The organism is Microbacterium pasadenense (assembly GCF_047246565.1).
GTDB lineage: Bacteria > Actinomycetota > Actinomycetes > Actinomycetales > Microbacteriaceae > Microbacterium.
The window spans coordinates 1,010,105-1,124,444 of the sequence record NZ_JBFOKN010000001.1 but is presented as its reverse complement, the minus strand read 5'-3'; the positions used below and the strand labels follow the sequence as shown (position 1 = coordinate 1,124,444).

The window sequence follows — 114,340 nt, the reverse complement described above, 5'->3', positions numbered from 1 at the left end:
GCGCATCTCGTCTCGCACCAGTCTCGATGTCTGGTTCGCGAGCTGAGAGATCAGCTCAGCCGTGGACGGCTCGGACGGCGATCTGTGTGAAGTCATGGTCTGCTCCGGATCCGCTCTGGGGACGATGCCAAGCTCTCAACCGTGCCGCCGTCTGGCGACCAGGTTGACGATCGCTGACGGCGCGAGTAAGGAGCGACGAAGCGGCATCCTCACGTCGACACGGCCCCCCGCTCCGGAGGCGCCGCCCGAGCGCGAGCTGGCGGCCGCGCCGGGTCCGGTGTTCGGGCGAGCCGCTCGGAAGTGGCCGCCGGCACGTTGGGCGTCGTGCGCGCGAAGCTGCTGAAGGTCCGGCCGTCGTCGCCGGTTCTGATCGTGACGCAGACGGTGCGCCTGGGCTCCCGGTCGCTCTACCCCGCCGAGATCATCCTCCGCACGGAGGCGGGGCCGCTCGACATCGCCCATTTCCCGGGACGCGGGCACCTGCCCGCGTGACGGCGGCGGCGGGGTCGCGCCGGGCCGTGGTCAGGGCGCGGGCACCGGCAGGACGATCGTGGTCGGTGCGCCGTCCGGGTCCAGGCGGTAGGTCACGACGATGTTCGCTGGGCCGGCGAGCGTGTAGCGCGAGACGAGCGTGAACCCGCTCGCCTCGCCCGCGCGCACTGTGAACGGCGCCGTGGGGACGTCGCGCAGCCGTCGTTCGTCGAGGTCGGTGAAGCCGCGGATCTCGACCGCGTAGGCGATCCCTGGACCGTCGTTCGTGAGGAGCCAGGTGTCCCCCGCGTGATGACGCACCGAGAAGTTCGCGCCGGCGGCATCCCGGATGCCTGGAAGGGCGTGCGGGCCGGCGCGATGCGAGGCCGCGGCGAGCGACGCGCGCTGCTGTGCGTCCTTCGCCCGGCGGTTGTTGAGCAGGGTGAGGTAGCCGAACACGATGGCGACCAGGACCGCCGCGACCGCCGCGCCGGACCCGACCCACTGCGCCCACAGGGAGGCCGATTCGTATGTCGTCACAGCCGACAGGCTAGTGAGTGATCGGGCGATCATCACCTCCGTCACTGGATGCGAGATCTCTCATCTGCAGGCCTGTGGATAACTGTCGGATCGGCCGGTTCGATGTCGGAGGCCCTCACCAGAATGAGGGTATGAACACCCCGTCCGAGCAGGTCCCGCGTGACGCGTATGTCGCGTCGCTCGCGGGGATCGTCGCGGACGTCGAGGCTGTGAATCGTGACATCGCGGCGGCTCAGATCCGCGAGCTGCGGGTCCTCGCCCGGGCGGGTCAGCTCGCGGAGGAGCAGGCGGTCGGCAGTGGGTCTCGGGTGCGAGTGCACGACATGGCGCTCCGGTCGATCGCGGCGGAGGTCGGCGGGGTCATGCGCACCACCGACCGGACCGTGCAGCGCCGGATCGACGAGGCCCGCACCATCGTGGAAGGCTACCCGGCCGCGCTGGGTGCGTGGGAAGCGGGGCGGATCACCCGCGGTCACGTGCTGGTCATCGTGGACACCGGGGGTGTCGTGCCGGTCGAGCTGCGACCCGAATTCGAAGCCGCCGCGATCAGCCGCTGCGAACAGGACACCCCGAACCGGGTGCGCGCGGAGCTCGAGATCCTCGCGCAACGGCTGCACCCCCGCTCTTTCACGGAACGGCACGAAGAAGCCGCCGCCAAGCGGTGTGTGAGGTTGATGCCCGGACGGGACGGGATGTCGGACCTGATCGCGACACTCCCCACGGTGATCGCGGAGGGCATCCACGACCGGCTCACCCAGCAGGCCCGCGCGATCATCGACACCCGCACCGAACGAGCAGCGACAGCTGCCGACCGCCGCGCGACCGAACGGGTAGGAACCGGCGCTTTCAGGAACGGTGACGGTGCGACAGGCAGTGCACTCGGCGACGGCACGACGGACGCCGTGGACGTGGTGGCAACGGACACGCGTCCGATCGACCAGGTCCGCGCCGACGTGTTCGCCGACCTGCTGCTCGCCGGCACACCCGCCCTCGACGACACGATCGACACCAGCGCGGGTCCACTCGGCGCGATCCGCGCCCGCGTCCAGATCGTGCTGCCCGCCTCCTGCCTCGACGGCACCGGTCAGGCACCCGTGGACCTGATGGGACGATCACCCATCGACGCGGCAACCGCCCGCACGCTCGCCGGATCGGTGGGGATCTGGGAACGGATGTTCACCGACCCGGTCACCGGCACCACCGTCGCCGTCGACTCGTACCGGGTTCCGCTGCCGATGCGCCGGTACCTGCAGGCGAGGGACCAGCACTGCCGGTTCCCCGGCTGCCGGGTGCCCGCGATCCGCTGCGAGATCGACCACACCCACGACCACGCCCTCGGCGGCAGAACCGAACTCCGAAACCTCGCCCACCTGTGTCAACGGCACCATTCCATGAAGCAGTTCACCGCCTGGCGGGTCCGACAACTCCAGGGTGGCGTCCTGGAATGGACCTCACCCGCCGGCAGGACCTACCGCGAAGACGCACCCACCCCCGCCGTCGCCTTCACACCTGCCACCGGACCCGACACCACCGACCGCACCGACACCCCACCCTTCTGACCCGGACGCTGGCACACCGCCACCGCGCGCGGACCGTCCGCCGGCTCAGCGCCCCCGCACGCAGAGACAACACCACGCCCAGCCGCGCCGCACGCAGCCGCGCCGCCGCACCCGCGCATCCCCGCAGGTCGGGGCGCGACGATCAGGTCCCGATCACGCCGATTCGCCGATCACCGATGCCCGGGGCTGCAGTACCGCGCCCATGATCGCCTCGATGGCGAACTCGGACGCCCGCCCGAGATCGACGGCCGTCGGATCGAGAAGCCACTGCACCTGCAGGCCGTCCATCACGGCCAGGATGCTGGCCGCAGCATCCGCCACCGATGTCGGATCGACGACGCCGCGCTCGGCGCAGACGGCCTCGAACGCCGCCGTCACCTCGACGCGCAGGTTCCGGTAGCGCTCCTGGAAGTAGTCGCGACCGGGATGCCCGTCGGTCACCGACTCGGCCGACAGCACCGCGAACGCCTGCACGATGCCGGCGCGGCGCGCATTCGCGAACGCGGTGCGCACCAGATGGCGGAAGAGCTCGATCCCGCCCGGGATGTGCTGCCCTTCCAGGCCCGCGACGTCGGTTTCATCCCGGTGCGTCAGCACTTCGAGCAGCAGCGCCTCCTTCGACCCGAAGTGATGCAGGATGCCGGCATGCGTCATGCCGACCTGGTCGGCGATGTCCTGCAACGTCCCTCCGCTGAAGCCCTTCGCGCCGAAGATATCCACAGCGGCACTGATGATCTCACGACGACGCACGAGCGTCTCGGGGCGCGAACGCGGCTGGCGTCGGGAATCGACCATGATGCCCCTCTCGTGGGATGCCGGATCAGAGTTTACGCACGTCGCCGACACGACCCGCGGGCGTGGGGAGTTGTGCACTTACTTACTTGATTGTAAGTTCTCCAATGCAATCACACTCAGCGCCGAGTGCCACTTCCCTTCGGAAGCTCCGCGGCGCCGGGAACCCACTCACGAAGGAGAAGCAATGAGGCTTAAGACCTCCCTCGCCGCAGCAGGTCTCACCGCGGCACTGATCCTCACCGGCTGCGCGGCCGGCGGGGCGAGCACCAACACCAACAGCAGTGAACCCGGCGCCGCCCTCACGATCGCCAAGCCCGATGGCGCCATCACCACCGAATCGCACAACCCGTACCTCGGCGACTCGTCGGCGTCGAAGTACGGTTACGCCAAGGTCATGTTCGAACCGCTCGCGCTGGTCAACCCGACCGGCGACCTCGGCACGACTCCCTGGCTCGCCGAGTCCGTCGAGTGGAACGAGGACTACACGCAGCTCACTGTCGTCCCCCGCAGCGGAGTCACCTGGAGCGACGGCACCGATTTCACCGCTGACGACATCGTCTTCACCTTCGAGCAGTACGTGAGCGGCGCACTGACCGACAGCGCCGGCCTCAAGATCGAGGACATCACCGCCGACGGGGACGCCATCACCATCACCTTCGCCGACTCGAAGTACACCGCCCAGGCCCGCGTGCTCCACACCCCGATCGTCCCGAAGCACATCTGGGAGAACATCGCCGACCCGAACACCGACCCGCTCACCGACGACGGCCTCGCCGTCGGCACCGGACCGTACGTCCTGGACAACTGGTCGACCGAGTCTGTGACCCTCACCGCGAACCCCGACTACTGGGGCGGCGAGCTGTCCGTCCCTGCACTGAACTACGTCTCCTACGGCGACAACGCCGCGCTCACCACCGCCCTCGTCTCCGGCGAAGCGGACTGGGCACAGGCCTTCATTCCGCAGATCGAGTCCAGCTACCTGTCAGCCGACGAGCACAACCAGTTCCTCGTCTCTCCCACCGCGGGTGCCGGCACGCTGTTCATGAACCTGCAGACCAAGCCGTTCAACGACCCCGCCCTGCGCGAGGCGCTCGCCTGGACGATCGACCGTCAGGCGTACGTCGACATCGCCCGCGAAGGTGCGAGCGAGCCGGTCTGGAACGTCACGGGCCTCGGCGAGCTGCTCGAGGGCGAAGTGATCGACGAGTACAAGGGCGTGGATTACTCCGTCGACGTCGACAAGGCCAGGCAGGTGCTCACCGATGCCGGCTACACGTGGGAGAGCGACACGCTCATCGACCCCGACGGCGAGGCGGTGTCGTTCTCCATCTCTGTCCCCGCAGGCTGGAGCGACTGGAACACCGAGCAGGCGCTGCTCGCCGAGGAACTCGACGAAGCCCTCGGCATCGAGGTCAAGGTCGACCAGCCCGACTGGGGTGGGTGGGACGCCGCTCGCCAGGAGGGCACGTTCCAGGCGATCATCCACTGGCTCGAAGACACCGGCAACGCCTACGGTCTGTACACCTCGACGATGGACCCCAAGTGGATCGTCGACGACAAGGCGGCGTTCAACTTCGGTCGCTTCGACGACCCGAAGGTCACCGACGCCCTGAACACCTACGCCAACGCAGCATCCGACGAGGACCGTCAGGCCGCCAGCGCCGTGCTCCAGACCGCGTTCGCCGAGCAGGTGCCCGCCATCCCGCTCGGTGCGCACCCTCTGCTCGGCGAGTTCAACACGCGCAACTATGTGGGCTGGCCCTCGGAGGACGACCAGTACGCGTCCGCCGACCCGACACAGCCGGGCATCGTCCAGGTCCTCACACAGCTCGAGCCCGCCGAGTAGTCCCCCCGGCGGGGCGGATGCCACGCGGCATCCGCCCCGCCTCGTCCTGCCCGAGTACCCCGCGCGCCCAGAAAGCGAGATCCTCCTATGCGCGATTCGCTGCTCTCCGTGCATGACTTCTCCGTCGTGTACGACGTCGACCCCCCCGTCGCAGCCGTCAAGAACGTCAGTCTCGAGCTCCGCCGCGGCGAGATCCTCGGCCTCGCCGGCGAAAGCGGCTGCGGCAAGACCACCCTCGCCTACGGCGTTCAGCGCTTGTTGAAGGCCCCCGCCGTGATCTCGAGCGGATCCGTCGTCTTCCGCGACGCCTCGGGCGAGAACATCGACATCAATTCCCTCGACGTCGACCAGATGCGACGGTTCCGCTGGGACAAGATCTCCATGGTCTTCCAGGGGGCGATGAACGCCCTCAACCCGGTCGCGACCATCGGGTCGCAGCTCGAGGACGTCTTCGAGATCCACCGACCCTCGATGACGCGCCCCGAGCGACGGGAGGCTGTCGTCGAGCTTCTCGAGATCGTCAAGGTCGGCGCCTCGCGCATCCGCTCGTTCCCGCACGAGCTGTCCGGTGGCATGCGCCAGCGCGTCATGATCGCGATGGCGCTGGCCCTGCGTCCACAGCTCATGATCATGGACGAGCCCACGACCGCGCTCGACGTCCTCGTCCAGCGCGAGATCCTCAAGCAGATCTCGCAGCTGCGTCACGAGTTCGGATTCTCGGTGATCTTCATCACCCACGACCTCCCGCTGCTGCTCGAGATCAGCGACCGGATCGCCATCATGCGCGAGGGCGAGATCGTCGAACTCGACACGGCAGAGCGCATCTGGAGCGCTCCCCAGAACGAGTACACCCGGACGCTCCTCTCGTCCTTCCCGCGCCTCACCGGCGAAAGGGGGGTGGTCGCGCGATGACCACACTCGAGTTCGAAGGCGTCACCAAGATCTACAACGTCCGCGGCGCCGGCCAGATGAAAGCCCTCGACAACGTCACCTTCACCCTCACCTCGGGCCGGACGATCGGTCTGGTCGGACAGTCCGGCAGCGGCAAGTCGACGATCGCGAAGATCCTGACGCAGCTCGAGACGCCCACCAGCGGCGCGGTGCGCCTCGACGGCATGCCCATCCCCCGCCGAGGCCGAGCGCTGCGCACGTACCGGCAGCAGCTCCGGATGGTCTTCCAGGACCCGTTCGCCTCTCTCAACCCCTACCACTCCATCCGCCACCACCTCGAACGCCCCCTGCGCCTCGATGGCGTCGTCCCGAAGGGCGAGGTCGACGCTGAGGTGCGTCGGCTGCTGGAGCGCGTGCGGCTGGAGCCCGAGGCCATCGTCGATCGCCGCCCGCACGAACTTTCTGGCGGGCAACGACAGCGGGTCGCCATCGCCCGAGCGCTCGCCTCGCGCCCACGCCTGCTGGTCGCCGACGAACCGGTTTCGATGCTCGACGTCTCCATCCGAATGGGCGTACTCAACCTGCTCGCCGACCTGCAGCGCGAGGAGGGCCTCGGGGTGCTCTACATCACCCATGATCTGGCGACCGCCCGGCACTTCAGCGACGAGATCCTGGTCCTCAACCAGGGCCGCATCGTCGAGAGCGGAACAGCGGATGACGTCATCCTCCGCCCGCGTAACCCCTACACGCAGGAACTTCGGGCGGCATCCCCCGATCCGGAGCGACACTTCGCCTCGGCGCCCGGCATCTCAGGAGGCGCACGATGACCGCCGTCGAACCCTCGCTGCCGGTGGACGCCCTCGACGCCGGCACGACCGCGACGACCGCCGTCAGGGGCCGCTCACGCGTACCGTGGCGCTTCCTCGGCGGACGAGCCGCGTTCTACCTGTTCACTCTGTGGGCGGCGATCACGATCAACTTCTTCCTGCCTCGGTTCATGAAGGGCGACGCGGTCGACCAGTACCTCGCCCGCAATCGCAACGTCAGCCCCGAGGCCGCGGACGCCCTCCGCGTCCTGCTGGGCATCGACACCGACCGCTCTCTGTTCCAGCAGTACCTCGATTACTGGGGATTGCTGCTGCGCGGAGACCTCGGCGTCTCGCTCCTGCACGGCCTTCGGCCGGTGACCGAGGTGATCGCGCAGGCGCTGCCGTGGACGATCGGCTTGGTCGGATTCGCGACGATCGTCTCGTTCCTCATCGGGACCATCGGCGGGGCGATCGTCGGCTGGCGCCGCGGCAGCCGCGCCGATGCGCTGATCCCGCTCACGACGTTCCTGAGCACGATCCCCTACTTCTGGCTCGGCCTCCTCGCGATCGCGCTGTTCTCGGTGAACCTCGGGTGGTTCCCGATCGGCAAGGCCTACGGCGTCGGCATGTCCCCCGAGTTCTCCGCCGAGTTCATCGGCCAGGTGGTCCACCACGGCACGCTGCCGGCCGTGACCATCATCATCGCCTCGCTCGGCGGCTGGATGCTCGGCATGCGCAACATGATGCTGACCGTGCTCGACGAGGACTACGTGACGGTCGCGCAGGCGAAGGGCATGCCCAATTCGCGGGTGCTCTGGCGTTACGCCGCCCGGAACGCCGTCCTCCCGCAGATCCAGAGCTTCGCCCTGTCGATCGGGTTCATCGTCGGCGGCACGATCGTGATGGAGATGGTCTTCAGCTATCCGGGCGTCGGCAAGCTGCTGCTGGATGCCACGAACGCGAAGGACTACGCGCTCATGCAGGGCGTCTTCCTCGTGATCACTCTGTCGGTCCTCGTCGCCAACATCCTGGCCGACGTGGCCTACGCGTTCCTCGACCCCCGCACACGCCAGACGGAGGCCTGACATGACCGCCACAGCCACCATCCGCATGGCCCGCCCCACCGACCCGACACCCGTGACGCTCCGGTCCAGGCTGGGTTCCGCCTTCGCGATGTTCCGGAATGCAAAGTCGATAACCGGCCTGGCCATCCTCGGCTTCTTCGTCCTCGTCGCGATCTTCGCCGATGTCCTCGCGCCGTACTCGCCGACGAAGGTCGACAACACCGCACGATTCCAGCCGCCCTCCGCGGCCCACTGGCTCGGCACGACCCACATCGGCGAGGACGTCCTCAGCCAGGTGATCCACGGCACCCGTGGAGTCATCGTCGTCGGGTTCCTCGCGGCGATCATCGCCACGATCATCGCGATCGTCGTGGGCGTCGTCTCGGGCTACCTGCGAGGCTGGCGCAGCGAGAGCCTGTCCGCCCTCACGAACGTGTTCCTGGTCATCCCGGGGCTCCCCCTCATCATCATCGTCGCCTCGATGGTCGAGGACGCCCCGCTCGTGCTGATCGCCGCCGTTCTCGGCCTCACGGGGTGGGCGTGGGGCGCGCGCGTGCTGCGCGCCCAGACCATGTCGCTCCGTAACCGCGACTTCATCCAGGCGGCGAGGGCGAACGGCGAGCCGCTCAGCCGGATCATCGCCGTCGAGATGCTGCCGAACCTGATGGCCCTGATCGCCGCAAGCTTCGTCGGCACCGTGACCGCCGCCATCCTCGGGCTCACGACCCTGTCGTACATCGGCGTGATTCCGGTGGACACGTACAACTGGGGCACCATCCTCAACTGGGCGAGCGCGCAGGGCGCGTTCCGCCAGAACCAGTGGTGGTGGTATCTGCCTCCGGGGCTCTGCATCGCCGCCATCGGCGTCGCGCTGTCGCTCATCAACTTCGGCATCGACGAGTACGTCAACCCGCGCCTGCGCTCCGCCGGCGAGCGCGCCCGCGCCATGAAGAAGAAGGGGCTCGACGTCAACGACGCCGTCACCGCCGTCCGTACGCCCGCGACCTCCGAGGAGAGCACCGCATGACCGTCGTCGACCTGTCGACCGCCCCCTATCTCGATCCCGCCCGGTCGGTCGACGAGCGCGTCGCCGACCTGCTTGGCCGCATGACGCTGCCCGAGAAGGTCGGACAGATGATGCAGTCCGACGCGCGGGAGGATCTCGACGACATCGTCCTGCGGCGGCATGCCGGTTCGATCCTGCACGCATCCCCGGCGAAGGTGCTGCACGCCGCAGCACTCACCGCGCAGACCCGGCTGAGGATCCCGCTCCTCGTCGCCGAGGACTGCATCCACGGTCACTCGTTCTGGGAGGGCGCGACGATCTTCCCGACCCAGCTCGGCCTGGCAGCGACCTGGGATGCGGAGTTGGCCGAGCACGTCGCCCGCGCGACGGCTGCGGAAGTCGCCGCCACCGGCATCCACTGGACCTTCTCACCGGTGCTGTGCATCGCCCGCGACCTCCGCTGGGGCCGCGTGGGAGAGACCTTCGGCGAGGACCCGTTCCTCATCGGCGAGCTTGCCTCGGCGATGGTGCGGGGATACCAGGGCCGCGGGCTGGACGACCCCAACGCGATCCTCGCCACCGCGAAGCACTTCGCCGGCTACTCCGAGACCCAGGGCGGACGGGACGCGAGCGAAGCCGACATCTCGCGCCGCAAGCTCCGCTCCTGGTTCCTTCCCCCGTTCGAGCGCGTCGCGCGCGAGGGATGCCGCACGTTCATGCTCGGATACCAGACCACCGACGGCGTACCGATCACCGTCAACGACTGGTTGCTCAGCGACGTCCTCCGCGGCGAGTGGGGCTACACCGGCACGCTCATCACCGACTGGGACAACATCGGGCGCATGGTGTGGGAGCAGAAAGTTCAGCCCGACTACGCGCACGCTGCGGCGGCAGCCGTCAAGGCGGGCAACGACATGGTGATGACCACCCCTGGCTTCTTCCAGGGTGCGCTCGACGCCGTGTCGGCGGGCCTGCTGGCGGAGTCGGACATCGACCGGGCGGTCTCGCGCGTCCTGTCGCTGAAGTTCCGGTTCGGCCTGTTCGAGGATCCCCAACTGCCCGACGCCGAACGCATCTCCTCGGTCATCGCGTCGCCGGAGCACACCGAGCTGAACCTCGAGGTGGCACGACGCTCGCTCGTCCTGCTCCGCAACGACGGGACGCTGCCCCTGGCGCCGTCCACCCGGCGCGTCGCGGTCGTCGGTCCGCTCGCGGACGATGCGCAGACGCAGCTCGGCGACTGGGCCGGCTCATCCGGGCAGGTCGACTGGATGCCGAACGGCCACCCGCGCGACCAGATCACCACCGTGCTCGACGGACTCAATGCGCACGCACCGGCGGAGTGGACCATCGCGCATGCCGTCGGCGCCGGAATCCTCCACCTCACCGACGACCCGGCCGGTCTCTTCCCGGACGGGCAGCCCCGCCCGCCGATCGTCCTGCCGCAGGAGCCGGATGCCGCGCTGATCGCCGACGCTGTGGCGCTGGCGGAGCGGTCGGATGTCGTGGTCGCCGTCGTCGGCGACCGCATCGAACTGGTCGGCGAGGGCCGCTCGACTGCAACCCTCGAGCTCATCGGCGGGCAACGGGCGCTACTCGAGGCGCTCGCGACGACCGGGACACCGCTCGTGATCGTGCTGATGGCGTCGAAGCCGCTCATCCTGCCCGATGCGGTCCGTGATGCGTCGGTCGTCTGGGTGGCCAATCCCGGCATGCAGGGCGGTCGTGCGATCGCGGAGCTGCTCATCGGCGCCATCGAGCCGACCGGCCGCCTGCCGATTTCGTTCGCGCGGCACGCCGGGCAACAGCCGACCTATTACAACCAGATCCGGGGCCAGCATGGCGACCGGTATGCAGACCTGACGCAGAGCCCCGCCTTCGCGTTCGGTGAAGGGCTGTCGTTCTCGACCGTCTCGTACGGCGACGTCACGGTGTCGACGCCGGTCGTCGCCGCAGACGGCACGGTCCGCGCGTCCGTGACCCTGCACAACACGGGGCCCCGGCCCGCGCACGAGATCGTCCAGGTCTACGTGCGCGATCGGGTGACCTCCGTGAGCTGGGCGGACAAGGAACTGAAGGCATACCGCCATGTCGACCTTGCTCCCGGCGAGTCCACAGCGGTGGAGATCTCGATGTCCGCAGCGGATTGCACCATCGTGGACGCCGCAGGTCAGCGCATCGTCGAGCCCGGAACCTTCGAGCTGCTCATCGGCTCGTCCTCACGGGACGACGCGCTCTCGGCGGTGGAGTTCGAGATCCGCTGAACAGCCGGCGGCGGGGCGGATGCCGTGATGTCACCCGCCCCGCCGTCTCACTTCAGCCCCGTCATCGTGATGCCCTGCACGAAGTACCGCTGCAGGAACAGGAAGAGCACCAGGATCGGCGTCACGACCAGCACCGACCCGGCCATCAGCAGCCCGTAGTACGTGCCGTTCGACCCGACCGAGTACAGCGACAGGGCGACGGGCAGCGTGTACATCTGCTCCGTCTGCGCCACGACCAGCGGCCACAGGAAGTTGTTCCACGATCCGAGGAAGGTCAGGATCGCCAGCGTCGCGATCGGCGGACCGCACTGCGGCAGCACGACGCGCAGGAAGATGCGCCACTCCCCCGCCCCGTCGATCCGAGCCGCCTCGATCAGCGCATCCGGCACGCCCATGATGAACTGCCGCATCAGGAAGACGCCGAGCGGGCCCGCCAGGAACGGCAGGATCAGCGCGGGATACGTGTTCACGAGCCCCATGTTCGCCACCAGGACGAACATCGGCACCAGCGTCACCACCCCCGGCACCATCAGCGTCAGCAGCACGAGGCTGAACAGCACCTTCTTCCCCGGGAACTCCAGCTTCGCCAGCGCATACGCCACCATCGAGCAGAACACGATGTTCCCGACGACCACCACGAGCGCCACGACCACCGAGTTGACGAAGAACTGGCCGTAGTCGAGCTGCGTCAGCCATCGCGAGTAGTTGTCGAGCGTCGCCTGCTCCGGCCACCACGTGATCGGCCGCTGGAGCAGCTCGCCCTGCGTCTTGAAGCTGCCGAGGAGCATCCAGAGGAACGGCATCAGCGTCACGATCAGTCCGATCGTCAGCGCGAGATAGGTCGCCCCCCGTGACCAGCTCACCGGCCGCCGGCGGCGCCGCGGCGCGGCATCCGTCAGCGCCGAGGCGTCGGGTTCGGTCACGGTCGTCAGAGCCATATCAGTTGTCCTTCGAACGCAGCAGCCGGAACTGCACCGCCGACAGCGCCGCGATGAACGCGAACAGCACGTACGCGGCAGCGGATGCCAGGGAGTAGTCGCCGTAGCCGAACTGGTTGTAGACGTAGTAGCTGATCGTCAGGGTCGAGTTCAGCGGCCCGCCCTGCGTCATCACGAACGGCTCCTCGAACACCTGCAGGAACCCCACCGACAGCAGGACCGCGCCGAGCAGCAGCGTCGGTCGCATCAGCGGCAGCGTCATGCTCGTGAACCGACGCCACGCGCTCGCGCCGTCGACCTCCGCCGCCTCGTACACGTCCCGCGGGATCGCCTGCAGCCCCGCGAGGAAGATGATCATCAGCGTGCCCATGTTGCGCCACGCGCCCATCGCGATGATCGACGGCATCGCCCAGAACGGGTCGTTCAGCCAGTCCGGACCGTCGACGCCGAACCACGCGAGCACCGTGTTCGCGAGGCCGGAGTCCTGCAGGATGAACCGCCACACGACCGCCACCGCGACGATCGACGTCACGACCGGCGTGTAGTACCCGACCCGGAACACGGCCCGGAACCGGTCGATCCCCGCGTTCAGCGCGACCGCCAGCAGCAGGCCCAGCGCCATCGTCAGCGGAATGCCGACCCCGACGAAGTAGAACGTGTTGACGATCGACTTCACGAACAGCTCGTCCTGGAACAGGACCACGAAGTTCTCGAAGCCGATCACGTTCACCGAGAACGGCGAGCGCAGATCCCGCACACCGAGATCGGTGAACGACATCGCGAACGATCCGAGCAGCGGTCCCAGCATGAAGACCGCGAAGATCGCGAGGAACGGCAGCGCAAACAGCCATGCCACGACCGCCGTGCGGCGCCGCTGGGCGGCGAAACCACCTCGCCGCCCAGCCGCGCCCGTCGCTGCGAGCGCCACGGTGGTTACCAGCCCGTGCCGAGCGACTCGGCCTCGGCCACGATGGCGGATGCCGACTCCGCTGCGCTGCTGCCGTTCGCGACCTTCTCGGCCTCGGTCTCGATGAACGCGGACATCTCGTTCCAGCTCGGCACCGACGGCGGCGCGACGGTGTCGTCGAGCTGCTCGTTGAGCACGGTGAGCCGCGGGTCGGACGTGAACGGCTCCGATTCGAGCGCCGACGTCACCGCGGGCAGCGCGTTCACCGTCTCGAACCAGGACTGCTGGGTCTCCGGCTCGGACAGCCAGCGGATGAGCTTCCACGCGCCGTCGGCGTTCTCGGCATCCGCGAACACACCGAGGTGGCCACCGCCGAGGTACGAGTCGTTGCCGTCGGCGCCGGCCGGCACGGGAGCCGTGCCGACGTTCTGCTCGACCCACTCCGGCGACTCCTGGTCACCCAGGACCCCGACCATCCACGGACCGGAGATGAACGACGGGTTCGATCCGTCGGCGAACGCCGCGGTCTGCGCATCGCCGTAGCCCGACATGGGAGCCAGGCCGTCGATGAAGAACGACGCGTAGTAGTCGAGCGCCTCGGTGAGCGCCGCCTCGTCCCACTCGTACGCGGTGCCGTCGTCGTTCAGCACGTCGCCGCCCGCCTGCGCGTAGAACGGCAGGATGACCTGCGTGGAGTCCTCCGCGTCCCCCATGGGGAGCTGGATGCCGTAGTCGGCGCCGTTCTGCGTCATCGCCTCGCCGAACGCCGTCAGCTCCTCCCACGACGTGGGCGCCTGCACGCCCGCCTCTTCGGCGAGATCGGTCCGGTAGTACATGACGCGCGTCTCGACGTACCACGGCACGGCGTACGCGGTGCCCTCGACCTCGGTCGACTCGAGCGCCGTCTCGTTGAACGCATCGTCGTCGACGAGGTCGTCCGGCACCTGCGCCAAGCCGCCCGCAGCGACCATGGAGGGCAGCAGCGACGAGCCGATCATGATCGCATCGGGGACCGTGCCCGCGGCGACCGCGGTCTGGTACTTCGTCATGACGTCCGCCCAGGGGATGGACGTGACCGTCACGCTCGCGTCGGGGTTCTCCTCGACGAAGGCGTCGGCGAAGTCCCCGAGGTTCTCGCCCTCCTCGCCCATCGCCCACACGGTGATCTCGCCGGTCGCGGCCGCGTCGTCGACCGTCGCCGCGTCCCCGCCGTTCCCGCCGGTCTCCGGCTCCTCATCCGACCGTCCGCACCCGGCGAGAGTCAGCACGCCGACAAGTCCGATCGCGCCGAACGCGAGTGCTCGATTCCGCATCTTCACGGTTCCTCCTCGTTGAGTCTTGACCGCGCAGCAGAAGCGTGAAAGAAACTTAGCAACTGCTCGCTTAGTTTGTTGAGCATAAACTGACGAGTCCACCCCCGCAAGAGAGCAGGCGTATGAGCGACGAAGCCACCCGCCCGACGGACGCCGATCGTGACGGGACAGGCGACGTGCGGACCGACGGTCGCCGGGTACGCGGCGACAAGCGGCGGACGACGATCCTGTCGACCGCGATCGAGGTGTTCGGCGAGCAGGGGTACCGGGGCACGTCGCTCCGGGAGATCGCCCGCCGGGTCGGGATCTCGGATGCCGGTCTGCTGCACCACTTCGGCTCCAAGATGGGCCTCCTCGCGGCGACGATCGCCCAGCGCGACGAGATGGACCGCGCGCGGCGCGAGGACGAGGAGGCCGCCGGAGCCACCTTCGTCGACACGATGCGCGAGCAGGTGGCGCGCAACACCCGCTCCCCCGGCCTCGTCGCCCTGCACGTCGTGCTCTCCGCGGAGGCGACCGACCCGCAGCATCCCGCGCACGAGTCCTTCCGCGAGCGCTACCGGCAGATCCGGCACCAGGACGACGAGTCCTTCGCACGACTGCAGGCGGCCGGCGAGCTGCGACGCGACGTCGATCCCCGCCGCGTCGGTCAGCTGGTGACGGCGATGATGGACGGCCTGCAGCTGCAGTGGCTCCTCGATCCGGAGGCCGTCGACATGGAAGGCCTCTTCGAGGACTTCCTGCACCTGCTGGAGATCCCGCCGCGCGACGCCGCCGACACGGACGGAGAAACCCGGCAGACGCCGTGACCTCACTCCAGCGGATGATGCGGACGATACTTTCGGCCGATGTCCCGCGACGGTCGCCTTCGTAACGTCGAAGGATGGACGCGATCAACGACTTCATCCTGCAGGCCGCCGCGTCGCCGTGGCTCCTGCTCGTCATGTTCGTCGTCGCCGTCCTGGACGGTCTCTTCCCGCCCGTTCCCAGTGAGACGGTCCTGGTCGCCGCAGCCGCCGCGGCCGCCGCGACCGGCGACTACTCCGGCATCGCGCTGCTGTGCCTCGCCGGTTCGGCCGGCGCCGTGATCGGCGACAACCTCGCCTACGCCGCCGGACGCCGCGTCGGTGTCACGCGATTCGCCTGGATGCGCGGCGTGCGGGTCTCCGCCGCCTTCGACCGCGCCCACAGCGCGCTCCGACGTCGCGGCGCGCCGCTCATCCTCGGCGCCCGCTACATCCCGGTCGGCCGGGTCGCCGTGAACCTCTCCGCCGGGGCACTCCGCTACCCGTGGCGTCGATTCCTGCCGCTCTCCCTGGTCGCGGCGGTGACCTGGTCGATCTACACGGCGCTCATCGGGTCGCTCGCCGGGCACGTGGTGAAGGGCCAGCCGCTGCTGGGCGTCGCGATCGGCATCGGCGTCGCCCTCGCGGTCGGCGTCGCGATCGACCTGCTCGCCGGCGGGCGGCGCCGTCACGCGCCGGTCGAACCCGCCCGCTCGACGCGGTCCAGCCAGTCCCCCATCAGCGTCGCCACCATCTCGGGACGCTCGTGCGGCAGCGCGTGGCCGGCGTCGTCGATCACCGCGACCGTGGAGGCCGGATAGACGCCCGCCAGCTCGAGCGCCGCACGGAACCCGACCGTCGAGTCGCGCCGCCCCGCCACGATCAGCGTCGGCGCGTCGAAGACCGGAGCGTCGGCCAGCGGCAGCTCCCACCGCGCGCCGATCCGCTCCATGGCGGGCTCGTCGATCAGCGCCGCCGCCGGCGCCACGACCCGCTCGTACCGCTCGAGCATCGCCTGCGTCTGCACCACGAAGTAGTTCCGGAACCCGTCGTCGCCGAGGTCGCCCGCACCCTCGACGATCCGGTGCACCGGGATGTCGTGCGCCTCCGGTGACAGCGGACAGAACAGCGCGAGTCCCGCGAAGCGCTCCGGATGCCGCGCCGCCATCCCCCGCGCGAGGTACGCCCCCGCCGAGTGCCCGACGAGCAGCGGCCGCTCTCCCGCCGCGACCTCGGCCGCGAACGCCAGCAGCATCGCCACCACGTCCGCCGCGCTGCGGACATCGCCGGGCGCGGGAGTGTCCCCCGCGCCCGGCAGATCCGGATAGATGCGCCGCCAGCCCGGGCGGCCGACGAACGCGCCCTCGAAGCACGCCTCGGCCTCCCGATGGTCCACTCCGCCGCCGTGCAGGATCAGCACGGGGCGGCCCGATCCGTGCTGGGCGGCTCGCATGATCACATCCTGGCCCGGCCGGCCGGCGCGCGCATCAGGCGGTCACGGCGTCGGCATCCCGCCGTTCACGTTCAGCGTCTCGCCGATGACGTAGCTCGACTCGGGGGACGCCAGGAACACGTAGGCGGGGGCGAGCTCCGCCGGCTGGCCCATGCGGCCGAGCGGGGTGTCCTCGCCGAACTGCGCCACCTTCTCCTGGGGCTGGCCGTCCGACACCTGCAGCGGCGTCCAGATCGGTCCCGGTGCGACCGCGTTCACGCGGATGCCCTTCGGAGCCAGCTGCTGCGCGAGCGCCTTCGTGAAGGCGTTGATCGTCGCCTTCGTCGACGCGTAGTCGACCAGGATGTCCGACGGCGAGTACGCCTGGATGGACGTCGTGTTGATGATCGTCGCACCACCGGGGAGGTGAGGCACGGCTGCCTTCGTGATCCAGAACATCGCGTCGACGTTGGTCGCGAACGTGTCGGCGAACTGCTGGTCCTCGAGCGTCGTGATGTCCTCGTTGAAGACCTGCTTGCCGCCGTTGTTGACGAGGATGTCGAGACCGCCGAGCCCGTCGACGGTGCGCGCGACCAGGTCGCGGCAGTAGTCCTTGTCGCGGAGGTCGCCGGGCAGCGTGAGGACGGTCACGCCCGCATCCTGCAGGATGCCCGCGATGCGCGACGCGTCCTTCTCCTCCTCGGGGAGGTACGACATCGCGACGTCGGCTCCTTCCCGCGCGAACGCGATCGCGGTCGCTGCACCGATGCCGGAGTCGGCGCCGGTGATCAGCGCCTTCCGGCCCTGCAGGCGCCCCGTCCCGCGGTACGACTCCTCCCCGAGGTCGGCCTTCGGGGTCAGCTCGGCGTCGAGCCCCGGCTCGGGCTGGTGGCCCTTCTGCGGCTCGATGTCGGAATACAGCTCGGCGGGGTTCGTGAACGTGTACTGGTCGCGTGCCATGGTTCTCTCTTTCACTAGCGGTCGGTCGGTCGGTCAGGTCCGGTCGGCACCGTCGCCGACGAGGTCTCGGATCAGCAGCGCCGCGCGGATCAGCGCCAGGTGGCTCAGCGCCTGCGGCAGGTTCCCCCGGAACGACCCGTCCGAGGGGTCGATCATCTCGGCGTACATCCCCACGTCGTTGCCCGCGTCGACGACGCCGTGCATCGCGGCGACGCCCTCGTCGTGCCGGCCCACGCAGACGAGCGCCGCGGCGCGCCAGAAGCTGCAGGCGACGAAGGTCGCCTCCTCCTCGCGCATGCCGCTGTACCGGTACAGGTGCGGCCCCTCGCCGAGTTCGGCGGTCAGCGCATCGATCGTCCGCGACATGCGCTCGCCACGGTCGAAGTCGCTGAACGCGTGGAGGAGGACGGATGCATCCAGGTCACGGCTGCCCTGCGCCATCACGTACGCGCCACGCGACTCCGACCAGCCGTGCTCGTCCACCCACGCCCGGATGCGCTCGGCTTCGTCGCGCCAGCGGCCCGCGCCTCCCGGGATCTGGCCGAGGTCCGCCAGGTGCACCGCGTCCCGCAGGGCCTGCCAGCATCCCATCTTCGACGACACGTAGTGCCGGATCTCGGGCAGCTCCCACATCCCGGAGTCGGGGTTGCGCCAGATGTCGCAGACCTTGTCGGCGAACATCGACAGCATCCGCCCGGTCTCGACATCGAGGACGTTCCCGGCGTCAACGTAGGCGCGGCAGATCGCGAACAGATCGCCGTACACGCCGAGCTGCAGCTGACCGTGGGCGGGGTTGCCGGTCACGACCGGCCCGATTCCGCGCCAGCCGGGGACGTCGTACGTCTGCGCACCCTCGTCGAGCCCGCCGTCGAGCGTGTACATGACGTGCAGGTCGGGCCCGTTCGCCCGGATCGTGCGCAGCAGCCACGAGATGGCGGCGTGCGTCTCCTCGCGGAGGCCGAACCAGATGAGCGACTCGACGGTGTAGGCGAGGTCGCGCACCCAGGCCAGCCGGTAGTCCCAGTTCTTGCCGCCGTCGAGGCTCTCGGGCAGCGACGTCGTCGCGGCCGCCGCGATCGATCCGGTCGGGCTGTGGATCAGCAGCTTGAGGATGAGAGCGCTCCGCTGCACCTCCGCGGCCCACGGCCCGTCGTAGGAGAACTCGCGCGACCAGACCCGCCACGCGTCGATCGTGCGGTCGATGCCGCGGTCGACGTTGTCGGGATCGGGCAGATGCACCGGCTCGTCGTGCGTGCCCACCACGATCAGGAGGTGACGGCTGCCGGTGGAGGTCGTGAACGACCCGCGGATCGACGGGGTCAGACCGGCCTGGGTCCGCTTGCCGTCAGGACCGTGGTCCTTGCCCGTCACGCCGATCGTCGTCAGACCCGAGCGCATGATGCTGGCGCCGTGCTCGTCGTCGTGCCAGGGCGAGGCCGTCTTCAGCGACGTGCCCGGCTGCACCCGCCAGCGGAACTCGACGGCGCCGTCGACGCCGTCCACGCGGCGCGCGAGCTCGGCCCACGGCAGCCGACCCGCGACTCCCGTCACCAGCGCATCGGTCACGGTCGCCGTGCCGGTCTCGGTCGTGAACGTCGTCACGAGGACGTTCGTCCGCGAGCTGTAGCGCCGGCGCACGCGATACTCGCCGACCGGCTCGAGCTCGATGCAGCCACCCGCATCGTCGTCGAGCAGTCGGCCGAAGATCGGCACGTCGTCGACGCCCGGCAGCGGCATCCAGTCGATCTGGCCCCGCAGCCCGATCAGGGCGACGGTCCGGCCGTCGCCGATGGCCGCGTAGTCGCGAAGGTCCTCGCCGGGCATCGGGGAGTCGGTCGAGCGGGGCACAGCCCGAGTCTTCCCGCCACCGGCGGAGGACGGATGCCGGTTGACAGCCTTCCGGCGATGTGATGAGGTGCCGCGCGCAGACCGAGAGCGGCTACTCCGCGCCGAGCCCGCCCGACAGCCGGCCGTGGAAGCGCGTCGTCTCGTCGTTCATGCCGACGAACCTCACCCGCTTGCCGTGCTGCGTGTACTTGGCCTCGATCGCATCGAGCGCCGCGACCGTCGAGGCATCCCACACGTGAGAGCGGGACAGGTCCACGACGACGTCCTCGGGGTCCTGCGCGTACGCGAACTGCGTCGTCAGGTCGTTGCTCGAGGCGAAGAACAGCGCGCCGTCGACGGCGTAGTGGGCCGTGCCGTCCTCGAGCCGGCGGGTGACCGAGGTGAAGTGCGCGACGCGGCGGGCGAAGAGGATCATCGCGGCGACGACGCCCGCGCCGACGCCGACCGCGAGGTTCGAGGTCCACACCGTCGCGGCGACCGTCAGCACCATCACGAGCGTCTCGCTGCGCGGCATCCGCTTCAGCGTCGACGGCCGGATGCTGTGCCAGTCGAAGGTCAGGATGCAGACGACGATCATGACGGCGACGAGCGCCGCCATCGGAATGGCCGCCACCACGTCGCCGAAGACGAGGACGAGCACGAGCAGGAAGACCCCTGCGAGGAACGTGGAGATGCGCGTGCGCGCACCGGAGGCCTTCACGTTGATCATCGTCTGGCCGATCATCGCGCAGCCGCCCATGCCGCCGAACAGCCCGGAGAGCATGTTCGCGACGCCCTGCCCCCACGCCTCACGCGTCTTGCGCGAGTGCGTGTCGGTGATCTCGTCGACGAGCTTCGCCGTCATGAGCGACTCGAGCAGGCCGACGACCGCCATCGCGGCCGCGAACGGGAGGATGATGCCGAGCGTCTCGCCGGTCAGCGGGACGTCCGGCAGGAGCAGGGACGGCAGGCTCTCGGGCAGTTCGCCCTGGTCGCCGACCGTCGGGACACCGAGTCCGAACACCACCGCCGCGCCGGTGATCAGCACGATCGTCACGAGCGGCGCCGGCACGACCTTCGTGAGCCGGGGCATCACGAGGAGGATCAGCAGACCCGCGGCGGTCAGCGGGTAGACCGCCCACGGCACGTCGATCAGGTGCGGCAGCTGGGCGATGAACACGAGGATCGCGAGCGCGTTCACGAACCCGACCATCACGCTCCGCGGGATGAACCGCATGAGCTTCGCCACACCGAGGACGGCGAGCACGACCTGCAGCAGCCCGCCGAGCATCACCGTCGCGATGAAGTAGTCGACGCCGTACTCGCGGGCCACGGGGGCGATGACGAGGGCCACCGCGCCCGTCGCGGCGGTGATCATCGCCGGCCGTCCGCCGAGGAACGAGATCGCCACCGCCATGACGAAGGAGGCGAACAGGCCCATCCGCGGGTCGACGCCCGCGATGATCGAGAACGCGATGGCCTCGGGGATCAGGGCGATCGCGACGACGAGACCCGCCAGGACCTCGCGCGTCAGCAGCCGCGGACGGCGCAGCGCCTGCCACACGGTCGGTTCGATGCGGTACCGGTCGGCGTCGTCGCGGCGGGGCGAAACAGCGGTCATGCGGGTCCTGTCGGGACGGAGCGGGATCTCGCGGCGCGCGCAACGGCGGAGACGGGCGAGGACGGATGCCGCGAAGGCGACCCCGAGAGTCTATCGACGGGCGGATGCCGGCGGCCCGGATCGGGCCGCGTGCGGGTCAGTCGGCGACGAGCTCCGCACCCGCGTGCGCCAGTTCCGCGAGCGCCGCCTCGCTCGATCCCGGTGCGACGCCGGCGACGAGGGCCGTCAGGATCCGCACGTGCCGGCCGTGCTCCACGGCGTCGAGAGCGGATGCGCGCACGCAGTGATCCGTCGCGATCCCGGTGACGTCGACGTCGGTCACCCCGTGCGCGGCGAGCAGCTCGCCGACGGTCTCGCCGGCATCCGTCACGCCCTCGAACAGGGAGTACGCGGGGACGCCCTGCCCTTTCTTCACGTGGTGCGTCACGGCCGAGGTGTCGAGGGCGGGGTCGTACTCCGCGCCGGCGGTGCCCGCGACGCAGTGCACCGGCCACGACTGCACGAAGTCGGGGTCGGCGGCGAAGTGACCGCCGTTGTCCCCCTCGGCGTCGTGCCAGTCGCGCGACGCGATGATCAGGCGGTAGTCGCCCGCGTGCGCCGCGACGTGGGCGGTGATGCCGGCAGCGACGACGTCACCGCCCACGACGCCGAGGGCGCCGCCGGGCGTGAAGTCGTTCTGCACATCGACGATGAACAGTGCTCGAGTCATGCCTCGAGGTTATGCCGGTACTCCGCCCGCGTCACGCCCTCGACGGGCGGGGCGGCGGCCCGCTCCGCCGGCTCGAACCGCGAGAGCTTCGACGGCCACCAGATCACCCGGCCGAGGTCGTAGGCCAGGGCCGGGACGAGGAGCGAGCGGACGATGAACGTGTCGAGGAGCACGCCGAAGGCCACGATGAACGCCAGCTGCACGAGGAAGAGGATCTGGATCACGCCGAGCGCCGCGAACGTCGCCGCGAGGACCAGCCCCGCCGAGGTGATGACGCCGCCGGTGGACACCAGGCCGCGGAGGATCCCGCGCCGAGTGCCGTGCACGAGCGACTCCTCCCGGACCCGCGACATCAGGAAGATGTTGTAGTCGATGCCGAGCGCGACGAGGAAGACGAACCCGTACAGCGGGACAGCGGGATCGGCGCCCGGGAACCCGAGCACCTCGTTGAACACGAGTGCGCTCACGCCGAGGGCTGCCGCGAAGGAGACGACCACGCTCAGGATCAGCAGCACCGGCGCCACGATCGACCGGAGAAGGAGCATCAGGATGATCAGCACCACCACGAGGATCACCGGGATGATCACGGTGCGGTCGCGGATGGACGTGTCGTTGGTGTCGAGGTCGACGGCGGTGGTCCCGCCGACGACGGCGGTGTCGAGCTCGTCGGCGAATGCCGCCCGCAGGTCGCGCACCGTCTGCTCGGCCTCCAGCGAGTCCGCCGCGTCGGCCAGCGTGCCGACGAGCATGACGTCGCCGTCGACGACCGTCGGCGAGGGCGCCTCGGTTCCGGGCGGGCCCTGCGCGGTGACGATGGCTTCGCCGCCCTCGAGCGTGATGGCCGCCTGACCGGTCGCGGAGTCCTCGGACAGCACGGCGACCGAGTCGATCCCGTCCTCGTCCTCGAGGACGGCGACCGCGTCGGCGACCCGGTCCTCCCCCGCGATGACGTAGAGCGGGCTGCCCGATCCGGCCGGGAAGTGCTCGCCCAGGACCTGCTGCCCGTCGCGAGCCTGCGACTCGCTCAGGACCAGCTCGCTCGCGGCGACACCGTCCGCCTTCAGCTGGGTCACGCCCGCCGCGGCGACGAGCAGGACGACGGTCGATGCGATCCACACGATGCGGGCGTGGCGTGCGACGAACCGCGAGAGTCTCGCCCAGCCGCCCTTCACCGGGATCGTGAGGTCGTCGGGCAGCTCTGCGGGGATCCCGCGGGGGATGAACGGCCAGAAGGCGGCGCGTCCGGTGAGGGCGAGCAGCGCCGGCAGGAAGGTGAGCGCCGACAGCATCGCGAACGCGATCCCGATCGAGGCGATGGGTCCGAGCGCGCGGTTGCTCGCGAGGTCGCTGAGGAGCAGGCAGAGAAGCCCCGCGATCACGGTGCCACCCGAGGCGAGGATCGGCTCGAACGCGCCCTTCCACGCCGACAGCACGGCATCCCACCGCTGCCTGCCCTCGGCGATCGCCTCACGGAACCGTGCGACGTAGAGGAGCGCGTAGTCGGTCGCCGCTCCGATGACGAGGATGAACAGGATCCCCTGCACCTGGCCGTTCAGGACGAAGATCTCGGCCTTCGCGAGCCACCACACCGTCAGCAGGGCCACGCAGAGCGCGAACACCGAGGTGAGGAGCACGAGCAGCGGCAGCAGCGGTGACCGGTACACGATGATGAGGATGACGAAGACCGCGCCGAGCGCGACGAGCAGCAGGAGCCCGTCGATGCCGGTGAAGCCGGACGCGAGGTCCGCCGTGAAGCCGGCGGGGCCGGTGACCCACGCGTCGATCCCCGGCGGCACATCGTCCGCCACCAGGTCGCGGATCTCGCCGACGATCTCGGTGACGTCGCCCGCGGTGTCGACGGAGACGACGATCTGCGCCGCCTCACCGTCGTCGGACGGGATCGCCGGAGACACCTCGATCACGCCGTCGACGTCGGCGACGGACTCCCCGAGCGCCTGGACCTCGCCGAGCTGATCCTGATCGAGCTCGCCGCCGCCGTCGACGACGACGAGAGCCGGGATCGCGTCGCCACCGGTGAAGTCGTCGAGGCGCTCCTGCACCTGCGTGGACTCGGCGCTCTGCGGCAAGAAGGACGACTGGTCGTTGGTCGAGACCTCGTCGACCTTGCCGAAGTACGGACCGCCGATCGCGCCGCCCGCGACCCACAGGACGACGAGGACGAGCGGGAGCGCGATGCGCAGCCATCGCGACGGGGTGCGTGAGGATCTCATATTGCTAGAATATCTAGTAATACACTTTGGACGCAAACTTCGTCCCGACGGACCCGCCGCTCAGCCCCGGACGAACAGGGCGACGAGCGACACGATCCCCGAGACGGCGCCCACGGCGAAGCCTCCGGCCGACAGTCCCCACAGCAGCCGAAGGTGCGGCGGGCGTGGTGTGGTGCGCATGCGATCTCGCCAGCCGTGGCGGTACCAGATGTCGGCGCGCTCCGCGCCGGCGAGCGCCTCGGCATCCACGTCGGTCAGCCGCGCCGAGTTCACCTCGCCGTCCGCGTCGATCCAGCGCGCCGTGACGCCGTCGTCGTCGAGGTAGGCCTGCGCGGGAAGCCAGCTGCCGTCGGCCGCCCACATGACGACGCCCATGAGCCCGAAGATGCCGGCGGCGGAGAAACCCACCCACGAGAAGATCTCGAGAATCGCATCCAGGGCGCCTGCCACCAGTTGTGTCCTCTGTTCGGAGCCACCTAAGGGAATCGAACCCTTGACCTATTCATTACGAGTGAATCGCTCTGCCGTCTGAGCTAAGGTGGCGCGCTTCGCTCGCGCGTTGCACGATCATCGATCCTACATGGTGGAAACGGATGCCGCGAACCGCGCGCCCGTGCTCCCCCGATGTCGACGTGTTACGCGGCTGTGCCTGGCATCCAGGTCCGTTGCGTACCGTTGATGCCGGCACCGCGATGAGGCGAGCGCGGTCCCGGCCGTGCTCGGCGCCTTCGCGCCCTGCGGTGCTTCGGATCCCCCCAAGGAGAGCACCCCATGCCCAAGAAGACCCTGGCCGCCGTCGCGCTGGCCCTCCCCCTCGCCCTGCTGCTCGGCGCCTGCGCCTCCCCCGGCGCCGGCTCCGACGCCTCCGCCGGGAGCGACGGCCCGGTCCGCATCGGCGTGGTCGGCGCCGGCGACCCGTACTGGGAGACGTACGTCGAGGCCGCCGCCGACGAGGGCATCGAGGTCGAGCTGGTCGACTTCAGCGAGTACACGCAGCCCAACCCCGCCCTCACCGCGGGCGAGCTGGACCTGAACCAGTTCCAGCACATCATCTACCTGGCCACGTACAACGTGCAGTCCGACGAGGACCTCGTGCCGATCGGGTCCACCGCCATCTACCCCCTCGGCCTGTACTCCTCCCAGTACGACACCGTCGCGGACATCCCCGCGGGCGAGACCGTGGCCGTCCCCAACGACGAGTCGAACCAGGCCCGCGGCCTGCTCGTCCTGCAGTCGGCCGGACTCATCGAGCTGAAGGACGGCGGCTCGATCTTCTCGACCGTCGCCGATGTCCTCGACAGCTCCAAGGTGACCGTCGAGGCCCTCGACGCCGCGTTCACCGCCACGTCGCTGCCCGACGTCGCCGCCGCGATCATCAACAACGACTTCGTGGAGGACGCCGGGCTGAGCTTCGAGGACGCCATCGCGACCGACGACCCGTCCGACCCGAACGCGCTCCCGTACGTCAACATCTTCGCCGCCCGCGCCGAGGACGCCGACAACGAGACGTACCGGAAGCTCGTCGAGATCTACCAGACCACGCAAGAGGTCCAGGACGGTGTGCAGGAGGCCTCCGGCAACACCGCCGACCTGCTGCAGACGCCGGCCGAGGAGCTCGTCACGTCCCTGGAGGACGTCGAGGAAGACATCCGCGCCAACCAGTAAGTCCCGCGACGATGCGGCTCGCCCGTCCGGGCGGGCCGCATCGGCATGTGCTCGAGGAGCCGCTCCATGACCTTCATCCGCCTCCGCGGCGTCACCAAGTCCTTCCCCGCAGCCGCGAAGGGCGCCGCCCCCGTCGTGGCGGTCGACGACGTCTCGCTCGACATCGCGGCCGGATCGATCACCGGGATCATCGGATACTCCGGCGCCGGGAAGTCGACGGTCCTCCGCCTCGTCAACGCGCTCGAGAAGCCGACGACAGGGTCCGTCGAGATCGACGGCCGCGACATCACGCGTCTCGGCGAACGGGAGCTGCGCACCCTCCGCGGCGACATCGGCATGATCTTCCAGCAGTTCAACCTGTTCGATTCGCGCACCGTCGCCGGCAACGTCGCCTACCCGCTGGAGGTCGCCGGCCGTCCCCGCGCCGAGATCCGCACGCGGGTCGAGGAGCTGCTCGCCTTCGTCGGACTCGCCGACAAGGCGCGGAGCTATCCGGAACAGCTCTCCGGCGGTCAGAAGCAGCGCGTCGGCATCGCCCGCGCCCTGGCCACCGAGCCGCGCATCCTGCTCGCCGACGAGGCCACGAGCGCCCTCGATCCCGAGACCACCCAGGAGGTCCTGGGCCTCCTGCAGCGGGTCAACGCCGAACTGGGCATCACGATCCTCGTCATCACGCACGAGATGGAGGTCGTCCGCACTCTCGCCGACCGCATCGTCGTGATGGAGAACGGGCGCATCATCGAAGACGGTCCCGTGTTCGACATCCTGTCCACCCCGCAGCACGCCGCCACCCGGCGATTCGTCGCGAGCATCATCGACGAGGTCCCCGCCGGCGAGAAGCTGCAGGCGCTGCGCGAGCGGCATCCGGGTCGCCTCGTCACCTTCTCTATCCGCGACGGCGATGTCACCCAGGCCGACGTCTTCGCCGCCATCGCCGCCGCCGGCGTGCGCTTCGAGCTCATCCACGGCGGCATCAACGACATCGGCGGTCGCGTCTTCGGCCACCTCACCCTCTCGCTGAGCGGCGAGACGGATGCCGTCGACCGCGCGATCGCGGCGGCCCGGACCCACGCGACCCTGATCGAGGAGGACCCCCGTGGATAGGCTCATCGACCTGCTGCCCGACCTGTGGGAGGCCTCGTTCGAGACCCTCTACGTCGTCTCTCTCGCCCTCGTCTTCGGCGGCGTCGCCGGCCTGCTCCTCGGTCTGGCGCTCTATGCGACCCGCGCGGGCAGCCTGTTCCCGAACCGTGCCCTGTTCGGCGTGCTCAACGTGCTGGTGAACTTCTTCCGCCCGATCCCGTTCGTCATCCTGCTCGCCGCGGTGCAGCCGTTCGCCCGCAGCCTCGGGATCCCCGGCATCGGACCGGAGTTCGGGATCTTCGCCATCACGATCGCCTCGATGTTCGCGATCAGCCGGATCGTCGAGCAGAACCTCCTCACCGTGCGTCCCGGCGTGATCGAGGCCGCGCGCGCCGCCGGCGCCAGCCGCAACCGGGTGCTGTTCCGGCTCGTCCCCCGCGAGGCGCTCGCGCCGCTCGTCCTCGGCTACACGTTCATCGTCGTCGCCCTCGTCGACATGACCGCCATCGCCGGTGCCGTCGCCGCGGGCGGCCTCGGCGAGTTCGCCATCGTCTACGGGTTCAAGCAGTTCAACCCCGCGGTGACGTGGGCGGCCGTGCTGGTGATCGTCGTCCTCGTGCAGGCCGTGCAGTTCTTCGGCAACTGGCTGGCACGGCGCATCCTACGCCGCTGAGGGCTACTCGCAGCGGATGTCGTCCGGAGGAGTCGTGCCGTCGATGAAGTAGGCCTCGACGGCACGGTCGATGCAGTCGTCGCCCTTGTTGAACCCGAGGTGCCCCTCGCCGACCCGGGTGAGGAGGATGCCGGACGAGAGCTGCCCGGCCAGCGCCGCCGACCACTCGTACGGGGTGGCCGGGTCGTTGGTCGTCCCGATGAGCAGGATCGGGTCGGCGCCCTCCGCGGAGATCTCACCCCGCGTGCCGGTCGGCGGGTACGGCCAGGACGCGCACAGGTCGACGCCCGACCAGTAGGGCGCGAACGTCGGCGCCTGCTCGTCGATGAGCGCCTCGGCCGCGTCGACCTCCGCAGCGGAGTCCGGCGGGTAGTCCATGCAGTTGTAGGCCGAGAACGCCTCGGTGGAGTTGTCGAGGTACTCCCCGTCGGCGCGGTTGTAGTAGGAGTCGACGAGGAAGAACATCGGGTCCGCGTCACCTTCGAGCACGGCGGTGAGCGCCGTGGTGAGTGCGGGCCACAGCCGCTCGCTGTAGAGAGCCGAGACGATGCCCATGACCATCGCGTCGGCGTTCAGCGCCCGGCCGTCGGTCGCGGTGAGCGGGGCGGCGTCGACCGCGGCGAGGGCATCGCCCAGCTGCGCCAGCGCCGTCTCGACCGGACCGTCGAACGGGCACGGCTCCTCGCCGCCGCCCGAGAGACACGACGCGAGGTACGCGCGCAGGGCCGACTCGAAGCCCACCGCCTGCCGTGCCCCGATCTCGACGCCGGGCACCGAGGGATCGATGCCGCCGTCGAGCACCATCCGGCCGACCCGCTCGGGGAACAGCTCGGCGTACGTCGCGCCGAGGAACGCGCCGTAGGAGTAGCCGAGGTAGTGCAGCTGCCGGTCCCCGAGGACTCCGCGCAGCAGATCCATGTCGCGCGCCGCGTTGACCGTCGTGATGTGGGGAAGGATGCCGTCGCTGCCGGCCTCGCAGGCGTCGGCGAACGCGCGGTCGCGTTCGGTGAGCTCCGCCTCCCATGCCGCGGTGCCGCGTTCGGCGGCGGGCACGCTGAAGAGGTACTCGTCCATCTCCGGCGCATCCAGGCACCGCACCGCGGTGGACGCGCCAACTCCGCGCGGGTCGAAGCCGACGACGTCGTAGTGCTCGAGGAGCTCGCCGCCGACGGCGAACGTCGCCGACCCGCGGACGAGGTCCACGCCGCTCGCCCCGGGCCCGCCGGGGTTGACCAGCAGCGAGCCCATCGACTCGCCGGAGGCGACCCGCACGATGAGGGCCAGGTCGAGGTCGCCGGCATCCGGGTCGGCGTAATCGACCGGCGCCGTGACGGAGGCGCAGTAGAAGCTGCCCTCGCCGCCGCCGGCGCAGGCCTGCCAGTCGATGTCCTGCGCGTAGTACGACGTGAGCTCCGGCGGCACCCCGACGGCCACCGGGGTGCGGTCCGGCGCGGGCCGGTCCGTCGGGAAGCACCCGGTGAGCGCCCCGAGGGCCGTTGCGGCGGCGATCAGGATCGCGGCGACGCGGACACCCCGCCTCACAGGGTCCGTCCGGTCGCGACCGTGATGAGCATGCTCTCGAGGGCGAGCGCCGGCGCGGCATTGCCCTGCAGGTTCGTCCGGGTCTCGGCGATCGCGTCGAGGACGGCGAGGGTCCGCTGCGCCGACCACGCCGCCGCGAGGCGATCGATGTCGGATGCCAGTTCGCGGTTGATGAGGTCGGTGTCGCGGCCGAACTGGCGCATCAGCGTATCGCGGTAGAGCGACTCGAGATCCGTGAGCACGCGGTCTATCCCGTCGCGCAGGCTTCGGGTGGCGCGGCGCTTCTGATCGTCCTCGAGGGCGCTGAGCTGGCCGCGGACGGCGGGCGGCACGGCGGCACCGGGTGTCACGCCGAGGGTGCGCAGCAGCGCCTCGCGCTCGCTCTCGTCGCGTGCGGCGGTGAGGGCCTTGGCGTCGTCCGTGGCCAGCTGGACGATGCGGGCGGCCACCTCGACCGCGTCGCCGACCCCCCGGACGCCGAGGACGCCCCGGAGGGTCTGCTCGCGCCGCTCGCGGGATGCCGCATCCGTCGCCAGGCGCTGCGCCATGCCGATGTGGCGCTGAGCGAGCCGAGCCGACTGCTCGGCGACAGCCGCATCGACGCCGGTGCGCGCCTCGATCAGCCGGGCCACGTCGGCGACGTCGGGTTCACGGAGCCGGAGGATCCGCACGCGCGAGCGGATCGTCGGCAGCAGGTCCGCATCGCTCGGCGCGCAGAGGATCCAGACCGTGTTCTCGGGCGGCTCCTCGAGCGCCTTCAGCAGGACGTTGCTGGTGCGCTCGACCATGCGGTCGGCGTCCTCCATCACCATCACGCGGTAGCGACCGAGCGACGGCGAGAAGTACGAGCGTTCGACGAGGGCGCGGGCGTCCTTGATCGAGATGATGACGCCCTCGGTGCGGAGCGAGGTGAGGTCGGGGTGCGTGCGCGCGATCACCTGGCGCATCGCGTTCTCGTCGCCCGGCTCCGCGATCAGTGCGGCTGCGAACGCATAGGCGAGCGTCGAGCGTCCCGACCCGGGCGGTCCCGTGATGAGCCAGGCGTGCGCGAGCTGGGCGGGGTCGGATGCCGCTGCCTGCAGCTGCGCGACGGCGTCGTCCTGCCCCCAGACCTCGCCCCAGGGCAGCGGCCCCGATCCCCGCGTCGTCGATTCGGCGCGGGCGGAGGTCATGCCCACCAGCCTACGGCGTGCCGCCGACTCCCCTGGCGGCGAGCCGACGACGGGACTCAGGACAGCGCCGCGGCGACGCGTTCGCGGATCGCCGCCGCGAGCTCGTCGACGGGCCGTGTCGCATCGAGCACGAGGAACCGCTCCGGCTCGGCCGCGGCGAGGGCGAGGAAGGCCGCCCGCACGCGCTCATGGAAGGCGGCCTGCTCGGCTTCGAGGCGGTCGAACGGCTTGTCCACGGCATCCAGCCTGCCTCGCGCCACGGCGGGATCGAGATCGAGGAGGACGGTGACGTCCGGCAGCGCGCCGCCGGTCGCCCACAGGGAGAGGTCCCGGATCTCGTTCCCGTCGAGCACCCGGCCCGCCCCCTGGTAGGCCACCGACGAATCCAGGTAGCGGTCCTGGATGACGACATCGCCGCGTTCCCGCGCGGGGCGCACCAGCGTCTCGACGTGATGTGCTCGGTCGGCCGCGTAGAGGAGCGCCTCGGCGCGCGGCGCGATGTCGCCAGGGTGGTGCAGCACGATGTTCCGGATGAGCACGCCCACCGCGGTGCCGCCCGGCTCGCGGGTGCGCAGCACCGACCGGCCGCGCGACCGCAGCCACTCCTCGAGGAGCGTCGCCTGCGTCGTCTTGCCCGACCCGTCGCCGCCCTCGAGCGTGACCCAGAGGCCCCGGCTCACTTCTTCTTCGCGGCCGGCTTGCGCGCCGCGGGCTTGCGGGTCGTGCGCTTGGGCGCCGGCCCCTTGGCCCGCTTGTCGGCGAGCATCTGCACCGCGACCTCGAAGGTGATGTCGTCGGGCGTCTGGCCCTTGGGGATCGTGACGTTCGTCGTGCCGTCGGTGACGTAGGCGCCGAAGCGGCCGTCCTTGATGCGGATCGGCTTGCCGCTGACGGGGTCGGCCTCGAACTCCTTCAGCGACGTCGCGGCGCGGTTGGCGTACTTCGGCTGCGCGTAGATCTCGAGCGCCTGCTCGAGCGTGATGTCGAAGATCATCTCCTCGCTCGCGATGCTGCGCGAGTCGGTGCCCTTCTTGATGTACGGGCCGTACGGGCCGTTCTGGGCGGTGATGACGGTGCCCGACTCGGGGTCGACGCCCACCTCGCGCGGCAGCGACAGGAGCTTCAGCGCCGTCTCGAGATCGATCGTCTCAGGCGACATGCTCTTGAACAGCGATCCGCGCTTCGGCTTCGGAGGCACCGCCTTCTTCGCGCCGCGCTTGGGCTTCTCGGCCTCGACGGGCGCCTCCTCCTCGGGCAGGACCTCTTCGAGATAGGGACCGAAGCGGCCGTCCTTGACGACGATCTCGCGCCCGTTCTCGGGGTTCTTGCCGAGCACACGGTCGCCGCCGACGGGAGCGTCGATCAGCTCCCGCGCCTTCTCGGGAGTGAGCTCGTCGGGGGCGAGGTCCTCCGGCACGTTGATGCGACGCGGCGTCTCGGGGTCATCGCCCGCTACTTCGAGGTACGGTCCGTACCGGCCGAAGCGGAGCACCGCGACGTCGCCGATCCTGGTGGAGTTGATCTCGCGCGCGTCGATGTCGCCGAGGTTGTCGACGATGTTGCGGAGCCCCACGTGATCGGTCGAGCCGAAGTAGAACTCGTGCAGCCACGCCGCACGGTTCTGCTCGCCGCGGGCGATCGCGTCGAGGTCGTCCTCGAGCGCCGCGGTGAAGTCGTAGTCGATGAGGTCGGCGAAGTGCTCCTCGAGCAGACGGACGATCGAGAAGGCGAGCCAGCTCGGCACGAGCGCCTGGCCGCGCTTGGACACGTAGCCGCGGTCGAGGATCACGTCGATGATGCTCGCGAACGTCGACGGCCGGCCGATGCCCTTCTCCTCGAGCGCCTTGACGAGGGATGCCTCGGTGTACCGCGGCTTGGGGCTGGTCGTGTGGCCCTTCGGCTCGATGTCGCGCAGGGTCAGGTCGTCGCCGACGGCGAGCGCGGGCAGCGACTGGTCGTCGGCGCGATCGCTGTCGCTGCGCTTCTCGTCGCGGCCCTCTTCGTAGGCCTCGAGGAAGCCCTTGAACGTGTAGACGGTGCCCGAGGCGGTGAACGTGGCGGTCTTGCCCGCGGCATCCGCGTCGATCGTCACCGTCGTCGTCTCGTACTTCGCGTCGGACATCTGGCTCGCGACGGTCCGCTTCCAGATGAGGTCGTACAGCCGCAGCTCGTCGCGGTCGAGTCCGGATGCCACGTCCTGCGGACGGCGGAAGACCTCACCCGACGGGCGGACGGCCTCGTGCGCCTCCTGCGCGTTCTTGCTGTTGTTGCGGTAGCTCCGCGGGTTGGCGGGAACCGCCTTGTCGCCGTAGAGCGCTACCGCCTGCGTCCGCGCCGCCGACACGGCCTGGGCCGAGAGCGCGGTCGAGTCGGTGCGCATGTACGTGATGTAGCCCTTCTCATAGAGCCGCTGCGCGACGCCCATGGCGTGCTTGGCGCTCATGGAGAGCTTGCGACCGGCCTCCTGCTGGAGGGTGGAGGTCGTGAACGGCGGCTTGGGGCTGCGCGTGCCGGGCTTGGCCTCGACCGACACCACGGATGCGGCGCCGGATGCTTCGAGGCCGTCGGCGAGCTCCCGGGCCTGCTCCTCGGTCAGGACGACGACGGCCTTCTTGAGGCGCCCGGTGTCGTCGAAGTCGGTGCCACGGGCGAGCGGCGCGCCGTCCAGGCGGGCCAGGCGGATCGCGAAGGATGCCGAGTCCTTGACCGCGGTGGAGTCGACGTCCCAGTACGAGGCCGAGACGAAGGCCATGCGCTCGCGCTCGCGCTCGACGACCATGCGCGTCGCGGCGGACTGCACGCGACCCGCGCTGGTGCCCTGGCCGACCTTCCGTCGGGTGACGTCGGACACGTCCCAGCCGTACAGGCGGTCGAGGATGCGTCGCGTCTCCTGCGCGTCGACGAGGGCGAGGTCCAGCTCGCGGGTGTTGTGCACCGCGGCCTGGATCGCGTCCTTCGTGATCTCGTGGAAGACCATCCGCTTGACGGGGACCTTCGGCTTCAGGGTCTGGAGGAGGTGCCACGCGATGGCTTCGCCCTCGCGGTCCTCATCCGTGGCGAGCAGGAGCTCGTCCGCCGACTTCAGCGCTCGCTTCAGCTCGGTGACGGTCTTCTTGCCCCGGTCGCTCTCCACATAAAGAGGGGTGAAATCGTTCTCGATGTCGATGGAGTACTTGCCGACGGAGGTCTTCTTCAGCTCCGCGGGGATGTCCTTCTTGTCGGCGAGGTCCCGGATGTGCCCGACCGAGCTCATCACCTCGTATCCGTCACCCAGGTATCCCTGGATAGAGCGCATCTTCGTCGGAGACTCGACGATGACGAGCTTCTTGCCGTGTGCCACGTGGCGTCCTTTCTTCGTTGCAAACCATACACACCGGTTTGTCAAGAGCGCGCTGAGAGTCACGGCCGGGAGGAGGCTCACGGACTCGGCGGCGGCGGCCCCGCGCGGGCGCGCGCTCGCGCGGAGAAGGGGCCGAACGGCGCGGCGACCTCCACCGTCGCGACCAGTCCCGAGAGCGCGCAGGTTTCAAGTCGCGCCTCGGCGCGCCGCGCGATCTCGGCGGCGTGCTCGCACGGCACTCCGAGAACCAGCCCGGACGCGGTGTCGGCGGCGGCGAGCGCCGCGGCATCCGCCGCCCCCGCGATCCGTGCCGAGGTGGCGGCGGCGGCGCCCGCGGTCGTGAACCCGACGAGCAGCGTCGCGATCACCGCGAGGGACCCGATCGAGACCGTGGAACCGGCCATCAGGGACCCTCGCCGCCCAGGGCGCAGGATCGCGCGTGCAGGTCGGGAACCGGGAGCATGCCGCCGGCGTCGGCGGTCAGCGCGACGCAGACGAGATCCCCGTCCGTGCTGATGCCGATGGTCGCACCGGGCACGAGGGCGCCGACGGCCGTGCGGATCCGCGCCTCGGATTCGCCGCGCGCCGCGTACCGGGCCGCCTGCGCCGCGCTCTGCTCGAGCCGGACCTGGGCGGCGCCGACACCGAGCACCGAGACGGCCGCGACCAGCACGAGCACGACGGCGGGGATGACGACAGCGAACTCCGCCGCCGCCGATCCCCGCTCGTCGCGCCTCATGCCACCGTGAGGGCGCGGCGGACGAGATCGGTCAGGATCCCGCGCACCTCGTCGGACCGCATGATGATGACGAGGAGACCGGCGAAGGCCACCGCCGCCATCGTCGCGATCGCGTACTCCGCGGTCGCGGCACCGGAATCGTCGGTGAAGAGCTCGGCGGCCCGACGGCCGGTGAGCGGGGGAAGGGGGGATTTCGTCATGGGTCCTCCTGGGTATTGGTTGCGGATGGCGGGCACGTTTCAGGGCGGTCAGAGCGGGAGCGGGCCCGACGTCAGGACCGAGAGCAGCATCGGGCCGACGCCCAGCAGCAGGAAGGCCGGCAGCGTGCAGATGCCGAGCGGCAGCAGCAGGCGGCCCGACAGGGCGGCCGCGCGCAGCCGGCCCTCGGTCCGGGCGGCCTGGCGCTGTGCGGCCGCATCGGCCCGCAGCAGCTCGACGGCGGGTGCCCCCGCGGCCCGTGAGAGGCCGAGCACGGCCATGGTCGCGGCCTCGGGCGGCGACCCCGCCGCCGCCTCGACGACCGCGACGGCCCGCGGGATGGAGACCCCGCCCGACAGGGCGATCGCGACGACTTCGGCGTCCAGCCCGGGGATGCCGGACGCCGGCTGCGCCCGAGCGACGAGGGCCGCCGTCCACCGATTCGTGAGGAGCATGAGAAGGCCTCCGGCGACGAGGCACACGACGCCGACCGGGTGACCGAGGGTGCGGAGCGGGTCGAACCCGAGCGCAGCGCCGAGTGCCACGGCGACGAGCGGCAGCCACGCGATGAGACGCGCCGTCATCTGCGGCTCGGCGAGCGCGATCCGGACGTCGTCACGCGCCTGATGCGCGTCGCGCAGGGCCTCGGCGAGCCCGCGGAGGCTGTCCGCCAGCGGCGCCCCGACGGTGGCGGCGACCTGCCAGGCGATCCCGATCTGCGTCCATGCCTCACCGCGGGTGGCGAGCTCCGCCGGAACGGATCGGCCCTCGTCGAGAGCCGCGGTCGCGGCCGCGGCGGCGGCGTCCCCGGTGTCGGCGAGGTGGCGCCACGCCCGCGCCGGCGTCAGTCCCGCCTGCAGCAGCACGGCCAGTCGCTGCACGGTGACCGCGACCGCCGCGACATCCGCTGCGGGTGCGGCCGTCACGGCAGCGCCGCCATCCCGAGCCGGTCGTCGTCCACCGTGGGCCGGGCGATCCCGGTGATCCGACGGATGCCGTCGGTGCCGCGCTCCAGATGGATCACGGCGCCGATGGCGCTGGCCACCTGCCGGGCGAGGGCACGGTCGTCCATTCCGGCGAGCGCGCCCAGGGCCTCGAGCCGCGCCGGCACGTCAGCGAGCCCGCTCGCGTGCACCGTGCCCGCGCCGCCGTCGTGCCCCGTGTTCAGGGCGGTCAGGAGCTCGCGGACCTCCTCGCCGCGGCACTCGCCGACGACGAGCCGGTCGGGACGCATGCGCAGCGCCTCACGCAGCAGCCGCGACAGCGGCACACCGCCCACGCCCTCGAGGTTCGCCTGGCGGGCCTCGAGACGGACGTGGTGGGGATGGGCGATGCGCAGCTCCGCCACGTCCTCGATCGTCACGATGCGCTCCGACGTCGGGACCAGGCTCAGCAGCGCCGCGAGGAGCGTCGTCTTCCCCACGCCGGTCGCCCCGGTCACGAGGACGTTCGCCCGGCGGACGACGAGGGTCTCCAGACGCACACGGAGCGCCGCGTCGAACATGCCCCTCCGGCCCAGGTCGTCGAGGCTCGGCATGCCCGTGCCGGGCAGCCGGATCGAGATCGTCGCGCCACCGCACGCGATCGGCGGGAGCACGGCGTGCACCCGGACGCCGTGCTCCCACCGGACGTCCGCGCACGGCGTCGCGTCGTCGAGATGCCGACCGCCGAGGGCGATGAGACCGACCGCCAGGTCACGGACCTCATCGCCGTCCGCGTCCCACCCCGGCACCCGCTGCGCGCCCGCACCGCGGTCGACGAATAGCCCGTCCGCGCCGTTGACGAAGACGTCGGTGACGTCGGGATCGGCGAGGAGCGCGCGCAGCGGCTCGACGACCGCATGCGCCGGGACCGGTCGCGGCGCGGCCGCCGGCGTCGAACCCCGGGGTGCGGCGACGAACGGCTGCGACATGCGCCCGACGCTAGGGCGAGCGCGTCCCCGCGGCCGGGCGGAGGGCGATCCCGGGGACAGCGGCACCCGCCCCCCGCGCTGTGGAGAGCGCGGCGAGACCGGAGAACGAGAAGGGCGGCATCCTTTGGGGGGAAAGGATGCCGCCCAGGCAGCGCCGCTTCAGGGGGGATCAGCGGGCTGCGGGGCCGAAGCAGATGTTCGGGCACAACAATCCTAGGGGGCGATCCGCCTCCACGGCGACGGCGGCGCGCGATGCCCTCGTACGCTTCGATATCCCCCACTATCGGCGGTAGTCGACCCCGCGATGCCGATCCTAAAGTGACGGCATCGCCGCGACGGGTCCGCCCGCCTCGCGCATCGCCGTCAGACGCAAAGGAGCGCCGCATGAGCAGCCAGATCGATCATCTCTTCACGGAGAGCCGACGATTCGCCCCCTCCGCCGACTTCGCGGGCAATGCCGTCGGCGGCGCAGACCTCTACCGGAGCGCCGAAGCGGACCGTGAGGCATTCTGGGCCGACAAGGCCCGCGACCTGCACTGGCACACCCCGTTCACGAAGGTGCTCGACTGGACGAATCCGCCGTTCGCGACCTGGTTCGAGGACGGCGAGCTCAACGTCGCCTACAACTGCCTGGACCGTCACGTCGAGGCCGGCCACGGCGATCGTGTCGCGCTGCTGTGGGAGGGCGAGCCCGGCGACCAGCGGCGGATCACCTACGCCGAGCTGACCGACGAGGTCAAGCGCGTCGCGAACGTCCTCACCGGTCTCGGGATCGAGGCCGGCGACCGCGTCGCCATCTACATGCCGATGATCCCCGAGGCCATCGCCGCGATGCTCGCCGTCGCGCGGATCGGCGCGATCCATTCGGTCATCTTCGGCGGCTTCTCGGCCGACAGCCTGCGTTCGCGCATCGACGACGCCGGCGCCCGGCTCGTGATCACCTCCGACGGCGGCTACCGCAAGGGGCGCGTCTCGCCCCTCAAGCCCGCCGTCGATCAGGCGCTCGGCGACCGCGGCAGCGGCCCGCAGGAGACCGTCGAGCACGTCCTCGTCGTGCGCCGCACCGAGAACGAGGTGTCGTGGACCGAGGGCCGCGACCTGTGGTGGCACGACGCCGTGGGCGCGGCATCCGCCGATCACGAGGCGCGCGCCTTCCCCGCCGAGAATCCGCTGTTCATCCTCTACACCTCGGGGACGACCGGCAAGCCCAAGGGCATCCTCCACACCTCGGGCGGGTATCTGACCCAGGCGGCCTTCACCAGCAAGGTCGTCCACGACCTTCACCCCGAGACGGACGTGTTCTGGTGCACGGCCGACATCGGGTGGGTGACCGGGCACAGCTATGTGACGTACGGCCCGCTCGCCAACGGGGCGACCCAGGTCCTCTACGAGGGGACACCCGACACCCCGCATCCCGGGCGCTGGTGGGAGATCGTCGAGAAGTACGGCGTGACGATCCTGTACACGGCGCCGACGGCGATCCGCTCCTTCATGAAGCTCGGCCGGGCGATCCCGGAGAAGTTCGACCTGTCGTCGCTGCGGCTGCTCGGCTCCGTCGGCGAGCCCATCAACCCGGAGGCGTGGATGTGGTACCGCCACGTCATCGGCGGGGATCGGACGCCCATCGTGGACACGTGGTGGCAGACGGAGACCGGCGCGATCATGGTGTCGGCGCTGCCCGGGGTCACCGAGACCAAGCCCGGCAGCGCACAGGTGCCGATCCCCGGCATCGGGGTCGACGTCGTCGATGAGGGCGGCGAGCGCGTCGGCAACGGCAACGGCGGTCTGCTCGTCCTCACCGAGCCCTGGCCGAGCATGCTGCGCGGCATCTGGGGCGACCCGGAGCGGTTCAAGGAGACGTACTGGGACAAGTTCGAGAAGCAGGGCTTCTACTTCGCCGGTGACGGCGCCCGCCTGGACGACGACGGCGACGTCTGGTTCCTCGGCCGCGTCGACGACGTCATGAACGTCTCGGGACACCGGCTGTCGACGACCGAGATCGAGTCTGCCCTCGTCGGCAACGAGGCGGTCGCCGAAGCGGCGGTCGTCGGCGCCTCCGACGAGACGACCGGCCAGGCCGTCGTCGCCTTCGTGATCATCAAGCAGAGCTACCTGGACGCCCACTCCCCCGAGGGCCTCGCCGACACGCTCCGCAAGTGGGTCGGCGATCAGATCGGTCCGATCGCCCGGCCGCGGGACGTCTACATCGTGGCCGAGCTCCCCAAGACCCGGTCCGGAAAGATCATGCGCCGCCTCCTCCGCGATGTCGCGGAGGGTCGTGAGGTCGGCGACACCACGACGCTCGCCGACACGATGGTCATGAACGTCATCAGCGCCCAGGTGAAGTAGCCGCAGACGCGAGAGGCGCCCCACGAGCAGCTGCTCGGGGGCGCCTCTTCGTCGGCGGTCAGGCGTGCGTGAAGACGACCTCGACCTCGACGGGCGAGTCCAGCGGCAGCACGGGGACGCCGACGGCGGACCGAGCGTGACGCCCGGCGTCGCCGAAGATCTCGCCGAGCACCTCGCTGGCGCCGTTGATGACGCCGGGCTGGCCGGTGAACTCGGGGACGGATGCCACGAACCCGGTGACCTTGAGGACGCCGGTCAGGCGATCGACGCCGCCCACCGCGGCGGCGGCCGCCGCGATCGCGTTCAGCGCGCTTCGCCGGGCGAGGCCCGTCGCATCGGCGGCGGGGACGAGTCCCGCACCGTCGCCGACCTTTCCGACGGCGGGCAGCTCACCCGAGACCATCGGCAGCTGGCCGGACGTGTAGACGAGGTCGCCGTGCACCTTCGCGGGGATGTACGCCGCAACGGGCGGGACGACGGCGGGCAGCTCGATGCCGAGCTCGGCGAGACGACCGGAGACCGACATCACGCCTGTCCGAACTGACGTGCGGCCTGGGCTGCGGCATCCAGCCCCGCGTTGCCGGCACCGCTGCCGGAGGGACGCTTGAAGTAGCCGACGAGGCCGCCTTCGGGGCCGTTCACCACCTGCACGAGCTCCCACCCCTGCTTGCCCCAGTTGTTGAGGATCGCGGCGGTGTTGTGGATCAGCAGGGGCGTGGTCATGTACTCCCACGTGGTCATCTCGGTACTCCCGGGGTCGGCACGCTGCAGCGCGGAGGAAAGGCGCGCGGGATCACACCGAGGCATCCCCCAGCTATCTCCCTTACGATCAGCCTATGCCCCACTCGAAACGGACGGCCACCGGTGTGCTCGGCGGCGTGCTCGGACTTGTCGGACTCAGCACCGTCGCCGGTGTCCTCGTCACCGCCACGGTCACCCCCGCCATCGCCGTCTCCGGCTTCGCCGCGTCGAGCGCGATCGAGATGTTCGACAACATGCCGAGCTACCTCAAGATCGACAAGCTGATGCTGCCGACCGAGCTCTACGCCAAGAACTCCGATGGGGACTGGCGGCTGCTCACCGAGTTCTACGACCAGAACCGGATCCCGGTGACGTTCGACGAGGTGAACCCCGTCGTCTACGACGCGATCCTCTCCAGCGAGGACAAGAACTTCTACAACCACGGCGGCATCGACCTGATCGGCACGGTCGGCGCCCTGGTCGGCAACGCCAGCTCCGGGTCGAACCGCGGTGGGTCCTCCATCACGCAGCAGTACGTCAAGAACGTGCTGCAGCAGAACTGCGAGGCGAAGGCCGAGAACGCCGAAGAGGTCAAGAAGTGCTACCTCGCGACGACCGTCAATTCGGGCATCGAGGGCTACGAGCGCAAGCTGCAGGAGATGCGGTACGCGATCCAGCTCGAGAAGGAGTACTCGAAGGACGAGATCCTCATCGGATACCTGAACATCGCCCACTTCGGCGGCTCGGTCTACGGCATCGGCGCCGCAGCGGAATACTACTTCGGCACGACGCCCGCCAAGCTCAAGATCAGCCAGGCCGCGGCGCTGGCGGGCATGGTCGTCGAGCCCAACACGCTCCGCATCGACCGGGCGAAGGCAGGCACACGCACCAACGCCGAGGGCGTCGCGGTCAACACCAAGGCGGACGGCTACGCGCTGACGAAGGATCGGCAGACGTACGTCCTCGGGCGCATGTTCGCCGACGGCAAGATCACGCGGGACGAGTACGAGAAGGCCAGGGACGGCGAGATCAAGCCCGACATCACCCCCCGCTCACAGGGCTGCGCCGAAGCGAAGGGCGCCGAGTTCTTCTGCGAGACCGTGGTGTCGACGATCAAGAAGAGTCCCGCGTTCGGTGAGGAGAACGAGCGCCTTGCGGCACTCCGACGCGGCGGGCTGAAGATCTACACGACCCTCGACCCCGACCTGCAGGCGAAGGCGCGCGAGGCGATCTCGGTCGTGCCCGCTTCGCGTGACGACATGGACCTCGGGTCGAGCGGCACCCAGGTCGAGGTCGGCACCGGCCGCGTCCTGTCGATGGTCCAGAACCGCCCTTACAGCGCGGACTCGGACGGCAAGAAGACGACGCAGGTCAACTACAACGCTCGGGGCGGGGGCAGCATCGGCTTCTCCGCAGGGTCCACCTACAAGGTGTTCAGCCTCATCAACTGGCTGCAGCAGGGCCACTCGGTCAACGAGGTCGTCAACGGTCGCGTCGGTGTGAAGAACGTCGAGACGTGCGACGGCGCGGTCGTCAAGCAGCCGGCGGACAACAGCGGCCAGTCCGGCCACATCGGCAACTTCGAGGGCAACTCCGGGTACAACGGCACCCCCTACAACTTCACGAAGGACTCGCTCAACTCCGGATTCCTGGCGATGGCGGAGAAGATCTCCGTCTGCAGCACGAACCGCGTCGCCATGGATCTCGGGGTCATGCGGGGCGACGGCAAGCCGCTCGACGACCTCAACTACCCGTACGACGTGCTCGGCTCCGGCAACGTCGCGCCGCTGGACATGGCGCAGGTGTACGCCGCGATCGCCGGCAAGGGCATCCTGTGCGAGTCGAAGGTCATCGACAAGGTGCTGAACGCCGACGGCAGCGAGCACCCGATCCCCGAGACGAAGTGCGAGCGGGCGATGAGCGAAGGCGTCGCGGCGACCGCCGCGTACGCCCTCCAGGCGGTGATGCAGGGCAACGGCACCGGGTCCGGCGCACGGACCTTCGACGGGGTGCCGATCCTCGGAAAGACCGGCATCCACCAGTTCGAGCAGACCTGGATGGACGGCTCGAGCACCGAGGTCGCCACCGTCGTCTGGGTGGGGAACGCTGCTCCCATCAAGGAGAGCGGCGAGTGGGTCTACAAGAAGCTGGATCAGCGTTACGAGTCGGGGTGGCGCCTCTCCCGCATCCGAAACGCGATCTGGCCGGTGATGCAGCGAGCCGCGAACGCCAAGTACGGCGGCGAGGCCTTCCCTGAGCCCGACAAGGAGCTCACCAAGCGCACCTACGCGACCCTGCCGAGCGTCATCGGCCTGTCGGTCGACGACGCCACGAGCCGCCTCCGCGGCGCCGGCTTCAGCGTGAGCGTCGGCGACGCCGTCGACGCGTCGGAATCCGAGGGCACCATCGTGGAGCAGAGCCCTGGAGCCGGTCGCGTGGTCTCCGGAACGACCGTCACCATCCGACCCAGCAACGGCGAGGGCGCCACCGTGCCCGGCGTCGGCGGGACGCCGCAGGACGCCGCGGCGGCGCTCCGGGCGGCGGGGTTCTCGGAGCTCCAGCTGGAATGCACGGACAGCTCAGACGCCCCGCCGCAGGGGGTCGTGACGGGCACGGACCCGGCTGCGGGCTCGACCGTCTCGCGCGACGACACCATCACCATCCAGGTGCAGTCCTCCGACTGCGACGGCAACGGTGGCGGCGATGACGACGAGGACGACGACGGCAACGGCAACGGCCCGTGAGCCGGCGGTCATCGCCCGGCCGCACCGCCCTCACCGCGCTCGGCGCGGTGGGGGCGGTCGGCGCCGCGGCGACGGCGTGGGGTGTCGGCATCGAGCGGCACCTCTTCACGATCCGAGCGCATGAGGCCGCGGTCCTCCCCGCCGGCTCTCCGTCCCTGACGGTGCTCCATCTGTCCGACCCGCACATGGCGCCGTGGCAGCGCCGCAAGCAGCGGTGGATCGCCGATCTCGCCGACGAGGTGCAGCCCGACCTGGTGGTCAACACCGGCGACAACCTCGGCCACGAGGACGGCCTCGACGGCCTGCGTCCCGCCTTCTCGCCGCTACGCGGCGTCCCGGGGCTGTTCGTCCACGGCTCGAACGACGTCGTGGCGCCCAGCCGCAGGAACCCGCTGCTCTACTTCCAGGGGCCGTCCTCGTACAGTTCACGCTCCGGCCGGCTCGACACCGGCGCGCTCGACGCTTTCCTGGCGGACGAGCTCGGCTGGACCCCCCTCCACAACACCGCGGCGACCATCCGGGCCGCCGGCATCCGCATCGACGCCCTCGGCGTCGACGACGCTCACCGCGACTGGGACGACATCGACGCCGCCACGACGGCCTATGCGGCCCTGGGCGACTCCGACGAGCCCCGCCTCCGTCTGGGCGTCACCCACGCCCCCTACCGCCGCGTCCTGGACCGCTTCACGGACGCCGGCGTCGATGCGCTGCTGGCCGGTCACACCCACGGCGGCCAGGTCCGCATCCCGTTCTCCCGGAAGGCGCTCGTCGCGAACTGCGACATCCCGCTCGACCAGGCCCGCGGCTGCAGCACCTGGCGATCCGGCGGTCGCGCGATCCCCCTCAACGTCAGCGCGGGACTCGGCCACTCGATCTACGCGCCGGTGCGGTTCGCCTGCCTGCCCGAGGTGTCCGTCCTCACCCTTCGAGCGAAATCGGCGCTCGATTCGTCGGGAGGGCTGCCGACGGGGTAGACTCGGAGGGTTGCCACGGGGTGTGGCGCAGCTTGGTAGCGCGCGTCGTTCGGGACGACGAGGCCGCAGGTTCAAATCCTGTCACCCCGACAGCACGGAGGCTCCGCCGAGGAATCGGCGGGGCCTTTCGTCTACCTCCCGACGCCCCGGAATGGAGCCGCACATGACCCCTCCCCGCCTCGTCGCCTTCGATCTCGACGACACGCTCGCGCCCTCGAAGAGCGCGATCGACCCGCGGATCGGCGAACTGCTCCTCACCCTCGCGGGCCGCGTCCAGGTCGCGATCATCTCCGGGGGCCAGCTGCAGCAGTTCCGCAGCCAGGTCGTCGACCGGCTGCCCGAGACGACCCCCGGCATCCTCGCGAGCTTCCACCTCATGCCCACGTGCGGCACGCAGTACTACCGCCTGTCGGCGGAGGGCGTCGAGACGATCTACGCGCACGCGCTGACCGACGACGAGAAGTCGCGCGCTCTCGCCGCCGTCGAAGAGGAGGCGAAGCGCCTCGGCCTGTGGGAGAGCGAGACCTGGGGCGACATCCTCGAGGACCGTGGCTCGCAGATCACGTTCTCCGCCCTCGGCCAGTCGGCCCCCCTCGACGCGAAGACCGCATGGGATCCGACCGGCGAGAAGAAGAACGCCCTCCGTGACGCCGTCGCCGCGCGCATCCCCGACCTGGAGGTCCGCTCCGGCGGCTCCACGTCGGTCGACATCACCCACCGCGGTATCGACAAGGCGTACGGCATGCGCCGGCTGGCCGAGCAGACCGGCATCCCCCTGGACGACATGCTCTTCGTGGGCGACCGCCTCGACGAACACGGCAACGACTACCCCGTGCTCGCACTGGGCGTGGAATGCCAGGCCGTCGAGGGCTGGGAGGACACCGCGGCGTTCCTCGAGCAGCTCATCCCGACGCTGCCCGCCGCCTGACCGGTCCCGTCGCGCCTCAGCGCAGGCGGCCCTCGGACTCCCGCAGGTAGCACCGCGCGCACATGGACTCGTAGGTGACCCGGTCGGCCGACAGCTCGTCGATGGCCACCTGGTCGCCGTCGAACACGAAGCGCCCGCCGACGAGCCGCGCGTTGAAGAGCGCCTTGCTGCCGCAGCGGCAGATGGTCTTGAGCTCCTCGAGGCTGTGCGCGAGCTCCATGAGCCGTGCCGACCCCGGGAACGCGCGCGTCTGGAAATCGGTGCGGATGCCGTAGGCGAGCACCGGGATGCCGTCGACGACCGCGATCCGCAGCAGGTCGTCGACCTGTGCCGGCGTGAGGAACTGCGCCTCGTCCACCAGCAGGCAGGCCACGTCCGTGCGCCCCTCCGGGATGAGCGCCGCCGCCGCGCTCTGCTGCGCGCGACGCCGCTCGGCCGCGAAGAGCTCGCGCGCGTCGTCGCCCGGGCCGATGAGGAAGTCGACCGGCCGCGCGACGCCGAGCCGGCTCGAGACCTGGTCGGCGCCCTTCGTGTCGATCTCGGGCTTGGCCAGCAGGACGTGCTGGCCGCGCTCCTCGTAGTTGTAGGCGGCCTGCAGCAGGGCGGTCGACTTCCCGGAGTTCATCGCGCCATAGCGGAAGTACAGTTTGGCCACGCGCTGCGCTCCGCGGATCAGGCGTTGATCTGCAGGACGGATGCCGTCCGCTGCACGACCTGCTCGGCCTTGGCCGGGTCGGTGTTCAGCGTCTCGCCGTACGTCGGGATCAGCTCCTTGAGCGTCGGCTCCCACGTCGCGATGCGATCGGGGAAGCAGGTCCTCAGCAGTCCGAGCATGATCGACGCACCCGTCGACGCACCCGGGGACGCTCCGAGGAGCCCGGCGATGCTGCCGTCGGCGGAGCTGACGACCTCGGTGCCGAACTGCAGCACGCCGCCCTTCTTGGGGTCCTTCTTCATGACCTGCGCCCGCTGGCCGGCCTGGAGCAGCTCCCAGTCCTCGTCCCGCGCACTGGGCATGAAGTCGCGCAGCGCGTCGACCTTCTTGCCGTGGTCCTTCAGCAGCTCGCTGACGAGGTACTTGATGAGGCCGGGGTTGTCGATCGCGACCTTGAGCATGGGCCAGAGGTTGCTCGGGCGCACCTGCGCGATGATGTCGGTCACCCGTCCCTGCTTGAGGAACTTCGGGCTGAACGTCGCGAACGGGCCGAACATCAGCGAGGCCTCGCCGTCGACGACGCGCGTGTCGAGGTGGGGCACCGACATGGGCGGAGCGCCGACGGATGCCTGCGAGTACACCTTCGCCTTGTGCTGCGCGACGAGTTCTGCCTTCGTCGTCTTCAGCCACTGTCCGCCGATCGGGAAGACGCCGTAGCCCTTGATCTCGGGGATGCGGGAGCGCTGCAGCAGCTTGATCGCCCACCCGCCGGCGCCGACGAACACGAACCTGGCGTTCACCGAACCGGGCGTGTGCCCCAGCGAGTTGCGGTACGACACCTTCCACGTGCCGTCCTTCTGCTTCCGGAGCTTGCGCACCTCGCGGTTGACGACGACCTCCGCGCCCTGTTCGGAGAGATGCGCGAACATCTGGCGCGTGAGCGCGCCGAAGTCGACGTCGGTGCCGGCGGGGACGCGGGTGGCCGCGAACGGCTCGCCCTTCAGCCGCTTGTGCATGAGCAGCGGCGCCCACTGGTTGATGACGCGCGAGTCCTCGGAGTACTCGATGCCCGCGAAGAGCGGCTGGTCCCGGAGCGTCTCGTAGCGCTTCTTCAGGAAGGCGACATCCTTCTCGCCGCGCACGAACGTCATGTGCGGCGTCGGGTTGACGAAGGTCGACGGCTCGTCCAGCACGCCCCGCTCCACGAGCGAGGTCCACAGCTGGCGGGACTGCTGGAACTGCTCGTTGATGCCGATGGCCTTGATCGGGTCGATCCGGCCGTCGCCGTCCTCGGGCGTGTAGTTCAGCTCGCAGAGCGCCGCGTGACCGGTGCCGGCGTTGTTCCACGCGTTCGAGGACTCCTGCGCGACATCGGACAGCCGCTCGAACACGGCGATCTTCCAGTCCGGCTCGAGCTGCTTCAGGAGGGTGCCCAGGGTGGCGCTCATGATTCCGCCGCCGATGAGCACGGCATCGTACGTCTCAGTCACGATCAACCAGTCTACGTCGCCGCGGAGCCGCGGCATCCGCTCAGACGCGTGCGCCGAGACGCTGTGCGACGAGCTCCGCGATCTGCACGGCGTTCAGCGCTGCGCCCTTGCGCAGGTTGTCGTTGCTGACGAAGAGGACCAGGCCCTTGCCCTCGGGGGCGGACTGGTCCGCCCGGATCCGCCCGACGAAGCTCGGGTCGGCGCCGGCGGCCGCCAGCGGCGTGGGCACGTCGGAGAGCTCGACGCCGGGCGCGGCCGCGAGGATCTCCCGCGCAAGGGCGGGGGTGAGATCGCGCGCGAACTCCGCGTGGATCGACAGCGAGTGACCGGTGAAGACAGGGACGCGGACGCACGTGCCGGCGACGCGGAGGTCCGGGAGCTCGAGGATCTTCCGGCTCTCGTTGCGGAGCTTCTTCTCCTCATCGGTCTCGTTGTCGCCGTCGTCGACGAGGTTTCCGGCGAACGGGATGACGTCGAAGGCGATGGGCGCGACGTACTTCTGGGGCGCCGGGAAGTCGACGGCGCTGCCGTCGTGGACGAGGTCGAGGGTGTTCCCCTGGGCGACGACGGCCTCTACCTGATCGAGCAGCTCCTGCGCCCCGGCGAGACCCGACCCGGAGACGGCCTGGTAGGTGCTGACGGTGAGGCGGACGAGGCCGGCCTCCGCGTCCAGCGGCTTCAGGACGGGCATCGCCGCCATCGTCGTGCAGTTGGGGTTCGCGATGATGCCCTTGGGCAGGTTCTCGATCGCGTGCGGGTTGACCTCGCTCACGACGAGCGGGACCTCGGGGTCCATCCGCCACGCGCTCGAGTTGTCGATGACGACCGCGCCGGCCTCGGCGAAGCGCGGGGCGTGTGCGCGGGAGCCCGTCGCGCCGGCGGAGAAGAGCGCGATGTCGATGCCGGCCGGGTCGGCTGTCGCCACGTCCTCCACGACGATCTCGTGACCGTCGAAGTCGACGGTCGTGCCCGCGGACCGCGACGTGGCGAGCAGGCGCAGCGCGCCGATCGGGAACGCCCGCTCGGCGAGGATCTGGCGCATCACGGTGCCGACCTGGCCGGTGGCGCCCACGATGGCGACGGAGGGTCCGGAAGCGGAGATGACGGTCATGGCGTTTCCTTGCGGCGAGGTGGTGCGGCGGCACCGGGCGGCGCCGATCCGGCACCGGGGAGCGGGATTGCCGCGATTCTACCGGCCCGCCGTGCGCCGGAACCCTCGTGAGACGGCGCATGACCGACGATCCGCGTCGGCATCCTGCCACCCTGCGACGGTCAGCGCCACGCTCCGAGCTTCTCGGGGTTCCGCATGATCCAGACATCCGTCACGCGGTCGCCGTCGGTGCCGAGGGTGACGACCGCGGAGACGGCACCACCCTGCCGGATGACGATGCTGAGCCCGTCACCGGTCTCGACCTGCCCGTAGGCCGCGTCCGGCGCCTTCCGGGCGAGTCCGAGGAGGAACCGCGCGACGGCGTCCGCGCCCGCGACGGGCCGGCGGGCCGCCGAGACCCGGCCGCCGCCGTCGGAGCGGAGCGTGACGTCGGGCGCGAGCACCTGCACGAGGGCGGCGATCTCGCCCGTCGCCGTCGCCGCGGCGAACGCCGCCACCAGCTCATCGTGACGTCGCCGGGTGACCTCGGCGCCGGGGCGCCGTCCCACGTGACGGCGAGCGGAGCTCGCGAGCTGCCGGCAGGCGGCCGGCGACCTGCCCGTGATCTCGGCGATCTCCGCGAACGGCACGGCGAACACGTCGTGGAGCACGAAGACGACCCGCTCGGCGGGCGTCAGCGTCTCGAGCACGAGCAGGAGCGCCGTCGAGACGGTGTCGGCGACGATCGCGCGCTCGAGCGGATCGTCGGGGACGGATGCCGGCAGACCGGACAGCGGGGTCGGCTCGGGCAGCCACTCCCCCACGTACTGCTCGCGTCGTGCCCGGGCGGAGCCGAGCATGTCGAGGCAGATCCGGCCGGTCGCCCGCATCAGCCAGGCCCCCGGTGCGGCGATCCCGGCACGCTGGTCCGGGTCGAGCCGGACCCAGCGCAGGTAGGCCTCCTGCACGGCATCGTCCGCGTCGGCCAGCGTCCCGAGCATGCGGAAGGCCGCTCCGCGCAGCGCGCCGCGGTGCGCGTCCAGGTCCGCCGCGACCGTCCCTGCTCCGTCCGAGCGATCGACCACGGCTCCCCTTCCCGCGCCGGCGACTGCGCGCGGCATCCACCTCACATTCTGGGGTGCTGCGTCGTCGGAACAGTGACGGTGTCGAGGAGAGGATCGGGATGAGGATCGCAGTCGCAGGCGGAACCGGAGCAGTGGGGCGGGAGATCGTGCAGCGGGCTCGCGCCCGCGGACACGACGTGTCGGTGATCGCGCGGTCAGCGGGAGTGGACCTCCGCACCGGGGCGGGACTGGACGCCGCGCTGGACGGGGTCGAGGCGGTCGTCGACGCGACCAACGTAGCGACGCTCCGGGCGGACGAGTCCGCGGAGTTCTTCCGCACCGCATCGTCGCACCTCCTCGCCGCCGCGGACCGGGCGGGCGTCCGGCACACCCTGCTCCTCTCGATCGTCGGCATCGACGAGAACCCGCACGGGTACAACGCCGGGAAGGTGGCTCAGGAAGCGGTCTACGCGGCGAGCGCGGCGCCCTGGTCGCTGGTGCGCGCCACGCAGTTCCACGAGTTCGCCGGTCAGATCGCCGGGCGGGCGCGACTCGGGCCGGTCCAGCTCGCGCCGAGAGCGCGCACGCAGCCGATCGCGGCAGCGGCGGTCGCCGACCACCTCGTCGGCATCATCGAGGGCCCGCCGGCAGGGCGGACGCGTGACATCGCCGGTCCTCGCGAGGAGCGGCTGGAGCGGATGATCGAAGCCTGGGTGCGCCGCAGCGGTCGCCGCGGTCCCGTCGTCCCCGTCAGCCTCCCGGGCGCGCAGATGCGCGGGATGCGCGCGGGCCTCGCCCTTCCCGGGCCGGGCGCCATCCGGCTCGGCCCGACGTTCGACGAGTGGCTGGGGGCCGTGCCGCGAGGCTGACGCCTGCTGCGGTCGGGGTCAGCGCCCCGTGCCGGCGTAGACGACGGCCTCGGTGTCGCCGTCGAGGCCGTACGCGCTGTGCACGATGCGCGCGGCATCCGCCAGCTCGTCGCCGCGCACGACGACGGAGATGCGGATCTCCGACGTCGAGATCATCTCGATGTTGACGTTGGCCGTCGACAGCGCCTCGAAGAGCGTCGCCGAGACGCCCGAGTGGGCGCGCATCCCCGCGCCCACGACCGACAGCTTGCCGATCTGGTCGTCGTGCACGATGCTCTCGAAGCCCACGTCGCCCTGCTCCGCCGCGAGGGCGCGGAGCGCGGCCGCGGCGTCGGTCTTCGGGAGCGTGAAGGAGATGTCCGTGCGCCCGGTGCCGGCGGCCGACACGTTCTGCACGATCATGTCCACGTTCGCGCCGGACTTCGCCACGATCTTGAAGATGTCGGCGGCCTTGCCGGGGACGTCCGGCACACCGACGACGGTGATCTTGGCCTGGCTGAGGTCGGTGGCGACGCCGGTGACGATGGGCTCTTCCATCTTTTCTCCCTCTTCTTGCGCCGGTGCGCTCATCCCGGGTCCGAGCACGTACGTGCCGACACCCGAGCTGAACGAGGACCGTGCGTGAATCATGACACCGTGACGGCGGGCGAACTCGACCGCGCGGATGTACAGCACCTTCGCGCCGTTGGCGGCGAGCTCGAGCATCTCCTCGCTCGTCACGGTGGCGAGCTTGCGCGCGTTGGGAACGACGCGGGGGTCGGCCGTGAACACGCCGTCGACGTCGCTGTAGATCTCGCAGACGTCCGCGCCCAATCCCGCGGCGAGCGCGACGGCGGTCGTGTCGGACCCGCCCCGGCCGAGCGTCGTGATGTCCTGCGTGTCGCGGTTGAAGCCCTGGAAGCCCGCGACGATGACGATGGCGCCCTCGTCGAGCGCGGAGCGCACCCGCGTCGGCGTGACGCCGACGATCCGGGCGGCGCCGTGCGTGGCATCCGTCTCCATCCCCGCCTGGAGCCCCGTGTAGGAGCGGGCCTCGAAGCCCATCGACTGGATGGCCATCGCCAGCAGCGCCATCGAGATGCGCTCGCCGCTCGAGAGCAGCATGTCCAGTTCGCGGGGGGACGCGATCGGCGCGACCTGCGCGGCGAGGTCCAGCAGGTTGTCGGTCGTGTCGCCCATCGCACTGACCGCGACGACCACTTCGTTGCCGCCGCGGCGGGCGTCGACGATGCGCTTCGCGACGCGCTTGATGCTCTCGGCGTCGGCGACGGACGACCCGCCGTACTTCTGGACGATCAGCGCCATGTGTCGGAACTCCGGGGAAGGTGCCGGCTGCGAGGCCGGGAGGCGGGAACTCACACCCTGGCCCCCATCTTAGGGATCCGCACCGGCGCCCTCAGCCATGTGACGGGCAGCCCTCGTTAGGCTTGTCGGATGCTCCGTCGACGACTCCTCCCGGCGCTGCAGGCGCTCGTGCGCACGACGGATCCGAACGCCCCGGTGACGGAGATGCTGCCCGTCCTGGACGACGCGTTCGCCGTGCGCGTCCTGGACCTCGCCATCCGCATGGGCGAGACGATGCTGGTGGCGGGGGCGCCCGCGAGCGACGTCACCTCGAGCATCGTCCGGGTCGCCGGCATGTACGGACTCGACCCCGTCCACGTCGACGTCACCTACAACTCGATCACCGTCGCGCACCACCGCAGCGGGGCCGAGCGTCCCGTCACCCTCATGCGCGTCGTGCGGGGGTCTGCGCCCGATCACGCCCGGCTGCAGCGGCTGCAGGCCCTTCTCGCCGACATCCGCGAGGGCCTCGGGCTGGAGGCCGCGACGACCCGTCTCCGCGGCATACGTCGGACGCCGTTCCGCTTCTCCGCCCCGGTCGTCGTCATCGCCCAGGCGCTCCTCGCCGTCGGCGTCGCCGTCATGTTCGGCGGCAACTGGCTGGTCATCTCGCTGTCCTTCTTCGCCGCGACGGCCGCCGCCGTGACCCAGTTCGGCCTCGGCAGGGCCCGGGTGCCGTTCTTCTTCAGCCAGATCGCCGGGGCGTTCGTGCTGACCGTCGTCGCGGCGGCGTCGCCCCTGCTGGCCCTGACGGGATGGGAGGCCGCGGCGGCGGTCCGGCCGTCGGTCGTCGTGGCCTCCGGGATCGTCCTGATGCTGGCGGGTCTCACGGTCGTCGGCGCGGCGCAGGACGCGATCGACGGGTTCGCGCTGACCGCGATGGGCCGTCTGCTGGAGCTCACGACCCACACCGTCGGCGTCGTCCTCGGCATCCTCGCCGGACTCGAGACGGCGCGCGTCATCGGCGTCGGGATGGCTCCCCCGGACGAGTCGCTGCCCCTCGGCCCCCTCCCCGCGCAGTTCCTCGGCGCCGCCCTCATCGCCGTGGCGGTGACCGTGTTCAACGGCGCCGGGATGCGCATCATCGTCGTCAGCGTGCTCCTCAGCGTCGTCGCGTGGCTCGGCTACACCGCGACGACGGCGGTCGGGTTCGACGCCGCGGCGGCCAGCGGGGCTGGCGCGTTCGCCGGCAGCTTCGTCGGGATCGTCGCGGCCTACCGGCTGCACGTCCCCTCTGTGGCGATCACGACCGCCGCGATCCTGCCGCTCGTGCCCGGAGCCGCCGTGTTCCGCGGCCTTCTGGGCATCGTCGAATCGGGCGACAGCCCCGCCACCCTGCTCACCGGGTTCAGCACGCTCGCGGGCGCCGGCACGGTCGGGATCGCGCTGGCGGTGGGCGCGTCGCTCGGCATCTACCTCGGCCAGCCGGTGCGGGCGTCGCTCTCCTCCGTGACCCGGTCGCGGGCGCGCGTGCGGGCCTGACCGCCGATCTAGGCTCGACGCATGGCATCTGCGACCGACGACCTCTGGAATCGCGCACTCGACGACGACTGGCCGGCGACCCGTCCCGGCGACCTCGCACTCCGGACCGTGCTGACCTTCGACGGCCTGGTCCGGAGCGGCGGCTTCTGGTACGCGGTCGAGGTGCACGCCGTCGACGAGGACTTCCCCATCGACGCCGTCGCGGACGGCTACCGCACGCTGGGACTGGAAGCCGTGGCATCCGCCGTCGAGCGCGCATACGAGGAGTACGAGCAGACCTCCGCGATCGGCGACGAGGATGCCTGGGCCGACGCGGAGGACCGCATCAACGAGGAGTACACCCTGGACGAGGACCACCTCACCGCCGCCCTCGAGCGCACGTATGCGCAGGAGCCCGAGGCGTTCGCGCCCCTCGGCTGACGGTGCCGGTCAGACCGTGCGGCGCCCTTCGAAGGCGCGTCCGAGGGTCACTTCGTCGGCGTACTCGAGGTCGCCGCCGACCGGGAGCCCGGAGGCGAGACGCGTGACGCGGATCTCGAGCGCGTGCAGCAGGCGGCTCAGGTAGGTCGCCGTCGCTTCGCCCTCCAGGTTGGGGTTCGTCGCGAGGATCACCTCGGTCACGGTGCCGTCGGCGAGCCGCTGCATGAGCTGGGCGATCCGGAGGTCGTCGGGACCGATGCCCGCGATGGGACTGATCGACCCGCCCAGGACGTGGTAGAGCCCGTGGAACTCCCGGGTGCGCTCGATCGCGGACACGTCCTTCGCGTCCTCCACGACGCAGATGAGCGTCCGGTCGCGACGCGGGTCGCGGCAGATGCTGCACCGGTCCTGCTCCGAGACGTTGCCGCAGATCTCGCAGAACCGCACCCGCTCGCGGAGCTGCGAGAGCAGCACGGAGAGGCGCGACACGTCGAACGTCGGCGTCTGCAGGATGTGGAACGCGATGCGCTGCGCCGATTTCGGGCCGATGCCGGGCAGGCGGCCGAACTCGTCGATCAGGTCTTGGACGATGCCGTCATACATGGATCAGTTGAACCTCGTCGGCGGGGTGTACGGCTCTTCTCTCACGAACTTCGCGCCGAGGAGCTGACGGACGGCTGCCTCGCCGACCCGTTCGATGCCTCCCGGCGCCCGTGCGGCGCGCGGCTCGGGCATCAGGCGCGCGGGCGCGACGCTCGGCGGAAGCGGCGCGTCGTCGTCGGGCGGCGGCGGGACGTCGTCGTCGTCATCGTCGTCGACGATCGGCTCGGACGCTCCGGCCGTCATCACGTCGCCCTCGCGCTGCACCGTCAGGGTGCGCACCGGCGACGAGGCGACGTCCTCGGGCTCGTCATCGACGGCGAACTGCGCAGCCGGCGGCTCGTCGGAGGGGATCGGCGCGACGGCCCACTCGGTCACCGGCGCGGACCGGGGCGCGGGTGCGCCGGCCGACGGCGCCGTGCCCCGTCCGGGCGCAGGCTCGGCCGTGCCGGAGCTCGCCCGCGAGGCACCACCGGTCGGACCCGCGGGCGGCGCCCCGCTCGGACCGGGGTCGTCGGGACCGTCCGGACCCACGCTCCCCGGGGGCGGCGGCGTGGGGTCCGCGTCGTGCCGGGTCAGGTACTTCACGCGGACGCCGAGCACCGACCGGATGGCGACGCGCAGGTCCTCGCTCGGCCCCTTGCCGGCGCTGAGCTTCTTGAACGACGGGATGTCGGAGTGGTTCTGGAACGACAGCGTCAGCACGTCGTCGTCGGTGTAGGCGACCGGACGCGAGGCGCTCGCGATCATCCACGACGTGCGGCTGATGTCCTCGAGGCGGCGCAGCACCTCGGGCCAGGCGTCCCGGACCTGCGCGAAGGTCACCGGGCCGGTCGGCACCGGCGGATCCGGGAGCGCCGTCTCGGCCGGTGACGGAGCGGCAACGGATGCCGGCGCCGCTGCCGGCACGACGGGAGCAGCGGGCACGTCCGCGGCCGGTGCCGCCGCGACCGGCGCGGGCTCGGCGGCGGGCGCCGGCGCCGCCGCGGGGGTGGGCACCGGTGCGGACGCCACCGGGGCCGGCGCGGCGACGGCGCCGAGCGCCGCCCCGCCGTCGGCACTGGCGAGCACGCGCGCGACCAGCAGCTCGAGCTGCAGACGCGGCGCGGTCGTGCCGGTCATGTCGTCGAGGGCGGTCACCACGAGGTCGGCGATCCGCGAGAGGCGGTCGGTCCCGAACGCGGCGGCCTGGCGTCCCATGCGTTCGAGCTCGTCCGCCGGCACCCCGCGCAGCACGGCGCTCGCGCCCGCGCCGGTCGCGGCGACGATGATCAGGTCGCGGAGCCGCTCGAGCAGGTCGTCGACGAAGCGACGCGGGTCCTGGCCCGTCTGCACCACGCGGTCGACCGCGCCGAAGGCGGCCGCCGCGTCGCGTGCGGCGAACGCATCGACGACCTCGTCGAGGAGCTCGGCGTGCGTGTAGCCGAGGAGCGAGACGGCGCGCTCGTAGCCCACGACGCCGTCGTCGGAACCGGCGATGAGCTGATCGAGGAGCGACAGCGTGTCGCGCGGCGACCCGCCGCCGGCACGGACGACGAGCGGCAGCACGCCCGGCTCGACCTGCACCCGCTCGGCGGCGCACAGCTGCTCGATGTACTCGAGCATCGCCGCGGGCGCCACCAGACGGAACGGGTAGTGGTGGGTCCGGGAGCGGATCGTCCCGATGACCTTCTCGGGCTCGGTCGTCGCGAAGATGAACTTGACGTGCGCGGGCGGCTCCTCGACGAGCTTCAGCAGGGCGTTGAAGCCCTGCGCCGTCACCATGTGCGCCTCGTCGAGGATGAAGATCTTGAACCGGTCGCGGGCGGGCGCGAACACGGCCCGCTCGCGGAGGTCGCGGGCGTCGTCGACACCGTTGTGCGATGCCGCGTCGATCTCGACGACATCGAGCGATCCGCCGCCGTCGCGGCTCAGCTCGACGCAGCTGTCGCACGTGCCGCACGGGGTGTCGGTCGGGCCCTGCGCGCAGTTGAGGCACCGCGCCAGGATGCGCGCCGACGTCGTCTTGCCGCAGCCGCGCGGACCGGAGAACAGGTAGGCGTGGCCCACCCGGTCGCTGCGGAGGGCGGTCATGAGCGGATCGGTGACCTGCGACTGTCCGATCATCTCGCCGAAGGTCTCCGGACGATAGCGGCGGTACAGGGCGGTGGTCACGCTTCCAGACTACGGCGTGGGACCGACACGCGTCGCTGCCTCCGCGGCACCCCGGGAACAGGTTCGCCCCCACCGGGCGTTGTCTCCCGCCGTGACCACCTCCCCCGTCGACGTCGCCGTGATCGGCGCGGGTCAGGCGGGCCTGTCCGCCGCCTACCACCTGCAGCGCCGCGGCTTCGTGCCGGCCCCGGCGGACGAGCCGGGCGTCGTCGTCCTCGACGCCGAGGACGGTCCCGGCGGAGCGTGGCAGCACCGGTGGGAGTCGCTCCGGATGGGGTCGGTGAACGGCATCCACGAGCTGCCGGGCCATCCCGTCCCGCCGGCCGATCCGGATGCTCCCAGCCGGGACGTCCTGCCGGCGTACTTCGCCGACTACGAGGAGCGCTTCGGGCTCGCCGTCCGGCGCCCGGTCCGGGTGCGCGCCGTCCGGCGCGCGGACGACGACCCCCGCGGCCGCCTGCTCGTCGAGGCCGAGACGCCGGCAGGCCCGCACACGTGGGCCGCCCGCCACGTCATCAACGCCACCGGCACCTGGCGACGGCCGTTCTGGCCGCACTACCCGGGTCAGGACACGTTCGCCGGAACGCAGCTGCACGTCCACGACTACGTCGACGCCGCCCGGTTCGCCGGTCGGCGGGTCGTGATCGTGGGCGCCGGGATCTCGGCCGTTCAGCTGCTGGACGAGATCTCCCGCGTCGCCGACACCTTCTGGGTGTCGCGCACCGAGCCGAGCTGGGATGCCGGCGAGTTCGACACCGCCGCGCGCATCGAGGCGATCGCGGGCGTCGAGGCGCGGGTGCGGCAGGGCCTCCCGCCGGGCAGTGTCATCTCGGTCACCGGCCAGCGCTGGACGCCGTGGGCGCAGGCGGCGAAGGACCGGGGCGTCCTGGTGTGGCATCCGATGTTCACCGCGATCGAACCGGACGGCGTCCGGATGCCCGACGGGTCGTTCCACCCGGCGGACGTCATCCTCTGGGCCACCGGCTTCCGCGCCGACATCGCCCACCTCGCGCCCCTCGGCCTCCGGACCCCGGCCGGCGGGATCCGCGTCGCCCGGACGCGCTCGCTCGATGAGCCGCGGCTGTTCCTGATCGGCTACGGCCCGTCGCAGTCGACCGTGGGTGCGAACCGCGCCGGGCGCGACGCCGCGCGCGCGATCGTCGCCGAGCGCCGGGACCCGGCCCGCACCCGGTGATCGCTCGCGCGGCCCGTCGCGCTCAGCTGCCCCCGCCGATGTCGCTGGCGTCGATCGTCGGGATCGCGCGCGTCCGGCCGTCCAGTTCATCCGGATCGCGCCATGCCGCCGGCGCCGGAGCGATGTCGGCGCTGATCACCGGGATCGTGCCGGTCATCGTGGGCAGGGACGTCGCGGCCGTGGCATCCGGGATCGACGCCGACAGCAGGGTGCCGTCCTCGCGCAGCTGCTCGCCGATCTTGCGCAGCGTCGGCCGGCCGGCGATGACCGGTCCCTGGCCGTCGAGGGGCACGGTGACGGTCTCGCCGGCGGCGACGGTGTAGCCGGCGCCCCGCACCGTGAAGGACACGGGCCCGCCGTCGTCCGCCCGGACGATCATCTCGTCGCGCCGGACGGTGATGCTCAGACGGGTGGCGTGCCACTGTAGCCGGTACGACAGCGACGGCCAGTCCTTCGGCAGGCGGGGGTCGAAGCTGAGCGTGCCGCGGTGGTCGCGCATGCCGCCGAAGCCCGACACCAGGGCCGTCCAGACGCCGCCCGCCGACGCGACGTGCACGCCGTCCGCCGCGTTGTTGTGCAGGTCGCCCAGGTCGACGAACGCCGACTCCAGGAAGTACTCCAGGGCGAGGTCCTGGTAGCCGACCTCGGCCGCGAGGATCGACTGGACGACGGCCGACAGCGTCGAGTCCCCCGTCGTCAGCGCGTCGTAGTACTCGAAGTTCGCGAGCTTCTCGGCCGGCGTGAACTGGTTGCCCTGCAGGAAGAGCGCGAGGACCACGTCGGCCTGCTTGAGCACCTGGTAGCGGTAGATCACGAGCGGGTGGAAGTGCAGCAGCAGCGGACGCTGATCCTCGGGGGTGCTCTCGAGGTCCCACACCTCCTTCTCGAGGAAGACGGCATCCTGCGGGTGGATGCCGAGGGCGTCGCTGTACGGGATGTGCATCGCCGCGCCCGCGGCCTGCCATGCCTCGGGCTCGGCCGCGTCGAGGTCGAGACGCTGCACGAGGGCCTGGTAGGCCTGCGGGTCGTCGATCGCCAGCTCGCGGACGACACGGGCGGCGTAGCGCAGGTTGTGCCGGGCCATCACGTTCGTGAACAGGTTGTCGTTGACGACGGTGGTGTACTCGTCGGGCCCCGTCACGCCGTGGATGTGGAAGCTCTCGGGGTCGCCGGACTCGTTGAAGCGCCAGAACCCGAGCGTCGCCCACAGTCGTGCCGTCTCGACGAGGATGTCGGCGCCCTCGCGGTACAGGAACTCGGTGTCGCCGGTCGCCCGGACGTACTTGCCGAGCGCGAACGCGACGTCGGCGTTGATGTGGTACTGCGCGGTTCCCGCCGCGTAGTAGGCCGAGGCCTCCTCGCCGTTGATGGTGCGCCAGGGGAAGAGGGCGCCGGCCTCGTTGAGCTGGCCGGCGCGTCGGCGGGCCGCGGGCAGCATGAGGTACCGCATCCGCAGCGCGTTCCGCGCCCAGAGCGGCGTCGTGTACGCCAGGAACGGCAGGACGTAGACCTCGGTGTCCCAGAAGTAGTGACCGCTGTAGCCCGACCCGGTCATGCCCTTCGCGGGGACGCCCATCGAGTCGGCGCGCGCGGCGGCCTGGGCGAGCTGGAACAGGCACCACCGCGTGGCCTGCTGGATCTCGTCGTGGCCCTCGATGACGACATCGGACCGGTCCCAGAACGCCTGGACCCAGGCCTCCTGGCGGTCGAACTGCGTCTGGATCCCCTCGCTCTCGACCCGGTCGAGGGTGCGTCGACCTCGGTCCACGAGCTCATGCGCGGGGACGCCGCGGGACGTGTGGTACGCCACGACCTTCGTGATCGTGACCGGCACGCCCCGACGGGCCTGGACGCGGAAGACGTTCTTGGCGATGTCGGGCTCGATCAGCGAGCGCGCGGAGTACTCGTTCTCGGTCTCGACGATGTGGTCGGCGACCACGCCGAGGGTCATCCCCGACGCGGTGACCTTGTACGACAGCGCCGACCGGATGCCGGTCTGCCAGTACTCCTGGGGCTGCAGGACGCGGTCGGGGATCCGCTCCGCCTTGCGCGGGTCGAAGCCCGCGGCCGCCTGCTTGCCCAGCCGGGTCGTGCCGCCGTACACGTCCTCGCCGTCCTGGCGGTTGACGATCTGGCAGCTCACCGTGACGGGGGCGTCGGCGTTGAGGACGGTGACCGACAGCCGCATGATCGCGAGGTGCCGCTCTTCGAACGACACCATGCGCTCGAAGTCGATGACGACGTCCTTGCCGCTCGGCGTCAGCCAGCGCACGTGCCGGGTCATGACGCCGCGGCGCATGTCGAGCGCCCGCTCGTACTCGCGCAGGTCCGAGATGTCCAGCGCGAGCGGCTCGTCGTCCACGTACACGCGCATGATCTTGGCGTCGGGCGCGTTGATGATGGTCTGGCCGACCTCGGCGAAGCCGAACGCCTGCTCGGCGTGCCGGATCGGGAAGACCTCGTGGAACCCGTTGATGAAGGTGCCGTGCTCGTGGCCGTGGCGCCCCTCCGGGTGGTTGCCGCGCAGTCCCAGGTAGCCGTTGCCCTCCGCGAACAGCGTCTCGGTGACGCCGACGTCGTCGAGCGAGAAGGACGTCTCGACGAGACGCCACGGGTCCACGGGGAAGCGGAGACGATCGAGCATGGAAGGCCTTTACAGGGACGGGAGAACGGGCTCGGGTTCGGGTTCGGGTGCGTAACGGCGAGGGAGTGTCGTCAGACGAGCGCCGCGAGGTCGTCGACGACCACGTGCGCGCCCATCTCGAGGAGCGTCGCGGCGCCGGCGCCGCGGTCGACTCCGATGACGAGGCCGTAACCCGCCGCCACGGCCGACTGCACGCCGGAGTGGGCGTCCTCGACGGCGGCGCTGCGGGCGGGGTCGACCCCCAGCATCTCGGCGGCGCGCGCGAACACGTCGGGGGCGGGCTTGGAGGCGAGCGACTCCTGCTCGGCGACCACGCCGTCCATGATCACCGGGAAGCGGTCGATGATGCCCGCGGCCGTCAGGACCTCGCGGGCGTTCTTCGAGCTGGAGACGACGGCGATCGGGATGCCGGCATCCTGCAGCTTCTGCACGAGCGCGAGCGAGCCCGGGTACGGCGCGATGCCCTCGGCGCGGAGCACCCTCTCGAACACCACGTTCTTGCGGTTGCCGATGCCGCACACGGTGTCCGCGGTCACGGGATCGCCCGGGTCCCCCCAGGGCACCTCGACGTCGCGCGAGCGCAGCAGACTCGCGACGCCGTCGTACCTCTTCTTGCCGTCGAGGTACTGGAAGTAGTCCTGCTCGCTGTACGCCGGTTCGATGCCCCAGGCCGTGAACAGCTCGGTGAACATCGCCTCCCAGGCGTGCATGTGCACCTCGGCGGTGGGGGTCAGCACACCGTCGAGGTCGAACAGCACACCGTCGCACGCGGTGAGATCGGAAAGCTCGTCCATCGTCACTGATCCAGCGTATCGGGGTCGCCTCCGACGGGAAGACCGTCGGGCCGTCAGCCCGTTCCCGTCAGCGGACGGCGACGGCGTGGGTCTGCCGGGCGATCTCCATCTCCTCGTTCGTCGGGACGACGAGAACGGTGATCGCGGAGTCGTCGGCCGAGATGACACGGATGCCGCGCCCCGGCGCCTCGTTGCGGCTCCGATCGATGCGCACGCCGACGAATCCGAAGGTCTCGAGCGCGGCGGCACGGACCTCGGACGAGTTCTCGCCCACCCCCGCCGTGAACGAGATGACGTCCGCGCCGCCGAGCTGGGCGAGATACGCGCCGATGTAGGCGCGGAGGCGGTGGATGTAGACGTCGAATGCCAGGGTGGCCCTCGGGTCGCCGCCCGCCCGGCGGGCTTCGATGTCGCGCATGTCCGAGACGCCCGCGAGCCCCAGCAGGCCGCTGCGCTTGTTCAGCAGGGCGTCGAGGTCGGAGAAGCTCATCTCCTCGCGCCGGGCGAGCACGCCGAGCACCGACGGGTCGAGGTCCCCCGACCTCGTTCCCATGACGAGGCCCTCGAGCGGCGTCAGTCCCATCGAGGTGTCGACCGAGACGCCCCCGTCGACGGCGGTGGCGGAGGCGCCGTTGCCGAGATGCAGGACGATCTGACGGAGCTCCCCCAGAGGGCGATCCAGGAACGCCGCAGCCGTCTCGCTCACGAACTTGTGGCTCGTGCCGTGGAAGCCGTACTTGCGGATGCGGTGCTTCTCGGCGAGCGCCGCGTCGATCGCGTACGTGGCGGCCGCCGCCGGCATCGTCTGGTGGAAGGCCGTGTCGAAGACGGCGACGTGCGGGATGTCCGCGAACGCGGCGCGGGCCGCTCGGATGCCCTGGACAGCGCCGGGATTGTGCAGCGGCGCGAGCGTTCCGAGCTCGTCGATGTTGATCTCGACGAGGGGCGTGACGAGGGTCGGCTCGAAGAACCGCGCGCCGCCCTGGACGACCCGGTGGCCCACCGCGACGGGGCTCGCCTCCTCGAGCGACGGACCGTGCGCGGCGAACGCGTCGAGCATGACGGCGAATCCGGCGGTGTGGTCCGGGATCGGCAGCTCCCGCGACGACGTGGCGCGAGTCGCCGCGACGATCGGCCCGTCGCCGGCGAACAGGACGGTGTGCGTCGCGGCGCCGACCGGCTCGCCGATCCGCTCGCCGATCCGCTCGACGAGCCCGGACGCGAGCGCGCGCTCGGTCTCGACGTCGATGAGCTGGTACTTGAAGGAGGACGAGCCGCTGTTGATGACGAGGACGGGGGTCATTCCGGCGCTCCTTCGGCGTTCTGCGCCTGGATCGCCGTGATGGCGATGGTGTTGACGATGTCCTCGACGAGAGCGCCGCGGGAGAGGTCGTTGATCGGCTTGTTGAGTCCCTGCAGCACGGGCCCCATCGCGACGGCGCCCGCGGAGCGCTGCACCGCCTTGTAGGTGTTGTTGCCGGTGTTGAGGTCGGGGAAGACGAACACCGTGGCACGTCCGGCCACGTCCGATCCGGGCATCTTCGTGGCCGCGACGGCGGCGTCGGTGGCGGCGTCGTACTGGATGGGTCCCTCGACCAGGAGCTCGGGTGCCCGCTCCCGGACGATGGCCGTCGCGTCACGCACCTTCTCGACCTCGGCCCCCGAGCCGGACTCGCCCGTCGAATACGACAGCATCGCGACGCGCGGCTCGATGCCGAACTGCGCAGCCGTCGCCGCCGACGAGACGGCGATGTCGGCGAGCTGCTCGACGGTGGGATCGGGGATCACCGCGCAGTCGCCGTAGACGAGGACACGGTCCGCGAGCGCCATCAGGAAGACGCTCGAGACGACGTTCACGCCGGGCTTGGTCTTGATGATCTCGAAGGCCGGCCGGATCGTGTGGGCGGTGGTGTGCGCGGCCCCCGACACCATCCCGTCGGCCAGGCCGAGGTGGACCATGAGGGTCCCGAAGTACGACACGTCGGTCACCGTGTCGGCCGCCTGCCGGTAGGTGACGCCCTTGTGCGCGCGCAGCCGGGCGTACTCCGACGCGAACTTGTCGACGTGGACGGCGTCGAACGGGCTGAGCACCTCCGCATCCTGCAGGTCGAGACCGAGCTCCAGGGCGCGCGAGCGCACCTCGACGGGCTCGCCGAGGATCGTGATGTCGGCGATCCCGCGTGCGAGCACCGTCGCGGCGGCGCGGAGGATGCGGTCGTCCTCGCCCTCGGGCAGCACGATCCGCCGCCGCGCCGAGCGGGCCCGCTCGATGAGGCGGTACTGGAACATCAGCGGCGTCACGACGGTCGAGCTGGCGACGCCGATCCGCCGGGTCAGGTCCTCGGTGTCGACGTTCCCCTCGAACAGCGCGAGGGCCGTGTCGTAGCGCCGCTGAGACTGCGCGGCGAGGCGGCCGCGGGCGCCCATGATGCCGCGGACGGTCTCGAAGGTCCCCTGATCGGTCGTGAGGATGGGCAGGTTCGACTCGAGTCCCTGAATGAGCCGGTCGACCGGCTCGGGCAGGTCGAACGGGCCGTACAGGACGATCCCGGACAGTGCGGGGAAGGTTCCGGAGGCGTGCGCGAGGAGAGCGGCGAGGAGCACCTCGGTGCGATCGGCCGCGACCGCGAGGATCGCGCCCTCCTCGAGCCGCGGCAGCACGTTGTTGAGCGACATGCCGGCCACCACGATGTGCAGGACCTCGCGGTCCAGCAGCGCGTCCTCCCCCTGGACGAGGGTCGCGCCGAGCGAGCGCGCCACATCGCGCACCGACGGGGCGGTGAGGTAGGCGTCCTCGGGCACCGCCCACACACCGATGTCGCCGCGTGCTGCCGGGGTGGCCCGCACCGCGGCGACGATGTCGGCGAGGCGCTCGGGATCGGCGCGGTTCACGACGACCGCGAAGATGCCGGCGCGCTCGTGCTTGACCTCGGCGAGCGCGAGGGTCGCGAGGTTGCCGATCTGCTCGGGCGTGAGCCCGGCCCGCTCGGCGCGCGCCTCGGGATCGGAGTGCTGACCGCTGAGCACCACGAGCACGGGCGCGCCGAGGTTCGCGGCGATGCGGGCGTTGTAGCCGAGCTCGGCGGGACTTCCCACCTCGGTGTAGTCGCTGCCGACGATGACGACGGCGTCGCACTGAGCCTCGACCGCCTTGTACCGCTCCACGATGCGGCCGAGGGCGGCGTCGGGATCGGCGCGCACCTCGTCGTAGGTGGCGCCGATGCACTCGTCGTACCCGAGGTCCACGCCGTCGTGGTCGAGGAGCATCTCGAGGACGTAGTCGCGTTCCTCGGTCGAGCGCGCGATGGCGCGGAAGACCCCGACCCGCGGCGTCTTCCGGATCAGGGTGTCGAGCACGCCGAGGGCGATCGTCGACTTTCCCGAATGACCTTGGGCTGACGTGATGTAGATGCTCTTCGCCACGGCCCCAGCCTAGGCGGGGGCAGCCTCGAGCGGCCTGGGGAAAGCCGGGCAAAACCGGGCGGCGGCCTTCCGGCGCCCGCTCCTCCGGGGAAAAGAAAGACTCTCCGCGAACCCGGCAGAGCCCGGTTACCCTTGCTACGTTTCCGTCCTGGGGGAGTTGGCCTGGATGCCGTCTCGCGGAGAGCTGCTGCAAGTCTACCCGACGTCGGGCCCTGCCTTCGGCGGGCGGGTTAGCATCGGTCCTGACGCGAGGATGCGCAGGCCGCAAGGGGAGACGGATGACCGACGACAATCAGCCGACGATCGCGATGCCCGTGGACGGCGGGGGCTTCGCACAGACGACCGACGCGATCGCGGCATCCATCTCGAGGGTCATCGACGGGAAGCCGGCAGCCGTGCGCGCCGCGCTCGTCTGCCTGCTCGCCGAGGGCCACCTGCTCATCGAGGACGTGCCGGGCGTCGGCAAGACCATGCTCGCCCGGGCGCTGGGCGCGACGATCGATGCGACCGTCCGCCGCATCCAGTTCACCCCCGACCTGCTGCCGAGCGACGTGACCGGTGTCAGCGTCTACGACCCGATGGATCGCCGGTTCGAGTTCAAGCCGGGCGCGATCTTCGCGCACATCGTCATCGCCGACGAGATCAACCGCTCCTCCCCCAAGACGCAGTCGGCGCTTCTCGAGGCGATGGAGGAGCGACAGGTGAGCGTCGACGGCACGAGCCGTCCGCTGCCCGATCCGTTCCTCGTCGTCGCGACGCAGAACCCCCTCGAGATGGAGGGGACCTACGCGCTCCCCGAGGCGCAGCGGGACCGCTTCATGATGCGCATCTCGATGGGCTACCCGGATGCCGCGGACGAAGCCCTCATGCTCCGTCAGCGTGACAACGCGAACCCGCTCGACGCCCTCACGGCGGTGACGACCGCGGACCGCATCGCGCAGCTCATCGCCTGGGCGCGGAGCGTGCACGTGTCACCGTCCGTCGAGGAGTACGCGGTCGGGCTCGCCCGCGCCACGCGCGCCCATCCCGATCTCCGGCTGGGCGCGAGCCCCCGCGCGACGCTGCAGCTGGTGCGCGCCGCGAAGGTCTGGGCAGCCCTCGAAGGCCGCGAGTTCGTGATCCCCGACGACCTCGTCACGCTGCTCGAGCCGGTCTTCGCGCACCGTCTGATCGCGGCGCGCGGCAGCGGAGTCTCGCGCGGCCGCAGCGGCACCGAAGCGGTGTCGCACGCCCTTCAGGGCATCGCATCATCGGTCCGGGTGCCCCTGGCCGCCCACTGACGACGAGGGAGGACGACGACGATGACGCGCTGGCCGCTCACGCTCCGGGGAACCGGCGCGGTGCTGCTCGGCGTCCTCTCGTTCGCGCTGGCCCACGCCTTCTCGGTGCCGGCTCTCGTCTTCTTCGCGGTCCTGCTCCTGGCCGCCGTCGCCGTCGCGATCGGGTCGCTGTACCTCGGTCACCGCCCCGACCACGTGCGCCGGTCGTTCTCCCCCGAGACCGTCGGCGTCGGCGGCGAGCTCGACGTCCACGCGCGCGTGCAGTGCCGCACCCTCCTGCCGACGGTGGCCGGGGTCTGGCACGACCGACTCGCGAGCGGTGTCACCGGCGATGCGACGGGGGCCTTCCCGGGGCTCCGGTCGGGGCTCGTCGCCGGCGGTCACACCGTCGACCTGATGTACCGGGTGAGCGCGACCCGCCGCGGGATCCGCCCGGTCGGGCCGCTCACCGTCACGACGACCGATCCGTTCGGCTTCGCGCGGCGCACCCAGCACCTGGGCGGCGCCGTCCCCCTCACCGTCACCCCGGCCCTCATCGAGCTCGGTTCCCTGGAGGACCTCCCCGGCGATGCCGGAGGCAGCATGCAGGCGGCGACCGACCGCCTCGGACAGGGAGCCGACAACCTCATCCCGCGCGCGTACTTCCCCGGCGACTCGATGCGCCGCATCCACTGGCGCGCCAGCGCGCACCGCGGCGAGCTGATGGTGCGTCAGGAGGAGCAGGAATCGAACCCCGAGGCGGTCGTCGTCCTCGACCGGTCGCTGCCGCGCTGGAGCCGCGACGCGCTCCGCGCACCCGGTGAGGACCCGGCCTTCGAGCTGGCGGTGTCGGCGGTCGCCTCAGCCGTCGCCCGATTCGTCCACGAGGGCTACACCGTCGCGGTCGTCGACACCGACGGCGCCGAGCTGGTCGAGACGATCGACGCCGACGACATGACCGCCGTCGAGGCGATGATGGTCGCCTTCGCGACCCTGACGGCCCGCCGCGACGGGAGCCTCGCCGACGCGGCCACCCTGTTCGCCGGTCTCACCCTCGGTCCGGTCGTGGTCGTGACGGGTCCGGTCGACGAGGCGGATGCCGCCGCCCTGGCCCCCATCGTGACGCACACGTCGCTGCCGGTGCTGATCGCCGTCGGCGCCGCGCCGGACGGACTGCGTGCGGCCGAGACGGCCGGGTGGCGGGCGACCGCGCTCGAACCCGCGGACGAGGCCGCTCGACTGTGGGCCGATATGACGGAGCGGGGTGGCATCCGTGTCGGCTGAGCCCGATCGCGCCGCCCGGCGCCGCTACGACGGCTTCTCGACCGTCGGCCTGTTCGCCGCGCTCACGACGGCCCTGCTGCCCCTGCTGGGCGTCGTCGTCCCCGGGCTGTGGCTGCCGCTGTCGCTGCTCGTGTTCGGCGTGGTGCTGACGGCGGGCTACCTCGCCCGTCGCCTGTCCGCCCCGGCGGTCGCGGTGACCCTGCTCGAGACCGTCCTGTGGGTCGCGCTGGTCACCGGGATCTTCTTCGCCGATGCGGCGCTGCTCGCCGTCATCCCCACGCCGGACGCGCTCGAGCGCGTGCCGCCGCTGCTCGAGGCGGCCGCGAACGACATCGCGGTCGGTGTCGCGCCGCTCGAGGCCGGGGCCGCGCTGACCTTCCTCATCGTCGGCTCGGTGGGGCTGCTCGCGATTGCGCTCGATCACGTCGTGCTCACGGCGCGGATGCCGCTCCTCGCGTCCGTCGCCCTGATCGCCGTGTGGCTCATCCCGACCCTCGCGGTGCCGCGCGACGTCAACCTCTGGGCGTTCATCCTGCTCGCGGCGACCATCCTGTGGCTGATCCGGGCGGAGACGCGGTCCCGCGTCCCGCGCGCGGCCGGCAGCCCCGCCGCCGGGATCGGCGCCGTGTCGGCCGTCATCGCGACGGTGGCCATCGTCGTCTCGGTCGTGGCGGCGCCGACGATCCCCCGCCCGGTCGCGAGCGGCGGCGGGATCGGCGGCACCGCGATCAACGCGAACCTCGATCTCGGCGACGACCTGCGCCGCCCGACGGAGGTCCCGGTCCTCCGGCTCTGGGGCGATGCGCCCTCGCCGCCGTACCTGCGCGTGGCGACGCTCACCGGGATGGACGGCGAATCGTGGCGGCCCGATCGGGAGGTGCCCGTCCCCCTCGGCGACGGCGGCATCACACCTCCCCCCGTCGGCGAGGACGTCCGCGTCGTCGAGTACACCACCGGGGTCCAGGTGCTCGACCTCGCCTCGTCCTGGCTGCCGGTGCCGTACCCGGCGGTGTCCATCGAAGGACTCGAAGGCAGCTGGGAGGCTCTGCCGGGCAACGGCACCGTCCGCTCCTCCGAGGTCGCCGCAGGCGGGCAGGAGTACACGGTCGTCACCCGGGTCGCGCGGCCGACGATCGAGCGGGCACGCGACGCGGGCGTCGTGACCGACGACCTCGACCTGCTGCGGGTCCCGGTCGCGACGCCCGACAACGTCGCCGAGCTCGCCGCCGAGGTGACGGCCGAGGCGGGCAACGACTACGACCGCCTCCTCGCGCTGCAGTCGTGGTTCCGGGGGAACGAGTTCGACTACTCGCTCGAGGCGCCCGTCGAGGAGGGTTTCGACGGGTCCGGCGTCGAGGCGGTCAGCCGCTTCCTCGACGTCCGCGCCGGCTACTGCGTCCACTTCGCCTCCGCCTTCGCCCTGATGGCCCGGACCCTCGACATGCCGTCCCGCGTCGTGGTCGGCTTCCTGCCCGGTGTCAGCACCGACGAGGAGGTGGACGGCGATCGCGTGTACGAGGCGACGACCGCCCAGCTCCACGCGTGGCCGGAGGTGCTCTTCGACGGGATCGGCTGGGTGGCGTTCGAGCCGACGAAGAGCCTCGGCTCCGCCCAGCGGTTCCTCAGCGGCGACGCACCGGAGTCGGACGAGAATCCGACCCCGACACCGACGACCACCCCGAGCGCGAGCGCCTCCTCGGGCGCGGCCGAACGCGAGCAGGAGGACGACATCGCCGCCGGCGCCGCCTCGTCGGGGCCGGGCTTCGATGATTTCGCGCCGTTCCTCGCGGTCGTCGGCGGGGTGCTGCTCATCCTCGCCACGCCGGGGCTGCTGCGCCGCGGCCGAGAGGCGACGCTGCAGCGGCGCGCACGCCAGGGCGATGTCGGAGCCGTGTGGCGTCTCGTTCAGGACGCCGCCATCGACGTGGGCATCGCCGTGCCCGGCGCGGAGTCCCCGCGAGCGTTCGGGGCGCGGCTGGTCCGCCGTGGCGCCCCGGAGGCGCAGATGGGCCGCCTCGTCTCGGCCGTGGAGCACGCGAGCTACGCCGCTCCGGGTCGGCGCCCGACCGTCGCGACGGACGCACTGGTGACGGATGCCGCGGCGATCCGACGGGCGCTGCTCGTCCGCGCACGGCCCAACGACCGGACCCTCGCGCTCCGGCTGCCGCGCTCGCTGATCGTCCGGCCCGGCTCCACCTTCGCCGAGGCCGCTCCCGCCGAGGCGTGAGCGGACGTCGCCGCATCCTCGCCGCCCGCACACGGCAGAAGCCCCGCACCGGGACCCGGTGCGGGGCTTCTGAGAGCGGAAGCGACAGGATTTGAACCTGCGAGACGAGTTACCCCGCCTACATGGATTCCAGCCATGCTCCTTCGGCCGCTCGGACACGCTTCCAAAGGACGATCGTATCAGAGCCGGAGCACCGCATTTCGCCCGCGGGCGCCTCCCGGGCGCTCAGTGCCCCGCACCGCCGGGACGCCGGGCGAGGCGGGTCTCCTCCTGATCGAGCATGACCTGCGCCTCGGCGAGGATGCGCGAGGGGTAGGCTCCGGTGGCTCGGAGCTCGAGCATCTTCTCGCGCTCGGCGGCCACGATCCGCAGGCGCAGCTCGCGGAAGACGCGGTGCGGGGTGTCGCTGTCGCGACTCCGGCCGGCGCGCTCCCATGCGGCCTCCGTGTTGAGGAACGACGACTGCCGGGCGCGCTCGACCACCTCCGGGTCGAGGGTCTCGCCACGCGCATCCACCTCGTCGTCGAGCGCAGCGAGACCCGCCTCGCTGAGCGTCTCGAGCAGCTTGGCGAAGTCCCGGCGGTCCTCCGCCGCGTCGATGCCCTGGACCCCGAGCTTCCGGATGAGCCAGGGCAGCGTCCCGCCCTGCAGCAGGATGCTCACGACCGCGACGGTGAAGGCGATCAGGATCAGCTGCGGCCGGTAGGGCGTCTCCTCGGGCAGCGACTGCGCGGCCGCCAGCGTCACGACCCCCCGCATCCCCGACCAGCCGAGGACGACACCGCCCCGCCAGTCGATGCTCTCCTGCCGCTGCGTCTCGAGGTCGGCACGCCGGCGGACGTAGTCCCGTTCGAGCCGATTGCGCGCGATCGCCTCGCGCCGGGAGGCGACCGGATGCGTCCGGTAGTGGTACAGCGCCAGCAGATGCCGGTACGTGCGCCGCTCCGCGCGCCGCGTCCGGCGCCCGAGCGCGTACACGAGCGGACCGATCCACACGTACCGGATCACGACGAGCGCGAGGGTCGCGACGAGTCCGATGCCGATCGAGTCGCCGACCCCCAGGATCTCGGGGTCCACGGCGTCGATGAGCGTCCGGATCTCGAGGCCGATGAGGAGGAAGACGCCGTTCTCGAGGAGGAACTGGATCGTCCGCCAGTTGATGCGATCGCTGATCCGGGACTGCGGCGAGAACCGCGCGGGTGCGGCGTGGCCGGTGTACAGCCCGGCCACGACGACCGCGAGCACCCCCGAGGCGTTCAGCTGCTCTGCCGGCATGAACGCGACGAAGGGCACGGCCAGTGACAGCGCCGTGTCGAGCACCGGGTCCGACAGCTTCGAGCGCACCCACACGGTCATCCACCCGACGACGAGGCCCACCGCGATGGCGACGGCGACCGCGGCGAGGAAGTCCCCGACGGCCTCCCACGGCGAGGCGAGACCGCCCGCGGCGGCCGCGATGGCGGAGCGCAGCAGGACGAGCGCCGTGGCGTCGTTGACGAGGCCCTCCCCCTCGAGGACCGTCAGCAGTCGCGGCGGAAGACCCAGGCGTCGTCCGATGGATGTCGCCGCGACGGCGTCGGGCGGGCTGATGATGGCGCCGAGGGCCACCGCGGCCGCGAAGTTGAGATCGGGCAGCAGGACGAACAGCAGCGCGCCGGTCGCGAACGCGGTCACGACCACCAGGACGACCGACAGACTCGTGATGGGAGCGAGGTTCCGCCGGAAGTCGATGATCGGGACGCTGATGGCCGCCGCGTACAGGATCGGCGGCAGGAGGCCGTCGAGGATGACCTCGTGCGGCACCTCGATGTCCGGCATCCCGGGAAGGTAGGACAGACCGACACCGGCCACCACCAGGACGAGGGGCGCGGCGACCCCGAGCCTCTTGGCGAAGGCCGCCACGCCGACGATGACCGCGACCGCGACGACCGCGTAGACCCCGAGTTCCATTGCCCGAAGACTATCGACTCCGCCACGGGTGAGGCCCGGATGCCGCCGACCTCACGCGGCATCCGGGCCGCGCGGTCAGTTGAGCGCGCGCGTGCTCTCGGGGATCGCGCCGTCGGCGTAGAGGCTCTTCGCGACGTCCTGCAGCGCGGTCAGCGCGACGCGCTGCGTGAGAGGACCGTACGAGATGCGCGCGACGCCGAGCTTCTCGTACTCGGCGGCGGTCAGCGCGCCGGGGAGCCCGATGACGCTGACGCGCCCGATGCCCTCGACCAGGCGCTCCGTCGTCTCGGCGTCGAGGACGCCGGGGACGAACACGACGTCGGCGCCCGCATCGAGGAAGGCGCGCCCGCGGGCGATCGCATCGGCGATCGACTCGTCGAGCGGGCGCCCGCCGCCGCGGACGAGCGCGTCGGTGCGCGCGTTGAGGGCGAACGGCACCCCTTCGGCGTCGGCGGCCGCGACCGCCGCCGCGACACGGGTGACGGACTCGTCGAGGGGCCGCAGCCGGTCCTCCATGTTCGCGCCGACGACACCGACCCCGATGGCGCGGCGGACGGTGTCGGCGGGGTCGGCGTATCCGTCGTCCAGGTCGGCACTGACGGGCACGTCTCCGGCGGCGGCGACGATCCGGCCGACCATGTCGAGGGTGGTCTCGAGGGGGATGGTGCCGTCGTCGTGGCCGAACGACGCCGCGATGGAGTGACCGGCCGTGGCCAGCGCCCGCGTCTCGGGGAGGGAGAGCACCGCCTTCGCGGAGATGACGTCCCAGACGTTCACGACCCGGAGGATCTCGGGCGCGGCGTGCAGGTCCCGCAGCAGGCGGGCGCGGTCAGGAGTGCTGAGATTCGTCATGCCCCCACCGTGTCACGTCGCCCGCGGGGCCGCACCGGGTTGACACCCCCGCGGAAACAGACGAGCGACCCGGCGGCCGCAGCCTCCGGGTCGCTCGTCGCTCGCGCCGATCCGGCGGGCTCAGCTCACGTCGCCGCGCCACGCACCGGTCTCCGCGCCGCGGGACTCGATGAACTCCTTGAACTTCTGCATGTCCTTCTTGACCGCGTGGTCGTCGATGCCGATGGCCGCGCCGACGGACTCGACGAAGCCCTCGGGCTTCCAGTCGAGCTGCACCGTCACGCGGGTCTCGGTGTCGCTGAGCCGGTGGAACGTCACCACGCCGGCGTGATCCTCGTCGACGCTCTTCCAGGCGACCCGCTCATCGGGGTGCTGCTCGGTGATGTGAGCGGTGAACTCGCGCTCAGCGCCGCCGATCTTCACGTTCCACCGGGTCGTGGTGTCGTCGATCTGGGAGATCGACTGGACGTAGCTCAGAAAGTGCGGGAACGATTCGAACTGCGTCCACTGGTTGTACGCGGTCGTCACGGGCACGTTGACATCGATGGTCTCGATGATGCTGGCCATTAGCCCATCCTTTCGTCGGGATGTCCATCCTCGGTCGGCGCCGCGCCCATCCCCAGCCCCTTGCGGAGCCGGGACGGGCTCTGTTAGGGCGCTAGGCTCGTCGGATCCCCCACAGCAAGGAACCGCACGTGCGCCCGACCGCAGGAATCCCCGCCGCCGCCCTCACCGCCGTCGCCCTCCTGGCCCTCGCCGGGTGCACCGGCACCGCCGAGCCGGCTCCGGCGGCATCCGACACGACGGTCGCCTCGCCGTCCCCGACGCAGACCGGGGCGGCGCCCACGCCGACCGCGACCGCCGCCGACGACGTCCCCGTGGAGTGCGAGTCCCTGACCGTCCCGCCCGGCGGCACCGTCTCGGGCGAGGATCTGGGACCGTGCCTGCAGGCGGCGCTCGTCCTGGCCGACACCGGCACCCTCACCCTGAGCGGAGACGAGCTCGGCGGAACCGTGCAGTACCGCCACCGCCCCGACTTCGCGTTCTCGGGCGAGCTCGAGACCGGCGACGGCGCCGTCGCGATGAGCTTCGTCGACGGCGTGATGATGCTCGACTCCGGTGACGGTCCGGTCGTCGGCGATCCCGAGTCGGATGACCCCGACGAGCAGCTGGCGGGAGTCACCGGCGAGCTGTACCGGGTGTTCTCCGACCCCGGCTTCATCGCCGACTTCATCGCCGCCGGCGAGACGTGGGAGATCGGAAGCGAGACCGAGGAGCTCAGCCCTGCCGGCGGCGACGCCGTGACCGCCGTTCGCGCTCGGAGCACGGCCCCGTTCTCGTGGTACGACATCCCGATCGACAGCTACACCGTCTTCTTCGCGGAGGACTTCACTCCGGTCAGCGCGTCGTCCACGACCGGCTTCCTCGGTCACACTTCGAGCATCACCCAGGACTTCTCCGGCGTCGGCGAGCCCGTCTCGATCGAGCCGATCGGCTGAGCGATCCGCGTCACTCGCGGAAGTCGTCCGGGTCGACGTCGTCGAGGAACCGCTTGAACTCCTCGACGTTCTCCTCGGCGTCCTCCTCCACCGCATCCGCGGTGATGTCGACGATGCCCGCCTCGTCGAGCACGTCGTCGGCGACGAAGATCGGCGCGCCGGTCCGGCTGGCCAGCGCCACCGCGTCGGACGGACGTGCGTCCAGCGTGACGACGCCGGATGCCGCGAGTGTCACCTCGGCGAAGAACGTGCCGTCCTCGACCCGGGTGACCTCCACCCGCGCCACCTTCGCGTCGAGCGCGGTCAGCATCGCCCTCATCAGGTCGTGCGCGAGCGGGCGGGGCGCCTCCGCGCCCTCGACGGCGATGAGGATGGAGGTCGCCTCCTGCGCGCCGATCCAGATCGGCAGGACACGGCCCTCGCCGGGCAGCGCGTCGACCGGCTTGAGGAGGATGACGTGATCGCCGACGGCGTCCACCGCCACCCCTGCCACCTTCACCTGGACCATCGCTCCACCTCCGCCCTGCAATGCTAGGCCTTCCGCCCTCCGCGGGTCAGGCGCGCGCGAGTCGCGCCAGGGCGTCGCCGGTCATGCGCTGCGTGGTCCATTCCGCCATCGGCTCGGCGCCGATCGCCCGGTAGAAGGCGATCGACGGCGCGTTCCAGTCGAGCACAGTCCACTCCAGGCGGGAGTACCCGCGCTCGGCGGCGAGCGCCGCGAGCGACGCGATCAGCGCCTTGCCGTAGCCGCGGCCGCGCTGCGCGTCGTCGACGAACAGGTCCTCGAGCCAGATGCCGTGCCGGCCGGTCCACGTGGAGTAGGTGAGGAACCAGATCGCGATGCCGACGATGGCGCCGTCGCGTTCCACGACGTGCGCGAACACGCGCGGTTCTGCGCCGAACAGGCTCGCCCGCAGCGCGTCGACGGTGTTCGCCACGGCATCCGGCTCGCGTTCGTACACCGCGAGCGCCTGGATCGCGTCGAGGATGCCGGGTTCGTCGCCGGGCGCCGCGGCACGCAGGACGGCGCCGTCGTCGAAGGTGCGGAAGATCATGATCCGAGCGTAGGCGCTCGGCGCCGCCGACCGTCCCGGTGGTGTGCCGAGGCGGTCGGCGCCTCCCCGCGCCGCATCGTCCCGGCCGGCGACGACGGTGCGGATCGCGTCGAGATGTCCGATTCCGTCATCCGATGAGGGAAAGCGCGTCCGGTTACGTACGCTTTTCCTGCGTGCCCCTTCCGGGGGGAAGAAAGAGCGTCGCCGGACGGGCCCGGCCGCGCGTGGGCATCGCACACCAGTCCGACCAGCGGGACATGGCGGGATCGGATGCCGGTAGGGACGGCATCCGATCCCCTCTCACGCGTCGAGGCCGCGGACCGGGACGCCGATCCACTCGCCGAGCTCACGGATCTCGGCATGCACCATCTCGCGCTCGTCGTCGTCGAACGGGACGAGCTCGTGGACCGCGCCGACGACGAGGTTCTCCTTCTTCTTGTCCAGCGCGGCGTCCAGCAGTCCGATGAAGCGATCCCCGACGAGGATCGGGTGCGCGAAGTAGCCGTACACGCGCTGACTTTTCGGCTTGAACTGCTCCAGCACGAACGTGAAGTCGAACAGCTCGGTCAGGCGCGGCCGGTCGAACAGCATGCGGTCATAGGGGTTCAGCACGGCGGCGCGACCGCCCGGATCGTCGTCCAGCGCGGCGACCGCCGCCGGGTCGACCCGCCATCTCCAGGTGCTCCCCGCCACCGTGGCCGGCTCGCCCGCCGTCGCGACGCCGCTCCAGCTCGACTTCTCCCGGGCGATGCCCAGAGCCTGCAGTCTCCGCTCGGCGAGCGCCGACTCGGCCTCGTCGACCGACGGTTCGGCGAGCCCCGCCGGGTACACCCGCTCGGCGAGGTCCCAGACCCGCTGGCGTCCGACGCGTCCCGACACCGCGACCTGGCCGAGGTAGGCGAGGAGCTCGAGCATCCGCGGCACCTGGTTGGCGCCGTACCAGCCGCTCTCGTCGCGCGCCTGCACCGCACTGGTGTCGGGGATGTCCGCGGCGAGCAGCGGCCCGTCCCGCCCGAGTCGCTTCAGGATGTCGGCACGGAAGGCGGCGTTCGCGTCGAGGTAGTCACGGGTCGACGCCCGCAGCCGCCTCGTGCGCATCAGCGGCCACAGGAACGGCAGCACGCTCGTCGGCCGGAAGTGGCCGTCGTACTCGAACAGCTGACGGTCGACCTCCACGGCCTTCGTCAGGTGTCCGGGCTCGTACACCCAGCCGAGCCGCGACCAGCAGATCGAGTGCTCGCTCGGCGCGATGACGGCGGTCGGATCGATTTTTATCGCGCCGAGCTGCTCGGCCACCTCGACGACGTCGCCGGGCCGGTCGGCGTCGAGCAGCTGCGCCCGCACGGCGATGCGGCGCGCCTCGTCCCTGCTGAGCCGGTGCATGGGTCGACCCTAGCGAGCGGGCCGGACATGGCGCAGCGCTGCGGCAGCGAGCGGTCAGCCGACGGGCGCCAGGCGCGGATCGACGGCGATGCGCTCGTCGAACACGAAGCACTCGCCCTCGAAGTGCGCGCCGCCCACCTGCTCGAAGTATCCGAGGATCCCGCCCTCGAGCTGGAGCGCATCGATGCCCTCGTCCCGCAGGTGCAGAGCGGCCTTCTCGCAGCGGATGCCGCCGGTGCAGTAGCTCACGACGGTCTTGCCGACGAGTTCGTCCCGGTGCGCGGCCACGGCGTCCGGGAACTGCGTGAACCGTTCGATGCGCCAGTCCACCGCCCCGGCGAACGCCCCTCGGTCCACTTCGAAGGCGTTGCGGGTGTCGAGCAGCACGACGTCGCGGCCGCGGTCGTCGCGCCCCTGCTCGAGCCAGCGGCGCAGGGTCGCGGGATCGACGGCGGGCGCCCGGCCGGCCGCGGGACGCACGGTGGGGCGGTCCATGCGGATGATCTCGCGCTTGTGCTTGACGAGCATCCGCTGGAACGGCTGCTCCGACGACCAGCTCTCCTTCGTCGTCAGCGAGGCGAACCGCGCGTCCGCCCGCAGCTCGTCGACGAACGCGCGGAGATCGTCGGCGCCGCCGGCGAGGAAGAGATTGATCCCCTCCTCCGCCAGCAGGATGGTGCCCTTCAGCCCCCGGGCGACCGCGCGCTCACGCAGGACCGGCCGGAGAGCCGCCGGATCGGCGATCTGCGTGAACAGGTAGGCGGAGATGTTCAGAACGGATGCCACTCCTCCAGCGTAGGCGCGGGGCGGAGCGGCATCCGCTCGGGAGTCACTGAGCGGACCAGCCACCGTCGCTGGCCAGCACCGCGCCGTTGAGGTTCACGCCGTCGTCGGACAGCAGGAAGGTGATCGAGGCGGCGAGCTGCTCGGCGGTCGCGAGGCTCGGGATCTGCGAGTGGAACTCGCTCAGCCGCTTCTGGCCGTACTCCGACACGCCGGCCGGGAAGGGGATGCCGGTCGCCACGCCGCCCGGGGCGACGGCGTTGATCCGCAGCCCCTGCGGGCCGTACATGACGGCGGCGCTCTTGGTCATGCCGATGACGGCATGCTTGCTCGTCGTGTAGGCGTTGCCCGAGGCGCTGCCGCGCAGGCCCGCCTCGGAGGCGACGTTCACGATCGCGCCGGCGCCCGCGGCGACCATGGGGGGGATCACGGCACGGGTCAGCTTGAACGGGCCCGTGAGGTTGACGGCGATGACCCGGTCCCACATGGCGTCGCTGGTCTCGGCGAGCGGCGAGAAGTCGTCGTTGATGCCGGCGACGTTGGCGAGGGCGTCGATGCGGTCGCCCGCGGCGGCGACGATCGCGTCGACCGATTCCTGCTTCGTGATGTCGCCGGCGACGACGACGATCTCGGCGTCGGGCAGCGACGCGGCGAACTCGGTGAGCTTCGCCTCGGAGATGTCGGTGGCCACGACGCGTCCGCCCTCCCGGGCGATGCGTGCGGCGGTCGCCCTGCCGATGCCGGACGCGGCGCCCGTCACGATGACGGTCTTGCCCGCGAAGCGGCCCGAGACGGCCCGCTCCACCCATCCGGTGTCCGTGGCCTCGGGCATGACGCCGCCGTTCGCCTGGAGCACCAGATCGTCGATGACCGACTGGGGCATCGCGCCCTGGCTCAGCGCGACCATCTGCTGCAGCGGCAGGCCCCGCACGGGCGCCAGCGAGTTCTCGTCGGCACCGGATGCCGCCAGGAGGCCGCGGACGATCGGCCCGCCCACCTCGCTGTCGAGCCATTCGCCGATGGTGCTGTGGGCGGTGAGGACCTTTGGATCGGCCATGGGGTGCGTCCTTTCGCTGGAGACTTATTCCCGTACGGGAAATGGTAGCCTCGCCGCACGCGGAACGGAAGAAGGACGATGGCGACGATCGAGCCCCCGCGCCGTGGGCGCGGCAGCCGAGCCGGGCTGGATCGCGAGCAGATCATCGCCGCGGCTCGTGGCCTGGACCCGGCGACCCTCACGATGCAGCAGGTCGCCGCGGCGCTCGGCGTCGACCGCAAGGCGCTGAACCATCACGTCACCGACCGGGACAGCCTGCTGGAGCTGCTCGCCGTCGACGCGTTCCGCCGCCGGTTCGCCGCCGCCGATTTCGACCTCGGGGCGTCGTGGCAGGACGCCTGTCGCGGATACGCCCGGGCGCTCGTGGCGAGCGTGCGCGACACCGGCGCATGGATCGGCTATCTGCGCTTCGTCGGGCCGCGCGACCTCGCCGTGGTGGGACCGGCGGAGACCGTCGCCGAGCGGATGCTGCGCGCGGGCTTCGATGCCGTGACCGTCAGCCGCAGCATGCACCTGCTGGTGAGCGTCTGCCAGGGGTTCGCCCGCGACGCCATCATGGCCGGCCGTGCGCACGGCCACCCGCAGATCGAGCACCTGCGGTCCGCGTTCGCGGCATCCGACGACGAATACCGGGCTCTCCGTGATCTCGTCGACCTCCGCGTCGACAACTACGGCGACGACCAGCTCGAGTTCGACCTGGACGCGTTCATCGCCGGGGTCGAGGCGATGCGCTGAGGCCGGTCAGGCGGCGACGGTCGCCGTCGCCGACACCGCGTCGAGCGTCGCGACGTCGTCGGCTGTCAGGTCGAGACGCGCGCCGGCGAGGAGTCCCTCGACCTGCTCCACGCGGGACGCGGAGGCGATCGGGACGGTGCCCTTCGCGCGCAGCCACGCCAGCGCGACCGACGGGATGCCGGTGTCGTGCGCGGCCGCGACGTCTTCGAGAGCCGCGATGATCCGGAGGCCGTCCTCGGTGGCGTACGACGCCGCGCCCTTCGCGCGGGGCGACGGCTGCCCTGCCGGATCCGACGAACGGTACTTGCCGGTGAGGAACCCGCTCGCGAGCGCCGAGTACGGGACGACGGCGAGGCCCAGCTCCTCCGCGGCGGGCAGGAGGTCGGACTCGATGGACCGGTCCACGAGGTTGTAGCGGGGCTGGATGGCGACGGGCTCGGCGACGCCCAGGTCGCGGGCGATGCGCACCCACTCCCGCGTCTTCTCGGCGGAGTGGTTCGAGATCGCCGGGTAGCGGATGAGTCCGTCCGCGACGAGAGCACCGAACGCGGCGACCGTCTCCTCGAGCGGGGTGTCGGGGTCCTCCGTGTGGGCGTAGTAGAGGTCGATGGCGTCGACCCCGAGGCGCTGCAGCGAGGCCTCGGCGGCGGCACGGATGGTGGCGGCGGACAGGCCCCGGAAGTCGGGGTGCGAGGCGACCTTCGTGGCGATGACGACATCGGCCGACGTGCGTGTCTCGAGCCATTCGCCGAGGATGGTCTCGCTCTCACCGCCGGAATGACCCGGCGCCCAGGCGCTGTAGACATCCGCCGTGTCGACGAAGTTCCCGCCGCCGCCGACGAAGGCGTCCAGCACGGCGAAGGAGGTGTAGCGGTCCGCCGTCCAGCCGAACACGTTGCCGCCCAAGGAAAGCGGGAAGACGTCGAGGTCGCTCGATCCGAGAAGAGTCATGCGGGCCACCGTATCCCGGCCGGAAGGGCACTCGGCCCGCAGGGCGCGGATCGGGAAGGAAACGGCACGGGTGTCGGTTGGATCAGGCATGCGACGTTTCGGCACCCTCTCGTTCGGACACTACGGACCGCTCGGCCACGGCCGGGAGCTCACCGCCGGCGATTCGATGCGGCAGGCGATCGACCTCGCGCAGGGCATGGACGACCTGGGCGTCAACGGCATCTCGTTCCGGGTCCACCACTTCGCCCGGCAGCAGTCCGCGCCGATGCCGCTGCTCGCGGCGATCGCCGCGACGACCGAGCGCATCGAGATGGGCACCGGCGTCATCGACATGCGGTACGAGAACCCGCTGTACCTCGCCGAGGAGGCGGCATCCGTCGACCTCATCTCCGGCGGTCGGCTCGCACTCGGCGTCAGCCGCGGGTCACCCGAGACGGTCGTGCGCGGGTACGAGGCCTTCGGCTACCGCGATGACGCGGATCCCCGTGGCGCCGACGTCGCGCGGCGGCACTTCGACACGTTCCTCCGGGCGATCGACGGCGAGGGCATGGCCGACCGCGATCCGAACAGCCCGTTCGGCGGCGGCTCCGGACGCCAGCGCATCGAGCCGCACTCCCCCGGACTCCGCTCCCGCGTGTGGTGGGGCGCCGGCACACGCGAGACCGCGGCGTGGGCGGGCCGTCAGGGCGTGAACCTGATGTCCTCGACGCTCTTGACCGAGGCCGACGGCCGAGAGTTCGACCTGCTGCAGGCCGAACAGCTCGACGCCTTCCGGGCAGCCTGGCACGAGGCCGGCCATTCCGGGACGCCCCGCACGTCGGTGAGCCGCTCGGTCTTCCCGATCACCACCGCCGAGGACGAGATGTACTTCGGCCGCTCCGCGGACCAGGGCGGCGTCGGCTACATCGACGGGTTCCGGTCGACCTTCGGGAAGACGTACGCGGGAGCCCCCGATGTCCTCGTCGAGCAGCTGCAGCAGGATGCCGCGGTCATGTCGGCCGACACGCTGACGCTCACGATCCCGAGTCAGCTGGGCGTCGACTTCAACCTCCGCATCGTCGAGGCGTTCGCAACGCACGTGGCGCCTGAGCTGGGTTGGAAGCCGAACACGGAGGACACCGCCGAGGGACGCACTCTCGACGAGACGCGGAGCACCCGCTGAGCACGGTCGTGCTTCGCCAGGCCTCCTTCCCGGCGGACACCGCGTCCGTGTCGTCGCTCCTCGACGAGTACCTGCGCCGGACCGAGATCGAGAAAGCAGCGCACGGTCTCGTGGCCCCCGCCGATCAGCTGCCGGAACGGTATCGGCACGAAGTGGCCCGTCCGGCGGAGTCGTTGACCGGGACGCGCGTGATCATCGCAACGGCAGACGGAGAGGACTGCGGGCTCGTCGTCGTCGGAACCTCCGCTTCGGGAGCGTCGGAGATCAAGCGGTTCTGGACGCGACCTGCGGCACGAGGCCGGGGTGTCGGATCAGCGCTGATCAGCGAGGCGCTCCGGGACGTCGACCGCCCCATTCGGCTCTCCGTGTGGGAGTGGCGCGAACCGGCGATCCGGCTGTATCAGAAGCTCGGATTCGTCTCGGCCGTGCCGTGGGACGACCGCGAGGGGCTGCTCTGTCTTGAGCTCGCCTGATCCCTCCCCGGTCGAGCGGGGCGTCGGGTGGTTCCGGTCAGCGCATCGGCCGGCAGTTCGGTCGGCCGATCGACTGATTCCGTCGAGGGATCGACGGAGTTCCGTCGGGTGACCGGCCGCAGTCCTGTCCTGATCGAGTGATACCGGTCGGCTGATCGGCCGAATTCTCTGTCCGCAATCGACCGCGCTCCATCCTCTGGTGGGCTGTGGATAACTGTCGGATCGGCCGGTGGGATGTCGGTGGCCCTCACCAGAATGGGGGTATGAGCACCCCGTCCGAGCAGGTCCCGCGTGACGCGTATGTCACGTCGCTGGCGGGGATCGTCGCGGACGTCGAGGCCGTGAGCCGTGAGGTGGCGGCGGCTCAGATCCGCGAGCTCCGGGTCCTCGCCCGGGCCGGTCAGCTCGCGGAGGCGCAGGCCGTCGGCAGTGGGTCTCGGGTGCGGGTGCACGACATGGCATTGCGGTCGATCGCGGCGGAGGTCGGCGGGATCATGCGCACCACCGACCGGACCGTGCAGCGCCGGATCGACGAGGCCCGCACCATCGTGGAGGGGTACCCGGCCGCGCTAGGCGCGTGGGAGGCGGGGCGGATCACCCGCGGTCACGTGCTGGTCATCGTGGATGCCGGCGGTGTGGTGCCGGTCGACCTGCGGCCCGAGTTCGAAGCCGCCGCGATCAGCCGGTGCGAACAGGACACCCCGAACCGGGTGCGCGCGGAGCTGGAGATCCTCGCGCAGCGAATGCACCCCCGCTCCTTCACGGAACGGCACGAGGAAGCGGCCGCCAAGCGGTGTGTGAGGTTGATGCCCGGGCGTGACGGGATGTCGGACCTGATCGCGACACTCCCCACCGTGATCGCCGAGGGCATCCATGATCGGTTGACGCAGCAGGCTCGCGCCATCGTCGACACCCGCACCGAACGGGCCGAGTCGGCAGATGAAGCACGTGCGGCGACCGCGGCAACGGACAAGCGTCCGATCGACCAGGTCCGGGCCGACGTGTTCGCCGACCTGCTCCTCGCGGGAACCCCCGCGTTGGACGCCACGATCGACACGACCGCGGGTCCGCTGGGCGCGATCCGCGCCCGCGTGCAGGTCGTGCTGCCGGCGTCGTGCCTGGACGGCACGGATGACGGGCCGGCGGATCTGATCGGCCGGTCACCCATCGACACGCTCACCGCCCGCACCCTGGCTGGGAGTGTGGGGATCTGGGAGCGGATGTTCACCGACCCGGTCACCGGCACCACCGTCGCCGTCGACTCGTACCGGGTTCCGCTGCCGATGCGCCGGTACCTGCAGGCGAGGGACCAGCACTGCCGGTTCCCCGGCTGCCGGGTGCCCGCGATCCGCTGCGAGATCGACCACACCCACGACCACGCCCTCGGCGGCAGAACCGAACTCCGAAACCTCGCCCACCTGTGTCAACGGCACCATTCCATGAAGCAGTTCACCGCCTGGCGGGTCCGACAACTCCAGGGTGGAGTCCTGGAATGGACCTCACCCGCCGGCAGGACCTACCGCGAAGACGCACCCACCCCGGCCGTCGCCTTCACACCTGCCACCGGACCCGACAACACCAACCGCACCAACCGCACCGACACCCCACCGTTCTGACCCGGACGCCACCGCGGCACCACCGCATCCGTTCGGATGGCGCGAAGCGACCCGGTACCCGCGACCGCCTCATGCGGCCCTATGCCGCAAACAGCCGCGCAGGGGTCACCAGCCCATCGAACCCGGCACACCCTTGAACGGACCGACCACCCACGAGGTCACCCATCCGCCGTAGAAGCGTCCCGGCTGCGGCACGACGACCTCGCCGTCGACCGTGCAGACATCCATGCCCTGCGCATAGACCGCCACCCGGTCGTCGAGACCGGCGTACCCGGCCTCCGGGGCCGGATAGTTCCAGGCCGCCCGCTCGCGGACCTCGCCGCCGCCTCTGACGTCGAGGTACCGAGCCGCACCCTTGTACTCGCAGAAGGACGACCCGACGGCATCCACCAGGGCACCCTCCCGGAACGACGCGATCGGAAGGTAGTAGACGGGCGGATGACTCGTCTCGAGCACCCGGACGACATCCGCGGTGTCCACGATCAGCTCACCGCCGAGCGTGATCGTCACCCGCGCATCGACGCGCTCGATGCGCGGCGGACGAGGGTAGTCCCACACACTCTCCTGGCCGGGGCCGACGGGATCGGGGACAGGGTGCCGCATGCCCTCAGCGTACGGTCGATTCCCGGCCCTCGGCGCCTGCGGACCGAGGATACTGGACCCATGACGTCGGGCCGCCCCGCTGGCTACAGCGCCATCTCCAGCTACTCACGCGTGGAGATCCTCCACCTGCTGCAGACCAACCCGCAGCAGACCGTCGGCGACCTCGTCACCGCCACCGGCCTGCACGCGAACACGGTGCGGGAGCACCTGCGGCGACTCATCGAGCGCGGCTTCGTCGCGACCGAGATCGAGAAGCGGACCACCCGCGGCCGGCCCCGGGTGCTCTACCGCGCCGTCGACGGCGACGAGGTCTCGAGCGACGAGCACCGTCGCAAGATCGAGGCCGCTCGCGAGCGCGGCGACCTGATGCGCCGGATCATGCCCGACACTGCGACCGAGCTGGACGCCCACTCCCAGCACCAGCTCGACGCGCTCGTCGAGCAGCTCCTCGACGGAGGCTTCGACCCCGTCGTCGACGAGGCGGAGCTCACCGTGGACCTCACCCCCTGCGCACACGCGCAGTCCCAGGCCGGCCACCGCGGCATGCTCTGCGACGTCCACATCGGCCTGATGCGCGGCGCGCTGAGCGAGGCCGGCGGCCCGCTGATGGTCGAGGGCATGCGCCCCTCGTGCGATCCGCACGTCTGCGTCATCCAGCTGCTGCGCCGACCCCCGCACGACGCTGACGCCTGACGCCTGACGACCGGCTTCCCGCGGCCCGGCTATTTTGCACGGCCCGAATCCGCTCCCGTGAGGTGCCCCGGCTCCTAGCGTCGGAGGGTACCCCTGGAAGGGAATCCCCGTGGAGCTTCTGGATCCGCTCATCCTCGCGCGATGGCAGTTCGGCCTGACGACGCTGTACCACTACCTGTTCGTACCGCTCACCCTCGGCATGGCACTGACGGTGGCGATCTTCCAGACCATCTGGCACCGCACCGGCAGCGTCACCTGGCTGCACCTGACGCGTCTGTTCGGCAAGATCTTCCTCATCAACTTCGCGATGGGCGTCGTCACCGGCATCGTGCAGGAGTTCCAGTTCGGCATGAACTGGTCGTCCTACTCGCGGTTCGTCGGCGACATCTTCGGCGCACCGCTGGCCTTCGAGGGCCTCATGGCGTTCTTCTTCGAAGCCACCTTCATCGGCCTGTGGATCTTCGGCTGGGACAAGCTGCCCCGCCGCATCCACCTGCTCACCATCTGGGCGACGTCGCTCGGCACGATCATGTCGGCCTACTTCATCCTCGCCGCCAACGCCTTCATGCAGAACCCGGTCGGCTACGAGTACAACCCCGAGACCGGCCGGGCCGAGCTCGTCGACTTCTTCGCGATGCTCACCAACCCGGTCGCCCTCGCCGCGTTCCCGCACACGATCTTCGCCGCCTTCATGTTCGCGGCCGCCGTGATCATCGCGGTCGCCGCGTTCCACCTGCGCCGGGGACAGCACACCGAGGCGATGCGGCCCGCGCTCCGCTACGGCGCCTGGTTCATGATCCTGTCGTTCGCGGGGACCGCACTCACCGGCGACCAGCTCGGTCTGGTGATGGTCGACACCCAGCCGATGAAGATGGCGGCCGCGGAAGCCCTCTGGCATTCGGCGTGCGGGGCGGATGCCTCGTTCTCGATCTTCTCCATCGGCACGCCGGACGGCACCGAGGAGATCTGGTCCCTCCGCGTTCCGTACCTGCTCTCCTTCCTGTCCACGCACAGCCTCGACGGCTGCGTCGAGGGGCTGAACGACCTCCAGGCCGAGTACACGCAGATGTTCGGCGGCGGCGTCGACTACATGCCCGAGATCTGGGTCACGTACTGGTCGTTCCGCTGGATGATGGGCTTCGGCGCCATCGCGACCGGCATCGCGGTCGCCGGCCTCTGGGTCACCCGCAAGAACGCCACCCGCCCAGTCGCCGACTGGATGTGGCGCGTCGCGATCTGGTCGGCTCCGCTGCCGCTCCTCGGCAGCCTTGTCGGCTGGGTGTTCACCGAGATGGGACGGCAGCCCTGGATCGTGTTCAGCCTGATGCTGACCGAGGACGGCGTCTCCCCCAGCGTGCCGGGCTGGTCCGTGCTGATCTCGCTGGTGTCGTTCACGGCCGTGTACGCGACGCTCGCCGTCGTCGAGTTCCGACTCATCCTCAAGGCCGCACAGCGGGGACCCGACCCGCTGCCGGGTCCCGACGATCCGCATCCGAACGATCTGCCGATCGATCAGACGCCCTCGACGGTCTACTAGGAGCACGTCATGGATCTCGCCTACCTCTGGTTCTTCATCGTCGGAGTGCTCTTCGTCGGCTACTTCGTCCTCGACGGCTTCGACTTCGGCGTCGGGATGAGCCTGCCGTTCCTCGGCAAGGACGACGTCTCGCGCCGGCAGGTGATCAACACCATCGGCCCGGTGTGGGATCTCAACGAGACATGGGTGATCGTCGCCGGCGCGTGCCTGTTCGCCGCTTTCCCGGAGTGGTACGCCACCCTGTTCAGCGGGTTCTACCTGCCGCTGCTGCTGATCCTGCTCGCCCTGATCCTCCGCGGCGTCTCGTTCGAGTACCGCCACCAGCGCGAGGGCCGGCAGTGGAAGCGGGGCTTCGACCGGATGATCGTGATCGGCTCCGCCGTCCCGGCGCTCCTCTGGGGCGTCGCCGTCGGCAACATCGTCCAGGGCGTCCCCATCGACGCCGACAAGGAGTTCACCGGCTCGCTGCTGACGCTCCTGAACCCCTACGGTCTATGGGTCGGCGCGACGACCCTGCTGCTGTTCTTCCTGCACGGCGTGTACTTCGTGGCGCTGAAGACCGACGGCCCCGTGCAGCAGGATGCGCACCGGCTGGCGCGGCGGGCCGCGATCCCCACGGTCGTCCTCGCCGCCGGCACCGTCGTCTGGACGGCCGCACTGGCCGTCGAGCGCGACGCCCCGCTCCTGTGGGCCGTGTTCGCGTGCGGCACGATCGCCGCGGTGGCCCTCCTCGCCTCGGTCGTCGCGAACGTCCGGACCTCGGACGGCTGGGCCTTCACGTTCGGGGCGACCACCATCGTGTTCGCGGTCCTCACGCTCTGGCTCGCCCTGTTCCCCTTCGTCATGCCCTCGACGACCGACCCCGCATACTCCCTCACGATCGAGAACGCATCGAGCAGCGACTACACGCTCACGATCATGAGCTGGGCGGCCCTGGTCTGCCTCCCGCTCGTGCTCGCCTACCAGGCGTGGACGTACTGGGTGTTCCGCAAGCGCGTCACGCGGGTCGCCATCGAGAGCGCCGCCGCCGCCGCGCACTGACCGGCCGGCGAGGAGGACGTCATGGCATCTGGCAGCAGCACCCGGCAGCCGCCGGTCGACCCGCGCCTGCTGCGGTACGCGGCGGCATCCCGAGGATTCTTCATCGCGATCGCCGCGATCGGTCTCGGCCAGACGGCCTCGATCGTCGGCTTCGCGTCGCTGACGACCCGGGCGATCGTCGACGCCATCGCGGGCAGAGAGGTCGCCGGCACGCTCCTGGCACTCGGCGGTGTCGTGGCGGCGCGCGCGGTGCTCGCCTGGCTCCGCGACCTGGTGGCCGCCCGAGCGGCGGCCCGCGTGGAGTCCGACCTGCGCGGCGCGCTCCTCGACGCACTGGACCGGCTGGGACCGAGGTGGCTCGCCGAGCAGAGCACCGCCCGCCTCGCCCTGGTCGCAGGACGCGGCCTCGAGTCCCTCGACGCCTACTTCGGCCGCTACCTGCCGCAGCTCGTCCAGACGGTCATCGCGACGCCGATCCTCATCGCCGTCATGTGGTGGGCGGATTGGATCTCCGGTCTCACCGTCCTCCTCACCATCCCGCTCATCCCGGTCTTCATGATCCTCATCGGCCTCGCCACCCGCCGCGTGCAGGATGAGCAGTGGGCGACGCTCGGCGCCCTGGCATCCCGGTTCGCCGACACGGTGCGCGGCCTGTCGACACGGATCGTCTACGGGCGGCAGCATCGCGCCGCCGACTCCATCGAGCGGGTGACGGACGACTACCGGCGCGAGACCATGCGGGTGCTCCGGGTGTCCTTCCTCTCGGGCTTCGCGCTGGAGTTCCTCGCGTCGATCTCCGTCGCCATCGTCGCCGTGTCGATCGGCTTCCGCCTCCTCGACGGCTCCCTCCTCCTCCCGGTGGGGCTGTTCGTCCTCCTGCTGGCACCCGAGGCCTACCTTCCGCTGCGGCAGGTGGGGGTCCAGTTCCACGCGTCGAGTGAGGGGGTCGCCGCGACCCGCGACGTGTTCGCCGTGCTGGATGCCGCGCGGGCGGCATCCGTTCCGCGTCGCGGCGGAGCGGCGGACCCCGCTGCGCCGCAGGAGCTCACGCTCACGGCGGTGAGCGTCCGCGGCCTGCCGCCGGTGACCCTCCGTGCCCGCTCCGGCGACGTCGTGCTGCTCGAGGGGCCGAGCGGCTCCGGCAAGTCGAGTCTGCTGGCCGCCCTCCGCGGCGTCGCGCCCGTCACCGGCTCGCTCACCCTGTCGGGGCGGGATGTCACGACCCTCGCCCCCTCGGACTGGCTCGCCTGGGCAGGGCAGCAGCCCGGCCTCGTCGCCGGGACGATCGCCGCCAACGTGCGCCTCGGCGACGACGACTGTCCCGACGGCATCGTCGCCGAGGCGCTGCGGCTCGCCGGGGCACCCGACCTCGACCCCGCGCGCGAGCTGGGCGTCCTCGGGTCGGGTGTCTCGGGCGGTCAGGCCCAGCGGATCGCGATCGCGCGCGCCTTCGCACGCCACCTGCGCGGCCGGGCCGGCGTCCTCGCCCTCGACGAGCCGTCCGCCGCGCTCGACCCCCACACCGAGGACGCCCTGTGGCGGTCGATCCGCCGGCTCGCCGACGATGGCGCCCTCGTCCTGATCGTGTCGCACCGGCAGAGCGCGCGCGCCATCGCGGACACCGTCGTCCGGCTGCAGCCCGCGGGGGTGACGGCGTGACCACGACCGCCGGCGTGCTCCGCGCCGCCGTCCCCCCGTTCCGCCGCCTCTGGCCTGCGCTGGCGTCGGGGTACCTGTCCGAAGCCAGCGCCGTGGCGCTCCTCGCCACGAGCGCGTGGCTCATCGTGCGCGCCGGCGAGCAGCCGCTCGTGATGTACATCACCGGCGCGGTCGTCGGCGTCCGGGCCTTCGCGCTGGCGCGTGCCGTCTTCCGCTACACCGAACGGCTCACCGGTCACGACCGCGTCCTGCGCCAGCTCGCCGCCACCCGCACCGACCTCGTCCGGCGGCTCCTCCCCCACGCGCCCGCCGGACTGGGCCGCACCAACCGCGGGTCGACCCTCGCCGCCCTGATCGATGACGTCGACGAGCTCCAGAACCTGCCGTTGCGGGTCGTGCTGCCGCTCGTGTCCTCGGCGGCCGTCGCACTCGCCTCGGTCGTCCTCGTCGCACTCGTCTGGTGGCCCGCCGCCCTGACCCTCCTGGCGTGTCTGCTCATCGCCACCGCGGTCGCGACGGCCTGGGGGTGGGCGTCCGGTGCCCACGCGGAACGCGCCATCGCGCCGCTTCGCGCTCGGCTGACGGATGCCGTCCTCGACCACCTCGGCACGCTCGACGTCCTCGTGGCCTACGGCGCCGACCGCACGAGCCGGAACAGGATCCGCGCGATCGATGCGCGGCTGCGCCGCGCCGTCGTGCAGCGCGCCCGCGCCCAGGCCGGGACCACCGCGCTCATCTCGCTGCTCGCGGGCGCTGCCACGCTCGCCGCCGTCGCCGTATCGCTTCCCGGTCTCGCCACCGGCTCCCTGGACGGCCCCGGCCTCGCGGTCGCCGTCCTCGTGCCGATGGCGGTCTTCGAGGTGTTCGGCTCGGTGCCGCTGGCGGCGTCGGCATGGCGTCAGGCGCATGCGGCCGCCGAGCGGATCGCGGCTGCCGTCCCCGCGGAGGTCCCCGCCGAGATCCCCGCTCCCGCCGCCGCGACCGGCGCCGCACCGGCCCTCGGCGCGGGGATCGAGCTCCGGGACGTGACCGTGCGGTGGCCCGGAGACGCCGCCGCCACGCTCGCCGGCGTCGACCTCGACATCCGTCCCGGCGAGCGCGTGCTGGTCGTCGGCGCCAGCGGGGCCGGGAAGACGACGCTCGCGCACACCCTCGTGCGGTTCCTCGACGTCGTCTCGGGCACGGCGACCATCGGCGGTGTCCCGTTCTCGCGGATCGCCCCGGACGACCTGCGCGGCACGGTCGGACTGTGCGAGCAGACGCCCATGCTCTTCGACGAGGACATCCGGCAGAACCTCCTGTTCGCACGAGAGACCGCGACCGATGCCGACCTCGAAGCCGTCCTCGACCGCGTCGGCCTGGGCGACTGGCTGCGCGCCCGCGGCGGCCTCGGCGCCCGCGTCGGCGAGCGCGGCTCCCTGGTCTCCGGCGGCCAGGCGCAGCGGATCTCCCTCGCGCGGGCGCTGCTCCGGGACTTCCCGGTGCTCGTGCTCGACGAGCCGACCGCGGGCGTCGATCCGGCGGCATCCGCGTCTCTGTTGACCGACCTGCTGACCGCGGCGGGCGATGATCGCGCCGTGGTCGTCATCTCTCACGTCGAGGTGCCGCTGAACCTCATCGATCGGACGGTGCGGCTCGAACGCGGCCGGATCGTCGCCGATGCCGGAGCATCGATCGTGCGCGGCTGATCCCCGGCCCGGTCAGGACGCGGCGGCTTTCGGCGGGCGACCCGCCGCCTCGGCGGCGGCCGTGATGCGGTTCGCCATTCCGCGGAAGATGAAGCCGTGGAACGGCAGGACCGCAAGCCAGTAGAGCCGGCCGGCGAGACCGCGGGGGAAGAACACCGCACGCTGGTCGTAGCGGGAGCCGCTCGCCTCGGGTGTCGCGCGCAACTCGAGCCAGGCCGAACCGGGCACCTTCATCTCGGCACGCAGCCGCAGGAGCCTGCCCTGCTCCACGGCTTCGACGCGCCAGAAGTCGAGGGCGTCGCCGGGGGCGAGCGTGGCCCGACTGCGCCGTCCGCGTTGCAGACCCACTCCCCCCACCAGCCGGTCCATCCAGCCCCGCACCGCCCACAGGAACGGCGACGAATACCATCCGTTCTCGCCGCCGATCCCTACGATGACCTGCCACAGCCGTTCCGGTGCCGCCGACGTCCGCGCCGTCTGCACATCCGTGAACACGGTCCGCCCGGCCCAGTCGGGGTCGCTCGGCAGCGGGTCGCTCGGGACCGACGACAGATCCGCGTCCTGCCAGCTCGTCTCGACGGCATCCGCCTCGACCCGACCGAGCGCGAGGCGCACCGCCTGCCGGTACGGGGTGAGCCCGCCCTCGGGCCGGGGAAGCAGGTCGTCCACGCGATGGTCGTCCATGACGCATTCGTTCTGCAGCGACGCGATCAGCGGCCGGGCGATGGCGCGCGGGACCGGCGTGACGAGGTTCACCCAGTGCGAGGCGAGCCCCGGCGTCAGCACCGGGAGGGCCGCGATCGCCCGCTGGCGCAGACCCGCCTCGACGGCGTAGCCGTTCATCATCTGGCCGTAGCGCAGCACATCTGGACCGCCGATGTCGACCGCCCGATTGACGTCCTCGTCCACGCGGGCCGCCGCCAGGAGGTAGTGCATGACGTCCCGCACGGCGATCGGCTGGATGCGGTTGCGCACCCACCGGGGCGCCGGCATGTACGGCAGCACATCGGTGAGGTGCCGGATCATCTCGAACGACGCCGACCCCGACCCGATGACGACGCCCGCCTGCAGCACGAGCGTCGGCACGCCGCAGTCGAGGAGGGTCTCGCCCACCTCGACGCGGGAGCGCAGGTGCGGGCTCAGGTCGCCGCCCGACGGATGCAGGCCGCCGAGGTAGACGATCCGCCCGACGGATGCCGCTGCCGCTGCCGCCGCGACCGTCTGCGCCGCCCGCAGGTCCTTCGCCTCGAAATCGGTGCCGCCGCCCATCGAGTGGATCAGGTAGTACAGCACGTCGACGTCCGCGGTGGCGCGGGCCACGGCATCCGCGTCGTCCGCCGACCCGGCCTCGACCTCGACCTCACCGCCCCAGCTGAAGGCGCCGAGCCGCTCCGGGGTGCGGGCGAGCACCCGCACCCGGTACCCGGCGGAGAGGAGGCGCGGGACGAGCCGGCCGCCGATGTAGCCGGTGCCGCCGAGGACGAGTGCGCGGGGCGCGCTGCCGTCGGGGCGGGACGGGGCGCGGAGTGCCGGTTCGCGGCCGGTGGGGGCGGACAGCTCGGTCATGGCGCCACGATAGCCCGACCCGGGTGGAGCCCGGCGCCTGCGCGACGGCGCTGATTTGTCAAGGCCCTCAGGCCGGACGTGAGGCCCACCTGTGCCTCACGTACCGTGGAGAGATGCGTACACCATCCCGGAAGTCCGCCGATCCGCCCTCCACTCCCGCCCTGACGCACGAGAGCCCACCGCCCCGGCTCGAGGTCGACGACGTCATCGTCGTCGATAAGAAGCGCATCCGCACCGCCATCGGCGGCACCGTCGTCGGCAACTTCATGGAGTGGTTCGACTTCGGGATCTACGGCTATCTCGCGGTGACGCTCGCCGTCGTGTTCACGGAGGACCTCCCCGAGCCCTGGGGCCTCCTGGCGACGCTCTTCGGGTTCGCGATCTCCTTCCTCGTCCGCCCCATCGGCGGCCTCGTGCTGGGCCCGCTGGGCGACCGCATCGGGCGGCAGCGGGTGCTGTTCTTCACGATGGCGATGATGGCAATCGCCACCGCGCTCATCGGCGTCCTGCCCACCAGCGCCCAGATCGGCCTGTGGGCCATCGTCCCGCTGTACGTGCTCAAGATGATCCAGGGCTTCTCGACCGGCGGCGAGTACGCCGGCGCCACCACCTACGTCGCGGAGTTCTCCCCCGACCGCCGGCGCGGCTTCTGGTCGTCGTGGCTGGACACCGGCTCCTACGTCGGCTTCGCCGCGGGCGCGTCGGTCGTCGCCCTCACCACGATCATCACCCAGAGCGTCTGGGGCGAGAACGCCATGGTCGAGTTCGGCTGGCGCATCCCGTTCCTCGTCGCGATCCCGCTCGGCATCGTCGCCATCTGGTTCCGCCTGCGCATCCCCGAGACGCCCGCGTTCGAGAACACGCACGGACACGAGACCGAGGTGGACCGCGAGGACCCGCTGGCCCGTCACGGCATCCTCGGCATCCTCCGCCACCACTGGCGAGAGGTCCTCATCGGCATCGCCATCGTCGCCGCCACCAACACGGCCGGCTATGCGCTGACCAGCTACATGCCGACGTACCTCGAGAACGAGGTCGGCATCTCGAACCTCGGCGCCGCCGTCGCGACCGTGCCCGTGCTCATCGTCATGTCGGCCTGCCTGCCGCTCATCGGCATGCTCAGCGACCGGATCGGTCGGCGCCCGGTCTACTTCATCGCCGCCGGGTCGACGCTGGTCCTCATGGTGCCCGCGTTCGCGGTCATGCAGATCGGCGAGGAGTGGGCGGTGTTCATCGCCCTCGCGATGGTCGCGATCCCCGTCGCCTTCTACGTCGCCGTGGCGGCGTCGGCGCTCCCCGCGCTGTTCCCGACGGCGTCCCGTTTCGGCGCGATGGCGATCGCGTACAACATCTCGGTCTCGCTCTTCGGCGGGACGACGCCGCTGTTCAGCCAGGCGCTGATCGAGCTCACCGGCAACACCTACATGCCGGCGTTCTACATCATGTTCTTCGCGGCGGTCGGCGCGATCGCCCTGCTGTCGATGCGCGAGACGGCGCAGCGGCCGCTGCTCGGGTCCGTCCCGACCGTGGAGAGCGTGGCGGAGGCCGAGGCGGTCGTCGAGCGTCAGGACCAGGACCCGCGCATCGACACCTCCACCATGCCGATCCCGCTCATCCGCCCGTGATGCGACCTCACAGGTGCATCCCGAACGCGCGCACCCCCGGGTGTGAGGGCAGCGGCGCGAAGCCGAGTCGGGTGTAGAACGCGAGAGCGCCGGTGTTGTCGGCCGACGCCACGAGGTGGACGCCGACGACACCGCGCTCGCGCAGGGCTGCGACGAACGTCTCGATGAGCCGGCGTCCCCAGCCCTGCCCCTGCAGGTGCGGCAGCAGGTCGATGTGCAGGTGGGCGGGGAAGGTGTCGCCGTAGGGCTCCGCGCCGGCGCGACGACCGTACGCGTAGACGAGCGTGCCGTCCTGCCGGCTGCGCTCCACGTCTGGGCGGGGCCACCGACCGGAGAAGCGCGGCCACCACTGCGACGCGAACCAGTCCTCGAACCCGCGGGTGTCGGGCGTTCCCACGACGTATCCGGCCACCCGATCGTCGTCGTCCACGAGCACGAAGGCCAGGTCCGGATGCCGGTGCACGTACGGCCGCACGAACACCTCCGCCCACAGGTCGTCGTCGGCGAAGATCCCGGTGGCGTCGGCACCGGCATCCGCCGTCCGCAGGCAGATGTCGGCGACCGCCGCCTCGTCGCCGGGGCGGTACAGCCGGATGGCCGTCACCGTCGGCCGTTCCCGAACACGCCCCGGAGGACGCTGCCGATGACCGTCTGCGTGGCCTTCGAGCCCAGGATCTGCTCCAGCGGCGACGTCTCCGCCCGACGGGTCGTGCGGCTGCCGCCGGAGGTCTTCTTCACCAGGCGGTCGTATTCGCGCTGCGCGTCCCGCTCCGCCTTCTCCTGCGCGCGGTCGAGCGCTGCCTTCTGCTTCGCGTACTCGGCGTCCGCCTTCGCCTTCTCGAGTGCGGCCTGCTGCGCATCGGCCGCGGCGTCGGCGGCGGCCATTCGCGCCGCGAGGATCTCGCGGGCGGATTCCCTGTCGATGGGGGTGCCGTAGGCGGCCAGGAGGGGTGACGCCTCCACCGCCGCGACGATCGCGGGGTCCGGCGTCGGCGACATGAGTCCGCGCGGGGCGCGCAGGCGGGTCCAGGCGACCGGCGTCGGCGCGCCCTTCTCGCTCATGACGGTCACGATCGCCTCGCCGGTGCCGAGCTCCTGCAGCACCCGCTCGAGGTCGTAGCCCGACCTCGGGTAGGTGCCGACGGATGCTCGCAGCGCCTTCGCGTCGTCCGGGGTGAAGGCGCGGAGCGCGTGCTGGATGCGCGATCCCAGCTGACCGAGCACATCTGCCGGGACGTCCTTCGGCGTCTGAGTGACGAAGAAGACACCGACGCCCTTCGAGCGGATCAGCCGGACCGTCTGCACGATGGCCTCCGTGAACGCCGTCGAGGCGCCCGTGAACAGCAGGTGCGCCTCATCGAAGAAGAACACCAGCTTGGGCTTGTCGAGGTCGCCCACCTCGGGGAGGACCTCGAACAGCTCCGCCAGCAGGTACATCAGGAAGGTCGAGAAGAGGGCGGGCTTGTCGATGACGCCCGGCACCTCCAGCAGCGAGATGACGCCGCGCCCGTCGGCGGCGCTCCGCAGGAAATCCGCCACATCGAACTCGGGCTCGCCGAAGAACACGTCCGCACCGGCATCCGCGAAGGTGATCAGCTCGCGCAGGATCACGCCGGCGGTGGCGGACGACAGCCCGCCGAGCTGCTTCAGCTCGGGCTTGCCCTCGTCGCTCGTCAGGTGGCTGAGCACGGCGCGGAGGTCCGCCAGATCGACGAGCGCGAGGCCGTGCGCGTCGGCGTAGTGGAAGACGAGTCCGAGACTCGACTCCTGGGTCTCGTTGAGCCCCAGGACCTTGCTCAGCAGGAGCGGTCCGAAACCGCTGACCGTCGCCCGCACCGGCACTCCCGTGCCGACGCCGCCGAGCGAGAAGTACTCCGTCGCGGATGCCGCGGGCGTCCAGTCCTGGCCGATCGCGGACGTCCGCGCGAGGAGCCTCTCGTTCGGCTCTCCCGGCGTCGCGACCCCGGTGAGATCGCCCTTGATGTCGGCGGCGAAGACGGGGACGCCCTCGGCGGCCAGCTGCTCGGCCAGCAGCTGCAGGGTGCGCGTCTTGCCCGTGCCCGTCGCACCGGCGACGAGGCCGTGCCTGTTGGTCATCGCGATCGGGATCCGCACGCGCGCCGCGGGCACCGGATCGCCGTTGACGAGGGCGCCGAGCTCGAGGGCCGGTCCCTCGAACGCGTAGCCGGCCGTGACGGCGGCGACCTCGTGGGCGTCGAGCGGCCCGGCCGCTGCGGGCGGAGCCGCCGGGGCTTCGGGAGCGGCCGGCTCCGCCGGGGCGGCTGGACCTGGGACGTTCGCCCGGGCGGCGGCGGCACGGGCGGCGGCGAGCGCAGCCTGCGCCCGGGCGAGGGTCAGCGCCGCTTCGGCGGCGGCGGCTTCGGCTTCCAGGCGCGCGAGCTCTGCGGCGGCGACGTCATCGTGCGCGGTCATGGCGCTCAGCCTAGTGAGAGACGCTTCTCCCGTTCACGGACGACCGGGATCGCAAGGGCCGCGGCGACGAGGAGCGTCGTGGCGACACCGAGGATCATGGCGCCGAGCGTGTCGCTCAGCCAGTGCGCGTGCACCTGCGTCCGGCTGAACGCCATGAGCAGCGTCCACGCCAGACCGACGATCAGGACCCAGACGCGCGGGAACAGGATCACCGCGACGGTGGCGAGGACGGCGGCGTTCGCGGTGTGCCCGGACGGGAACGAGCCGTGATCGCTGATGACGAGGATCTCCTCCGGTCGCACGCGGCCGAAGACGCTCTTCAGCAGCTGCACGACCAGCGCACCGAAGGCGGATGCCGCGAGGAAGAGCACCGCACCCCAGGGCCGGCGGAACAGGGCGAGGAGCGCGGCGCCGACGAGCGGCACGACGTACGTCCCGATGACGCCCGCACCGGCGACGTTCATGAAGAACGACACCGGGGCGATCCCCGGGAGGAACGTCGTGACGTAGGCGTTCCACCACGCGTCGAGGTCGATGAGGTCCGAGTCGGTCGTGACGACAGCGATGCCGACGCCGACCGCGACGACCAGGAGGACCGCTCCGATGATCGCCATGCGCAGGCCGATGCCGATCTCGTGCTCGTGTGAGGGCCGTGTCATCAGCCCATTGTGCCCGGGCCTGCGCACCGGCGAGACCCCCTTGCGCCGCGCCGCACGCTGCGCCATCGACGACGGCCCGACCCTATGGACCCGCTGAGCACCCGCCTCCGCCCCGGCATCCGCATCATGCCGCCGCATACAATCGGGGGGACCGCGCGCCCGCGCCGACCTCCCGAGAACGAGATCATCCCATGACCCCGAACCCTCCCTCCGGCAAGCGTCAGAGCGGCAACCCCGCGACGCAGGCCGACATCAACCTCACCGTCAAGCAGCAGCGCGAGCAGCAGAAGCAGCAGAAGCTCGCCGAGTACCAGCGGCAGCTCGCCAAGCGGCGCCGCACGAAGGCGACCTGGTGGATCGTCGGCGCCGCGGCCGCGGTCGTCGTGATCGCGCTCGTCGTCGCCTCCGTCGTCCTGACCCCCCGCCCCGTCAGCATCGACCGCGGCGACGGCGACGGCGCATCGATCGAGGGCGTCGAGACCTTCGAGCACTCCGGCAACCACGTCGAGGGCGAGGTCGACTACGAGCAGACGCCGCCCGCGGGCGGCGACCACAACGCGGCGTGGCTCAACTGCGGCGTGTACGCGGAGCCCGTTCCGAACATCCACGCCGTGCACTCGCTCGAGCACGGCGCCGTCTGGGTCGCGTACGACCCCGCCCAGGTCGACGATGCCGAGGTGTCCGCCCTCAAGGCGCAGCTCCCCTCGACCTACACGATCCTGGCCCCCTACGAGGGGCTCGACACCCCCATCGCCGTGACGGCATGGGATGCCCAGCTGAAGGTCGACTCCGCCGACGACGCACGGATCGGCGAGTTCCTCCGCGCCTACTGGCGGAACGTCAACGGCCCCGAGCCGGGTGCCGCCTGCTCGGGCGCGGTCGACGGGCCCGGCAAGCAGTGACGGACGCCCCGATCGACGACGACGACGTCGAGGCCGAGCCGGTCCTCGAGCGCTCCCTGCCGCCGTGGTGGGTCCTGCTCCTCGTCGCCGTGGCCATCGCCGCCGTCGCCTTCGCGATCGGCCGCTTCTCGACGTTCGGGATCGCCGGCACCACCCCGGGAGACGGCTCGCCCGAGGCGGGCTTCGCGCGGGACATGCAGATCCATCACGCGCAGGCCGTCGACATGGCCATGACCATCCACGCGAAGACCGACGACGAGCAGCTGAGCGCACTGTCCTACGACATCGCGACGGCTCAGTCCGCCCAGCGCGGCGAGATGTTCGACTGGCTCGTCCGGTGGGGACTCCCCCAGCTGGGCGAGCCGATGACGTGGATGGCCGCCTCGAGCGTCGAGCACGCCCACGGCGGTGCAGCTGCCGACGAGACCGAGCCGATGACCGACGAGCAGATGCGCGAGGCGATGGGCATGGCGTCCGAGGCGGAGCTGGCGGCGCTCCGCGCGGCATCCGGTCAGGACGCCGACTGCCTGTTCCTGAGCCTCATGATCCGGCATCACGAGGGCGCGATCCCCATGGTCGACGCCGTCCTCGAGCTGGGCTCCGAGGAGCGCGCGCTCACCGTGGCGGAGTCCATGAAGAACGCGCAGCTGTTCGAGATCGATGCGATGACGGCCATGCAGGAGCGCCTCGGCTGCAGCGGATGAGCTGACACGAGAAGAGGTGGGATGCCGGCGCGGCATCCCCCCTCTTCTCGTCTGTCCTCGGATCAGCCCTTCGTCGCGCCGGCGAGGAGGCCGCGCACGAAGAACCGCTGGAGGGCGAAGAACACGATCAGCGGCACCAGGATCGACAGGAAGGTGCCCGCCGACTGCAGGAACCACTGGTTGCCCCAGGTTCCGGAGAGGGATGCCAGGGATTGTGTCATCGGCAGAGAGGACGATGGCGCGAAGATCGTCGCCACCAGCAGGTCGTTCCACACCCAGATGAACTGGAGCACCGCGAAGGACGCCAGCGCCGGGGCGGCGAGGGGCAGGATCAGCCGGAAGAAGATCTGACCGTGTCCGGCGCCGTCCACGCGCGCCGCCTCGATCACCTCCGAGGGGATCTCGGCGATGAAGTTGTGCAGCAGGAACACCGCGAGCGGGATCGAGAAGATCGTGTGGGCGATCCAGATCGTCGCGAAGCTCTGATCCACGTCGCGCAGCTCCAGGCCCGGGAAGATCAGCACGTCATTGATCGTCAGACCGCGCGAGAACAGGCTCAGCAGCGGCACGAGGGCCATCTGCAGCGGCACGATCTGCAGGGCGAACACCCCGACGAACAGGATGTTCTTGCCGCGGAAGTCGATCCACGCGAACGCGTAGGCGAGGAGGGACGCGACCGCCAGGGCGAAGAACACGACCGGGATCGTGATCGCGAGCGAATTCACGAAGGACTCCGCCAGCGTCAGCGTCGTGCCACCCGCCGTGAGCGCCTGCTGGTAGTTGCTCATCGTGAACTCCGGGTCGACGAACACCATCCACCAGCCGGTGGACTGCGTGTCGGCGCCGGGCCGGAACGACGTGATGAACAGCCCCAGCGTGGGGATCGTCCACACGACCGCGATCGCGAGGGCGGCGATGGTCGCCCCGCGGGACGTGAGGCGCTTCTGCGCCATCTTCTCGTGCTTGCGCGTATCCCGGGCGACCTGACGCGAGTTGCGCGTCTCGGGAATCGGCTCGATGACCCCGACGCTCATCGGATCTCCCTCTGCTTTCGGATCTGGATGACATTGAAGACGATCAGCGGGACCACGAAGAGGAAGAGCACGACGGCGAGTGCCGCGGAGTGGCCGTAGCTCTGGAATCGCTGCTGCTGGTTGACCATCTCGAACGCCAGCACCGTGGTGTCCGAGCGACCGCCCGTCATGACGGCGACGATGTCGTACACCTTCAGCGCGCCGATGGCGATGGTGGTGACGACGACGACGATGGACGAGCGGATGCCGGGCACCGTGACGTTGCGGAACCGCTGCCACGCGTTCGCGCCGTCGAGCGAGGCCGCCTCGATCTGCTCCGGCGGCACCGCCTTGACGGCCGCCGAGAGGATCACCATCGCCAGGCCCGTCTGGCTCCAGATGAAGACGAGGAGCAGCAGCAGGGTGTTCACGAGCGGCTGGATGGCGAGCCACGACACCGGCTCTCCGCCGAATGCCGTGACGATGGCGTTCAGCAGGCCCACCTGATCACCCTGACGGAAGTCGTAGATGAACTTCCAGATGATGCCGGCGCCCACGAACGAGATGGCGAACGGCATGAAGATGAGGACCTTCAGGATCCGCTCGCCGCGCGCCCGGTCGATGAAGACGGCGTAGGCCAGGCCGACGACCGTCGCGACCAGCGGCGCCACGATGACCCAGATGATCGAGTTGATCACCGACCAGAAGCCCTGCGGGTTCGTGAACGCCCAGACGTAGTTCTCGAGTCCGACGAACTCGTCGCCGGTCTTGTCGAAGAAGGACTGGATCACCGTCGCGATGGCGGGGTAGATCAGCCCGATGAGCAGGAGGATGCCGGCGGGGGCTGCGAACAGCACCAGCTGGAACAGCGATCCGGCGCCCTGCCGGGCGTGCAGATCGGCGTAGAACAGCGCGCCGCCGAGGATCACGGCGATCGCCAGCACGTAGACGACGGCGTTCTGGTACGGCCGCAGCAGCATGAACGCGAGCACGGGAATCGCGAAGCACGAGACCAGGCGCAGCCAGAAGTAGAACCGGCCGGGACGGGGGGCGAACTCGATGAGGAGCAGGATCAGCCCCACGACCACGGCGAAGGCCAGCAGGACGAGGGGGATCTGCACCAGCGGGCCGAGGTCGCCGAGCCACTGGAAGAACGAATTGAGCGAGAACCCGAGAGAGGTCGGGCGGGCATCCTCGACGGGAGCGCGCGTGACCATGAAGAGTAACAGTGCGACCACCACGATGCCGGCGACCGCCAGCACGATGGGTGCGATGCGACTGCGGCGCGACTTCCGCGTGGATGCGTCCGGACCGCCGGCGCCGGTATTGCGCGCGGTGTCAGGTGCCTGAATGGTGCCAGTCATGAATACCTTCCGAGTTCTCCACTGGACCTGAGGTGGGGGACGACGAGGCCGCCCGCGGGTGCGAGCGGCCTCGTCGGTTGTCGGCTAGATCAGTTCTCGTAGCCGGCCTGGATGTCACTGAGCACGGTGTCCGTGTCCTTGCCGTCGATCCAGTCGACCATGCCACGCCAGAACGAGCCGGAGCCGACGGTGGCCGGCATCAGGTCGGAGGCGTCGAAGCGCACGGTCGTGTTCGGGTCCTGCAGCAGGGCCATGGCTTCCTGCAGGAACTCGCTGCCGGCCAGGCTCGCGTCGGCGTTCAGGTTCGCCGAGATGTTGCCGCCGAGGCTGACGCGCTCGTCGGCCCACTCCGGCGTCGACATGTACTCGAGCACCGCGACCGTGGCCGCGTCGTCCGAGAAGGCGGTGACGAACTCGCCGCCGACCTCGACCGCCGCTGCGTCCTCCGAGAAGCCGGGGAGGACGAACGCGTAGACGTCGCCGTCGGGAGCGACCACGGGGGTCTCGCCTTCAGCCGTCTGCACGTCGAGGAAGTTGGCCGACAGGAACGAGGCCTGGTGGGTCAGCGGGCAGCTGCCGTCCGCGACCTTCGCCGCAACGTCGCCGAACGCGGTCGAGTTGATGCTGGCGACGTCACCGTAGCCGGCGTTGACCCACTCGGGGTTGAGGAGGATCTCGCCGACGGCGTCGAACGCCTCCTTGATCTGCGGGTCGGTGAACGGAACGTCACCGGCGACCCACTGGTCGTAGACCTCGGGGCCGGCCTGGCGGAGGACGAGGTCCTCGATCCAGTCGGTGCCGGGCCAGCCGGATGCCGCCTCGGACTCGAAGCCGGCGCACCAGGGCGCCTCACCGGTCTCCTCGCGGATCGTCTCGGTGAGCGTGATCATCTCGTCCCACGTGGTGGGAGCCTCCACGCCCCACTCCTCGAACGACGCCGGCGAGTACCAGACGTAGCCCTTGACGTTGGCGAGCATGGGTGCCGCGTAGAAGGTGTCGTCGACGGTGCCGTACGCCTTCCAGTCCTCGGACCAGTTCTCGTCGACGTTGGCCTCGACGGTCTCGGGCGCGGGCTGGACCTCGCCGGTCTCGATGAGCGTCCTCAGCAGGCCCACCTGCGGGACGATGCCGATGTCGGGGGCGTCGCCACCCTGGACCTTCGTGACGATGTTGCCCTCGAACGCCTTGTCACCGGTGTACTCGACGATGACGCCGGTGTCCTCGGTGAACTTGTCGAACGACTTCTGCATGTTCTCGGCCTCGATGCCGGTGATGCCACCGGAGATGCGGACCGTTTCGCCCTCGATCGACGCGTCGTCCGCGGGCTCTTCACCACCCTCGGCGCAGCCGGCGAGGGCCATGGTAGCCACGGCCGCCACACTCAGCGCGACCATCGCGCGGCGTCCGCGGGGCGATCGGAATGACGTCATTGTTGCCTCCTCATAGCGACGGAAGGGGCGGATGCCCGGACTTCCGCGAAGAAACGTAGGGAACCGTTTCCATGTTCACGGTAAGGGATGCGGGATGCCGGCACAATCGCACGATGATCACAACTCGGTAAATACGGGTGAATCAGTGGCGTCTCCTGCAGCGACCGAGCACAATGGGGCTGGAATCGGTTCCACACTCCGAGGACGCAGGAGGGACGATGGCGGGCATCGCTGACGTCGCACACGCCGCGGGCGTGTCGAAGGCGACCGCGAGCCGCGCGCTGACCGGGTCCGGCTACGTGTCGGATGCCACGCGGGAGCGCGTGCGGGCCGCCGCCAAGGACCTCGGCTACGTCCCCACCACGAGCGCCGTGAGCCTCGTGACCGGGCGCCATCGGACCGTCGGAGTCGTCATCCCGGCCCTCGACCGCTGGTTCTTCGGACAGGTGCTCGCCGGTGTGCAGGAGGCGCTGTTGGAGCGCGGCTACGACCTCGCCCTGTACGGCGCCCCGCCGGAGTCCGACGTGCGCCGCGAGATGTTCGAGCACTTCCTCGCCCGGCGACGCTTCGACGGCATCGTCGCGGTCGGCATCGAGCCCAGCACCTCCGAGCTGGAGCGCCTGCTCGCGTTCGGCAAGCCCGTCGTCAGCGTGGGCGGGTTCGAGGCGGCCACACACGCCGTCTCGATCGACGACCACGCTGCCGCGCGGATCGCCACCGAGCACCTGCTCGGCCTCGGACACCGGTCCATCGCGTTCGTGGGTGGCGACCCCGACCGGACCTGGATGAGCTTCGGCGACGGGCGGCGGCTGGCGGGCTACCTCGCCGCGATGGACGATGCGGGCCTGGCGGATGCCGCGCGCCACGTGCGCTGCGAGGCGACCATGCCGGGCGGCTACCGCGCGGCCGTCGACCTCCTCGGCGACCGGCTCACCCGCCCAACCGCAATCGTCGGGGTGTGCGACGAGGTCGCCGTCGGCACGATCATCGCGGCGCGACGCCTCGGCATCCGCGTCCCGGAGCACCTGAGCGTCGTCGGGATCGACGACCACGAGTACGCCGAGATGTTCTCGCTCACGACGCTGCAGCAGCGCCCGCATCAGCAGGGCCGGGCGGCTGTGGACCTGCTGCTCGCGCAGCTCGAAGAGGCGACGACGCCGGCCGTCCGGGTCGCGGAGCCCGCGCGGCTCATCGTCCGCAGCTCGACGGCCGCGGTCGACGACGACGCATCGGCCATCGTCGGCAACCTGCCCTGAGGCATCCGTCCGCAAAAGGCGGAAGGCCCCGGATGCCGAAGCATCCGAGGCCCTCCGGAAAGGTGTCAGCCTTACTTGACGGTGACCGTCGCGCCGGCAGCCTCGAGGGCGTCCTTCGCCTTGTCGGCGGCTTCCTTGTTCGCGCCCTCGAGCACGGCCTTGGGAGCACCGTCGACGACGGCCTTGGCCTCGCCGAGGCCGAGCGAGGTGAGCTCGCGGACGACCTTGATGACCTGGATCTTCTTGTCGCCGGCAGCCTCGAGGACGACGTCGAAGGAGTCCTTCTCCTCGACCTCTTCGGCAGCAGCGCCGCCGCCGGCACCGGCAACGGCGACGGGGGCCGCGGCGGTGACGTCGAACTTCTCCTCGAACGCCTTCACGAACTCGCTGAGCTCGACGAGGGTCAGGCCGGCAAACTGCTCGAGCAGCTCCTCAGTGGTGAGCTTCGCCATGATGTATCTCCTAGATAGATGGGGGTTTGTGGGTAAGAGCTCGCCGTCCGCTCACGCGGCGTCGGCGGTCTCCAGCTTTTCGCGAAGCGCGTCGATGGTGGCCGCGGCCTTGCCCATCGTCGCCTTCATCATGCCCGCAGCCTTCGCAAGCAGAACCTCACGGCTCTCGAGCGCGGCGTACTTGTTGACCTCGTCGGCACTCAGGGCGTTGCCCTCGAAGATGCCGCCCTTGATCACGAGAAGCGGGTTGGCCTTGGCGAAGTCACGCAGAGCCTTCGCAGTGGCGACGAAGTCGCCGTGCACGAATGCGACAGCCGAGGGGCCCTTGAGGTCCTCGTCCAGCGCGGTGATCCCCGCCTTGTTGGCGGCGATCTTGGTCAGCGTGTTCTTCACCACGGCGTACTGCGCGTCCTGACGGATGCTGTTGCGCAGCTCCTTGAGCTGGGCAACCGTCAGACCGCGGTACTCGGTCAGCAGAACGGCGTTCGAGTCCTCGAAGTTCTTCGTGAGCTCGGCGACCGATGCATCCTTCTGCGCCATGGTCACTCCTTGATCTGTTCGAGACGCGCCGCGGTGGCGGGGCGTCGGCCGGGACGTCGGGCTGAAATGACAAAAGCTCCGGCGCAAGCGCACGGAGCTTCAAGCCCGGTTTCCCGGAAGTTCGTACACCTGCGCGGGCCCCTGCACTGCAGAGCTTCGATCGGTGTGCTGACGCACGCCGATGACCGACGGTCTTTGGCTTGTGCCCCAGTGTACGCGCCCCCCACCTGCCCACCAAATCGCGGCACCCGCTTCGCCCGCCGCCCCGCCGCCCGCCAGCCGCGCGCTGCCTCGCCGAGCGCGCCGGTTGCTGCCGAACGCGCCCGCTATTGTCCCGCCAGAAGCGGCGCGCTCGGCAGCAAGAGGCGCGCTCGACGCGATGGCAGCGAGACGCCGAAGCTCGTCAGCCGTGCGGCGAGGGCGGCCGGCGTGACGGCGTGCGCGGTCCCGCCGCGCAGCACCCGCCGACCGGTCGTGCCGCGCACCCAGTCCTCACGATGCTTCTCGTCGAGGAGGATGCGCTCCAGCGTCTGGCCGGAGCGCATTGATTCGTCGGTGTACTTCACCTCGCCGTCGCACTCGTAGAAGGCGCCCGCCTCCTCGAGCTCGATGTCGAGCCAGTAGTCGGACGGTCCCGGACCCGGCACCCTCACCTGCAGGCCCGGCTGCGCGAACCCGAGGCGTCTCAGCTGCAGCTTCGTGACCGATTCGAGCGGCAGCTCCGAACGGCCGTCCATGATCTCGACGATCTCTCGGGCCTGACGGATGCCGCGGGCTCCCGCCGCCGCGTCGACGCGCTCGCGCAGCGCGTCGCGCCACCGTTCCGCGGCGGCGACGTCGTACTGCCGCGGAGGACCGGCGACCCGCCCCATGGCGGCATCCGCACAGACGATCGCCACCTCGGGACTGGCCAGCCGCGCGAGGTCGAAGACGGTGCGCTGCAGCGAGGTGCAGAGGAGTCCGCCCGCGCGGGTGATGTCCTCGGACGCCAGCTCACCCCGGTGCCGGACGACCGCCTGAGCGGAGTGGCGGCCCACCGGCGCGACGGCGGTGTGCACGCGGTCGACCCTCACCCGGTACAGCGGCAGACCGAGCACGACCGCCGCAGACGTGAGGCAGAAGACCGGCGGCACGTCGGCGGACTCCTGCACCGCGACGACGTGGGCTCGATGCTGCGATTCCGGCCACAGCCCCTGCCAGTCGGCGTCCGGCAGGTACCAGCCGCGCCGCAGCCGGCGCAGCCCGCCGCCGGCGAGTCCGCCGTCGATGCGCGAGCGGGTCCAGCCCTGCCGCACGAGGTCTTTGCGGCGGACGAGCAGTTCGCGCAGGTAGGGCGCACCGAGGTGTTGCATGCGCTCAGCGTGCGTGCGGTGTCCTCTCCCCCGGCGCCGCGTCGCACCGACCGGTGGACACCGCCTCCGCGCCCCCGGCGGTGGAGAGCGCCCGAGCGCGCCGCCGCGAGCGCGCCGCCCGCTGCCGAGAGCGCCGCCCGCTGCCGCGCAGAAACCGGCGCGCTCGGCGCTAGCCGGCGCGCTCGGCGTCGGAGAGGCGCGCGAAGGCGGGCGGCGCCGCGGCGCAAAGCGGCGCGGCGGCGCGCGGCGCGGGCGGGGACGGCGCTCGGCGCCCCGCCCCGGATCCCCCACTCCGGCGACGGGACGCCGAGCGGCTCAGCGGCTGCTGAAGGCGGCGTCGAATGCCGCGCCGGACGGCACGTAGGTGGACAGCCGGCGGACGAAGGCGAGCGCCTCCGGCGCACCGACCAGCCGGTCCATGCCGGCATCCTCCCACTCCACCGACAGCGGTCCGGCGTAGCCGATCGCGTCGAGCATGCGGAACGCGTCCTCCCACGGGACGTCGCCGTGCCCGGTGGAGATGAAGTCCCAGCCCCGTCGCGGATCGGCCCAGGCGAGGTGCGACGAGAGCCGCCCGTTGCGTCCGTTGCCGAGCCGCTTCTTCGTGTCCTTGCAGTGCACGTGGTAGATCCGGTCCGAGAAGTCCCAGAGGAAGCCGACGGGGTCGAGGTCCTGCCACACCATGTGGCTCGGGTCCCAGTTGATCCCGAACGACTCCCGGTGGCCGATCGCCTCGAGCGTGCGCTGCGTGGTCCAGTAGTCGTACGCGATCTCGGACGGGTGCACCTCGCTCGCGAAGCGCACACCGACCTCCTCGAACACGTCGAGGATGGGATGCCACCGCGCCGCGAAGTCCTCGTAGCCGGCATCCACCATCTCCGCGGTAGCGGGCGGGAACATGGCGACGTACTTCCAGATCGACGAGCCGGTGAAGCCCGTCACGGTGCTCACGCCGAGGGCCGCCGCCATCCGCGCGGTGTCCTTCATTCCCTCCGCCGCACGCCGGCGCACGCCTTCGGGGTCACCGTCTCCCCAGACGCGATCGCTCAGGATGTCGCGGTGGCGCTGGTCGATGGGGTCGTCGCAGACGGCCTGCCCACCGAGATGGTTGGCGATCGCGTGGACGGCGAGGCCGTTCCGCTCGAGCACGTCCCGCCTGCCCTGCACGTAGGCCTCGTCATCCCAGCGGGAGACGTCGAGGTGGTCGCCCCAGCAAGCCACCTCCAGTCCGTCGTAGCCCCACTCGCCGGCGAGCCGCGCCACCTCCTCGAACGGGAGGTCGGCCCACTGGCCGGTGAACAGTGTGATCGGTCGCGCCATCGCGATTCCTTTCTCGACGTGATGTGTGTGTCAGGGTGCCGTGGGGACCCACGCGCTGCCGGTGTCGGAGCTCCGCTCCACGGCAGCCAGCACCCGCTGGACGTGAAGGCCGTCCGCGAACGACGGCCGGGGCTGCTCGCCCGCCGCGATCGCGGCCACGAAGTCGCTCGCCTGGTGCGAGAAGCCGTGCTCGTAGCCGAGCATGTGACCCGTCGGCCACCACGGTCCGACATACGGGTGGTCGTGCTCGGTGACGAGGATGCGGCGGAAGCCCAGCTCGGTGTCCGCGGCGGTCGCATCGTAGAACTCGAGCTCGTTCAAGCGCTCGAGGTCGAAGGCCAGGGCGCCGCGCGACCCGGAGATCTCGATGCGGAGGGCGTTCTTCCGCCCGGTGCGGAACCGCGTCGCCTCGAACGAGGCCAGCGCCCCGGAGGAGAGCCGCCCGGTGAACAGCGCGACGTCGTCGACGGTCACCGTTCCGCGCTCGGTCCCGGCGGTGCCGGACAGGCCGACGCCCTCGGCCAGCACGGGCCGCTCCGAGACCAGTGTCTCGATGATCCCCGACACCGACTCGACCCGCTGACCGGTGATGAACTCGGTGAGGTCGACGGCGTGCGCGCCGATGTCCCCGAGCGCCCCCGACCCGGCGAGCTCCTTGTCGAGCCGCCACGTCATGGGCGACTCCGGATCGATCAGCCAGTCCTGCAGGTATTCCGCGCGCACCTGCCGGATCACGCCGAGCCGCCCTGCGGCGACGAGATCCCGCGCGAAGGCGGCGGCGGGGACACGGCGGTACGTGAACCCGACCATCGAGCGGATGCCGCGGTCGGCGGCCCGCGCCGCGGCATCCGCCATCGCCTCCGCCTCGGCGACGGTGTTCGCCAGCGGCTTCTCGCACAGCACGTGCTTGCCCGCGGCGAGCGCGGCGAGAGCGATCTCGGCGTGCGTGTCCCCGGGGGTGACGATGTCGACGACGTCGATGTCGTCACGGGTGAGGACGTCGCGCCAGTCGGTGGCCGATTCCTCCCAGCCCCACTTGTCGGCGGCGGCGGCCGTCGCGGCGGCGTTCCGTCCGACCACGACCTGCAGCACCGGCTGACGGGCCAGGTCGAAGAACCGGGGGGCGACCCGCCACCCCTGGGAGTGCGCGGCGCCCATGAAGCCGTGGCCGATCATGGCGATCCGAAGCGGTTCGGTCAACGCAGGGTCCTTCCTCGAGGTGTGACGGGAGGCGCTCACCGGCCGGCGAACGCCTCCCGCACGGGGTCATTCGAACGACAGGTCGATGAACTGGTCGACGTTGTCCTTCGTGACGACCGGCGCGTCGAGGACGATCCGGTTCGGGATGCCGGGCGTGACGATGTCGCCGAGCGTCTTGTTCTGCGCGATCAGGCGAGCGAGCGCGACACCGTCCGCGGCCTGCGTCGACGGGTAGATGACCGTCGCCTTCAGAACGGAGTCGTCCGCCTCGATGGCCTCCATCGCGCTGCGGCTGCCCGCACCGCCCATCATGAAGAACTCGTCGCGCCCGGCCGAGGCGATCGCGGCGAGCACGCCGACGCCCTGGTCGTCGTCGTGGTTCCACAGCGCGTCGATCTGGGGGTTGGCCGAGAGCAGCTGCGACGCGGCCGACTCGCCGCCTGCGACGGTGAAGTCGGCGGCCACTCGGGCCGAGACCTCGAGTCCGCAGTCCTCGAGCGCATCGGCGAAGCCCTGCGAGCGGTCCTGCGTGAGGGGCAGGGAGTCGATCCCGGCGATCTCGGCGACGACGGCATCCGGGTTGTCGCTCAGCTGCTCGCAGATGTAGGTGCCGGCGGACACACCCATGCCGTAGTTGTCGCCGAGTACCGTCGCGCGGGCGGCGAACGGGCTCGAGAACTCGCGGTCGACGTTGATCACCGGGATGCCCGCCTCCATGGCGGCGACCGCGGCTTCCGTGAGGGCGGCACCGTCGGTGGGCAGCAGCACGATGGCGTCCACGCCGTCGTTGACGAAGGTCTCGACGGCCGCGATCTGCGCGATCGGGTCGTTCGTCCCCTCGGCGACCTTCAGGTCGACGTCGTCGAAGCTGTCGGCCGCGGCCTGCGCGCCGGAGTTGATCGCGCCGAGCCAGCCGTGGTCCGCCGCCGGGCCCGAGAAGCCGATGACGACGGTGTCGCCCGACTCCGCGTTCTCCTCGGTGGTGGTCCCCTGGTCCACGACGTTCTCCTCGTCGGCACCGGTGCCGGTACAGCCGGCGAGCAGGCCGATCGCGGCGAGCGCGGCGACGCCGGTGAGAATCAGCCGCGAACGCGCGTTGATGTGTGAGCGCATGTCTTCCTCCTTGAATGTGGTGCAGCCCTGGTGGGTCGAGCCGGGTGAGGTGCTCGGGTCGGCGCGACGCTCGGGCCCCACAGTCGGGTGAGGATCGTCGGCACTGACGGGACTCAACGTAACAGAAGCAAACGCAATTCTGTCAACTTCTGTTATCGGATCGACATAAGTCAACTACGGCCCTGATCCGCGGAATTTCGCCCTCCCGCGCGGTCGTACCCCGCGAAGGGCACGCCGGTCCCCTCGTCGGATGAAGGGTCGCGGTGGTACCCGAGGGCATGTTATGTTCGCCGCGTGATCAAAGTTGACCATGAATCGTCATTACTCGACGTCCGAGGTGTGACGAAGTCCTTCGCCGGGGTGCGAGCGCTCAAAGGCGTCGACCTGCACGTGCGAGCCGGCGAGGTGCACTGCGTCCTCGGCCAGAACGGCGCCGGCAAGTCGACCCTCATCAAGACCCTCGCGGGCGTCCACCGGCCCGACGACGGCGAGATCTCGTGGAACGGCGACGCCGTGGAGATCGTCGATCCCGATGCCGCTCTCGCCCTGGGGATCGCGACGATGTACCAGGAGCTCGACGTCGTCGACGGCCTCACGATCGCCGAGAACATCTTCCTGGGTCATGAGATCGCGCGCGGCGGGTTCACGAAGCGGTCGGAGGCGGCGACCCGCACGCGCGAGCTGCTGCGGCGTCTCGGCCACGGCGATCTGTCGCCCCACACCGAGGTCGGCCACCTCAGCGCCGCCAACAAGCAGATCGTGAGCATGGCGCGGGCGCTCTCCCACGACATCAAGCTGATCATCATGGACGAGCCCTCGGCCGTCCTCGACACCGAAGAGGTCAAGAACCTGTTCGGCGTCGTCCGCGAGCTCACCGCAGCGGGGATCGCGGTCGTCTACATCACGCACCGCCTGGAGGAGATCCGGCAGATCGGCGACCGGATCACGGTCTTGAAGGACGGCCGCACCACCGCGACCGGGCTCCCCGTCTCCGACACCCCGACCGCCGAGCTGATCAAGCTCATGACCGGTCGCGAGGTGGCGAACGTCTTCCCCGCGGCGCCGCCCCTGCCCGCCGACAGCCCGACGGTGCTGGAGGTGGAGGATCTCGCGCTCGCCGGTGTCTTCTCCGGCGTCTCCTTCTCCGTCCGCGCCGGTGAGGTCGTGGGCCTCGCCGGTCTCGTCGGGTCGGGCCGCTCCGAGATCCTGGAGACGGTCTACGGCGCGCGCAAGGCCACGAGCGGCACCGTCCGCGTCTCGGGCGCCCCGCTCCGGCGGGGCTCGGTCGTCGCCGCCGTCCGTGCCGGCGTGGGCCTCTCGCCGGAGGAGCGGAAGAGCCAGGGACTCGTCCTCGACGAGCCCATCTACGTCAACGTCAGCCTGTCGTCGATGACCCGCTTCGCGAAGGGCGGGTTCCTCGACGCGCGCGCCGAGCGCAAGACCGCGCGGGAGCAGATCGAGGCCCTGGAGCTCCGGCCGGCCGACCCGGACCGGCCTGCGCGCACACTCTCCGGCGGCAACCAGCAGAAGATCCTGCTCGCGCGGTGGCTCGTGCACGGCACCCGCGTGCTGCTCCTGGACGAGCCCACCCGCGGCGTCGACGTCGGCGCGCGAGCCGAGATCTACGCCCTCATCCGCCGCCTCGCCGCCGCCGGCAACGCCGTCGTCATCGTCTCGAGCGAGATCGAGGAGGTCATCGGGCTGTCCGACACCGTGCTGGTGATCGCCGACGGCCGGGTCCTCACCACCCTCCCCGCCACACAGATCGACGAGCACGGCGTGCTCGACCTCGTCATGAAAGGAAGCGCCGCGTGAGCGAGCAGACCACGTCGGGGGCCTCGGCTCCGCTGACGCCGACCGACCCCGCACCGTCCACCACCACGAGCGTCACCACCGAGCGGCAACCCGCCTGGCGCCGGGTCCTGTCCGGATCGGTCGGGCGCAACCTCGGCCTCGTCCTGGCGCTGCTGGTCCTCGTGATCGTCGGCGCCGTCACCGCGCCCGACACGTTCCTCGGCGTCTCCAACATCATGGTCATCCTCCGTCAGGCGTCGATCATCGGCGTGATCAGCATCGGGATGACCCTCGTCATCATCGCCGGCGGCATCGACCTGTCGGTCGGGTCGGTGATGGGCCTCGCGTCGGTGGTCGCGGCCCTCGCCGTCGTCCAGGACCTCGCCGACCAGACGCACTGGATCGTGATGGTGATCATCGCGCTCGCGGTCGGCGTGTTCGCCGGCTTCCTCAACGGCATCGTCATCGCCTACGGCAACGTGGTCGCCTTCATGGCCACCCTGGCGATGCTCGTGGGAGCCCGCGGACTGGCGGAGATCCTCGCCGAGCGCCGCACGCTGCAGGTCGGCGGGCAGCGGGAGTTCATCACCTTCATGAATCTCGACATCCTCGGCATCGACATGCTGATCTGGATCTTCGTGCTCGTCGCCGTGCTCGGCTGGGTCCTGCTGAACCGCACGACGTTCGGCCGCCGCACGGTCGCCATCGGCGGCAACCGGGAAGCCGCCCGCCTCGCCGGCATCAACGTCAAGCGGCACGTCATGTGGCTGTACGCGATCTCGGGCCTCACGGCCGGCATCGCCGGCGTCATGATCCTCGGGCGGACGACCGCGGGCAGCTCGGTGAACGGCCAGCTCTACGAGCTCGACGCGATCGCCGCGGTGGTCGTCGGCGGCACCCTGCTGATCGGCGGCCGGGGCACGATCACGGGGACGGTCTTCGGCGTGCTGATCTTCGCGACCCTGACGAACGTGTTCGTGCAGAACAATCTCACCTCCTCGGTGCAGGCCGTGGCGAAGGGCGTCATCATCGTCATCGCCGTCCTGCTGCAGCAGCGCTTCGCACGCGGACCGGGTCGCACCACCTGATCGACGCTCGCGGCGGGGGCGACCCCGCGCGCACGGCATGACGCGGCGGGGGAGAATCGACTCTCGGGTCCTCCCCCTCCCCTCCCCGGAAGAAGTGAACGATGACCGACTCCCCCGCACTCGCCCCCGGCGCCGGCGAGCTGTTCCAGCTGCTCCGTGACGGCGTGCCGCGAACGCGCGCCGAACTGGCGAAGGCGACGGGGCTCGCCCGGTCCACGATCGCCGCGCGCGTGGACGAGCTGATGCGGATCGGACTGGTCACCCCCGTCGCCGACGGCGTCTCCACCGGCGGACGGCCGCCCTCCCAGTTCGCGCTGAACCCGACCGCGAAGGTCGTGCTCGGTGCCGACCTGGGCGCGTCGCACGCCACCGTCGCGATCACCGATCTCGCCGGAACCGTGCTCGCGGAGCGAACGGATGCCATCGACATCGCGAGCGGACCGGAGGCCGTGCTGACCTGGCTCGTCGACGGGGCGCGCGCCCTGCTGGACGAGGTCGGGCGCGACGTCCGGAGCCTCGCCTCCATCGGCATCGGGGTCCCCGGTCCCGTCGAGCACTCGACCGGCAGACCCGCGAATCCGCCGATCATGCCCGGCTGGGACGGGTTCGACATCCCGGGCTGGATCCAGCAGCACCTGCCTGTCCCCGTCCTCGTCGACAACGACGTGAACATCATGGCGCTCGGGGAGCGCGCCGTCGTCTGGCCGGCGGTCGACAACCTGATGTTCGTGAAGATCGCGACCGGGATCGGAGCGGGTCTCATCTCCGACGGGCACCTGCAGCGCGGTGCGCAGGGTGTCGCGGGCGACATCGGACACGTCCACGTCACCCGCGGCGGCGACGTGCCCTGCACCTGCGGCAATCGCGGCTGCCTCGAAGCCCTCGCCTCCGGTCCGGCGATCGCGCGCGCCCTACGGGCCGCGGGAGTGGAGGCGGAGACCGGCAGCGATGTCGTCGACCTCGTCAAGCGCGGCAACGTCGACGCCATCCAGGCCGTGCGTCAGGCCGGGCGAGACATCGGCGAGGTGCTCACGACGTGCGTGAGCCTCATGAACCCGTCGGTCATCGCGATCGGCGGGTCGATGGCACGCGTCGGCGAGCACCTGATCGCGGGCGTCCGCGAGGTCGTCTACACACGGTCGACCCCGCTCGCCACCGAGCACCTGTCGATCGTCCAGTCCAGCACCGCCGAGAAGGCCGGCGTCCTGGGCGCGAGCATGCTCGCGGTCGAGTACGCGCTCTCGGGGGATGCGCTGACCGTCGGTCTCGCAGCCGTCTGAGTCGCCGCCGGCGAGAGCGTCCTCACGGCGGCGGGTCGTGGCCGGGTGTGACGGGAGCCGAGCGTAGGCTTTCGGGGTGTCCCCTGAACTCGCCGCCCGGATCGTCGCGGACTCCCGCGACCGGGTCGCGTGGCTGCGGGCCCGCTCGCGCGGGATCACCGCCACGGACGTCGCGGGACTGACGAGCGAGAAGTCGATCGCCCGAGCCGCCGACGCCAAGCTGAACGGATCGGGCTTCAGCGGCAACGCGTACACCGACCACGGCCGTCGGCGCGAGCCCGAGATCGCGGCATGGGTCGCCGCGACCCACGGCATCCAGCCGTCGTCCGCCCTGTTCCATGCCGAGGTCGAGCGGCGCCACCTCGCGACACCCGACGGCATCATGGTCGACCTGGGCGGCCGCGTCGTCCTCGCCGAGATCAAGACGACCAACAAGTCGTGGCGCTCCATCCCGCGCACCTACCTGCGGCAGGTCTGGTGGCAGCAACACGTGCTCGGCGCGGAGCGCACGCTGGTCGTCTGGGAGGAGCACCAGGACTTCGTGCCCCTGCGGGACGAACCGCGCTGCGCCTGGATCGACCGCGACGAGACCGAGATCCGCTCGCTGGTGCGCCTCGCCACGGGTCTCATCGACGAGCTCTACTCGCGGACCACGGGCAATCCGCCGCCGGTGCGGACGCCCGCCGCCCCCGTCAGCCGCCGCGAGCAGCTGCGCGAACGCGACATCTTCCGCGCTCTCGCCCTCGCCGACTGACTCCGCGCTCCCGTCGTCCGACGGATGCCCGCGCCTCCCCCGGCGCGTCGGCGGCGCTTTCCGCGCGCCGTCCGCCGCCTGACGGCGGCCCCGTGCCCGGATGACACCGGACAGATGGTTGAGCAAAATCAACCATCTGGTATAGTTGACTTTTCTCAACTTCTCCGCGCCGACGACGCCGCGCTCCGCCCGCCGACCAGTGAAAGCCGCGTATGAGCTCCGCTTCCCCCACGACCACCAGCACCGTCACGACACGGATGACGCACCGGCAGGTGCTCGAAGCGCTGTCCGGTCTTCTGCTCGCCATGTTCTGCTCGATGGTCTCCACGACCGTCGTCGGGACCTCGCTGCCGATCATCGTCCCCGAGCTCGGCGGATCCCAGGCCTCGTACACCTGGGTCGTGACGATCACCCTCCTGACGACCGCGATCTCGACCCCGGTCTGGGGCAAGCTCGCCGACCTCGTCAACCGCAAGAACCTGATGCTCATAGCCCTCGCGATCTTCGTCCTCGCCAGTGCCGGCGCCGGACTCTCGCAGAGCGCCGAGATGCTGATCACGTTCCGGGCCTTCCAGGGCCTCGGCGGCGGCGGTCTCGCCGCCCTCAGCCAGGTGCTGATGGCCGACATCCTCTCGCCGCGCGAGCGCGGCAAGTACATGGGCCTGTTCGCCGCCGTCATGGGCATCGCGACCGTCGGCGGTCCGCTCCTCGGCGGCCTGCTGACCGACTCGGTCGGGTGGCGCTGGAACTTCTACGTCGGCGTCCCGCTCGGCATCATCGCCTTCGTCGTGCTGGTCCGCACGCTCCGGATCGACCAGATCCGCGTCGCCAAGGTCCGCATCGACTACATCGGCATCGTCCTGCTCGCGGTCGCCGCTGGCACCCTGCTCGTGTGGATCACCAACGTTGGCGACTACGGCTGGGCGAGCATGGAGACGCTGGTCATGGTCGGCACCGCAGTGATCGCGACCATCGCGTTCATCGTGATCGAGCTCAAGGTCGCCGAACCGCTCATCCCGCTGACGCTGTTCCGCAGCCGCAGCTTCACCCTCGCCGTGCTCGCGTCGATCTCGATCGGCGTCGCGATGTTCGGCACCTCGGTCTACCTCGCTCAGTACATGCAGATCTCGCGCGGCTACGGCCCCACCGAGGCGGGCCTGCTCACCATCCCGATGGCGGCCGGCATGCTGATCTCCGCCACGGTGATCGGACAGCTCATCACGCGCACCGGCAAGTGGAAGCGCTACCTCGTCACCGGGTCGATCCTCATGATCGCCGGCACGTCGCTGCTGTCGACCCTCCAGTACGACACCTCGCTGTGGCTCGTCGGCATCTACATGTTCCTGCTCGGCGCGGGCACCGGCATGACGATGAACAACCTCGTCCTCGTCGTGCAGAACACCTCGAACCCGGAGCAGATCGGTGTCGCCAGCTCGGGCGTGAACTTCTTCCGCACCATCGGCGGCACCGCCGGCGTCGCCGTCATGGGCTCGGTGCTGGCCTCGAGCATGTCGCAGCAGCTCACCGACCGGGGACAGGAGCTGGGCGCGGCGATCGCCTCGCTCGGCGCGAAGGGCAAGACGATCGCCGAGCAGCTCGCAGCCGGCTCGCTGCCGACCACGCGCGACATGCCCGAGATCGTTCGTGTCATCATCGAAGACGTGTCCGCCCAGGCGATCTCGCACGCCTTCCTCATCGGCGTCCCCCTGGCGATCCTGAGCTTCGTCACGATCCTG

100 protein-coding genes, 3 tRNA genes, 1 other RNA gene and 1 pseudogene (2 of these 105 cut by a window edge) are annotated in these 114,340 nt (G+C 70.9%); 44 read left to right on the top strand and 61 right to left on the bottom strand.

The annotated features are described in order from the left end of the window. Positions 1-96: the start of a phage holin family protein gene (locus AB3M83_RS05360; protein ID WP_412945706.1), read on the bottom strand. Its footprint begins 315 nt before the window's first position; 96 of the gene's 411 nt are visible here — the first part of the coding sequence; it begins with the start codon at positions 94-96; its stop codon lies beyond the left edge, outside the window. 204 nt (positions 97-300) lie between these two features. Here AB3M83_RS05360 and AB3M83_RS05355 point away from each other — a divergent pair, with 204 nt between their 5' ends. Further along, entirely contained in the window at positions 301-492 is a 192-nt protein-coding gene (locus tag AB3M83_RS05355) for a hypothetical protein (protein WP_412945705.1), read from the top strand. A 30-nt stretch (positions 493-522) separates the two neighbouring features. Here the strand turns inward: AB3M83_RS05355 and AB3M83_RS05350 are convergent, their stop codons facing one another. Next, complete coding sequence (locus AB3M83_RS05350; RefSeq protein ID WP_412945704.1) at positions 523-1,011, bottom strand: hypothetical protein; 489 nt, start codon at positions 1,009-1,011, stop codon at positions 523-525. Positions 1,012-1,142: 131 nt separating this feature from the next. Here AB3M83_RS05350 and AB3M83_RS05345 point away from each other — a divergent pair, with 131 nt between their 5' ends. Next, positions 1,143-2,570 carry an HNH endonuclease signature motif containing protein gene (locus AB3M83_RS05345; RefSeq protein ID WP_412945703.1) on the top strand — a complete coding sequence of 476 codons (1,428 nt, stop codon included), beginning with the start codon at positions 1,143-1,145 and terminating at the stop codon, positions 2,568-2,570. 153 nt (positions 2,571-2,723) lie between these two features. Here AB3M83_RS05345 and AB3M83_RS05340 read toward each other — a convergent pair whose 3' ends face one another. Then, positions 2,724-3,365 (bottom strand): TetR/AcrR family transcriptional regulator, encoded by a 642-nt coding sequence (locus AB3M83_RS05340; RefSeq protein ID WP_412945701.1) that lies wholly within the window; start codon positions 3,363-3,365, stop codon positions 2,724-2,726. Positions 3,366-3,549: 184 nt separating this feature from the next. Between AB3M83_RS05340 and AB3M83_RS05335 the strand changes: the two genes are divergently transcribed. From AB3M83_RS05335 to AB3M83_RS05310, 6 genes are all read left to right on the top strand, one after another. Then, entirely contained in the window at positions 3,550-5,211 is a 1,662-nt protein-coding gene (locus AB3M83_RS05335) for an ABC transporter substrate-binding protein (RefSeq protein WP_412945700.1), read from the top strand. Positions 5,212-5,298: 87 nt separating this feature from the next. Then, positions 5,299-6,123, top strand: coding sequence for an ABC transporter ATP-binding protein (locus tag AB3M83_RS05330; protein WP_412945698.1), 825 nt, complete (start codon positions 5,299-5,301; stop codon positions 6,121-6,123). Beyond that, positions 6,120-6,929, top strand: coding sequence for an ABC transporter ATP-binding protein (locus tag AB3M83_RS05325; RefSeq protein ID WP_412945696.1), 810 nt, complete (start codon positions 6,120-6,122; stop codon positions 6,927-6,929). Before AB3M83_RS05330 ends, AB3M83_RS05325 begins: the two co-directional genes overlap by 4 nt. After that, positions 6,926-7,996, top strand: coding sequence for an ABC transporter permease (locus tag AB3M83_RS05320; protein ID WP_412945695.1), 1,071 nt, complete (start codon positions 6,926-6,928; stop codon positions 7,994-7,996). Before AB3M83_RS05325 ends, AB3M83_RS05320 begins: the two co-directional genes overlap by 4 nt. A 1-nt stretch (position 7,997) precedes the next feature. Beyond that, complete coding sequence (locus AB3M83_RS05315) at positions 7,998-9,002, top strand: ABC transporter permease (RefSeq protein ID WP_412945694.1); 1,005 nt, start codon at positions 7,998-8,000, stop codon at positions 9,000-9,002. Then, positions 8,999-11,245 (top strand): exo-beta-d-1,3/1,6-glucosidase, encoded by a 2,247-nt coding sequence (locus AB3M83_RS05310; RefSeq protein ID WP_412945693.1) that lies wholly within the window; start codon positions 8,999-9,001, stop codon positions 11,243-11,245. Before AB3M83_RS05315 ends, AB3M83_RS05310 begins: the two co-directional genes overlap by 4 nt. A gap of 47 nt (positions 11,246-11,292) precedes the next feature. Here the strand turns inward: AB3M83_RS05310 and AB3M83_RS05305 are convergent, their stop codons facing one another. From AB3M83_RS05305 to AB3M83_RS05295, 3 genes are all read right to left on the bottom strand, one after another. Further along, positions 11,293-12,183, bottom strand: a complete 891-nt coding sequence (locus tag AB3M83_RS05305) for a carbohydrate ABC transporter permease (protein WP_412945692.1) — start codon at positions 12,181-12,183, stop codon at positions 11,293-11,295. A gap of 1 nt (position 12,184) precedes the next feature. Then, the gene (locus tag AB3M83_RS05300) at positions 12,185-13,039 is read right to left on the bottom strand and encodes a carbohydrate ABC transporter permease (RefSeq protein WP_412945691.1); all 855 of its coding nucleotides are present in this window, start codon (positions 13,037-13,039) and stop codon (positions 12,185-12,187) included. 77 nt (positions 13,040-13,116) lie between these two features. After that, the gene (locus AB3M83_RS05295; RefSeq protein ID WP_412945984.1) at positions 13,117-14,403 is read right to left on the bottom strand and encodes an extracellular solute-binding protein; all 1,287 of its coding nucleotides are present in this window, start codon (positions 14,401-14,403) and stop codon (positions 13,117-13,119) included. A gap of 122 nt (positions 14,404-14,525) precedes the next feature. Here AB3M83_RS05295 and AB3M83_RS05290 point away from each other — a divergent pair, with 122 nt between their 5' ends. Together AB3M83_RS05290 and AB3M83_RS05285 are read left to right on the top strand one after the other, a co-directional pair. Continuing rightward, the gene (locus AB3M83_RS05290; protein WP_412945690.1) at positions 14,526-15,212 is read left to right on the top strand and encodes a TetR/AcrR family transcriptional regulator; all 687 of its coding nucleotides are present in this window, start codon (positions 14,526-14,528) and stop codon (positions 15,210-15,212) included. Positions 15,213-15,286: 74 nt separating this feature from the next. Next, positions 15,287-16,009: a DedA family protein gene (locus AB3M83_RS05285; protein ID WP_412945689.1), complete on the top strand. Its 723-nt coding sequence runs from the start codon at positions 15,287-15,289 to the stop codon at positions 16,007-16,009. On the opposite strand, the pseudogene AB3M83_RS05280 reads toward AB3M83_RS05285, so the two are convergent. The 8 genes and pseudogenes from AB3M83_RS05280 to AB3M83_RS05245 form a co-directional block, all read right to left on the bottom strand. Further along, positions 15,994-16,641: pseudogene (locus AB3M83_RS05280) on the bottom strand (alpha/beta fold hydrolase); the annotation flags it as partial. The gene AB3M83_RS05285 and the pseudogene AB3M83_RS05280 sit on opposite strands and share 16 nt — an antisense overlap. 42 nt (positions 16,642-16,683) lie before the next feature. Next, positions 16,684-17,580 carry an SDR family oxidoreductase gene (locus tag AB3M83_RS05275; protein WP_412945687.1) on the bottom strand — a complete coding sequence of 299 codons (897 nt, stop codon included), beginning with the start codon at positions 17,578-17,580 and terminating at the stop codon, positions 16,684-16,686. 33 nt (positions 17,581-17,613) lie between these two features. Next, positions 17,614-19,404 carry a glycoside hydrolase family 15 protein gene (locus AB3M83_RS05270; protein WP_412945983.1) on the bottom strand — a complete coding sequence of 597 codons (1,791 nt, stop codon included), beginning with the start codon at positions 19,402-19,404 and terminating at the stop codon, positions 17,614-17,616. A gap of 115 nt (positions 19,405-19,519) precedes the next feature. Then, positions 19,520-21,028: a SulP family inorganic anion transporter gene (locus AB3M83_RS05265; protein WP_412945685.1), complete on the bottom strand. Its 1,509-nt coding sequence runs from the start codon at positions 21,026-21,028 to the stop codon at positions 19,520-19,522. Between the two features lie 136 nt (positions 21,029-21,164). Continuing rightward, positions 21,165-21,737 (bottom strand): isochorismatase family protein, encoded by a 573-nt coding sequence (locus AB3M83_RS05260; protein WP_412945684.1) that lies wholly within the window; start codon positions 21,735-21,737, stop codon positions 21,165-21,167. Further along, positions 21,734-23,968: an MMPL family transporter gene (locus AB3M83_RS05255; RefSeq protein ID WP_412945682.1), complete on the bottom strand. Its 2,235-nt coding sequence runs from the start codon at positions 23,966-23,968 to the stop codon at positions 21,734-21,736. Before AB3M83_RS05255 ends, AB3M83_RS05260 begins: the two co-directional genes overlap by 4 nt. A gap of 60 nt (positions 23,969-24,028) precedes the next feature. After that, on the bottom strand, positions 24,029-24,418 hold the full coding sequence (locus AB3M83_RS05250) for a hypothetical protein (RefSeq protein WP_412945680.1): 390 nt from the start codon (positions 24,416-24,418) through the stop codon (positions 24,029-24,031). A 20-nt stretch (positions 24,419-24,438) separates the two neighbouring features. Next, positions 24,439-24,511, bottom strand: a tRNA-Thr gene (locus AB3M83_RS05245). A gap of 228 nt (positions 24,512-24,739) precedes the next feature. Here AB3M83_RS05245 and AB3M83_RS05240 point away from each other — a divergent pair. The 3 genes from AB3M83_RS05240 to AB3M83_RS05230 all read left to right on the top strand — a co-directional run bounded on the left by AB3M83_RS05240 (position 24,740) and on the right by AB3M83_RS05230 (position 27,389). Further along, complete coding sequence (locus tag AB3M83_RS05240; protein ID WP_412945679.1) at positions 24,740-25,633, top strand: MetQ/NlpA family ABC transporter substrate-binding protein; 894 nt, start codon at positions 24,740-24,742, stop codon at positions 25,631-25,633. A gap of 66 nt (positions 25,634-25,699) precedes the next feature. Further along, positions 25,700-26,737: a methionine ABC transporter ATP-binding protein gene (locus tag AB3M83_RS05235; RefSeq protein WP_412945678.1), complete on the top strand. Its 1,038-nt coding sequence runs from the start codon at positions 25,700-25,702 to the stop codon at positions 26,735-26,737. After that, positions 26,730-27,389 carry a methionine ABC transporter permease gene (locus tag AB3M83_RS05230; RefSeq protein ID WP_412945677.1) on the top strand — a complete coding sequence of 220 codons (660 nt, stop codon included), beginning with the start codon at positions 26,730-26,732 and terminating at the stop codon, positions 27,387-27,389. Before AB3M83_RS05235 ends, AB3M83_RS05230 begins: the two co-directional genes overlap by 8 nt. A 3-nt stretch (positions 27,390-27,392) precedes the next feature. Here AB3M83_RS05230 and AB3M83_RS05225 read toward each other — a convergent pair whose 3' ends face one another. The 9 genes from AB3M83_RS05225 to AB3M83_RS05185 all read right to left on the bottom strand — a co-directional run bounded on the left by AB3M83_RS05225 (position 27,393) and on the right by AB3M83_RS05185 (position 36,292). Then, a complete protein-coding gene (locus AB3M83_RS05225) occupies positions 27,393-28,931 on the bottom strand; it encodes an alpha/beta hydrolase (RefSeq protein WP_412945675.1) in 1,539 nt (512 codons plus the stop codon). Continuing rightward, positions 28,928-30,103: a DNA polymerase III subunit delta' gene (locus AB3M83_RS05220; RefSeq protein WP_412945673.1), complete on the bottom strand. Its 1,176-nt coding sequence runs from the start codon at positions 30,101-30,103 to the stop codon at positions 28,928-28,930. The genes AB3M83_RS05225 and AB3M83_RS05220 overlap by 4 nt, the downstream gene beginning before the upstream one ends. A gap of 56 nt (positions 30,104-30,159) precedes the next feature. Then, the gene (tmk, locus tag AB3M83_RS05215; RefSeq protein WP_412945671.1) at positions 30,160-30,783 is read right to left on the bottom strand and encodes a dTMP kinase; all 624 of its coding nucleotides are present in this window, start codon (positions 30,781-30,783) and stop codon (positions 30,160-30,162) included. Further along, positions 30,780-33,443, bottom strand: coding sequence for a type I DNA topoisomerase (gene topA / locus AB3M83_RS05210; RefSeq protein WP_412945670.1), 2,664 nt, complete (start codon positions 33,441-33,443; stop codon positions 30,780-30,782). Before topA ends, tmk begins: the two co-directional genes overlap by 4 nt. Before the next feature lie 77 nt (positions 33,444-33,520). After that, positions 33,521-33,847 carry a helicase gene (locus AB3M83_RS05205; RefSeq protein ID WP_412945669.1) on the bottom strand — a complete coding sequence of 109 codons (327 nt, stop codon included), beginning with the start codon at positions 33,845-33,847 and terminating at the stop codon, positions 33,521-33,523. After that, on the bottom strand, positions 33,847-34,182 hold the full coding sequence (locus AB3M83_RS05200) for a TadE family type IV pilus minor pilin (RefSeq protein ID WP_412945668.1): 336 nt from the start codon (positions 34,180-34,182) through the stop codon (positions 33,847-33,849). The genes AB3M83_RS05205 and AB3M83_RS05200 overlap by 1 nt, the downstream gene beginning before the upstream one ends. Further along, positions 34,179-34,382 (bottom strand): DUF4244 domain-containing protein, encoded by a 204-nt coding sequence (locus AB3M83_RS05195; RefSeq protein WP_412945666.1) that lies wholly within the window; start codon positions 34,380-34,382, stop codon positions 34,179-34,181. The genes AB3M83_RS05200 and AB3M83_RS05195 overlap by 4 nt, the downstream gene beginning before the upstream one ends. Positions 34,383-34,430: 48 nt before the next feature. Further along, a complete protein-coding gene (locus AB3M83_RS05190; protein WP_412945665.1) occupies positions 34,431-35,306 on the bottom strand; it encodes a type II secretion system F family protein in 876 nt (291 codons plus the stop codon). Further along, complete coding sequence (locus AB3M83_RS05185; RefSeq protein WP_412945663.1) at positions 35,303-36,292, bottom strand: TadA family conjugal transfer-associated ATPase; 990 nt, start codon at positions 36,290-36,292, stop codon at positions 35,303-35,305. Before AB3M83_RS05185 ends, AB3M83_RS05190 begins: the two co-directional genes overlap by 4 nt. 384 nt (positions 36,293-36,676) lie before the next feature. Between AB3M83_RS05185 and acs the strand changes: the two genes are divergently transcribed. Further along, entirely contained in the window at positions 36,677-38,641 is a 1,965-nt protein-coding gene (gene acs, locus AB3M83_RS05180) for an acetate--CoA ligase (protein WP_412945662.1), read from the top strand. 58 nt (positions 38,642-38,699) lie between these two features. Here the strand turns inward: acs and AB3M83_RS05175 are convergent, their stop codons facing one another. Further along, a complete protein-coding gene (locus tag AB3M83_RS05175; RefSeq protein ID WP_412945661.1) occupies positions 38,700-39,167 on the bottom strand; it encodes a RidA family protein in 468 nt (155 codons plus the stop codon). Next, positions 39,167-39,382, bottom strand: a complete 216-nt coding sequence (gene sp36 / locus AB3M83_RS05170) for a Sp36 family protein (protein WP_412945659.1) — start codon at positions 39,380-39,382, stop codon at positions 39,167-39,169. The genes AB3M83_RS05175 and sp36 overlap by 1 nt, the downstream gene beginning before the upstream one ends. A gap of 95 nt (positions 39,383-39,477) precedes the next feature. On the opposite strand from sp36, the gene AB3M83_RS05165 reads away from it, so the two are divergent. The 4 genes from AB3M83_RS05165 (at position 39,478) to AB3M83_RS05150 (ending at position 44,028) form a co-directional block, all read left to right on the top strand. Next, the gene (locus AB3M83_RS05165) at positions 39,478-42,126 is read left to right on the top strand and encodes a transglycosylase domain-containing protein (RefSeq protein ID WP_412945657.1); all 2,649 of its coding nucleotides are present in this window, start codon (positions 39,478-39,480) and stop codon (positions 42,124-42,126) included. After that, positions 42,123-43,100, top strand: coding sequence for a metallophosphoesterase (locus AB3M83_RS05160; protein ID WP_412945655.1), 978 nt, complete (start codon positions 42,123-42,125; stop codon positions 43,098-43,100). The genes AB3M83_RS05165 and AB3M83_RS05160 overlap by 4 nt, the downstream gene beginning before the upstream one ends. A gap of 16 nt (positions 43,101-43,116) precedes the next feature. Beyond that, a tRNA-Pro gene (locus AB3M83_RS05155) sits at positions 43,117-43,190 on the top strand. A gap of 73 nt (positions 43,191-43,263) precedes the next feature. Continuing rightward, a complete protein-coding gene (locus AB3M83_RS05150; protein WP_412945653.1) occupies positions 43,264-44,028 on the top strand; it encodes an HAD-IIB family hydrolase in 765 nt (254 codons plus the stop codon). A gap of 16 nt (positions 44,029-44,044) precedes the next feature. Here the strand turns inward: AB3M83_RS05150 and AB3M83_RS05145 are convergent, their stop codons facing one another. From AB3M83_RS05145 to sigJ, 4 genes are all read right to left on the bottom strand, one after another. Further along, positions 44,045-44,683 carry a thymidine kinase gene (locus AB3M83_RS05145; RefSeq protein WP_412945651.1) on the bottom strand — a complete coding sequence of 213 codons (639 nt, stop codon included), beginning with the start codon at positions 44,681-44,683 and terminating at the stop codon, positions 44,045-44,047. A gap of 17 nt (positions 44,684-44,700) precedes the next feature. After that, positions 44,701-46,209, bottom strand: coding sequence for a malate:quinone oxidoreductase (locus tag AB3M83_RS05140; protein ID WP_412945650.1), 1,509 nt, complete (start codon positions 46,207-46,209; stop codon positions 44,701-44,703). Between the two features lie 4 nt (positions 46,210-46,213). Further along, positions 46,214-47,284 carry an aspartate-semialdehyde dehydrogenase gene (locus AB3M83_RS05135; protein ID WP_412945648.1) on the bottom strand — a complete coding sequence of 357 codons (1,071 nt, stop codon included), beginning with the start codon at positions 47,282-47,284 and terminating at the stop codon, positions 46,214-46,216. A 161-nt stretch (positions 47,285-47,445) separates the two neighbouring features. Beyond that, the gene (gene sigJ / locus AB3M83_RS05130) at positions 47,446-48,384 is read right to left on the bottom strand and encodes an RNA polymerase sigma factor SigJ (RefSeq protein WP_412945647.1); all 939 of its coding nucleotides are present in this window, start codon (positions 48,382-48,384) and stop codon (positions 47,446-47,448) included. Positions 48,385-48,446: 62 nt separating this feature from the next. Between sigJ and AB3M83_RS05125 the strand changes: the two genes are divergently transcribed. Beyond that, the gene (locus AB3M83_RS05125) at positions 48,447-49,196 is read left to right on the top strand and encodes an SDR family oxidoreductase (protein ID WP_412945645.1); all 750 of its coding nucleotides are present in this window, start codon (positions 48,447-48,449) and stop codon (positions 49,194-49,196) included. 18 nt (positions 49,197-49,214) lie between these two features. On the opposite strand, the gene AB3M83_RS05120 is transcribed toward AB3M83_RS05125, so the two are convergent. Then, complete coding sequence (locus AB3M83_RS05120) at positions 49,215-50,501, bottom strand: aspartate kinase (protein WP_412945643.1); 1,287 nt, start codon at positions 50,499-50,501, stop codon at positions 49,215-49,217. Between the two features lie 129 nt (positions 50,502-50,630). Between AB3M83_RS05120 and AB3M83_RS05115 the strand changes: the two genes are divergently transcribed. Both AB3M83_RS05115 and AB3M83_RS05110 read left to right on the top strand, forming a co-directional pair. Beyond that, entirely contained in the window at positions 50,631-52,022 is a 1,392-nt protein-coding gene (locus AB3M83_RS05115; protein WP_412945641.1) for a threonine/serine exporter family protein, read from the top strand. A 21-nt stretch (positions 52,023-52,043) separates the two neighbouring features. After that, positions 52,044-52,442: a DMP19 family protein gene (locus AB3M83_RS05110; RefSeq protein ID WP_412945639.1), complete on the top strand. Its 399-nt coding sequence runs from the start codon at positions 52,044-52,046 to the stop codon at positions 52,440-52,442. A gap of 9 nt (positions 52,443-52,451) precedes the next feature. On the opposite strand, the gene recR is transcribed toward AB3M83_RS05110, so the two are convergent. Together recR and AB3M83_RS05100 are read right to left on the bottom strand one after the other, a co-directional pair. Next, a complete protein-coding gene (gene recR, locus AB3M83_RS05105) occupies positions 52,452-53,045 on the bottom strand; it encodes a recombination mediator RecR (protein ID WP_412945637.1) in 594 nt (197 codons plus the stop codon). 3 nt (positions 53,046-53,048) lie between these two features. Then, positions 53,049-55,196 carry a DNA polymerase III subunit gamma and tau gene (locus tag AB3M83_RS05100; protein WP_412945635.1) on the bottom strand — a complete coding sequence of 716 codons (2,148 nt, stop codon included), beginning with the start codon at positions 55,194-55,196 and terminating at the stop codon, positions 53,049-53,051. A 91-nt stretch (positions 55,197-55,287) separates the two neighbouring features. On the opposite strand from AB3M83_RS05100, the gene AB3M83_RS05095 reads away from it, so the two are divergent. Further along, complete coding sequence (locus AB3M83_RS05095) at positions 55,288-56,391, top strand: FAD-dependent oxidoreductase (protein WP_412945634.1); 1,104 nt, start codon at positions 55,288-55,290, stop codon at positions 56,389-56,391. A 22-nt stretch (positions 56,392-56,413) separates the two neighbouring features. Here the strand turns inward: AB3M83_RS05095 and AB3M83_RS05090 are convergent, their stop codons facing one another. The 5 genes from AB3M83_RS05090 to ffs all read right to left on the bottom strand — a co-directional run bounded on the left by AB3M83_RS05090 (position 56,414) and on the right by ffs (position 63,441). Further along, entirely contained in the window at positions 56,414-59,035 is a 2,622-nt protein-coding gene (locus AB3M83_RS05090; RefSeq protein ID WP_412945633.1) for a glycoside hydrolase family 65 protein, read from the bottom strand. 71 nt (positions 59,036-59,106) lie between these two features. Beyond that, positions 59,107-59,829: an HAD family hydrolase gene (locus tag AB3M83_RS05085; RefSeq protein ID WP_412945981.1), complete on the bottom strand. Its 723-nt coding sequence runs from the start codon at positions 59,827-59,829 to the stop codon at positions 59,107-59,109. Positions 59,830-59,896: 67 nt separating this feature from the next. Further along, complete coding sequence (locus AB3M83_RS05080; protein ID WP_412945631.1) at positions 59,897-61,132, bottom strand: acetate/propionate family kinase; 1,236 nt, start codon at positions 61,130-61,132, stop codon at positions 59,897-59,899. Continuing rightward, complete coding sequence (pta, locus tag AB3M83_RS05075) at positions 61,129-63,252, bottom strand: phosphate acetyltransferase (protein ID WP_412945630.1); 2,124 nt, start codon at positions 63,250-63,252, stop codon at positions 61,129-61,131. The genes AB3M83_RS05080 and pta overlap by 4 nt, the downstream gene beginning before the upstream one ends. 92 nt (positions 63,253-63,344) lie before the next feature. Continuing rightward, an RNA gene (ffs, locus tag AB3M83_RS05070) (signal recognition particle sRNA small type) lies at positions 63,345-63,441 on the bottom strand. Between the two features lie 89 nt (positions 63,442-63,530). On the opposite strand from ffs, the gene AB3M83_RS05065 reads away from it, so the two are divergent. The 3 genes from AB3M83_RS05065 to AB3M83_RS05055 are packed head-to-tail and all read left to right on the top strand — an operon-like array spanning position 63,531 to position 68,022. Beyond that, positions 63,531-64,532, top strand: coding sequence for an AAA family ATPase (locus AB3M83_RS05065; protein WP_412945628.1), 1,002 nt, complete (start codon positions 63,531-63,533; stop codon positions 64,530-64,532). A 21-nt stretch (positions 64,533-64,553) separates the two neighbouring features. Beyond that, positions 64,554-65,795, top strand: a complete 1,242-nt coding sequence (locus AB3M83_RS05060; protein ID WP_412945626.1) for a DUF58 domain-containing protein — start codon at positions 64,554-64,556, stop codon at positions 65,793-65,795. Beyond that, entirely contained in the window at positions 65,785-68,022 is a 2,238-nt protein-coding gene (locus tag AB3M83_RS05055; RefSeq protein ID WP_412945625.1) for a transglutaminase TgpA family protein, read from the top strand. Before AB3M83_RS05060 ends, AB3M83_RS05055 begins: the two co-directional genes overlap by 11 nt. Before the next feature lie 76 nt (positions 68,023-68,098). Here the strand turns inward: AB3M83_RS05055 and AB3M83_RS05050 are convergent. The 4 genes from AB3M83_RS05050 to AB3M83_RS05035 all read right to left on the bottom strand — a co-directional run bounded on the left by AB3M83_RS05050 (position 68,099) and on the right by AB3M83_RS05035 (position 71,391). Then, positions 68,099-68,187: transfer RNA gene (locus AB3M83_RS05050), tRNA-Ser, on the bottom strand. Between the two features lie 60 nt (positions 68,188-68,247). After that, positions 68,248-69,972 (bottom strand): cation:proton antiporter, encoded by a 1,725-nt coding sequence (locus AB3M83_RS05045; RefSeq protein WP_412945624.1) that lies wholly within the window; start codon positions 69,970-69,972, stop codon positions 68,248-68,250. A gap of 75 nt (positions 69,973-70,047) precedes the next feature. After that, positions 70,048-70,824 carry an isocitrate lyase/PEP mutase family protein gene (locus AB3M83_RS05040; protein ID WP_412945623.1) on the bottom strand — a complete coding sequence of 259 codons (777 nt, stop codon included), beginning with the start codon at positions 70,822-70,824 and terminating at the stop codon, positions 70,048-70,050. A gap of 120 nt (positions 70,825-70,944) precedes the next feature. Continuing rightward, the gene (locus AB3M83_RS05035) at positions 70,945-71,391 is read right to left on the bottom strand and encodes an SRPBCC family protein (RefSeq protein ID WP_412945622.1); all 447 of its coding nucleotides are present in this window, start codon (positions 71,389-71,391) and stop codon (positions 70,945-70,947) included. Between the two features lie 128 nt (positions 71,392-71,519). On the opposite strand from AB3M83_RS05035, the gene AB3M83_RS05030 reads away from it, so the two are divergent. Then, complete coding sequence (locus AB3M83_RS05030) at positions 71,520-72,323, top strand: hypothetical protein (RefSeq protein ID WP_412945621.1); 804 nt, start codon at positions 71,520-71,522, stop codon at positions 72,321-72,323. Positions 72,324-72,333: 10 nt separating this feature from the next. On the opposite strand, the gene AB3M83_RS05025 is transcribed toward AB3M83_RS05030, so the two are convergent. The 5 genes from AB3M83_RS05025 to AB3M83_RS05005 form a co-directional block, all read right to left on the bottom strand. Continuing rightward, complete coding sequence (locus AB3M83_RS05025; protein WP_412945620.1) at positions 72,334-72,831, bottom strand: bifunctional nuclease family protein; 498 nt, start codon at positions 72,829-72,831, stop codon at positions 72,334-72,336. 46 nt (positions 72,832-72,877) lie between these two features. Next, the gene (locus tag AB3M83_RS05020; RefSeq protein WP_412945618.1) at positions 72,878-73,378 is read right to left on the bottom strand and encodes a GNAT family N-acetyltransferase; all 501 of its coding nucleotides are present in this window, start codon (positions 73,376-73,378) and stop codon (positions 72,878-72,880) included. 300 nt (positions 73,379-73,678) lie between these two features. After that, the gene (locus tag AB3M83_RS05015; RefSeq protein WP_412945616.1) at positions 73,679-74,761 is read right to left on the bottom strand and encodes a DNA glycosylase AlkZ-like family protein; all 1,083 of its coding nucleotides are present in this window, start codon (positions 74,759-74,761) and stop codon (positions 73,679-73,681) included. A gap of 54 nt (positions 74,762-74,815) precedes the next feature. Further along, complete coding sequence (locus tag AB3M83_RS05010) at positions 74,816-75,547, bottom strand: sulfurtransferase (RefSeq protein WP_412945615.1); 732 nt, start codon at positions 75,545-75,547, stop codon at positions 74,816-74,818. Positions 75,548-75,590: 43 nt separating this feature from the next. Then, positions 75,591-76,601, bottom strand: a complete 1,011-nt coding sequence (locus AB3M83_RS05005; protein WP_412945614.1) for an SDR family NAD(P)-dependent oxidoreductase — start codon at positions 76,599-76,601, stop codon at positions 75,591-75,593. Between the two features lie 78 nt (positions 76,602-76,679). On the opposite strand from AB3M83_RS05005, the gene AB3M83_RS05000 reads away from it, so the two are divergent. Then, positions 76,680-77,336 carry a TetR family transcriptional regulator gene (locus tag AB3M83_RS05000; RefSeq protein ID WP_412945613.1) on the top strand — a complete coding sequence of 219 codons (657 nt, stop codon included), beginning with the start codon at positions 76,680-76,682 and terminating at the stop codon, positions 77,334-77,336. Between the two features lie 6 nt (positions 77,337-77,342). Here the strand turns inward: AB3M83_RS05000 and AB3M83_RS04995 are convergent, their stop codons facing one another. Beyond that, entirely contained in the window at positions 77,343-78,287 is a 945-nt protein-coding gene (locus tag AB3M83_RS04995; RefSeq protein WP_412945612.1) for an aldo/keto reductase, read from the bottom strand. An 88-nt stretch (positions 78,288-78,375) separates the two neighbouring features. Between AB3M83_RS04995 and AB3M83_RS04990 the strand changes: the two genes are divergently transcribed. From AB3M83_RS04990 to AB3M83_RS04980, 3 genes are all read left to right on the top strand, one after another. After that, positions 78,376-79,449: an LLM class flavin-dependent oxidoreductase gene (locus tag AB3M83_RS04990; RefSeq protein ID WP_412945610.1), complete on the top strand. Its 1,074-nt coding sequence runs from the start codon at positions 78,376-78,378 to the stop codon at positions 79,447-79,449. Between the two features lie 47 nt (positions 79,450-79,496). Further along, positions 79,497-79,922 (top strand): GNAT family N-acetyltransferase, encoded by a 426-nt coding sequence (locus tag AB3M83_RS04985; protein WP_412945609.1) that lies wholly within the window; start codon positions 79,497-79,499, stop codon positions 79,920-79,922. Positions 79,923-80,185: 263 nt separating this feature from the next. Then, a complete protein-coding gene (locus AB3M83_RS04980) occupies positions 80,186-81,538 on the top strand; it encodes an HNH endonuclease signature motif containing protein (protein ID WP_412945607.1) in 1,353 nt (450 codons plus the stop codon). Between the two features lie 105 nt (positions 81,539-81,643). On the opposite strand, the gene AB3M83_RS04975 is transcribed toward AB3M83_RS04980, so the two are convergent. After that, positions 81,644-82,141 (bottom strand): DUF427 domain-containing protein, encoded by a 498-nt coding sequence (locus AB3M83_RS04975; RefSeq protein WP_412945606.1) that lies wholly within the window; start codon positions 82,139-82,141, stop codon positions 81,644-81,646. Between the two features lie 60 nt (positions 82,142-82,201). On the opposite strand from AB3M83_RS04975, the gene AB3M83_RS04970 reads away from it, so the two are divergent. From AB3M83_RS04970 to cydC, 5 genes are all read left to right on the top strand, one after another. Continuing rightward, the gene (locus AB3M83_RS04970; protein ID WP_412945605.1) at positions 82,202-82,834 is read left to right on the top strand and encodes an ArsR family transcriptional regulator; all 633 of its coding nucleotides are present in this window, start codon (positions 82,202-82,204) and stop codon (positions 82,832-82,834) included. Between the two features lie 109 nt (positions 82,835-82,943). Next, on the top strand, positions 82,944-84,371 hold the full coding sequence (locus AB3M83_RS04965) for a cytochrome ubiquinol oxidase subunit I (RefSeq protein WP_412945604.1): 1,428 nt from the start codon (positions 82,944-82,946) through the stop codon (positions 84,369-84,371). Between the two features lie 9 nt (positions 84,372-84,380). Beyond that, positions 84,381-85,412 (top strand): cytochrome d ubiquinol oxidase subunit II, encoded by a 1,032-nt coding sequence (gene cydB / locus AB3M83_RS04960; protein ID WP_412945603.1) that lies wholly within the window; start codon positions 84,381-84,383, stop codon positions 85,410-85,412. A gap of 21 nt (positions 85,413-85,433) precedes the next feature. Continuing rightward, positions 85,434-87,071, top strand: a complete 1,638-nt coding sequence (gene cydD / locus AB3M83_RS04955; RefSeq protein WP_412945602.1) for a thiol reductant ABC exporter subunit CydD — start codon at positions 85,434-85,436, stop codon at positions 87,069-87,071. Further along, positions 87,068-88,759, top strand: a complete 1,692-nt coding sequence (gene cydC, locus AB3M83_RS04950) for a thiol reductant ABC exporter subunit CydC (RefSeq protein WP_412945601.1) — start codon at positions 87,068-87,070, stop codon at positions 88,757-88,759. Before cydD ends, cydC begins: the two co-directional genes overlap by 4 nt. Positions 88,760-88,771: 12 nt before the next feature. On the opposite strand, the gene AB3M83_RS04945 is transcribed toward cydC, so the two are convergent. After that, positions 88,772-90,325 carry an SDR family oxidoreductase gene (locus AB3M83_RS04945; RefSeq protein ID WP_412945600.1) on the bottom strand — a complete coding sequence of 518 codons (1,554 nt, stop codon included), beginning with the start codon at positions 90,323-90,325 and terminating at the stop codon, positions 88,772-88,774. 113 nt (positions 90,326-90,438) lie between these two features. Between AB3M83_RS04945 and AB3M83_RS04940 the strand changes: the two genes are divergently transcribed. Further along, a complete protein-coding gene (locus tag AB3M83_RS04940; RefSeq protein WP_412945599.1) occupies positions 90,439-91,950 on the top strand; it encodes an MFS transporter in 1,512 nt (503 codons plus the stop codon). 7 nt (positions 91,951-91,957) lie between these two features. On the opposite strand, the gene AB3M83_RS04935 is transcribed toward AB3M83_RS04940, so the two are convergent. Genes AB3M83_RS04935 through AB3M83_RS04925 form a run of 3 tightly spaced genes read right to left on the bottom strand, consistent with a single transcriptional unit; the run spans position 91,958 to position 95,042 of the window. Then, positions 91,958-92,554 carry a GNAT family N-acetyltransferase gene (locus AB3M83_RS04935; protein WP_412945598.1) on the bottom strand — a complete coding sequence of 199 codons (597 nt, stop codon included), beginning with the start codon at positions 92,552-92,554 and terminating at the stop codon, positions 91,958-91,960. After that, positions 92,551-94,383: a helicase HerA-like domain-containing protein gene (locus tag AB3M83_RS04930; protein WP_412945596.1), complete on the bottom strand. Its 1,833-nt coding sequence runs from the start codon at positions 94,381-94,383 to the stop codon at positions 92,551-92,553. The genes AB3M83_RS04935 and AB3M83_RS04930 overlap by 4 nt, the downstream gene beginning before the upstream one ends. A gap of 5 nt (positions 94,384-94,388) precedes the next feature. Beyond that, the gene (locus tag AB3M83_RS04925) at positions 94,389-95,042 is read right to left on the bottom strand and encodes a phosphatase PAP2 family protein (RefSeq protein WP_412945595.1); all 654 of its coding nucleotides are present in this window, start codon (positions 95,040-95,042) and stop codon (positions 94,389-94,391) included. A 191-nt stretch (positions 95,043-95,233) separates the two neighbouring features. Here AB3M83_RS04925 and AB3M83_RS04920 point away from each other — a divergent pair, with 191 nt between their 5' ends. Both AB3M83_RS04920 and AB3M83_RS04915 read left to right on the top strand, forming a co-directional pair. Further along, a complete protein-coding gene (locus AB3M83_RS04920) occupies positions 95,234-95,944 on the top strand; it encodes a thioredoxin-like domain-containing protein (protein ID WP_412945594.1) in 711 nt (236 codons plus the stop codon). Then, positions 95,941-96,648 carry a DUF305 domain-containing protein gene (locus AB3M83_RS04915; protein WP_412945593.1) on the top strand — a complete coding sequence of 236 codons (708 nt, stop codon included), beginning with the start codon at positions 95,941-95,943 and terminating at the stop codon, positions 96,646-96,648. The genes AB3M83_RS04920 and AB3M83_RS04915 overlap by 4 nt, the downstream gene beginning before the upstream one ends. A gap of 62 nt (positions 96,649-96,710) precedes the next feature. On the opposite strand, the gene AB3M83_RS04910 is transcribed toward AB3M83_RS04915, so the two are convergent. From AB3M83_RS04910 to AB3M83_RS04900, 3 genes are all read right to left on the bottom strand, one after another. Further along, complete coding sequence (locus AB3M83_RS04910) at positions 96,711-97,682, bottom strand: carbohydrate ABC transporter permease (protein ID WP_412945592.1); 972 nt, start codon at positions 97,680-97,682, stop codon at positions 96,711-96,713. After that, on the bottom strand, positions 97,679-99,025 hold the full coding sequence (locus tag AB3M83_RS04905) for a carbohydrate ABC transporter permease (protein ID WP_412945591.1): 1,347 nt from the start codon (positions 99,023-99,025) through the stop codon (positions 97,679-97,681). The genes AB3M83_RS04910 and AB3M83_RS04905 overlap by 4 nt, the downstream gene beginning before the upstream one ends. Before the next feature lie 89 nt (positions 99,026-99,114). After that, complete coding sequence (locus AB3M83_RS04900) at positions 99,115-100,455, bottom strand: ABC transporter substrate-binding protein (RefSeq protein ID WP_412945589.1); 1,341 nt, start codon at positions 100,453-100,455, stop codon at positions 99,115-99,117. Positions 100,456-100,673: 218 nt separating this feature from the next. Here AB3M83_RS04900 and AB3M83_RS04895 point away from each other — a divergent pair, with 218 nt between their 5' ends. Continuing rightward, the gene (locus tag AB3M83_RS04895) at positions 100,674-101,711 is read left to right on the top strand and encodes a LacI family DNA-binding transcriptional regulator (RefSeq protein ID WP_412945588.1); all 1,038 of its coding nucleotides are present in this window, start codon (positions 100,674-100,676) and stop codon (positions 101,709-101,711) included. A 71-nt stretch (positions 101,712-101,782) separates the two neighbouring features. On the opposite strand, the gene rplL is transcribed toward AB3M83_RS04895, so the two are convergent. The 6 genes from rplL to AB3M83_RS04865 all read right to left on the bottom strand — a co-directional run bounded on the left by rplL (position 101,783) and on the right by AB3M83_RS04865 (position 107,688). Then, positions 101,783-102,163 carry a 50S ribosomal protein L7/L12 gene (gene rplL, locus AB3M83_RS04890; RefSeq protein WP_412945587.1) on the bottom strand — a complete coding sequence of 127 codons (381 nt, stop codon included), beginning with the start codon at positions 102,161-102,163 and terminating at the stop codon, positions 101,783-101,785. A 51-nt stretch (positions 102,164-102,214) separates the two neighbouring features. Beyond that, on the bottom strand, positions 102,215-102,703 hold the full coding sequence (rplJ, locus tag AB3M83_RS04885; protein WP_412945586.1) for a 50S ribosomal protein L10: 489 nt from the start codon (positions 102,701-102,703) through the stop codon (positions 102,215-102,217). Positions 102,704-103,029: 326 nt separating this feature from the next. Further along, positions 103,030-104,055 (bottom strand): hypothetical protein, encoded by a 1,026-nt coding sequence (locus AB3M83_RS04880; RefSeq protein WP_412945585.1) that lies wholly within the window; start codon positions 104,053-104,055, stop codon positions 103,030-103,032. A gap of 315 nt (positions 104,056-104,370) precedes the next feature. After that, entirely contained in the window at positions 104,371-105,375 is a 1,005-nt protein-coding gene (locus AB3M83_RS04875) for a sugar phosphate isomerase/epimerase family protein (RefSeq protein ID WP_412945584.1), read from the bottom strand. A 30-nt stretch (positions 105,376-105,405) separates the two neighbouring features. Further along, positions 105,406-106,551: a Gfo/Idh/MocA family protein gene (locus AB3M83_RS04870; RefSeq protein ID WP_412945979.1), complete on the bottom strand. Its 1,146-nt coding sequence runs from the start codon at positions 106,549-106,551 to the stop codon at positions 105,406-105,408. A 90-nt stretch (positions 106,552-106,641) separates the two neighbouring features. After that, positions 106,642-107,688, bottom strand: a complete 1,047-nt coding sequence (locus AB3M83_RS04865; RefSeq protein ID WP_412945582.1) for a substrate-binding domain-containing protein — start codon at positions 107,686-107,688, stop codon at positions 106,642-106,644. A 339-nt stretch (positions 107,689-108,027) separates the two neighbouring features. Here AB3M83_RS04865 and AB3M83_RS04860 point away from each other — a divergent pair, with 339 nt between their 5' ends. The 5 genes from AB3M83_RS04860 to AB3M83_RS04840 all read left to right on the top strand — a co-directional run. Then, a complete protein-coding gene (locus tag AB3M83_RS04860; RefSeq protein WP_412945580.1) occupies positions 108,028-109,503 on the top strand; it encodes a sugar ABC transporter ATP-binding protein in 1,476 nt (491 codons plus the stop codon). Next, positions 109,500-110,570: an ABC transporter permease gene (locus AB3M83_RS04855; protein WP_412945578.1), complete on the top strand. Its 1,071-nt coding sequence runs from the start codon at positions 109,500-109,502 to the stop codon at positions 110,568-110,570. The genes AB3M83_RS04860 and AB3M83_RS04855 overlap by 4 nt, the downstream gene beginning before the upstream one ends. Positions 110,571-110,671: 101 nt before the next feature. Continuing rightward, positions 110,672-111,850 carry an ROK family transcriptional regulator gene (locus AB3M83_RS04850; RefSeq protein ID WP_412945576.1) on the top strand — a complete coding sequence of 393 codons (1,179 nt, stop codon included), beginning with the start codon at positions 110,672-110,674 and terminating at the stop codon, positions 111,848-111,850. Positions 111,851-111,926: 76 nt separating this feature from the next. Further along, positions 111,927-112,604, top strand: coding sequence for a YqaJ viral recombinase family protein (locus AB3M83_RS04845; protein WP_412945574.1), 678 nt, complete (start codon positions 111,927-111,929; stop codon positions 112,602-112,604). Positions 112,605-112,816: 212 nt separating this feature from the next. Beyond that, a protein-coding gene (locus AB3M83_RS04840) for a DHA2 family efflux MFS transporter permease subunit (RefSeq protein ID WP_412945573.1) crosses the window boundary here: on the top strand, positions 112,817-114,340 show its 5' portion. The gene runs 189 nt beyond the window's last position; the window shows 1,524 of its 1,713 coding nt (coding positions 1-1,524); its start codon is at positions 112,817-112,819; its stop codon lies off the right edge, out of view.

Bases quoted from the DNA above. Each gene is read 5' to 3' on its own strand.
- AB3M83_RS05220 (WP_412945673.1), bottom strand. From the start codon at position 30,103: ATGACCTCCGCCCGCGCCGAATCGACGACGCGGGGATCGGGGCCGCTG.
- AB3M83_RS05325 (WP_412945696.1), top strand. From the start codon at position 6,120: ATGACCACACTCGAGTTCGAAGGCGTCACCAAGATCTACAACGTCCGC.
- AB3M83_RS05235 (WP_412945678.1), top strand. From the start codon at position 25,700: ATGACCTTCATCCGCCTCCGCGGCGTCACCAAGTCCTTCCCCGCAGCC.
- AB3M83_RS04970 (WP_412945605.1), top strand. From the start codon at position 82,202: ATGACGTCGGGCCGCCCCGCTGGCTACAGCGCCATCTCCAGCTACTCA.
- AB3M83_RS04930 (WP_412945596.1), bottom strand. From the start codon at position 94,383: ATGACCGCGCACGATGACGTCGCCGCCGCAGAGCTCGCGCGCCTGGAA.
- AB3M83_RS04940 (WP_412945599.1), top strand. From the start codon at position 90,439: ATGCGTACACCATCCCGGAAGTCCGCCGATCCGCCCTCCACTCCCGCC.
- AB3M83_RS05000 (WP_412945613.1), top strand. From the start codon at position 76,680: ATGGCGACGATCGAGCCCCCGCGCCGTGGGCGCGGCAGCCGAGCCGGG.
- AB3M83_RS04850 (WP_412945576.1), top strand. From the start codon at position 110,672: ATGACCGACTCCCCCGCACTCGCCCCCGGCGCCGGCGAGCTGTTCCAG.
- AB3M83_RS04880 (WP_412945585.1), bottom strand. From the start codon at position 104,055: ATGCAACACCTCGGTGCGCCCTACCTGCGCGAACTGCTCGTCCGCCGC.
- AB3M83_RS05125 (WP_412945645.1), top strand. From the start codon at position 48,447: ATGAGGATCGCAGTCGCAGGCGGAACCGGAGCAGTGGGGCGGGAGATC.
- AB3M83_RS04925 (WP_412945595.1), bottom strand. From the start codon at position 95,042: ATGACACGGCCCTCACACGAGCACGAGATCGGCATCGGCCTGCGCATG.
- recR (WP_412945637.1), bottom strand. From the start codon at position 53,045: ATGTATGACGGCATCGTCCAAGACCTGATCGACGAGTTCGGCCGCCTG.
- sigJ (WP_412945647.1), bottom strand. From the start codon at position 48,384: ATGCCGCGCGCAGTCGCCGGCGCGGGAAGGGGAGCCGTGGTCGATCGC.
- AB3M83_RS05175 (WP_412945661.1), bottom strand. From the start codon at position 39,167: ATGTCGGTCTCCGGTCGTCTCGCCGAGCTCGGCATCGAGCTGCCCGCC.
- AB3M83_RS04945 (WP_412945600.1), bottom strand. From the start codon at position 90,325: ATGACCGAGCTGTCCGCCCCCACCGGCCGCGAACCGGCACTCCGCGCC.
- AB3M83_RS05020 (WP_412945618.1), bottom strand. From the start codon at position 73,378: ATGATCTTCCGCACCTTCGACGACGGCGCCGTCCTGCGTGCCGCGGCG.
- AB3M83_RS05150 (WP_412945653.1), top strand. From the start codon at position 43,264: ATGACCCCTCCCCGCCTCGTCGCCTTCGATCTCGACGACACGCTCGCG.
- AB3M83_RS05115 (WP_412945641.1), top strand. From the start codon at position 50,631: ATGCTCCGTCGACGACTCCTCCCGGCGCTGCAGGCGCTCGTGCGCACG.
- AB3M83_RS05320 (WP_412945695.1), top strand. From the start codon at position 6,926: ATGACCGCCGTCGAACCCTCGCTGCCGGTGGACGCCCTCGACGCCGGC.
- AB3M83_RS05295 (WP_412945984.1), bottom strand. From the start codon at position 14,403: ATGCGGAATCGAGCACTCGCGTTCGGCGCGATCGGACTTGTCGGCGTG.
- AB3M83_RS05140 (WP_412945650.1), bottom strand. From the start codon at position 46,209: ATGCCGCGGCTCCGCGGCGACGTAGACTGGTTGATCGTGACTGAGACG.
- AB3M83_RS05260 (WP_412945684.1), bottom strand. From the start codon at position 21,737: ATGACTCGAGCACTGTTCATCGTCGATGTGCAGAACGACTTCACGCCC.
- AB3M83_RS05025 (WP_412945620.1), bottom strand. From the start codon at position 72,831: ATGGTCCAGGTGAAGGTGGCAGGGGTGGCGGTGGACGCCGTCGGCGAT.
- AB3M83_RS04875 (WP_412945584.1), bottom strand. From the start codon at position 105,375: ATGGCGCGACCGATCACACTGTTCACCGGCCAGTGGGCCGACCTCCCG.
- AB3M83_RS05060 (WP_412945626.1), top strand. From the start codon at position 64,554: ATGACGCGCTGGCCGCTCACGCTCCGGGGAACCGGCGCGGTGCTGCTC.
- AB3M83_RS05205 (WP_412945669.1), bottom strand. From the start codon at position 33,847: ATGGCCGGTTCCACGGTCTCGATCGGGTCCCTCGCGGTGATCGCGACG.
- AB3M83_RS05310 (WP_412945693.1), top strand. From the start codon at position 8,999: ATGACCGTCGTCGACCTGTCGACCGCCCCCTATCTCGATCCCGCCCGG.
- AB3M83_RS05270 (WP_412945983.1), bottom strand. From the start codon at position 19,404: ATGCCCGGCGAGGACCTTCGCGACTACGCGGCCATCGGCGACGGCCGG.
- AB3M83_RS04870 (WP_412945979.1), bottom strand. From the start codon at position 106,551: ATGATCGGCCACGGCTTCATGGGCGCCGCGCACTCCCAGGGGTGGCGG.
- AB3M83_RS04905 (WP_412945591.1), bottom strand. From the start codon at position 99,025: ATGACTGGCACCATTCAGGCACCTGACACCGCGCGCAATACCGGCGCC.
- AB3M83_RS04975 (WP_412945606.1), bottom strand. From the start codon at position 82,141: ATGCGGCACCCTGTCCCCGATCCCGTCGGCCCCGGCCAGGAGAGTGTG.
- AB3M83_RS05045 (WP_412945624.1), bottom strand. From the start codon at position 69,972: ATGGAACTCGGGGTCTACGCGGTCGTCGCGGTCGCGGTCATCGTCGGC.
- AB3M83_RS05110 (WP_412945639.1), top strand. From the start codon at position 52,044: ATGGCATCTGCGACCGACGACCTCTGGAATCGCGCACTCGACGACGAC.
- AB3M83_RS05085 (WP_412945981.1), bottom strand. From the start codon at position 59,829: ATGGACGAGCTTTCCGATCTCACCGCGTGCGACGGTGTGCTGTTCGAC.
- acs (WP_412945662.1), top strand. From the start codon at position 36,677: ATGAGCAGCCAGATCGATCATCTCTTCACGGAGAGCCGACGATTCGCC.
- AB3M83_RS05265 (WP_412945685.1), bottom strand. From the start codon at position 21,028: ATGACCGCTGTTTCGCCCCGCCGCGACGACGCCGACCGGTACCGCATC.
- AB3M83_RS04980 (WP_412945607.1), top strand. From the start codon at position 80,186: ATGAGCACCCCGTCCGAGCAGGTCCCGCGTGACGCGTATGTCACGTCG.
- AB3M83_RS04910 (WP_412945592.1), bottom strand. From the start codon at position 97,682: ATGAGCGTCGGGGTCATCGAGCCGATTCCCGAGACGCGCAACTCGCGT.
- AB3M83_RS05330 (WP_412945698.1), top strand. From the start codon at position 5,299: ATGCGCGATTCGCTGCTCTCCGTGCATGACTTCTCCGTCGTGTACGAC.
- AB3M83_RS05120 (WP_412945643.1), bottom strand. From the start codon at position 50,501: ATGGCGCTGATCGTCCAGAAGTACGGCGGGTCGTCCGTCGCCGACGCC.
- AB3M83_RS04895 (WP_412945588.1), top strand. From the start codon at position 100,674: ATGGCGGGCATCGCTGACGTCGCACACGCCGCGGGCGTGTCGAAGGCG.
- AB3M83_RS04995 (WP_412945612.1), bottom strand. From the start codon at position 78,287: ATGACTCTTCTCGGATCGAGCGACCTCGACGTCTTCCCGCTTTCCTTG.
- AB3M83_RS05275 (WP_412945687.1), bottom strand. From the start codon at position 17,580: ATGGCACGCGACCAGTACACGTTCACGAACCCCGCCGAGCTGTATTCC.
- cydD (WP_412945602.1), top strand. From the start codon at position 85,434: ATGGCATCTGGCAGCAGCACCCGGCAGCCGCCGGTCGACCCGCGCCTG.
- AB3M83_RS05255 (WP_412945682.1), bottom strand. From the start codon at position 23,968: ATGAGATCCTCACGCACCCCGTCGCGATGGCTGCGCATCGCGCTCCCG.
- AB3M83_RS05315 (WP_412945694.1), top strand. From the start codon at position 7,998: ATGACCGCCACAGCCACCATCCGCATGGCCCGCCCCACCGACCCGACA.
- AB3M83_RS05015 (WP_412945616.1), bottom strand. From the start codon at position 74,761: ATGCACCGGCTCAGCAGGGACGAGGCGCGCCGCATCGCCGTGCGGGCG.
- AB3M83_RS05345 (WP_412945703.1), top strand. From the start codon at position 1,143: ATGAACACCCCGTCCGAGCAGGTCCCGCGTGACGCGTATGTCGCGTCG.
- AB3M83_RS05285 (WP_412945689.1), top strand. From the start codon at position 15,287: ATGGACGCGATCAACGACTTCATCCTGCAGGCCGCCGCGTCGCCGTGG.
- AB3M83_RS05305 (WP_412945692.1), bottom strand. From the start codon at position 12,183: ATGGCTCTGACGACCGTGACCGAACCCGACGCCTCGGCGCTGACGGAT.
- AB3M83_RS05195 (WP_412945666.1), bottom strand. From the start codon at position 34,382: ATGACGAAATCCCCCCTTCCCCCGCTCACCGGCCGTCGGGCCGCCGAG.
- AB3M83_RS04865 (WP_412945582.1), bottom strand. From the start codon at position 107,688: ATGCGCTCACACATCAACGCGCGTTCGCGGCTGATTCTCACCGGCGTC.
- AB3M83_RS05090 (WP_412945633.1), bottom strand. From the start codon at position 59,035: ATGCTCGATCGTCTCCGCTTCCCCGTGGACCCGTGGCGTCTCGTCGAG.
- AB3M83_RS05200 (WP_412945668.1), bottom strand. From the start codon at position 34,182: ATGAGGCGCGACGAGCGGGGATCGGCGGCGGCGGAGTTCGCTGTCGTC.
- AB3M83_RS05340 (WP_412945701.1), bottom strand. From the start codon at position 3,365: ATGGTCGATTCCCGACGCCAGCCGCGTTCGCGCCCCGAGACGCTCGTG.
- AB3M83_RS05185 (WP_412945663.1), bottom strand. From the start codon at position 36,292: ATGTCGCAGCCGTTCGTCGCCGCACCCCGGGGTTCGACGCCGGCGGCC.
- AB3M83_RS05335 (WP_412945700.1), top strand. From the start codon at position 3,550: ATGAGGCTTAAGACCTCCCTCGCCGCAGCAGGTCTCACCGCGGCACTG.
- AB3M83_RS05040 (WP_412945623.1), bottom strand. From the start codon at position 70,824: ATGACGAATCTCAGCACTCCTGACCGCGCCCGCCTGCTGCGGGACCTG.
- rplL (WP_412945587.1), bottom strand. From the start codon at position 102,163: ATGGCGAAGCTCACCACTGAGGAGCTGCTCGAGCAGTTTGCCGGCCTG.
- AB3M83_RS05065 (WP_412945628.1), top strand. From the start codon at position 63,531: ATGACCGACGACAATCAGCCGACGATCGCGATGCCCGTGGACGGCGGG.
- sp36 (WP_412945659.1), bottom strand. From the start codon at position 39,382: ATGACCACGTGGGAGTACATGACCACGCCCCTGCTGATCCACAACACC.
- rplJ (WP_412945586.1), bottom strand. From the start codon at position 102,703: ATGGCGCAGAAGGATGCATCGGTCGCCGAGCTCACGAAGAACTTCGAG.
- AB3M83_RS05080 (WP_412945631.1), bottom strand. From the start codon at position 61,132: ATGACCCCCGTCCTCGTCATCAACAGCGGCTCGTCCTCCTTCAAGTAC.
- AB3M83_RS05290 (WP_412945690.1), top strand. From the start codon at position 14,526: ATGAGCGACGAAGCCACCCGCCCGACGGACGCCGATCGTGACGGGACA.
- AB3M83_RS05135 (WP_412945648.1), bottom strand. From the start codon at position 47,284: ATGACCGTCATCTCCGCTTCCGGACCCTCCGTCGCCATCGTGGGCGCC.
- AB3M83_RS05165 (WP_412945657.1), top strand. From the start codon at position 39,478: ATGCCCCACTCGAAACGGACGGCCACCGGTGTGCTCGGCGGCGTGCTC.
- AB3M83_RS05240 (WP_412945679.1), top strand. From the start codon at position 24,740: ATGCCCAAGAAGACCCTGGCCGCCGTCGCGCTGGCCCTCCCCCTCGCC.
- AB3M83_RS04900 (WP_412945589.1), bottom strand. From the start codon at position 100,455: ATGACGTCATTCCGATCGCCCCGCGGACGCCGCGCGATGGTCGCGCTG.
- AB3M83_RS04920 (WP_412945594.1), top strand. From the start codon at position 95,234: ATGACCCCGAACCCTCCCTCCGGCAAGCGTCAGAGCGGCAACCCCGCG.
- AB3M83_RS05005 (WP_412945614.1), bottom strand. From the start codon at position 76,601: ATGGCCGATCCAAAGGTCCTCACCGCCCACAGCACCATCGGCGAATGG.
- AB3M83_RS04990 (WP_412945610.1), top strand. From the start codon at position 78,376: ATGCGACGTTTCGGCACCCTCTCGTTCGGACACTACGGACCGCTCGGC.
- cydB (WP_412945603.1), top strand. From the start codon at position 84,381: ATGGATCTCGCCTACCTCTGGTTCTTCATCGTCGGAGTGCTCTTCGTC.
- AB3M83_RS05035 (WP_412945622.1), bottom strand. From the start codon at position 71,391: ATGGCCAGCATCATCGAGACCATCGATGTCAACGTGCCCGTGACGACC.